General features: G+C 70.6%; 109 protein-coding genes, 3 tRNA genes and 1 other RNA gene (2 of these 113 running past the window's edge). 31 read left to right on the top strand and 82 right to left on the bottom strand.

From position 1 onward, the window contains the following. The 4 genes from NJE57_RS06715 to NJE57_RS06730 form a co-directional block, all read right to left on the bottom strand. A protein-coding gene (locus NJE57_RS06715; protein ID WP_319027621.1) for a CAP domain-containing protein crosses the window boundary here: on the bottom strand, positions 1-237 show its 5' end (the start). It extends 363 nt beyond the left edge of the window; the window shows 237 of its 600 coding nt (coding positions 1-237); the start codon lies at positions 235-237; its stop codon lies off the left edge, out of view. Between the two features lie 33 nt (positions 238-270). Further along, positions 271-355 (bottom strand) — tRNA-Leu (locus NJE57_RS06720). A 170-nt stretch (positions 356-525) separates the two neighbouring features. Continuing rightward, complete coding sequence (locus NJE57_RS06725; RefSeq protein ID WP_319027622.1) at positions 526-1,920, bottom strand: hypothetical protein; 1,395 nt, start codon at positions 1,918-1,920, stop codon at positions 526-528. After that, positions 1,917-2,624 carry an ABC transporter ATP-binding protein gene (locus tag NJE57_RS06730; protein ID WP_319027623.1) on the bottom strand — a complete coding sequence of 236 codons (708 nt, stop codon included), beginning with the start codon at positions 2,622-2,624 and terminating at the stop codon, positions 1,917-1,919. Before NJE57_RS06730 ends, NJE57_RS06725 begins: the two co-directional genes overlap by 4 nt. Before the next feature lie 97 nt (positions 2,625-2,721). Here NJE57_RS06730 and NJE57_RS06735 point away from each other — a divergent pair, with 97 nt between their 5' ends. The 4 genes from NJE57_RS06735 to NJE57_RS06750 all read left to right on the top strand — a co-directional run bounded on the left by NJE57_RS06735 (position 2,722) and on the right by NJE57_RS06750 (position 5,241). Further along, positions 2,722-3,543: a sensor histidine kinase gene (locus NJE57_RS06735; protein WP_319027624.1), complete on the top strand. Its 822-nt coding sequence runs from the start codon at positions 2,722-2,724 to the stop codon at positions 3,541-3,543. Further along, positions 3,543-4,232 carry a response regulator transcription factor gene (locus NJE57_RS06740; protein ID WP_319027625.1) on the top strand — a complete coding sequence of 230 codons (690 nt, stop codon included), beginning with the start codon at positions 3,543-3,545 and terminating at the stop codon, positions 4,230-4,232. Before NJE57_RS06735 ends, NJE57_RS06740 begins: the two co-directional genes overlap by 1 nt. 65 nt (positions 4,233-4,297) lie before the next feature. Further along, positions 4,298-4,870 (top strand): hypothetical protein, encoded by a 573-nt coding sequence (locus tag NJE57_RS06745; RefSeq protein ID WP_319027626.1) that lies wholly within the window; start codon positions 4,298-4,300, stop codon positions 4,868-4,870. Beyond that, complete coding sequence (locus tag NJE57_RS06750) at positions 4,867-5,241, top strand: DUF3817 domain-containing protein (RefSeq protein ID WP_319027627.1); 375 nt, start codon at positions 4,867-4,869, stop codon at positions 5,239-5,241. Before NJE57_RS06745 ends, NJE57_RS06750 begins: the two co-directional genes overlap by 4 nt. Positions 5,242-5,317: 76 nt before the next feature. Here the strand turns inward: NJE57_RS06750 and NJE57_RS06755 are convergent, their stop codons facing one another. Then, the gene (locus NJE57_RS06755) at positions 5,318-6,118 is read right to left on the bottom strand and encodes an SDR family oxidoreductase (protein ID WP_319027628.1); all 801 of its coding nucleotides are present in this window, start codon (positions 6,116-6,118) and stop codon (positions 5,318-5,320) included. 159 nt (positions 6,119-6,277) lie between these two features. Between NJE57_RS06755 and NJE57_RS06760 the strand changes: the two genes are divergently transcribed. Beyond that, positions 6,278-6,814, top strand: a complete 537-nt coding sequence (locus NJE57_RS06760; protein ID WP_319027629.1) for a TetR family transcriptional regulator — start codon at positions 6,278-6,280, stop codon at positions 6,812-6,814. Positions 6,815-6,875: 61 nt separating this feature from the next. Here the strand turns inward: NJE57_RS06760 and NJE57_RS06765 are convergent, their stop codons facing one another. The 7 genes from NJE57_RS06765 to clpS form a co-directional block, all read right to left on the bottom strand. Then, positions 6,876-7,484, bottom strand: coding sequence for a non-canonical purine NTP pyrophosphatase (locus NJE57_RS06765; RefSeq protein ID WP_319027630.1), 609 nt, complete (start codon positions 7,482-7,484; stop codon positions 6,876-6,878). 2 nt (positions 7,485-7,486) lie between these two features. Next, the gene (gene rph / locus NJE57_RS06770) at positions 7,487-8,272 is read right to left on the bottom strand and encodes a ribonuclease PH (protein WP_319027631.1); all 786 of its coding nucleotides are present in this window, start codon (positions 8,270-8,272) and stop codon (positions 7,487-7,489) included. A 42-nt stretch (positions 8,273-8,314) separates the two neighbouring features. Beyond that, positions 8,315-9,094: an MBL fold metallo-hydrolase gene (locus NJE57_RS06775; protein ID WP_319027632.1), complete on the bottom strand. Its 780-nt coding sequence runs from the start codon at positions 9,092-9,094 to the stop codon at positions 8,315-8,317. A gap of 82 nt (positions 9,095-9,176) precedes the next feature. Continuing rightward, on the bottom strand, positions 9,177-9,992 hold the full coding sequence (murI, locus tag NJE57_RS06780) for a glutamate racemase (RefSeq protein WP_319027633.1): 816 nt from the start codon (positions 9,990-9,992) through the stop codon (positions 9,177-9,179). Next, on the bottom strand, positions 9,989-10,675 hold the full coding sequence (locus NJE57_RS06785; RefSeq protein ID WP_319027634.1) for a rhomboid family intramembrane serine protease: 687 nt from the start codon (positions 10,673-10,675) through the stop codon (positions 9,989-9,991). Before NJE57_RS06785 ends, murI begins: the two co-directional genes overlap by 4 nt. Before the next feature lie 10 nt (positions 10,676-10,685). Then, positions 10,686-11,297: a DUF2017 domain-containing protein gene (locus NJE57_RS06790; protein ID WP_319027635.1), complete on the bottom strand. Its 612-nt coding sequence runs from the start codon at positions 11,295-11,297 to the stop codon at positions 10,686-10,688. Between the two features lie 4 nt (positions 11,298-11,301). Further along, complete coding sequence (gene clpS / locus NJE57_RS06795; RefSeq protein WP_319027878.1) at positions 11,302-11,595, bottom strand: ATP-dependent Clp protease adapter ClpS; 294 nt, start codon at positions 11,593-11,595, stop codon at positions 11,302-11,304. Positions 11,596-11,699: 104 nt separating this feature from the next. Here clpS and NJE57_RS06800 point away from each other — a divergent pair, with 104 nt between their 5' ends. Beyond that, on the top strand, positions 11,700-13,052 hold the full coding sequence (locus NJE57_RS06800) for a nicotinate phosphoribosyltransferase (RefSeq protein ID WP_319027636.1): 1,353 nt from the start codon (positions 11,700-11,702) through the stop codon (positions 13,050-13,052). 21 nt (positions 13,053-13,073) lie between these two features. Then, positions 13,074-15,182, top strand: a complete 2,109-nt coding sequence (locus NJE57_RS06805; RefSeq protein WP_319027637.1) for an ATP-dependent DNA helicase — start codon at positions 13,074-13,076, stop codon at positions 15,180-15,182. A 25-nt stretch (positions 15,183-15,207) separates the two neighbouring features. On the opposite strand, the gene NJE57_RS06810 is transcribed toward NJE57_RS06805, so the two are convergent. Genes NJE57_RS06810 through NJE57_RS06830 form a run of 5 tightly spaced genes read right to left on the bottom strand, consistent with a single transcriptional unit; the run spans position 15,208 to position 20,618 of the window. Next, positions 15,208-15,984, bottom strand: a complete 777-nt coding sequence (locus NJE57_RS06810) for an ABC transporter ATP-binding protein (protein ID WP_319027638.1) — start codon at positions 15,982-15,984, stop codon at positions 15,208-15,210. A 2-nt stretch (positions 15,985-15,986) separates the two neighbouring features. Then, positions 15,987-17,006 (bottom strand): FecCD family ABC transporter permease, encoded by a 1,020-nt coding sequence (locus NJE57_RS06815; protein ID WP_319027639.1) that lies wholly within the window; start codon positions 17,004-17,006, stop codon positions 15,987-15,989. Positions 17,007-17,029: 23 nt separating this feature from the next. After that, the gene (locus tag NJE57_RS06820; RefSeq protein WP_319027640.1) at positions 17,030-18,055 is read right to left on the bottom strand and encodes a FecCD family ABC transporter permease; all 1,026 of its coding nucleotides are present in this window, start codon (positions 18,053-18,055) and stop codon (positions 17,030-17,032) included. Continuing rightward, entirely contained in the window at positions 18,052-19,749 is a 1,698-nt protein-coding gene (locus tag NJE57_RS06825; RefSeq protein WP_319027641.1) for a siderophore-interacting protein, read from the bottom strand. Before NJE57_RS06825 ends, NJE57_RS06820 begins: the two co-directional genes overlap by 4 nt. Then, the gene (locus NJE57_RS06830) at positions 19,746-20,618 is read right to left on the bottom strand and encodes an ABC transporter substrate-binding protein (protein WP_319027642.1); all 873 of its coding nucleotides are present in this window, start codon (positions 20,616-20,618) and stop codon (positions 19,746-19,748) included. The genes NJE57_RS06825 and NJE57_RS06830 overlap by 4 nt, the downstream gene beginning before the upstream one ends. Before the next feature lie 306 nt (positions 20,619-20,924). On the opposite strand from NJE57_RS06830, the gene NJE57_RS06835 reads away from it, so the two are divergent. Next, positions 20,925-21,731 (top strand): helix-turn-helix domain-containing protein, encoded by an 807-nt coding sequence (locus NJE57_RS06835; protein WP_319027643.1) that lies wholly within the window; start codon positions 20,925-20,927, stop codon positions 21,729-21,731. Here NJE57_RS06835 and NJE57_RS06840 read toward each other — a convergent pair. The 3 genes from NJE57_RS06840 to ctaD all read right to left on the bottom strand — a co-directional run bounded on the left by NJE57_RS06840 (position 21,677) and on the right by ctaD (position 25,564). Beyond that, a complete protein-coding gene (locus NJE57_RS06840; RefSeq protein WP_319027644.1) occupies positions 21,677-22,444 on the bottom strand; it encodes an aminoacyl-tRNA hydrolase in 768 nt (255 codons plus the stop codon). The two genes, NJE57_RS06835 and NJE57_RS06840, sit on opposite strands and share 55 nt — an antisense overlap. Next, the gene (serB, locus tag NJE57_RS06845; protein ID WP_319027645.1) at positions 22,441-23,670 is read right to left on the bottom strand and encodes a phosphoserine phosphatase SerB; all 1,230 of its coding nucleotides are present in this window, start codon (positions 23,668-23,670) and stop codon (positions 22,441-22,443) included. The genes NJE57_RS06840 and serB overlap by 4 nt, the downstream gene beginning before the upstream one ends. A gap of 133 nt (positions 23,671-23,803) precedes the next feature. Next, entirely contained in the window at positions 23,804-25,564 is a 1,761-nt protein-coding gene (ctaD, locus tag NJE57_RS06850; RefSeq protein ID WP_319027646.1) for a cytochrome c oxidase subunit I, read from the bottom strand. Positions 25,565-25,815: 251 nt separating this feature from the next. On the opposite strand from ctaD, the gene NJE57_RS06855 reads away from it, so the two are divergent. After that, complete coding sequence (locus NJE57_RS06855) at positions 25,816-26,952, top strand: ABC transporter substrate-binding protein (protein WP_319027647.1); 1,137 nt, start codon at positions 25,816-25,818, stop codon at positions 26,950-26,952. A gap of 89 nt (positions 26,953-27,041) precedes the next feature. On the opposite strand, the gene nrdF is transcribed toward NJE57_RS06855, so the two are convergent. The 5 genes from nrdF to ykgO all read right to left on the bottom strand — a co-directional run bounded on the left by nrdF (position 27,042) and on the right by ykgO (position 31,677). Continuing rightward, the gene (gene nrdF, locus NJE57_RS06860) at positions 27,042-28,058 is read right to left on the bottom strand and encodes a class 1b ribonucleoside-diphosphate reductase subunit beta (protein WP_319027648.1); all 1,017 of its coding nucleotides are present in this window, start codon (positions 28,056-28,058) and stop codon (positions 27,042-27,044) included. Positions 28,059-28,113: 55 nt separating this feature from the next. Continuing rightward, positions 28,114-30,219, bottom strand: coding sequence for a class 1b ribonucleoside-diphosphate reductase subunit alpha (gene nrdE, locus NJE57_RS06865; RefSeq protein WP_319027649.1), 2,106 nt, complete (start codon positions 30,217-30,219; stop codon positions 28,114-28,116). A 20-nt stretch (positions 30,220-30,239) separates the two neighbouring features. Beyond that, complete coding sequence (gene nrdI, locus NJE57_RS06870; protein WP_319027650.1) at positions 30,240-30,719, bottom strand: class Ib ribonucleoside-diphosphate reductase assembly flavoprotein NrdI; 480 nt, start codon at positions 30,717-30,719, stop codon at positions 30,240-30,242. A gap of 44 nt (positions 30,720-30,763) precedes the next feature. Next, positions 30,764-30,994, bottom strand: coding sequence for a glutaredoxin-like protein NrdH (nrdH, locus tag NJE57_RS06875; RefSeq protein ID WP_319027651.1), 231 nt, complete (start codon positions 30,992-30,994; stop codon positions 30,764-30,766). 560 nt (positions 30,995-31,554) lie between these two features. Next, entirely contained in the window at positions 31,555-31,677 is a 123-nt protein-coding gene (gene ykgO, locus NJE57_RS06880) for a type B 50S ribosomal protein L36 (protein WP_003852698.1), read from the bottom strand. A gap of 215 nt (positions 31,678-31,892) precedes the next feature. On the opposite strand from ykgO, the gene nadE reads away from it, so the two are divergent. After that, positions 31,893-32,765 (top strand): ammonia-dependent NAD(+) synthetase, encoded by an 873-nt coding sequence (nadE, locus tag NJE57_RS06885; RefSeq protein WP_319027652.1) that lies wholly within the window; start codon positions 31,893-31,895, stop codon positions 32,763-32,765. Between the two features lie 49 nt (positions 32,766-32,814). Here the strand turns inward: nadE and NJE57_RS06890 are convergent, their stop codons facing one another. Both NJE57_RS06890 and NJE57_RS06895 read right to left on the bottom strand, forming a co-directional pair. Further along, entirely contained in the window at positions 32,815-33,909 is a 1,095-nt protein-coding gene (locus NJE57_RS06890) for a serine hydrolase domain-containing protein (protein ID WP_319027653.1), read from the bottom strand. Between the two features lie 47 nt (positions 33,910-33,956). Continuing rightward, positions 33,957-35,306 (bottom strand): glycoside hydrolase family 1 protein, encoded by a 1,350-nt coding sequence (locus tag NJE57_RS06895; RefSeq protein WP_319027654.1) that lies wholly within the window; start codon positions 35,304-35,306, stop codon positions 33,957-33,959. Positions 35,307-35,463: 157 nt separating this feature from the next. Between NJE57_RS06895 and NJE57_RS06900 the strand changes: the two genes are divergently transcribed. Then, on the top strand, positions 35,464-35,904 hold the full coding sequence (locus NJE57_RS06900; protein ID WP_319027655.1) for a DUF3995 domain-containing protein: 441 nt from the start codon (positions 35,464-35,466) through the stop codon (positions 35,902-35,904). A 25-nt stretch (positions 35,905-35,929) separates the two neighbouring features. Further along, positions 35,930-36,349 (top strand): YccF domain-containing protein, encoded by a 420-nt coding sequence (locus NJE57_RS06905; protein ID WP_319027656.1) that lies wholly within the window; start codon positions 35,930-35,932, stop codon positions 36,347-36,349. Here the strand turns inward: NJE57_RS06905 and NJE57_RS06910 are convergent. Then, a complete protein-coding gene (locus tag NJE57_RS06910; RefSeq protein ID WP_319027657.1) occupies positions 36,301-37,236 on the bottom strand; it encodes a helix-turn-helix domain-containing protein in 936 nt (311 codons plus the stop codon). The two genes, NJE57_RS06905 and NJE57_RS06910, sit on opposite strands and share 49 nt — an antisense overlap. On the opposite strand from NJE57_RS06910, the gene NJE57_RS06915 reads away from it, so the two are divergent. Continuing rightward, complete coding sequence (locus NJE57_RS06915) at positions 37,235-37,741, top strand: VOC family protein (RefSeq protein ID WP_319027658.1); 507 nt, start codon at positions 37,235-37,237, stop codon at positions 37,739-37,741. The genes NJE57_RS06910 and NJE57_RS06915 overlap by 2 nt on opposite strands. Before the next feature lie 40 nt (positions 37,742-37,781). Here the strand turns inward: NJE57_RS06915 and NJE57_RS06920 are convergent, their stop codons facing one another. The 12 genes from NJE57_RS06920 to prfB all read right to left on the bottom strand — a co-directional run bounded on the left by NJE57_RS06920 (position 37,782) and on the right by prfB (position 45,716). After that, positions 37,782-38,114, bottom strand: a complete 333-nt coding sequence (locus NJE57_RS06920; protein ID WP_319027659.1) for an MmcQ/YjbR family DNA-binding protein — start codon at positions 38,112-38,114, stop codon at positions 37,782-37,784. Continuing rightward, positions 38,111-38,233, bottom strand: a complete 123-nt coding sequence (locus NJE57_RS06925) for a hypothetical protein (RefSeq protein ID WP_319027660.1) — start codon at positions 38,231-38,233, stop codon at positions 38,111-38,113. Before NJE57_RS06925 ends, NJE57_RS06920 begins: the two co-directional genes overlap by 4 nt. A gap of 174 nt (positions 38,234-38,407) precedes the next feature. Beyond that, a tRNA-Ala gene (locus NJE57_RS06930) sits at positions 38,408-38,480 on the bottom strand. Between the two features lie 133 nt (positions 38,481-38,613). Further along, positions 38,614-39,357, bottom strand: a complete 744-nt coding sequence (locus tag NJE57_RS06935; protein WP_319027661.1) for a DsbA family protein — start codon at positions 39,355-39,357, stop codon at positions 38,614-38,616. A 168-nt stretch (positions 39,358-39,525) separates the two neighbouring features. Then, positions 39,526-39,898: a transfer-messenger RNA gene (gene ssrA / locus NJE57_RS06940) on the bottom strand. A 98-nt stretch (positions 39,899-39,996) separates the two neighbouring features. Further along, a complete protein-coding gene (locus NJE57_RS06945) occupies positions 39,997-40,845 on the bottom strand; it encodes an EamA family transporter (RefSeq protein WP_319027662.1) in 849 nt (282 codons plus the stop codon). After that, positions 40,842-41,351 carry an SsrA-binding protein SmpB gene (gene smpB, locus NJE57_RS06950; protein WP_319027663.1) on the bottom strand — a complete coding sequence of 170 codons (510 nt, stop codon included), beginning with the start codon at positions 41,349-41,351 and terminating at the stop codon, positions 40,842-40,844. The genes NJE57_RS06945 and smpB overlap by 4 nt, the downstream gene beginning before the upstream one ends. A 59-nt stretch (positions 41,352-41,410) precedes the next feature. Next, the gene (gene ftsX, locus NJE57_RS06955) at positions 41,411-42,313 is read right to left on the bottom strand and encodes a permease-like cell division protein FtsX (RefSeq protein WP_319027664.1); all 903 of its coding nucleotides are present in this window, start codon (positions 42,311-42,313) and stop codon (positions 41,411-41,413) included. Continuing rightward, positions 42,313-43,002 carry a cell division ATP-binding protein FtsE gene (gene ftsE / locus NJE57_RS06960; protein WP_319027665.1) on the bottom strand — a complete coding sequence of 230 codons (690 nt, stop codon included), beginning with the start codon at positions 43,000-43,002 and terminating at the stop codon, positions 42,313-42,315. The genes ftsX and ftsE overlap by 1 nt, the downstream gene beginning before the upstream one ends. An 85-nt stretch (positions 43,003-43,087) precedes the next feature. Continuing rightward, the gene (locus NJE57_RS06965) at positions 43,088-43,714 is read right to left on the bottom strand and encodes a hypothetical protein (RefSeq protein WP_319027666.1); all 627 of its coding nucleotides are present in this window, start codon (positions 43,712-43,714) and stop codon (positions 43,088-43,090) included. Beyond that, positions 43,714-44,610 carry a mechanosensitive ion channel family protein gene (locus NJE57_RS06970; RefSeq protein ID WP_319027667.1) on the bottom strand — a complete coding sequence of 299 codons (897 nt, stop codon included), beginning with the start codon at positions 44,608-44,610 and terminating at the stop codon, positions 43,714-43,716. Before NJE57_RS06970 ends, NJE57_RS06965 begins: the two co-directional genes overlap by 1 nt. Then, positions 44,607-45,716, bottom strand: coding sequence for a peptide chain release factor 2 (prfB, locus tag NJE57_RS06975; protein ID WP_319027668.1), 1,110 nt, complete (start codon positions 45,714-45,716; stop codon positions 44,607-44,609). Before prfB ends, NJE57_RS06970 begins: the two co-directional genes overlap by 4 nt. 168 nt (positions 45,717-45,884) lie before the next feature. On the opposite strand from prfB, the gene NJE57_RS06980 reads away from it, so the two are divergent. The 4 genes from NJE57_RS06980 to NJE57_RS06995 all read left to right on the top strand — a co-directional run bounded on the left by NJE57_RS06980 (position 45,885) and on the right by NJE57_RS06995 (position 50,100). Further along, positions 45,885-46,694, top strand: coding sequence for an inositol monophosphatase (locus NJE57_RS06980; protein WP_319027669.1), 810 nt, complete (start codon positions 45,885-45,887; stop codon positions 46,692-46,694). A gap of 121 nt (positions 46,695-46,815) precedes the next feature. Further along, complete coding sequence (locus tag NJE57_RS06985; RefSeq protein ID WP_319027879.1) at positions 46,816-48,222, top strand: acyl-CoA dehydrogenase family protein; 1,407 nt, start codon at positions 46,816-46,818, stop codon at positions 48,220-48,222. 49 nt (positions 48,223-48,271) lie between these two features. Continuing rightward, positions 48,272-49,477, top strand: a complete 1,206-nt coding sequence (locus NJE57_RS06990; RefSeq protein ID WP_319027670.1) for an acyl-CoA dehydrogenase family protein — start codon at positions 48,272-48,274, stop codon at positions 49,475-49,477. Positions 49,478-49,614: 137 nt separating this feature from the next. Continuing rightward, a complete protein-coding gene (locus tag NJE57_RS06995) occupies positions 49,615-50,100 on the top strand; it encodes a GAF domain-containing protein (protein ID WP_319027671.1) in 486 nt (161 codons plus the stop codon). A 37-nt stretch (positions 50,101-50,137) separates the two neighbouring features. On the opposite strand, the gene NJE57_RS07000 is transcribed toward NJE57_RS06995, so the two are convergent. From NJE57_RS07000 to NJE57_RS07010, 3 genes are all read right to left on the bottom strand, one after another. Next, the gene (locus NJE57_RS07000; RefSeq protein WP_319027672.1) at positions 50,138-50,677 is read right to left on the bottom strand and encodes a hypothetical protein; all 540 of its coding nucleotides are present in this window, start codon (positions 50,675-50,677) and stop codon (positions 50,138-50,140) included. 113 nt (positions 50,678-50,790) lie between these two features. Further along, entirely contained in the window at positions 50,791-51,501 is a 711-nt protein-coding gene (locus tag NJE57_RS07005) for a peptidase S1 (RefSeq protein WP_319027673.1), read from the bottom strand. Between the two features lie 126 nt (positions 51,502-51,627). Then, positions 51,628-52,236 carry a TetR/AcrR family transcriptional regulator gene (locus NJE57_RS07010; RefSeq protein WP_319027674.1) on the bottom strand — a complete coding sequence of 203 codons (609 nt, stop codon included), beginning with the start codon at positions 52,234-52,236 and terminating at the stop codon, positions 51,628-51,630. A 166-nt stretch (positions 52,237-52,402) separates the two neighbouring features. Between NJE57_RS07010 and NJE57_RS07015 the strand changes: the two genes are divergently transcribed. After that, complete coding sequence (locus NJE57_RS07015; protein WP_413464373.1) at positions 52,403-53,569, top strand: acyl-CoA dehydrogenase family protein; 1,167 nt, start codon at positions 52,403-52,405, stop codon at positions 53,567-53,569. Between the two features lie 7 nt (positions 53,570-53,576). On the opposite strand, the gene NJE57_RS07020 is transcribed toward NJE57_RS07015, so the two are convergent. The 7 genes from NJE57_RS07020 to NJE57_RS07050 form a co-directional block, all read right to left on the bottom strand. Next, positions 53,577-54,797 carry an NAD(P)-binding domain-containing protein gene (locus NJE57_RS07020; RefSeq protein ID WP_319027675.1) on the bottom strand — a complete coding sequence of 407 codons (1,221 nt, stop codon included), beginning with the start codon at positions 54,795-54,797 and terminating at the stop codon, positions 53,577-53,579. Positions 54,798-54,852: 55 nt separating this feature from the next. Continuing rightward, a complete protein-coding gene (locus NJE57_RS07025; protein ID WP_319027676.1) occupies positions 54,853-55,656 on the bottom strand; it encodes an enoyl-CoA hydratase/isomerase family protein in 804 nt (267 codons plus the stop codon). Between the two features lie 7 nt (positions 55,657-55,663). Beyond that, positions 55,664-57,136 (bottom strand): aldehyde dehydrogenase, encoded by a 1,473-nt coding sequence (locus tag NJE57_RS07030; RefSeq protein ID WP_319027677.1) that lies wholly within the window; start codon positions 57,134-57,136, stop codon positions 55,664-55,666. A gap of 138 nt (positions 57,137-57,274) precedes the next feature. Further along, on the bottom strand, positions 57,275-58,372 hold the full coding sequence (locus NJE57_RS07035) for an NAD(P)-dependent alcohol dehydrogenase (protein WP_319027678.1): 1,098 nt from the start codon (positions 58,370-58,372) through the stop codon (positions 57,275-57,277). A 170-nt stretch (positions 58,373-58,542) separates the two neighbouring features. After that, a tRNA-Met gene (locus tag NJE57_RS07040) sits at positions 58,543-58,619 on the bottom strand. A gap of 113 nt (positions 58,620-58,732) precedes the next feature. Then, positions 58,733-61,777, bottom strand: a complete 3,045-nt coding sequence (locus NJE57_RS07045) for a UPF0182 family protein (protein WP_319027679.1) — start codon at positions 61,775-61,777, stop codon at positions 58,733-58,735. 66 nt (positions 61,778-61,843) lie between these two features. Continuing rightward, positions 61,844-62,902 (bottom strand): PDZ domain-containing protein, encoded by a 1,059-nt coding sequence (locus NJE57_RS07050; protein ID WP_319027680.1) that lies wholly within the window; start codon positions 62,900-62,902, stop codon positions 61,844-61,846. An 80-nt stretch (positions 62,903-62,982) separates the two neighbouring features. On the opposite strand from NJE57_RS07050, the gene NJE57_RS07055 reads away from it, so the two are divergent. Beyond that, positions 62,983-64,368 carry a zinc-dependent metalloprotease gene (locus NJE57_RS07055; RefSeq protein ID WP_319027681.1) on the top strand — a complete coding sequence of 462 codons (1,386 nt, stop codon included), beginning with the start codon at positions 62,983-62,985 and terminating at the stop codon, positions 64,366-64,368. A 29-nt stretch (positions 64,369-64,397) separates the two neighbouring features. Here the strand turns inward: NJE57_RS07055 and NJE57_RS07060 are convergent, their stop codons facing one another. Further along, entirely contained in the window at positions 64,398-65,054 is a 657-nt protein-coding gene (locus NJE57_RS07060; protein WP_319027682.1) for a YgjP-like metallopeptidase domain-containing protein, read from the bottom strand. Positions 65,055-65,177: 123 nt separating this feature from the next. Here NJE57_RS07060 and NJE57_RS07065 point away from each other — a divergent pair, with 123 nt between their 5' ends. Next, a complete protein-coding gene (locus tag NJE57_RS07065; RefSeq protein ID WP_319027683.1) occupies positions 65,178-66,149 on the top strand; it encodes a hypothetical protein in 972 nt (323 codons plus the stop codon). A gap of 8 nt (positions 66,150-66,157) precedes the next feature. Continuing rightward, positions 66,158-67,474 carry an AarF/ABC1/UbiB kinase family protein gene (locus NJE57_RS07070; protein ID WP_319027684.1) on the top strand — a complete coding sequence of 439 codons (1,317 nt, stop codon included), beginning with the start codon at positions 66,158-66,160 and terminating at the stop codon, positions 67,472-67,474. Positions 67,475-67,525: 51 nt separating this feature from the next. Here NJE57_RS07070 and NJE57_RS07075 read toward each other — a convergent pair whose 3' ends face one another. After that, the gene (locus NJE57_RS07075; RefSeq protein WP_319027685.1) at positions 67,526-69,655 is read right to left on the bottom strand and encodes an ATP-dependent DNA helicase UvrD2; all 2,130 of its coding nucleotides are present in this window, start codon (positions 69,653-69,655) and stop codon (positions 67,526-67,528) included. 77 nt (positions 69,656-69,732) lie between these two features. Here NJE57_RS07075 and NJE57_RS07080 point away from each other — a divergent pair, with 77 nt between their 5' ends. Further along, a complete protein-coding gene (locus tag NJE57_RS07080; RefSeq protein ID WP_319027686.1) occupies positions 69,733-70,008 on the top strand; it encodes a mycoredoxin in 276 nt (91 codons plus the stop codon). A 17-nt stretch (positions 70,009-70,025) separates the two neighbouring features. Here NJE57_RS07080 and nudC read toward each other — a convergent pair whose 3' ends face one another. The 8 genes from nudC to NJE57_RS07120 form a co-directional block, all read right to left on the bottom strand. Next, the gene (gene nudC, locus NJE57_RS07085) at positions 70,026-70,952 is read right to left on the bottom strand and encodes an NAD(+) diphosphatase (RefSeq protein WP_319027687.1); all 927 of its coding nucleotides are present in this window, start codon (positions 70,950-70,952) and stop codon (positions 70,026-70,028) included. A 95-nt stretch (positions 70,953-71,047) separates the two neighbouring features. Beyond that, a complete protein-coding gene (locus NJE57_RS07090) occupies positions 71,048-72,127 on the bottom strand; it encodes a potassium channel family protein (protein ID WP_319027688.1) in 1,080 nt (359 codons plus the stop codon). A gap of 62 nt (positions 72,128-72,189) precedes the next feature. Next, complete coding sequence (locus NJE57_RS07095) at positions 72,190-75,516, bottom strand: ATP-dependent DNA helicase (RefSeq protein WP_319027689.1); 3,327 nt, start codon at positions 75,514-75,516, stop codon at positions 72,190-72,192. After that, on the bottom strand, positions 75,513-78,875 hold the full coding sequence (locus NJE57_RS07100) for a PD-(D/E)XK nuclease family protein (protein ID WP_319027690.1): 3,363 nt from the start codon (positions 78,873-78,875) through the stop codon (positions 75,513-75,515). The genes NJE57_RS07095 and NJE57_RS07100 overlap by 4 nt, the downstream gene beginning before the upstream one ends. A 70-nt stretch (positions 78,876-78,945) precedes the next feature. After that, positions 78,946-80,196 carry a CynX/NimT family MFS transporter gene (locus NJE57_RS07105; protein ID WP_319027691.1) on the bottom strand — a complete coding sequence of 417 codons (1,251 nt, stop codon included), beginning with the start codon at positions 80,194-80,196 and terminating at the stop codon, positions 78,946-78,948. Then, complete coding sequence (locus tag NJE57_RS07110; RefSeq protein ID WP_319027692.1) at positions 80,193-81,086, bottom strand: TIGR02569 family protein; 894 nt, start codon at positions 81,084-81,086, stop codon at positions 80,193-80,195. The genes NJE57_RS07105 and NJE57_RS07110 overlap by 4 nt, the downstream gene beginning before the upstream one ends. A 26-nt stretch (positions 81,087-81,112) precedes the next feature. Next, positions 81,113-82,333 carry a ThiF family adenylyltransferase gene (locus NJE57_RS07115; RefSeq protein ID WP_319027693.1) on the bottom strand — a complete coding sequence of 407 codons (1,221 nt, stop codon included), beginning with the start codon at positions 82,331-82,333 and terminating at the stop codon, positions 81,113-81,115. Further along, positions 82,330-83,382 (bottom strand): DUF3152 domain-containing protein, encoded by a 1,053-nt coding sequence (locus NJE57_RS07120; RefSeq protein ID WP_319027694.1) that lies wholly within the window; start codon positions 83,380-83,382, stop codon positions 82,330-82,332. Before NJE57_RS07120 ends, NJE57_RS07115 begins: the two co-directional genes overlap by 4 nt. A 148-nt stretch (positions 83,383-83,530) precedes the next feature. Here NJE57_RS07120 and NJE57_RS07125 point away from each other — a divergent pair, with 148 nt between their 5' ends. Further along, positions 83,531-84,184, top strand: coding sequence for a TetR/AcrR family transcriptional regulator (locus NJE57_RS07125; RefSeq protein ID WP_319027695.1), 654 nt, complete (start codon positions 83,531-83,533; stop codon positions 84,182-84,184). 20 nt (positions 84,185-84,204) lie between these two features. On the opposite strand, the gene NJE57_RS07130 is transcribed toward NJE57_RS07125, so the two are convergent. Continuing rightward, positions 84,205-84,432 (bottom strand): DUF3107 domain-containing protein, encoded by a 228-nt coding sequence (locus NJE57_RS07130; protein ID WP_319027696.1) that lies wholly within the window; start codon positions 84,430-84,432, stop codon positions 84,205-84,207. Positions 84,433-84,606: 174 nt separating this feature from the next. On the opposite strand from NJE57_RS07130, the gene NJE57_RS07135 reads away from it, so the two are divergent. Both NJE57_RS07135 and NJE57_RS07140 read left to right on the top strand, forming a co-directional pair. Beyond that, entirely contained in the window at positions 84,607-86,241 is a 1,635-nt protein-coding gene (locus tag NJE57_RS07135; protein WP_413464374.1) for a DEAD/DEAH box helicase, read from the top strand. A gap of 96 nt (positions 86,242-86,337) precedes the next feature. Then, positions 86,338-87,567, top strand: coding sequence for a PQQ-binding-like beta-propeller repeat protein (locus NJE57_RS07140; protein WP_319027698.1), 1,230 nt, complete (start codon positions 86,338-86,340; stop codon positions 87,565-87,567). A gap of 49 nt (positions 87,568-87,616) precedes the next feature. Here NJE57_RS07140 and NJE57_RS07145 read toward each other — a convergent pair whose 3' ends face one another. After that, positions 87,617-88,054, bottom strand: coding sequence for a hypothetical protein (locus tag NJE57_RS07145; protein ID WP_413464375.1), 438 nt, complete (start codon positions 88,052-88,054; stop codon positions 87,617-87,619). Positions 88,055-88,437: 383 nt separating this feature from the next. On the opposite strand from NJE57_RS07145, the gene NJE57_RS07150 reads away from it, so the two are divergent. After that, positions 88,438-88,686 (top strand): WhiB family transcriptional regulator, encoded by a 249-nt coding sequence (locus NJE57_RS07150; RefSeq protein ID WP_317812938.1) that lies wholly within the window; start codon positions 88,438-88,440, stop codon positions 88,684-88,686. Positions 88,687-88,803: 117 nt separating this feature from the next. On the opposite strand, the gene NJE57_RS07155 is transcribed toward NJE57_RS07150, so the two are convergent. Then, a complete protein-coding gene (locus NJE57_RS07155) occupies positions 88,804-89,019 on the bottom strand; it encodes a biotin/lipoyl-binding carrier protein (RefSeq protein ID WP_319027699.1) in 216 nt (71 codons plus the stop codon). A gap of 103 nt (positions 89,020-89,122) precedes the next feature. On the opposite strand from NJE57_RS07155, the gene NJE57_RS20000 reads away from it, so the two are divergent. Continuing rightward, complete coding sequence (locus tag NJE57_RS20000; RefSeq protein ID WP_370650909.1) at positions 89,123-89,197, top strand: 50S ribosomal protein bL37; 75 nt, start codon at positions 89,123-89,125, stop codon at positions 89,195-89,197. A gap of 76 nt (positions 89,198-89,273) precedes the next feature. Here the strand turns inward: NJE57_RS20000 and NJE57_RS07160 are convergent, their stop codons facing one another. After that, a complete protein-coding gene (locus tag NJE57_RS07160; RefSeq protein WP_319027700.1) occupies positions 89,274-89,600 on the bottom strand; it encodes an anti-sigma factor in 327 nt (108 codons plus the stop codon). After that, complete coding sequence (locus tag NJE57_RS07165; protein ID WP_319027701.1) at positions 89,600-90,277, bottom strand: sigma-70 family RNA polymerase sigma factor; 678 nt, start codon at positions 90,275-90,277, stop codon at positions 89,600-89,602. Before NJE57_RS07165 ends, NJE57_RS07160 begins: the two co-directional genes overlap by 1 nt. Before the next feature lie 106 nt (positions 90,278-90,383). On the opposite strand from NJE57_RS07165, the gene NJE57_RS07170 reads away from it, so the two are divergent. Next, the gene (locus NJE57_RS07170; RefSeq protein WP_319027702.1) at positions 90,384-90,920 is read left to right on the top strand and encodes an aminoacyl-tRNA deacylase; all 537 of its coding nucleotides are present in this window, start codon (positions 90,384-90,386) and stop codon (positions 90,918-90,920) included. Between the two features lie 7 nt (positions 90,921-90,927). On the opposite strand, the gene NJE57_RS07175 is transcribed toward NJE57_RS07170, so the two are convergent. Further along, complete coding sequence (locus NJE57_RS07175; RefSeq protein WP_319027703.1) at positions 90,928-91,758, bottom strand: SOS response-associated peptidase; 831 nt, start codon at positions 91,756-91,758, stop codon at positions 90,928-90,930. Between the two features lie 41 nt (positions 91,759-91,799). Here NJE57_RS07175 and aroA point away from each other — a divergent pair, with 41 nt between their 5' ends. Both aroA and rsgA read left to right on the top strand, forming a co-directional pair. Then, positions 91,800-93,119, top strand: coding sequence for a 3-phosphoshikimate 1-carboxyvinyltransferase (gene aroA / locus NJE57_RS07180; RefSeq protein ID WP_319027704.1), 1,320 nt, complete (start codon positions 91,800-91,802; stop codon positions 93,117-93,119). 8 nt (positions 93,120-93,127) lie between these two features. Further along, complete coding sequence (gene rsgA, locus NJE57_RS07185; RefSeq protein WP_319027705.1) at positions 93,128-94,177, top strand: ribosome small subunit-dependent GTPase A; 1,050 nt, start codon at positions 93,128-93,130, stop codon at positions 94,175-94,177. A 14-nt stretch (positions 94,178-94,191) separates the two neighbouring features. Here the strand turns inward: rsgA and NJE57_RS07190 are convergent, their stop codons facing one another. From NJE57_RS07190 to NJE57_RS07205, 4 genes are all read right to left on the bottom strand, one after another. Beyond that, positions 94,192-95,310: a ferredoxin reductase gene (locus NJE57_RS07190; protein WP_319027706.1), complete on the bottom strand. Its 1,119-nt coding sequence runs from the start codon at positions 95,308-95,310 to the stop codon at positions 94,192-94,194. A 154-nt stretch (positions 95,311-95,464) separates the two neighbouring features. Continuing rightward, positions 95,465-95,986, bottom strand: coding sequence for a DUF6912 family protein (locus tag NJE57_RS07195; RefSeq protein WP_319027707.1), 522 nt, complete (start codon positions 95,984-95,986; stop codon positions 95,465-95,467). A gap of 48 nt (positions 95,987-96,034) precedes the next feature. Continuing rightward, complete coding sequence (locus tag NJE57_RS07200; protein ID WP_319027708.1) at positions 96,035-97,447, bottom strand: wax ester/triacylglycerol synthase family O-acyltransferase; 1,413 nt, start codon at positions 97,445-97,447, stop codon at positions 96,035-96,037. Positions 97,448-97,450: 3 nt separating this feature from the next. Then, positions 97,451-97,861, bottom strand: coding sequence for an HAD-IA family hydrolase (locus tag NJE57_RS07205; protein ID WP_319027709.1), 411 nt, complete (start codon positions 97,859-97,861; stop codon positions 97,451-97,453). A 130-nt stretch (positions 97,862-97,991) separates the two neighbouring features. On the opposite strand from NJE57_RS07205, the gene NJE57_RS07210 reads away from it, so the two are divergent. Next, positions 97,992-98,570, top strand: coding sequence for an Rv3235 family protein (locus NJE57_RS07210; RefSeq protein ID WP_319027710.1), 579 nt, complete (start codon positions 97,992-97,994; stop codon positions 98,568-98,570). Positions 98,571-98,595: 25 nt separating this feature from the next. Here NJE57_RS07210 and secA read toward each other — a convergent pair whose 3' ends face one another. From secA to NJE57_RS07270, 12 genes are all read right to left on the bottom strand, one after another. Continuing rightward, on the bottom strand, positions 98,596-101,373 hold the full coding sequence (gene secA, locus NJE57_RS07215; RefSeq protein WP_319027711.1) for a preprotein translocase subunit SecA: 2,778 nt from the start codon (positions 101,371-101,373) through the stop codon (positions 98,596-98,598). Positions 101,374-101,538: 165 nt separating this feature from the next. Next, on the bottom strand, positions 101,539-102,222 hold the full coding sequence (gene hpf, locus NJE57_RS07220) for a ribosome hibernation-promoting factor, HPF/YfiA family (protein ID WP_319027712.1): 684 nt from the start codon (positions 102,220-102,222) through the stop codon (positions 101,539-101,541). 233 nt (positions 102,223-102,455) lie between these two features. Beyond that, complete coding sequence (locus tag NJE57_RS07225) at positions 102,456-103,061, bottom strand: ComF family protein (protein WP_319027713.1); 606 nt, start codon at positions 103,059-103,061, stop codon at positions 102,456-102,458. A gap of 166 nt (positions 103,062-103,227) precedes the next feature. Then, the gene (locus tag NJE57_RS07230; protein ID WP_319027714.1) at positions 103,228-104,967 is read right to left on the bottom strand and encodes an LpqB family beta-propeller domain-containing protein; all 1,740 of its coding nucleotides are present in this window, start codon (positions 104,965-104,967) and stop codon (positions 103,228-103,230) included. After that, positions 104,964-106,688 (bottom strand): MtrAB system histidine kinase MtrB, encoded by a 1,725-nt coding sequence (gene mtrB, locus NJE57_RS07235; protein WP_319027715.1) that lies wholly within the window; start codon positions 106,686-106,688, stop codon positions 104,964-104,966. Before mtrB ends, NJE57_RS07230 begins: the two co-directional genes overlap by 4 nt. Then, positions 106,685-107,365 (bottom strand): MtrAB system response regulator MtrA, encoded by a 681-nt coding sequence (gene mtrA / locus NJE57_RS07240; protein WP_413464376.1) that lies wholly within the window; start codon positions 107,363-107,365, stop codon positions 106,685-106,687. The genes mtrB and mtrA overlap by 4 nt, the downstream gene beginning before the upstream one ends. An 82-nt stretch (positions 107,366-107,447) precedes the next feature. Continuing rightward, positions 107,448-108,125 carry a dTMP kinase gene (locus tag NJE57_RS07245; RefSeq protein ID WP_319027717.1) on the bottom strand — a complete coding sequence of 226 codons (678 nt, stop codon included), beginning with the start codon at positions 108,123-108,125 and terminating at the stop codon, positions 107,448-107,450. Positions 108,126-108,136: 11 nt separating this feature from the next. Further along, positions 108,137-109,603, bottom strand: a complete 1,467-nt coding sequence (ahcY, locus tag NJE57_RS07250) for an adenosylhomocysteinase (RefSeq protein WP_319027718.1) — start codon at positions 109,601-109,603, stop codon at positions 108,137-108,139. A 59-nt stretch (positions 109,604-109,662) separates the two neighbouring features. After that, positions 109,663-110,904, bottom strand: a complete 1,242-nt coding sequence (gene manA, locus NJE57_RS07255) for a mannose-6-phosphate isomerase, class I (RefSeq protein WP_319027719.1) — start codon at positions 110,902-110,904, stop codon at positions 109,663-109,665. 4 nt (positions 110,905-110,908) lie between these two features. Then, positions 110,909-112,003 carry a hypothetical protein gene (locus NJE57_RS07260; RefSeq protein WP_319027720.1) on the bottom strand — a complete coding sequence of 365 codons (1,095 nt, stop codon included), beginning with the start codon at positions 112,001-112,003 and terminating at the stop codon, positions 110,909-110,911. Then, the gene (locus tag NJE57_RS07265) at positions 111,996-113,372 is read right to left on the bottom strand and encodes a phosphomannomutase/phosphoglucomutase (protein ID WP_319027882.1); all 1,377 of its coding nucleotides are present in this window, start codon (positions 113,370-113,372) and stop codon (positions 111,996-111,998) included. Before NJE57_RS07265 ends, NJE57_RS07260 begins: the two co-directional genes overlap by 8 nt. 131 nt (positions 113,373-113,503) lie before the next feature. Beyond that, positions 113,504-113,905, bottom strand: partial view of a DUF3499 domain-containing protein gene (locus tag NJE57_RS07270; protein WP_319027721.1) — the 3' portion only. 69 nt of this gene lie beyond the right edge of the window; the window shows 402 of its 471 coding nt (coding positions 70-471); the start codon falls outside the window, past its right edge — the gene reads right to left on this strand; its stop codon occupies positions 113,504-113,506.

Below are 113,905 nucleotides of genomic sequence, written 5' to 3' on the forward strand. Positions count from 1 at the left end.
AGCCCGCTGCTGGTTCGTCCGCTCTTCGACCGGCAACGGATCTGCCGCAGGTTCGACCTCGGCTTGGCGCTCCGAGTCGACCGACGGGACCGCGACCTCCCCCACTGCACAGCCGCTCACCGCCATCGACGTCACCAGTAGAAGTGACGTCGCTGCCGTTCTCGCGACGTTCCGGTTCTTCATTCTGATCACCCGATCCGAGGGGACCGTCTCGCCTGCTCCGCTGCTCAGGTCCACTATGACGTCGACAGTAGCGTTGCCGTGAGGATCTGGTGCGCCCGGGGAGACTTGAACTCCCACGTCCGTAGACACTGGAACCTAAATCCAGCGCGTCTGCCAATTCCGCCACGGGCGCCCGCCCGGGGGTGCCGGGCGAGGTGAGCTTACCGCGCGGGCGGCGGTGTCGTGGAGGGGTGTCCGGGGCGTTCGGATCCCCGCCCGGACGGAGGCGGTTCCGCGTCCGGGCATCCGGCCCCACCAGGGGCCGTCCCCGCAGTTCCTCCCTGCTCCCCGGCTCCGGCCGACTCAGTCGTTGTGGCGGGCAGCATTGTCGAGTATGCGCCGCTGGAGGGGTCGACAGGCCTCGGTGACGACTGACATCAGTGCGAGTCCCAGGGCTGCGGTGACACCGATCAGCGCCACCCCCGGGGCGTTGATCCCGAACTCGCTCATAAAGGGGGTCGCGAGGACGAGACCGACCCCGATGGAGATCGTCAGGGTCATCAGCAGCGGGGTGAGTACGTGGTGGCGACTGGTGGCCGCGAACACCGACCGCGGGACTCCCATCCGGTCCATGGTGATGCTCTCCCCGGCCCGGTCCACCACCAGAGCGGCCTGGTTGACCAGGGTGGATGTAGCGGCGAGAAGCAGTCCGACCGACAGCGTGATGACGGCACCCGTGCGGAGGTCGGTGATGATGAGCACCGAGGCCGGGGACGCCCCCAGGGCCTCGGATTCCGTGGGCAGCACCGAGAGGTAGGCGGCCACCAGTCCGAGCAGCGCGATGGCGGAGACGTTGCGCCAGGCGGCACGCGGGTCGTCGATGATCCGCCTCATCGCGATCAACCGGGGTACCGAGGCCGTCCGCGTCCCGAACCGGGCGAGCAACTGGATCACCCAGGGACCCACGAGGTTCACCGACCCCACCACGATCAGCACCATGACGGACAGGAGCAGATACGGCAGCAGGTCCAGCGTCCCGGGGTTGAAGAACCGACTGAGCACCACGAATGCCACCAAGGCGAGGACGAAGGCCAGGAGGCGCCACGCCCGCACACCTCGCGGAGTCTGTTGCATGGCCACGCCCAGTGGCGAGATCCGCACCTGCCGCAACCCCATGGCGGTGGACATCGCCGCCAGACCCAGCAGAACAGCTGTCAGCACGAGCGCCAACCACCACGGGAGGATCAGCTCGGCGGGTGCGATCTCCTGCCCTTGGAGGGACACCGCCTGCCAGGCGGGCAGGCTCAGCAGCCACAGCCCGGCACCGAACAGCACTCCGGCGGCCGCCTGGACCAGAGTCTCGAGCACAGACATGACCAGGACCTCGCGGCCGGTCATCCCGACCAGGCGCAACGACGCCAGTCGGCTCGCCCGTCCGCGCGCTCCGAGCCGAGCGGCCGCCGCGCCCAGGTTCAACACCGGAATCGCCAACAGTGCGCAGGCGCCCACCACGAGGATGACGTAGTTCTCCAGGGTCCCCTCGACGGCGGCGGGGCCCATGCCCAACCCACCCAGGATCCCACCGTCCGGGTGGCGCCAGCGCTGGTACAACATCCACGCTCCCCCGGTCACCGTGAGGGCGAGGAAGGACGACACCGTGAACGCGAGGACGGCCATCACCTCGAGGACACCGCCTCCGCGGGCGCCACGGATCCGTCCCAGAGCCAGGCGGGGAGCCAAGGTCAGGACGCCGCTCATCGCGCCTCCTCTCCCTCGTGGACACGGTCGGAGTGGATCATCGCGTCGCGCAGCTCGACGAGACGAGAACACCACCCCGCGACCTTCCGATCATGGGTGACCAGCACCAGGGTGGTACCCGTCATCGCGGCGGTCGTGGTGAGGATCTGCATCACCTCGTGCCCGGTGGCCTGGTCCAGGGCACCGGTGGGTTCGTCGGCGAACACCACGGCCGGCGAATGGACCATCGCACGGGCGATCGCCACGCGTTGCGCCTGCCCACCGGACATCTCACCGGGTCGGCGATCTCCGAGACCAGACAGCCCCAGACGCTCGAGCCACCGCTCCGCCGATTCCAGGGCTCTCACGCGTGAGGTTCCGGCGAGGAGCAGTGGCAGCGCCACGTTCTCGTTCGCGGGCAGCTCGGGCAGCAGCTGCCCGTCCTGGAACACGAAGCCCAGCCGATCGCGGCGCAGCCGGGAGCGGCGGGCGTCGGAGAGCGCGGAGATCACGGTGTCGCCGAGTGCGACCTCACCACTGTCCGGCGGAAGGATGCCCGCCAGACAATGCAGGAGGGTCGACTTTCCGGATCCGGAGGGGCCCATGATCGCCACGGCTTGCCCGGGGGGAATGTCGAGGGACACCCCCGCGAGCGCTCGGACCGAACCGTAGCGCTTCGACAGTTCCCGGCCTGAGAGTGCGAGTGGAGCAGTCGTCGTGTCCATGGCTCCACTTCACCCGAATTCCGGCGACGCCACCATGACGCCACCTCCCGTCCGATGGTGGGGCCAGCTCCACCCCCTTCCCCGATATGCTCGATCCATGACCGGCACACTCCTGGCTCTGCTCGGATTGTCGGGGGTGTTCTCACTCGGCCTCATCGTGCTGCTGAGGCGGGAGAGGCGTTCCGGGGAGTCCGATGCCCCCGAGGCGTGGGCGCGACGCGTGCGGGAACTACGTTCCTCTCGGCTGGAGATCGTCAACGCCTACGAGATCGAGCGTCGACGCGTGGAGAGAGACCTCCACGACGGCGCGCAACAGCATCTCGTCGTGTCGTCATTCCGGATCGGAGAAGCGCTTCTGCTGCTCTCCGCGGACGACACGTCCGAGACCTCGCGTCGGGTCGTCGACCTCCTCACCGGCGCCCAGGACGCTACCGATTCGGCCCTGGCGGCCGTGCGCGAGACGGTGTCCGGTATCCATCCCACGGTCCTGTCGGACCTGGGATTGGAATCCGCCGTCCGCGAAATGGCTGCCCGATCGCGTCTCGACGCGGTCGTGCGCGTCCCGCATCCCCTGCCGACGATCCCAGAAGGGGTCGCCGCCACCGCGTACTTCCTGGTCTCGGAGGCCATCGTGAACGTCAGCAAACACGCTCCCGAGGCCAGGGCATCGATCCTGCTCAGCGTGGACGACGACCTCCATGTCTCGGTGGTCGACGACGGGCCCGGAGGTGCCCACATCCGCACCGGCCACGGGCTGGCCGGTATGACGGAGCGTCTCGCAGCGTTCGGTGGCACGCTCCAGCTCTCCAGTCCGGCGGGCGGGCCGACGACCCTGAACGCCCGTGTGCCCCTCTTGCTCCCCACCGGTACTCCAGAGGTGTCGCCGGAACCACCCGCACGGTGCGGAACACCCACCTGATGAGACTCATAGTCGCGGACGACACGGTGCTGCTGCGCGAAGGTCTGGTCGGGATACTCGAACGACAGGGTCATCAGGTCGTCGCACAGGCGGCTACGGCTCCCGAGCTCGAAGCGGCGGTCCACCGGGCGTTCGACGAGGGGGCTCCGCCGGACGTGGTCATCACGGATGTCAGGATGCCCCCCACCATGTCCACCGACGGACTGGACGCCGCACTGCGCCTGCGTGACAGAGATCCCCGACTCAATCTCATGCTGCTCTCCCAGTACAACGCGCCTTCCTACGCTTCCGAGCTGTTCCACCGCAGTCCCGCCACGCAGGGATCGGGTGCGTCCGGGACCGGTGGTCTCGGATATCTCCTCAAGGAGAGGGTCGGCCGGGTCACCGACTTCCTCGACTCCCTGCAGACCGTCGCAGGCGGCGGAATGGTCATCGACCCCGAGATCGCCGCCCGGTTGATCTCGAGCCGGCGATCCACGCTCGACGGCCTCTCCCCTCGCGAGCTGGAGGTTCTCCAACTCATGGCGGAAGGCCACAGCAACCTCCAGATCGCCGCTCTCCTCCATCTTTCCGCGGGGGCGATCTCGAAGCACGTCTCCAGCATCTTCCTCAAACTGCAACTGCCACCCGGCGAGGACAACCGACGGGTGCGGGCCGTCCTCACCTATCTCACCGCTCGCGGCGAGTGACCCGGGGCGCCCCGGGGGTGCCGGGCGAGGTGAGCCGACCGCGCGGTCGGCGGTATCGTGGAGCGGTGTCCGACAGCCCGAGTCACCGCACGGACGGAAGCGATCCCGCCTCCGGCCATCCGGCCTCCACGAAGGTCAGGCACCGTCCGTCGTGGATCGCGTTCGTCGTGCTCGGTGCGATCGTCTGCCTGGGGATGGGGCTCTGGCAGCTCGCCCGCTACCAGGAGGCGACGGGCACCGTGCAGAACCTCGGCTACACCTTCATGTGGCCGTTCCTGGCGGGCTTCCTCGTCTACGCCTACCTGAAGTACATCCGCCTGGAGGCCGAGGAGGCCGACACCGAGCACCCCGCGGTGGTCGGTAACGGTGTAAAGGGCAGCCGGGTGGGAGACGAGGGGACGGACATCGACGACGACGAGGACGACGATCCCGTCGGAGGGGCGCACCCTCGCGGTCGTCCGCGCAGGCGCTCCCCCGCCGTCACCGAGATCCCCGCCGATCTCCTGCCCTCCCGGCGTCCCGCCGCCGACGCCCGGACCCGCGACGAGGGATTGGACGCTTACAACTCGTACCTCGCCGAGCTGGCCCGCAAGGACGCGGCAGCCGACAACCGTCACCAGGAGAGACACGCCACATGACCACCGCAACCACCCCGGCGACAGACAACCGCAAGCCGGATCCCGACGGCAAGATCCGCGGTGCCCTCACCCGCTACCGTGTCCTGGCCTGGATCACCGGTGTGTGGCTGTTGGTCCTCACGGCGGAGATGATCTACAAGTACCTGATCCTGCCGAACTCCTCGGACGCACCCGAGTGGTTCACCTATATCGGGCAGGCGCACGGTGTCTTCTACATCATCTACCTCTTCATGACCCTCGACCTGGCCATCAAGGCCCGCTGGGCGGCCTCCCGTACCCTGCTCACCGCCCTGGCCGGGACCATCCCGTTCCTGTCGTTCTGGTTCGAGCACATGCGGACCAGGGAGGTCCGGGCCGCGTACGCGGTCTGACCCCGGTCGAGGCGGACAACCGCGTGGCGCCGACCTCGCGCCTCGTCTGTCCCGCCCAGCGCTCTGTATGCGCTGGTTATGCGTTGCGTTGACCTCGCATAGTGAGCGCACCGGTCAGGAGGACCGCCCTCCGGCGGGTGAGGAATCGAGGTAGGACAGCGATCAGATGGTTCCGGTGTCCGGAGATCTGGCTCGGCGGTGGGTCGCGGCGCTCCAACACTCGGAGGGCCCCTGTGACGACCTCTGCGGGGCTTTGCGACGGGCCGGCGCTATCCCCGCCGCTGACGTCGAAGAACTCTGTGCGCGTGATCCCGGGGGCGAAGGCGAGAACTCGGACGCCGGTATCCCGGGTCTCCGCCCACAGGCTCTCAGTGAAACTGAGCACGAACGCTTTCGCAGCCGAGTACGCGCCCTGCATGGGGATCGACGAATAGGCGGCGAGGCTGGTGATGTTGAGCAGGTACCCGTCTCCGTTCCGTCGTAGCTGTGGGATGAAGGCTCGACTGATGTCCATGACGGCGGTGATGTCGACGGCGACCATGTCGCGCAGCGATCCAGGGTGGGACTCATGGAATTCTCCCCAGATCCCGAACCCGGCGTTGTTGATCACGCTGGTGACGTGGATGCCCCGCCGTTCCACCTCCGCGAGAAGATCCTCTCCCGGAGCGTGCTGGGCGAGATCAGCGGCGATCGTCTCCACCTCGATGTGGTGCTGGGCTGTGAGTTCGGCAGCGAGCGAATCGAGTCGATCGAGCCGCCGTGCGACGAGGACGAGGGAGGAGCCTTCGCCGGCGAGCCGCCGGGCGAACTCGGCGCCGATTCCGGAGCTCGCCCCGGTGATGAGAACGGTCTGGCGGTCATGGTGGAGCGGCTTCATGGTGTTCCTCCGCGGTCTGAAGACAGCAGTTACTGCCTTCCTGGCAGTCTATGCCACAAAGGCAGGGCGTGTAAGGTGGCGTCTATGGATGGGTCAGGGAATCCGGCCGTGCCACTTCGAGAACGAACACGTCTCGCCATGCGTGACGAGGTCGCGGCGGTGGCCATCAAGTTGTTCGCCGAGCATGGCTTCGACTCGGTGACAACGGCGCAGATCGCTGCGGAAGCGGGCATCTCACCGCGATCGTTCTTCCGCTACTTTCCGACCAAGGAGGACGTTGTCCTCGGCAGTCTCACTGATTCTGGGACGCGCGTCAGAGATGCTCTCGCGGCTCGGCCAGTCGACGAGAGCGCCTGGGTGGCGCTGGGCCAGGCGATGCACGTCCTCATCGATCGCCCCGTCTATCCATCGGAAGATCTCGAGGTGATCGCACGCATCATTCTCGAGACTCCTTCGATCAGAGCGCGGGATCAGGAGAAGTACCAGCAGTGGGAAGACCTCCTCGCGCCGGGTGTCGCACAGCGGCTGGGTTCCACGCGGGACAGCTCTGTCGTCGGAGTCGACGATCGGGCCCGAGCCATGGTCGGTGCGGCATGTGCCTGCCTACGCATCTCCACAGAGCGGTGGTTGCGGAGCACAGGTGCTGAGGACCCCGCCTTGATCTTCGACGAGCTCCTCCTCTCACTGCGTACCTAGAGGTGGACCGCCTCCCGCGCCCTGCTGACCGCCCTGGCCGGAACCGTCCCCTTCGAGGCGTTCAGCCGCGTTGCGCGAGTTCGCGCAACACCGGCGCCAGCGCCCGTAGGGCGCGGCCGCGGTGGGAGGCGGCGTCCTTCTCCCCCGGAGGTAGTTCGGCAGCGGAGCGATCGGATCCCTCGGGCAGGAACAGCGGGTCGTAGCCGAATCCTCCTTCACCGCGTGGCTCCCGCAGCACCCGGCCGGGCCAGCGCCCCTCCTCGACCGACTCCCCGGGGCCGACCAGCGCGCACACGGAGACGAAGGCGGCGCCCCGCCGCTCGTCCGGGACGTCGGCGAGCTGGCCGAGGAGCAGGGCGTTGTTGGCCGCGTCGTCGCCGTGTCGCCCGGCCCAGCGCGCGGAGAGTACGCCGGGCATCCCGTTCAGGGCGTCCACGGCGAGTCCGGAGTCGTCGGCCAGACACGGCAGGCCGGTGGCCCGCCACCCGGACCGCGCCTTGATCAGGGCGTTGTCGGCGAAGGTGGCACCGTCCTCCGGTTCCTCCGGGAACGCCGGCACCTCGTCCAGTCCGATCGGCTCGATGCCGGCGATGCCCTCGGCCTCCAGCACCCGGCGCAGCTCCGCAAGCTTCTTGGCGTTGCGACTGGCGACGAGAACGCGCACGGTCACGGCTACCGCCCCCGGGTCCGGGCCGTCACGGGCTCGGGCAGCTCGCCCGGGTAGGGCGCGGCGAGGGCCTCGCGCTGCAGCTCGAACAACCGCTCGCAACCGGCCTGGGCGGAGTCGAGCATCGCGTCCAGGGTGTCGCGACCGAACGCGGCCCCCTCGGCGGTGCCCTGTACCTCGACGAGTTCCCCACCGTCCGTGCAGACGACGTTCATGTCCACCCCGGCGCGCGAGTCCTCCTCGTAGGGCAGGTCGCACAGCACGCGGCCGTCGACCACACCCACGCTCACCGCGGACACCGCGCAGGTGAGCGGGTTCCCGGTCACGGCCCCCTTGGCCCGGAGCCAGGTCACCGCATCCGCCAGCGCCACATAAGCCCCGGTGATGGCAGCGGTGCGGGTGCCTCCGTCCGCCTGCAGCACGTCGCAGTCCAGGGCGATGGTGTTCTCCCCCAGTGCGGACAGGTCGATGCACGCGCGCAGCGACCGCCCCACCAGTCGGCTGATCTCGTGGGTGCGGCCGCCCACCTTGCCGCGCACGGACTCGCGACCAGAACGCTCGTGGGTCGCGGCCGGGAGCATCGCGTACTCGGCGGTCAGCCACCCCAGCCCCGAGCCCTTACGCCAGCGGGGCACACCCTCGGTCACGCTCGCCGTGCACATGACGCGGGTCTGCCCGGAGGTGACGAGAACCGACCCCGCCGGGTGCGAGGTGAAACCCCGCGTGATGGTCACGTCGCGGAGGTCGCCGTCCGCACGTCCGTCTGCTCTGCCGTCCGTAGATGAGGTCACGTCCGCCGATCCTAACCGGTCGATACACCCGGCGACCGGTCGCTAGACGTCGATCCTCAGATCCGGCTCGGCCAGCAGGACCTCGCCGTCGAACTCCGCCGCGGCCTCCGCACGGACGGCCTCGCGATCCGTCCACGGCGGGATGTGGGTCAGCACCAGCCGCCCGACACCGGCGAGGCGGGCGGCGCGGCCGGCCTCGGCCCCCGACATGTGGATCCCCGGCGGACGACCGTCCTCGTGGGTCCACGACGCCTCGCAGAGGAACACGTCGGCACCCGCCGCGAGCTCGACCAGCGAGTCGCAGTAGGCGGTGTCCCCGCTGTAGGCCAGGACGCGGCCGGTCTCCGAGGTCAGGCGCATCCCGTAGGACTCCGGCGGGTGGTCCACCCGGTCGGCCCGCACGCGCAGGCCCACCTCGCCGTCGTCGCCCGTCATCTCCACCTCGGGGGAGACGTCCCACGAACTCACCTCGAAGGTGTCCGAGAGGTCGTCCACGGCCCCCGGCTCCTCCGCCGACGCCACACCGATCCGGTACGCGGTCCCGGACGGTCCGATGAGCCGGACCCGGCCCGCGCGCGCGGCCTCGGGACCGTAGCGGCGCAGCACCAACAGACCCGGGACGTCGAGGCAGTGATCGGCGTGGAGGTGGGACAACAGGATCGTGGCATCCTCCGGCGCGACGTACCGCTGCAGCGCGCCGAGCACCCCGGGCCCCATGTCGATCACGACCGGGGCGATCCCCTCGACCTCCACGAGGTACCCGGACGCCGGCGAGGTCGGTCCGCCGATACTTCCCGAGCACCCCAGGACAGTCAGAAACATGGGCACCATCGTGCCACGGCCGGCCCGCGGTCGTCGGAGGTGCGCCCCGTCCGGGAGCGCGGGAGGTGTCGGCCCGCGGCCGTCACGCCCCACCGGTGTGGCCGACGGCGACGAGTCCCGGCCCGAGGAACCGGGAGGCCACCCGGCGGAAGCTGTCGGGGTCACCGGTGACGAGGAACTCCCGGGTCGCCGGGGCCGCCTCGTCACGGGGGCGCAGGAGATCGCCCGCGGTGAGCACCCGCAGCACGTCCTTGGCCGTCTCCTCGGCACTGGAGACCAACGTGACGTGATCGCCCACCGCCAGCTGGACCACCCCGGACAGCAGCGGGTAGTGGGTGCATCCCAGGACCAGGGTGTCCACGTCGGCGTCCCGGATCGGGGCCAGGTAGGCCTCCGCCAGACCCAACACCTGGCGTCCACTGGTGATCCCGCGCTCGACGAACTCGACGAACTTCGGGCACGCCACCGAGGTCAACTCGACCCCGACGGCCGCGGCGACCGCGTCGTCGTAGGCCCGCGACGCGACGGTGGCCCGCGTGGCGATCACCCCGACGCGCCCCGAGCGGGTGGTGGCCACCGCCCGCCGGGCGGCCGGCTGGATCACCTCGACCACGGGCACCGGGTAGCGCTCGCGGGCGTCCCTCAGCATCGCCGCGGACGCGGTGTTGCACGCGATCACCAGAGCCTTGACCCCGCGGTCGACCAGGGAGTCCGCGACCGCCAGGGCGTGCTCACGGACCCGGGCGATGGGCAGCGGACCGTACGGCCCGTTCGCGGTGTCCCCGACGTAGACCAGCGACTCGTCGGGGAGCTGGTCCATGATCGCGCGGGCCACGGTGAGACCACCCGCCCCCGAGTCGAACACCCCGATCGGAGCCTGTGGACCGGGCGACGTCACCTCGACGGGCCGGCGTTCCGGCGCGGCTGCCCGGCGCCGACGGTCTGCTGCTTCCGATCACGCTTGAGGCCGTACGCCGAGACCACGCCGCCGATGGCCCCGCCGAGGTGACCCTGCCAGGACACGCCCTCCAGTAGCGGGGACAACCCCGCGAGCGCCTCGAGACCGTAGTAGAAGCCGATGACCAGACCGATCAGCAGGTGCAGGAACCGGCGGGTGAACAGGCCCCGCACGATCACGTAGACGACATACCCGAACACGATGCCGGAGGCGCCGATGTGGACCGTCCCGGAGCCGCCCAGGATCCAGGACACCACCCCGGAGAACACCCAGGAGATGAGGGTGACCCGGATCAGCGGGCCCATCCCGGACATCGCGATGATCGACCCCAGCACGAGCAGCGCGATCGAGTTGCCGAGCAGGTGCGCCCAGTCCCCGTGGAGGAACGGCTGGAACAGGATGCCGGGCAACCCGTCGGTCGAGAGCGGACGGACCCCGTAGTCGTCGAGACTCTGCGCCGGACCGACCACGGACTGGATCACCTGGTCACCCGCCTCGACCACCCACATCAGGGCGACAAAGGCGAAGAGCAGCACCAGGGCCGGCCAGCGGCGGGGACCCTGGGGCGCCGGCCGGGTGGTCCCGGCACCGTGCGCCCGGAACGTGCGGGGGTCTGGATTCACCGTGTTCTCCTCAGTTGCCGGTCAGAGCGGTGCACAGGGAGTCCTGCATGAAGGTCAACCAGTGGTAGACGTCCAGGTGCGCGGACCTCGGGTCGTCCTCCGCGACGAACTCCGGGATGTCGGTGGCCGGGTCACCGTCCACCGCCCCGGCGTCGAGCAGCAACGCCCCCAGGCCGAGCCGGACGTCGTTGAGACACCCCATCCAGGCCTGGGCCTGCTCGGGGCTGAGCGAGACGGTCCCGCCGCGCGCCGGGAGGGACCGCAGGACCGTCGACGCCGCCGCGAGCTTGGCGTCGATGATCGCCGGCTCGTGGATCATGCGCATGCCCGAGTTGTGGGCGCGGGTCACCGCCGCCGCGTCCTCCGCCCCGTCCTCGCCGGGCTCCGGGCGGTGGAAGTCGGGGAGCAGACGGGCCAGTGGTGCGTCGTCGGGGAGCTCGGAGTGGCCGCTGCGCATCCCGGTGATCTCGGCCAGCTCGTCCCTGGGGGCCGAGTCGCGACGCTGCTCCAACATGTCGACGATGTTGGAGACCAGGGCGTGGAGGATCTGCACCTCGTGTCCCTCCATCACCGCCTTGACCCGGGGTCCGGTGAGCGATGACTTGCGCTGCCACGCCTTCACGCCCTCACGCCTCCCGCTGCATCGTGGCCCACAGTCCGGCCTCCTGGAGTTTGCGGACGTCGTTCTCCACCTTGTCGCGGCTACCCGACGAGACCACCGCGCGGCCGTCGTTGTGGACCTTGAGCATGAGCTCGTGCGCCTTCTCCCGGCTGTAGCCGAAGACCCGCTGGAAGACGAACGTCACGTAGCTCATCAGGTTGACCGGGTCGTCCCACACCACCGTGAGCCACGGGCTGTCCAACCCGCCTCTCAGCTCCGTATCCGTGGCCTCCACGGGCGCGGCCGACGGCGTCGCCATCACGGGGACGACGCTCCGGCCGTCCGCGAGCGGTGTGGTCACGGTGTGCATAAGGCCAAGGATACGGATTACCGACGCCTCGGCCACGCCGTAGAGTCGGGCGGGTGCCATCGCCCACGCCCACACGCTCGTCCCACCCTCCGGGCAGTCCGTCCACCGCGCTGCTCACGGACAAGTACGAGCTCACGATGATCCGGGCGGCTCTTGCCGACGGGACGGCCGATCGCCCCTGTGTGTTCGAGGTGTTCGCCCGTCGACTGCCCGCTGGTCGCCGGTACGGGGTCGTCGGCGGTACCGGCCGGCTCCTGGAACGCCTCGAGGACTTCCGCTTCGGCGAGCAGGAGCTGGCGGTGGTGGCCGACTCGCTCGACGAGCGGACCACCGACTGGCTCCGCCACTTCCGCTTCACGGGCGACATCGACGGCTACCCCGAGGGTGAGCTGTTCTTCCCCGGGTCGCCGGTCCTGAGCATCCGGGGAGGGTTCGCCGAGTGCGTGCTCCTCGAGACCCTGGCCCTGTCCGTGCTCAACCACGACAGCGCGATCGCCTCCGCCGCCGCCCGCATGACCTCCGCGGCCCACGGCCGCCCGATCATCGAGATGGGATCGCGCCGCACCCACGAGGAGGCCGCGGTGGCCGCGGCCCGCGCGGCGTATCTCACCGGGTTCGCCTCCACCTCCAACGTCGAGGCCACCAGACGGCACGGCGTCCCCTCGGCGGGCACGTCGGCACACGCGTTCACGCTGCTGCACACCGGACCGGAGGGCCCCGACGAGGCGTCCGCGTTCCGGTCACAGGTCGCCACCCTCGGCGTCGACACCACCCTCCTGGTGGACACCTACGACATCTCCCGCGGCGTGGCCACGGCCATCGAGGTGGCCGGACCCGAGCTGGGCGGCGTCCGGATCGACTCGGGCGACCTGGGGGTGCTGGCCCGGCAGGTGCGCAGCCAACTCGACTCACTGGGGGCACACCGGACCCGGATCGTGGTCTCCGGTGACCTCGACGAGTACGCGATCGCCGCGCTGCGGGCCGAGCCCGTCGACATGTACGGGGTGGGCACCCGACTGGTGACCGGATCCGGGGCCCCCACCGCCGGGATGGTCTACAAGCTGGTCGAGGTGGACGGAATCCCGGTGGCCAAGCGCTCCGCGCAGAAGGAGTCCCTCCCCGGCGCCAAGAGGGCCGTCCGCCTCCACCGGTCCTCGGGCACGGCGGTCGAGGAGGTGCTCCTGCCCTGGTCCGGCACCCTGCCCCCCGAGCCCGGCCTGAATCAGCGAGAGCTGATGGTCCCCCTGGTGCGCGCGGGATCCCCCGTTCCCGGACCCTCGCTGTCCCGGTCGCGGGAGCTGCACGAGTCCGCCATGGTGACACTGCCGTGGGAGGGCCTGGCGCTGAGCGAGGGGGAGCCGGCGGTCCCCGTGCGGGTCGTCCCTCCGGGGTCGTCCACCGGCTGACGCGGCCGCTAGGGTTACCGCGTGACCGACTCGCTCCCCCCACTCTCCGACCTGCTCGCCACCGCGGTCGAAAGCCTGGGCGGCAGCGAACGCCGGGGCCAGGTCCGGATGGCCGAGGCGGTGGGAAACGCCCTGTCCACGGGGGAACACCTGGCCGTCCAGGCCGGGACCGGCACCGGCAAGTCGCTGGCGTACCTGGTCCCGTCGCTGCGCCACGCGGTGGCCACCGGGGGCACGGTGGTGGTGTCCACCGCCACGATCGCACTGCAGAACCAGTTGGTGGACCGCGACCTCCCCCGGCTGGCCGCCGCACTGCGCCCACAGCTGGGGGTGAGCCCGTCCCACGCGATCCTCAAGGGGCGCGGGAACTACCTGTGCCTGAACCGCGTCGCGTCGGGTCCGGTCGACGAGGTCGATCCCGAGGACGTCGTGTCCGAGGAGCTCTTCGATCTACCGATCGCCGGCGAATCCACGGCTGCCCGCACGCCCCGCGAGCCCTCCCCGCGTGACAGCGGCCCGAGCTCCCGTCTCGGCCAGGAGATCTCCCGTCTACACGACTGGGCGCAGGACACCGACACTGGCGACCGCGACGACCTGCCCCGCGGGGTGTCGGACGCGGCGTGGCGCCAGGTGTCGGTGACCAGCCGCGAATGCCTGGGGCAGCTGTGTCCCGAGTTCTCCGAGTGCTTTGCCGAACTGGCCCGCCAGGAGGCCGGTCGGGCTGATGTGGTGGTGACCAACCACGCGCTCCTGGCGATCGACGCCATGACCGACGTCTCGATCCTCCCCGAACACGACGCCGTGGTGATCGACGAGGCCCACGAGCTCTCCGACCGGGTGACGGGCGTCACGACGGCGGAGTTGACCGGTGCCGCCGTCATCCAGGTGGCCCGCCGGGCGGCCAAGATGGTCGATCAGCAGACCGCCGACCGCATGGTCGCGGCGGGCGAGGGTCTGGCGAGCCTGCTCGAACTGTGTCCCGAAGGACGATGGGACCTCCTGCCCGAGGGCGCCGATCTCGCGCTGGCAGCGGTCCGGCACACCACCGAGAACTGCCGGAGTGCCATCCCCGGCCCCAAGCCCGGCGAGGCGGCGGGAGATCCCCAGGGTGCGTCCGAGCGTCAGAAGACCCTGGCGGCGCTGGACGAAGTCGCGGACGCCGCCGATCGCATGCTCTCCTCGTTCGAGCGACCGGTCACCGAGAGACTCGAGATCGTGTGGATGACCGTCGAGGACCGCCGCGGCCGGATCCTGCGGGTCGCACCGCTGTCCGTGGCGGGGTTACTCCGGGCGCGACTGTTCGCCGAATCCACCGTGGTCCTCACCTCCGCCACCCTCACCACCGGCGGGAAGTTCGACGGCCTGGCGGCCACCTGGGGGTTGCCGCCGGCCTCGTCCGCCCGCCCCGACCCCGCCACCGCGGTCGCCCTGGAACCACCCTCCGACGACGATGCGAGCAGCCTCCGGTGGACCGGGCTGGACGCCGGGTCGCCCTTCGACTACCGCCGCAACGGCATCCTCTACGTGGCCTCGCACCTGCCCGCGCCGGGCCGCGAGGGCGCCTCCCCCGAGGCCGGTGACGAGTTGGTCGACCTCGTCACGGCCGCAGGCGGACGCACCCTCGGACTGTTCTCCTCGATGCGTGGGGCCAGGGCGGCAGCCGAACTGCTCAGGGAGCGCCTCGACACCCCGGTGTTGTGCCAGGGCGAGGACTCGACCGCCAACCTGGTGACGCAGTTCGCCGCGGACGAGGAGACCACACTCGTGGGCACCCTCTCGCTGTGGCAGGGCGTCGACGTGCCCGGTCGGTCACTCTCGCTGGTGGTGATCGACCGCATCCCGTTCCCGCGGCCGGACGACCCGCTGTTGTCCGCTCGTCAGCGCGCGGTCGGGGCCCGAGGAGGCAACGGATTCCTCGCCGTCGCCGGGAACCACGCCGCCCTCCTCCTGGCCCAGGGCGTCGGACGGCTCCTCCGTCGCACCGACGACCGGGGCGTCGTGGCCGTCCTCGACTCCCGCCTGGTCACCGCCCGCTACGGCGGCTACCTGCGTGCCTCGCTCCCGCCGTTCTGGCCGACCACCGACAGGGACGTGGTGATCGGTGCCCTCGAGCGGCTCCGGGATGGCTGACCCGCCACCGGCCGGGCGGACGTGATCACCGCGGCAGAACGACCGGGGTGCCCGTGTCCGGATCGCGGATGACCTTGCACCGGAGGCCGAAGACGTGCTCGACCAGCTCTGCCGTCAGCAGCTCGGTGGGCGCGCCGGACGCCACCACCCGGCCCTCCTTCATCGCGATGAGATGCGTGGCGAACCTCGCCGCGTGGCCCAACTCGTGGAGCACCGCGACGATCGTCCGACCTTCGGTACGCAGCCTGTCCAGTAACCGCAGTGCCTCCACCTGGTGCGCGATGTCCAGGAACGTGGTCGGCTCGTCGAGGAGCAACAGGGGTGCGTCCTGGGCCAGTGCGATAGCGATCCACACCCGCTGCCGCTGCCCTCCCGACAGGGTGTCGACCAGCCGGTCACCGAGGTCGGCGACCCGGGTCAGCCGCATCGCCTCCGCCACCATCTCTTCGTCACGGCGGCTCCACTGGGCGAACAGGGTCTGGTGGGGGTAACGCCCCCGGCGCACGAGCTCCCCGACGCGGATCCCGTCGGGCACCGGCGAGTGTTGTGGCAGCAGGCTGAGCCGACGGGCTATCTCCCCCGTCCGCAGTCCGGCGATCGCCTCGCCGTCGACCAGCACCTGGCCGGCGGACGGGGTGAGCAGCCTCGTGAACGCCCGCAGGAGCGTGGACTTCCCGCAGCCGTTGGGACCGATTATCGCGGTGAACTCACCACGGGGGACCACGGCCGAGACCTCGTCGAGAACGTTCTCCCCCCGGCGGTAGGCGGCGGTCACCGCCCGGGCCTCGAGTGCGGCGTCCATCCTCAGCTCCTCTCGTTCTCTCTCGACAGCAGATAGATCAGATAGGCCCCGCCCAGGCAGACGGTGACCGCGCCCACCGGCACGCTCGCCATGGGTAGGGCGTGTTGGGCCACCAGGTCCGCCGCGGACAACAGGACAGCACCCACCAGCGCCGAGCCCAGCGGGTCGATACCTCCGGAGCGCGTGCGCAGCCTCCGGGCGATCTGGGGGGCCGCCAGGGCGATGAAGGAGATGGGTCCCGTCACCGCGGTGACGAGCGAGGTCAGCGCGACGCCCACCAGCACCACGACCGCTTTCCCCGCTTCCGTTTGGACGCCCCTGACCCGCGCCGAGTCGTCGCCGAGCTCGAGTTGCGCGACCACCCGGGTCAACCACGGCAGCACGAGCGCCAGAACGAGGGCGGACGCGCCGGCACCGAGGAGTTGCGGCCAGCGCACCCCGTTCAGCGAACCGGCGCCCCACACGGCGGCGCGCAGGGCCACATCCAGGTCGGACTTGACGATGATCCAGGTGTTGACCGAACCGAGGAATGCGCTGATCGCGATCCCCACGATGATGAGCCTGAATCCCTGCAGGCCCGCCGAGTACGCGAGGAGATAGACCACGACCGCGGTGAGCACGCCCCCGGCCAGCGCGCCCGTGGCGAAGGCCGAATAACCGCTCCACCCGAGGCTGATCGCCACCAGGACCCCCGTGAACGCCCCGGTGTTGAGGCCGATGATGTCCGGGCTCCCCAGCGCGTTGCGGGTGAGTGACTGGAACAACGCCCCGCTCACGCCCAGGCACGCTCCGAACACCGCCGCGGCGAGAGCCCGCGGCGCCCGCCATTCCACGACCACCATCGCGTCCAGGCGACCGGCTCCCGGGGCGAACGCGCCGATCACCCGGTCCAGCGGGATGGCGCGTTCCCCTGCGGACAGTGCCACCAGCACGAGCGCGAACACCACGAGTGCAGCGAGGAGGGCGATCACGGTGTCCCGGACGGGCAACGACCTGCTCAGCGGTCCGAGTCGGAGGGTCACCTCGTGGCCCCTCGGCTGCCGCGTCACAGCCCGCCCCGCTCGGCCCGGCGCACCAGGAGGATGAGCACCGGTGCTCCCAGGAAGGCGGTGACAACCCCCGCCTGCAGCTCGGCGGGCCAGACCAGTAGTCGTCCGGCGATGTCCGCCGCGAGTAGGAGCACGGGTGCCACCACCACCGAGTAGGCCAGGATCCATCGTTGATCCGGGCCGGTGAGCAGACGCACCGCGTGGGGGACCATCAGTCCCACGAACGCGATCGGGCCCGCCGCTGCGGTCGCCGCGCCACAAAGGACGGTGATCGCCACCGCGGACACCGCCCGGACGAGCCCCACCGACACGCCCAGCGACCGGGCGCGCTCGTCTCCCAACGCGATCGCGTTCGCCACCCGGCCGGTCAGAAGCGCCACGACGAGCCCCACCACGATGAAGGGCAGGACGAACTCGACCGTCCCCTGTGGCCGGTTGGCGAGCGACCCCACCCCCCAGAAGCGCATCTGGTCGAACACCCGCGGCATCACCAGGGCCAGGGACTGACCGCACCCGGTGAATACCGCGGTCAACGCGACACCCACGAGTGTGAGCCGGACGGGCGTCGCCCCGTGCGGACCGCGGAGCGCGATGGCGTAGACCAGGACGAACGCCGAGAACGCCCCGGCGAAGGCGAACCACACGTAGCCGTGGATGGTCGTGACGCCGAAGAAAGCGATCGCGACCGCCACCGCGAGTCCGGCTCCCGCGTTGACCCCGAGGATGCCCGGATCGGCGAGCGGATTGCGGGTCAGGGCCTGGGCGAGCGCGCCGGACGCCCCGAGCGCGGCACCCACGACGATGGCCAGCAGGGTCCGGGGCAGCCTCATCTCGAGGACCGTCGCAGACGTGATCGGATCGGTCGGAGCGGTCAGCACCGTCAGCACCTCCGCCGGGGAGAGCGCGGCGGAGCCGACGAACAGGCTCACCGTCGACGCCACCGCGAGCGCGACCAGTGCCGCGACCAGACCTGATACGAGTACTCCGGTCCGCCCGGCGGTGCGGGGAGCACCGCGCGTCACCGGCCCGGTGGGCCGTCGGTGGCGAGCTCGAACTCGTACGCGACCACACCCCACCCCAGGCCGTGGTGCGAGACCGCGGTCCACCCGCTGTCCCGGCCCAGTTCGGCCACCCGCCGCGGCGACCGGGGCGGAGACGCCGTGGTGGCGAAGCGCAGCAGTGTGAGCTCGGCGGAGGCCCGCGAGAGACCGTCCGGAGTGCTGCCGTCCACGACCAGCATGCGGGGGGCCACCGAGGCGAGCCCACGAAGGTGCGACCGCGCAGCCTCGTCGTCGAGATGCCCGAGCACCATGGCCGAGACCACCACCGACGCTGGCGACCCACCCACTCCGGTACGGACACCCGTCAGACCGCCCCCGGTGGCGATCCCGACCACCAGTTCCGCCCCCGGCCCCACCACCACCGTCTCGGGACTGTCCAGGGCACCCAGCACCCGCCGGAGTCCGTGCTGGAGATAGACCAGCGACCCCGATTCGTGCGCCAGATGGCCGGCGACCGCGACGTCTGTGGCGGCGGACTCCGCGAACCCCATCCCGGTCTCCAGCTCCCAGGCCGGGCGGCCGGTACGCACCGACCGGGCCAGGTGGCGGAGCGCGATGACCTGGTCGGCCTCCGGTCCACTGAACTCCCCGACCTCGTGGGGGTCGTCGAGGAGGTCGACGGCGAGGTCGGTCAACCGCCACCGACCCCCCGCTGTCGCGAGCACCAGCCCGCACGTCGCCAGCACCTCGACCAGTGGCCGGAGACCCGTGCGCGTGGCGAGCTCCGCTTCCAACTCCGGAGTGGTCAACGGCCGGTCGACCAGAGCCCGGAGCAACCCCGATTGGAGGGCGGCGCGCACCGCGAACCACGCGACCGGGGCCTCCGGTAGCCGCGGCTCGTCGCCGGCCGTGTCCTGCCGGTCCACCAGATGCCAGTACCCGGTGATACTGCGGTGGTCCCTGCCGACCCGTCCCGAGATCCTGCGGCGTAGCGGCACCAACGCCCCGGCCTCACCCGCCGCCCAGACGAACGGCCGCTCGCCCAGGTCGTGATCGTCGCAGACGGAGTCGAACAGCGAGCAGATCGCCTCGCCGTCCGGCTCGGGCATGTACTCCCGGCGCAGGGAATCCGCACCACCGGTCGGGAGCCCCTCGGTCGCCTCCCTGTCCGTGGCCAACACCACGACTCGGGCCGGCACGGGCACCGGCCGCTCGGTGAGGAACCGACGGATGGCCGGCAGTGCCGTCTCGTCGCCGATCATCACGACCGACGTCGCGTCCGCGGGGAGGACCTGCGAGGACTTGGGACCCACGAAGGTCAGCTCGGCCCCCGGCCCGGCATCGGAGGCCCAGCGGGCGGCCGGTCCGTCCCCGTGGAGCACGAAGTCCAGCGCGAACGCGCGGGTGTCGGGATCGACCGAATGCGGGGTGTAGTCACGGGTCAGTCGGGTCTCGGACGGGGTCCACTCGATCCCGTCGGCATGCTGTAGGGGAAGCGCGGATCCGACATCGCCGTCGGAGGCGAAGATCAGCTTGACGTGGTCGTCGAAACCCGGGGTCTCGAACGCCGGGTGGGCCAGTCCGTTCCGCGTGAACGCCTGCAGCTGTTCCCCCTCCAACCGGACCCGCCGGACCCTCCCCGCCAGATCCTCCACCGCGACGACCCTGACGGTGCGCACGACCAGCGGATGGATCAGCAGCTCGGGACGGCTCACCGGGCGAACTCCTCCTCGACCAGATCCAGCAGGGCGAGGGCCTCGTCGTAGTCATGACGCACCGCCCAGTAGGGCAGGTCGAAGGCGTTGCCCTCCACGAAGGCCGGCAGGTTACGCCACGCCGGTTCCTGCTCGAGTTGGCTGACGGACGTGGTCTCGCCGTTGAACCCCATGACGAAGACGGAGTCACTGTCGACGATGCGGCCCAGCTGCTCCGTGGACAGCTCGGCCATGTCGCCGCCGGGCTGGTACGGCTGCAGGTCGTTCCGCGCGACCAGGTCGTCGGTCTCGAATCCCAGTTCGGCGAACGTCAGCGGCAGGCCGGTGTCCTCGAAGAGCAGGTACGGAGTGCCGTCGGCGGTGACGCTGATGTAGGAGGTCGGCTGCTCGGGCACCTCGATCGACCCGGCGACCTCTCCCACCCGTGCCTCGTAGGTTCCGACCATGTCGTCGTACGCCTCGGGCTGGCCGAAGACATCGACGGCGAGGAACTCCGCCTGGTCCCGCCAGTCGGAGAACGCCTTGTCGACCAGAACGGTGGGGGCGATCGCGGAGAGGTCCTCGTAGGCCTCGTCGGCCTGGAAGTTGGGGAAGCCCCATCCGCCGGCCACGATGAGGTCCGGATCGGTCTCGAGGATCGCCTCGAGGTCGAATCCGTCGGCGGACCACGGCAGGAACCGCGTCCCGTCCTCCGCGGGCGCCTCGCCCCACATCTCGGAGAACTCACCACTGGCCTGCCCCGCGTCCTCCGGGATCGTCGCGGCGACCGGGACGTCGAGTTGGTACAGGTAACCGGCCAGGGCGTAGTTGAGCACCACGACACGCTGCGGGTCGGCCGGGACGACGACCTCCCCCTTCGGGGTGGACACGGTGCGGGTGGCCTCCGCTCCCGCGCTCCCGCCTCCGTCCCCTGCAGACCCAGCCCCTGATGAGCAGGCGGCCAGTGCGGTCAATGCGACCACCACCGTCGCCGAGGCAATCAGGCGTGCGGGGCGTGTCCTACGAATCATCGATCCTCCGGAGCGTTCGATTAGGTGAGGCTTACCAACTCCAGAAGAATAGGGTGGAATCACCGCCCTGACCGCCGGGATGCGACACGGCTGCAGTCCCAACGCGACGCGTTGCCGCTACGGGGCGGCCACCGTGCCCGACCGGAACCCCCGAGGAGGAACGACATGGGTTTCACGCGCGAGCTGGCCACAGCGGTACCGGAGAACACGGTCCGCTTCCTGGGCCACTCCGAGCACGTCCACGACGTCCCGCACCTGATCCACATGGTGATGGGACGAGGAACCCTGACCGTCGATCGCGAGACCATCGTGCTCGAGCCACGAGCGTCGGTCTGGCTGGCCGCGGGGGTTCCCCACTCGCTCTCGCTGGACGAGCACTCGATCGCGCTGGGTCCCTTCCTGGCCCCGCACTGCGCGCCAGGCGACAGGGTCCGCCGACTCGGTGTGGTCCCGGCGATCGCCGACCTCATGCTCGCCCGGCTGGCGGCTCAGCCACACACACCACGGCAGGTGGAGGTGTTCACCCGGAGCCTGGAGGAGATCATCAGGGTGATCAACACGGACGAGTTCGTCACCCCCCTACCGGTGCACCCGACAGCGCTCCGGATAGCCGAGGCCTCGGTCCGCTCCGCGGCCCCCCTGTCGACGCTGTGCGAGAGATCAGGGCTCAGCATGAGGCAGACACAGCGGATCTTCGTCGCCGAGACCGGGCTGGGGCTTCACCGGTGGCGCACGCGGCGGCGGCTCAACCTGGCGGTCCGGAGTCTACGGGCCGGATCCAGCGGGGAGAGCGCGGCGCGGGCGGCCGGCTATTCGAGCAGGGCGAGTCTGCTGCGGGCGTTGAGCCGCGAATCGGGGGTGGCGCTCGATGTCCTGCGCGCGGACCCTCTGGCATGCCTGCCGGCCACGGCGCGCGGTCACTCGCCGGCGGCCGCGATCACAGTCAGCGACCCCGGAGCCACCTCCGTGTAGCCGGCGTCCACCACTGCGGCCAGCCCCGGGGACTCGGCCGTCACGGCCGCGGAGAGCTCACGCCACCGATCGGGGCCGGCTTCGCGGACGGCGACCGGGAGCCCGTCGGCGATCCACCCCTCGAGTCGGGGACGGTCCATGACCGCGGCCAGCAGCATCACCCCGTGACCGACCTGCGCGGCCGCCTTGCCCACGGTCATCTCCAGCGCGGCGTCCACCCACACCACCGGTACGCCCGGGGGCGGCGGACCGGGATCGTCGCGCTCGAGTTCGGTGCCCCCGATCTGCAGGCGGCCGAGGCGTGCGTCCACCTCGTCGACCGGCCCGGGCACGAACGCCCTGGCCATGCATCCGTCCACCTCACATGTGACCCCCGGGACGTCGAGGGCGGTACGCCACTGGGCGCCGCGCGCACGCCGGGCGATCTTCCGCATGCGGGCGTCCAACCAGGCCCCGTAGGCCTCGTGCCAGGGTCCTCCCGGAGCCACGCGCTCATCCAGGCAGAGAGCCGCCACGGCGCCCGCCACCGCCTCGAGCAGCGGTGTCCGTGCCGGCAGGTCCGCCTTGGGCAGGTGCAGGACGATCGGCATGGACCGGACGGTGCCGCGATCCTCCGGGTCCTCGGCGCCCGCCGACCCGGCGCGGAGCCGCGCGTGGCACCAGTCGAGTGAGGCGCCCGTCGCGGGCCCCCCGGGCGGCGGAGGGGCCGTCACGCCAACGGCACGCGGCGGTAGGTGCCGGCGGCGGTGTCTGCCGCCTCGATCTCGTCGCGCGTGATCCCGAGGACGAACAGGACGGTGTCGAGGAACGGCTTCGACAGCGACGCGTCCGCCACCTCACGCAGGGCGGGTTTGGCGCAGAAAGCGATCCCCAGGCCCGCCGCGGTGAGCATGTCGATGTCGTTGGCACCGTCACCCACCGCGACCGTCTGACTCATCGAGATACCCAGCTCCTCGGCGAACTCACGCAGGTACTCGGCCTTGGCCTCACGGTCGACGACCTCACCGATGACCCGTCCGGTGAGCACGCCGTCCCGGACCTCCAGGGTGTTGGCGCGCGCGAAGTCGAGACCCAGCTCCTCGGCGAGACCGGCGATCACCTGGATGAATCCCCCGGAGACCACTCCGCAACGGATACCGAGTCGTTTCAGTGTCCGGATGGTCGTCCGGGCGCCCGGGGTGAGCACGATGTTGGCGGCGACCTCGTCCAGAACGGTGACCGGCAGCCCCGCCAGTGTCGCGACGCGTTCGTGGAGCGACTGGGCGAAGTCCAGCTCCCCACGCATCGCACGTTCGGTGACGGCGCGGACCTCCTCCTCCTTGCCCGCGTGCGCGGCGAGCATCTCGATGACCTCACCCTGGACCAGGGTGGAGTCGACGTCGAACACCACGAGGCGCTTGGAGCGTCGGCCCAGCCCGGCCCGGTCCACCGAGATGTCGACACTGTGCGCGTCCGACAGGGGCGCCAAAGTCTCCCGGAGCCTGGCGTCGTCGGCGGCGTCGCGACCGGCGGTCGAGACGTGCAGCTCCAGTCCCGTCACCGGGTAGTCGGCGATCCCCCGGATGATGTCGATGTTCGCGCCGATCGAGGCCAGAGCTCCCGCCACCGCGGAGAACGCCGAGGCGGTCACAGGACTGCCGAGGATCACCACGGCGTGGGTCGACGGAGGGGCCGCCGGAGCAATGTCGTCGAACTGGACGTCCAGCTGCATCCCCAGCTGGTGGACCTGCTCGGTGAGCTCCCGCACCACGGCCACTGCATCGGCCACCTCGTCGACCCGGACCATGAGCCCCAGGGAGAGGTGACCGTTGACCACGACCTGCTCCACGTCCACGAGGTCCGCATGGTGGCTGGCGAGGACGGTCATGATCCTCGCGGTCACGCCGGGCCGGTCGGGACCGGTGACGGTGAGTAGTGCCGGGGTGCCGGGGGTGCTCACGTGTGCTCCTGACGAGTGCAGATGGTGGGCGATTGATGAGAACTGATGACATGCGGAGACCCCGCCGGTGGACGAGCCTACCGACGGGGTCCCTGGTCGAGCCGATGCCCGTGGGTGAGTACGGGCGGGTGGGTCAACCCCTCTGCGGGGAGGTTCCGCGCTGGGCCACGTCCTTGACAGCGGCCGGGTCCTGGGCGGCAGCCCGCCCCCCGACGTGGGCCTCGTTGCGCATCCGCTCACTCATGTGCGGGTAGTGCAGCTCGAACGCGGGACGCTCGGAGCGGATCCGCGGCAGCGTCACGAAGTTGTGGCGCGGCGGCGGGCAGGAGGTCGCCCACTCCAGCGAGTTACCCGCACCCCACGGATCGTCGACGGTGACGATCTCGCCGTAACGCCAGCTCTTGATGACGTTCCAGATGAACGGCAGCATCGCGATCCCGAGGATGAACGAGCCGACGGTGGAGATCTGGTTGAGGACCGTGAAGTTGTCCGTGGCCAGGTAGTCGGCGTAGCGGCGGGCCATGCCCTGGTTACCCAACCAGTGCTGCACCAGGAACGTGGTGTGGAAGCCGATGAACATCAGCCAGAAGTGCAGCTTGCCCAGCTTCTCGTCGAGCATCCGGCCCGTCATCTTGGGGAACCAGAAGTACACGCCGGCGAAGGTGGCGAACACGATGGTGCCGAAGAGCGTGTAGTGGAAGTGCGCGACGATGAAGTAGGTGTCCGAGATGTGGAAGTCGATCGGCGCCGCGGCCATCATGATGCCCGTCAGACCACCGAAGAGGAAGGTGACGATGAAGCCGAGCGCGAACACCATCGGCGTCTCGAAGGTCATCTTGCCGCGCCACATGGTGCCGATCCAGTTGAAGAACTTCACACCCGTCGGGACGGCGATGAGGAACGTCATGAAGGAGAAGAACGGCAGCAGCACGGCGCCGGTGACGAACATGTGGTGCGCCCAGACCGCCATGGACAGCGCGGCGATGGCCAGGGTCGCGAAGACCAGGCCGGCGTAGCCGAACAGCGGCTTGCGGGAGAAGACCGGGAAGACCTCGGAGACGATGCCGAAGAACGGAAGGGCCAGGACGTACACCTCGGGGTGGCCGAAGAACCAGAACAGGTGCTGCCACAGGATGGCCCCGCCGTTGCCCGGGTCGTAGATACGGCCGCCGAACTGGCGGTCGTAGAAGACGCCGAGGGCGGCGGCGGTGAGCAGCGGGAAGATCAGCAGGATCAGGACCGACGCCACGAGGATGTTCCACGTGAAGATCGGCATCCGGAACATGGTCATACCCGGTGCGCGCAGGCAGATGATGGTGGTGACGAAGTTGACCGCACCGAGGATGGTGCCGATACCGCCGATGCCCACGCCGAGGATCCACAGGTCGGCGCCGACGCCCGGCGAATGGATCTTGTCGGCCAGCGGCATGTACATCGTCCAGCCGAAGGCCGCCGCGCCACCGGGGGTGACGAAGCCCGAGAGCATGATCGTGCCGCCCGCGGCGAACAGCCAGAACCCGAACGCGTTCAGACGCGGGAACGCCACGTCCGGCGCGCCGATCTGCAGCGGCATGATGTAGTTCGCGAACCCGACAACGATCGGGGTGCCGTACAGCAGCAGCATCACCGTGCCGTGCATGGTGAACAGCTGGTTGAACTGCTCGTTGGACAGGAACTGCATCCCGGGGACGAACAGCTCCGCGCGGATGAGCAGGGCCATGAGCCCGCCGATGAAGAAGAAGACGAAACACGTGACGATGTACATGAGGCCGAGCAACTTGTGGTCGGTCGTCGTCATCATCTTCCACACGAACGAGCCCTTGCGGGCGGTACCCGTGGGTTCGCCCGGTGGGTGGTCGAGATCGTGGACCGGCTTGGGGGCCACTGCGGTCATAAGGGTCCTCCTGAACGCCTCACCCGACGCCGCGGGTCGAACCACCGACCCCACGTCGAACGCATAGGAATAGTGCGCGAGAGCAATCCTAGCCCTCCACTGAGAACGCCTATCACCCACCCCGCCGAAGACGTCACCGGTGGTCATCCGCCGGAATCGGCGCCCCTCGCGACACGCGTGAGATGGCGCGCGGACCCGCCGCCACCTCCACCGGGACTGCCTGAACGGGCGCATCTCCTAAGCTCTCCCCCATGACCGATTCCGCGCCGACCCGACGCCGTCACCCCGAGCGGGGGTACCCGAGGAGGCGGGCGCGGATCGCGGCCCCGCTCGTCGCCGCGATGGCGCTCGCGGGCTGCGGCCCCTCCCCTGTCGACATGGTCGAGCACCCCGTCACCACGACGCCCTCACGCATAGCGGGCGAGGAGCTCCAGCGATCCGCTGAACCCGAGGAGTCGTGCGCCCCTGTACCGGCACCCGCCGAGTCCCCCGGCTCAGGGGTGCGCACGGTGTCCTCCGGCGGCGCCGGGTCCGGCCGGGAGGAGGTCCCGCGGTCGCCGGAACGGATCCTGGCGCTCGGGGCCGGGGCCGTGGACGTCGCCTGCGCGCTGGGTCTGCAGGACCTCGTCGTCGGGACCTCCGGCCTACCCCGTGGAGCGGACGTCCTCTTCCCCGCTTCCCTCGTGGACCTGCCGGACATCCCGCTCCCCGGGGACTCCGGCGGGGACGAGGCCGCGGCCGCTGCTCGCGAGCTTCGACCAGACCTCATCGTGCTGGCCGGCACTGCAGACTCGGACCCCGCGGTGGCGCGGGCCCTGGCCGAGGTCGCCCCGACCGTCGTATACGACGCGGACGCGCTGAACTGGACCGATGCCACCGAGACGGTCGCCGACGCCTACGGCCGTCCCCGGGCCGGCGGAGACCTCCTGCTGGACGTGATCGACCGGGCACGGGCCACCGCCGCGGCCACCACCCCGAGCGACACCTGGGTCTCCCTGGTCAGCGTTATCGGGGACAGCGGGGACGGCGTGGTGGTGCAGGACCCGGACACGCTCGGGTCACTCATGCTCGAGGCCGTGGGCGCGGGACGGCCCCCCGCGCAGCGCACGCAGGAGGGCGAGCGCATCCCACCGCTGCCGGAGTCCCCGGCACAGGGTGACGAACTCGACGGCGACGTGATCTTCGCGGTGGTGGGCGGTTCGCCGGAATCGGAGGAGATCGCGCGGCGGGTCTTCGCCTCCGACCGGTGGACGGATCTCGACGCGGTCGACGCCCGCCGCATGTTCGTGGTGGACCGGGCCGTGTGGGAGGGCTCCGGCCCCGTGGCCGCACGGGCGGTACTCGACGACATCAGGGGCTCCATCAACGGGATCGCCCCGGACGGCTAGAGGGGGCCCGCGCCCACGACGGCGGCGACGTCATCCGCCCCCGGTACCTGGTCAGGCGCCGGGAGCGGATGTCGTGGTCGGGTGAGGCGTCAGAAATCCCAGTCCTCGTCCTCCGTCGCCACGGCCTTGCCCATGACGTAGGAGCTACCGGAACCGGAGAAGAAGTCGTGGTTCTCGTCGGCGTTCGGGCTGAGCGCCGAGAGGATCGCGGGGTCGACGTTGGTCTCGTCCTTGGGGAACATCCCCTCGTAACCGAGGTTCATCAGCGCCTTGTTGGCGTTGTAGCGAAGGAACTTCTTGACGTCCTCCGTCCAGCCCACGGTGTCGTAGAGGTCCTCGGTGTAATCCGCCTCGTTGTCGTACAACTCGAAGAGCAGCTCGAAGGTGTAGTCCTTCAGCTCGTCCCGCTCGGCCTGGCCCACGCGCTCGAGGGCCCGCTGGTACTTGTAGCCGATGTAGTAGCCGTGCACCGCCTCGTCACGGATGATGAGCCGGATGATGTCGGCCGTGTTGGTGAGCTTGGCCCGCGAGGACCACCGCATGGGCAGGTAGAAGCCCGAGTAGAAGAGGAACGACTCGAGCAGGGTGGAGGCGATCTTCCGCTTGAGGGCGTCTTCCCCCGCGTAGTACCCGAGGATGATGTTCGCCTTGCGCTGCAGATAGGTGTTCTCCTCCGCCCAGCGGAAGGCGTCGTCGACCTGCGGTGTCGAGCAGAGCGTCGAGAAGATCGTGGAGTAGCTCTTGGCGTGGACAGACTCCATGAACGCGATGTTGGTGAGGACCGCCTCCTCGTGGGGGGTCGACGCGTCGGGGATCATGCTCACCGCGCCGACCGTCCCCTGGAGCGTGTCCAGCAGGGTGAGGCCGGTGAAGACCCGCGTCGTGAGCTGCTGCTCCGAGTCCGTCAGCGTCTGCCACGACGGGATGTCGTTGGACACCGGGACCTTCTCCGGCAGCCAGAAATTGCTGGTGAGCCTCCCCCAGACCTGGTCGTCCACCTCGTCGGTGACCCGGTTCCAATTGATGGCCGACACCCTGTCGACGAGCCGGGGGGCGATGCCGGCGGCGGGGCTGTGGGATCCCGGAGCATGTAGCTCGGCGGTCATCGGATCTCCTCCTGGAGGCGGGTGGGGTTCGGGGTGCGGGCCTGCGGCCGGGCGGTCAGAGCATGCACGAGACACAGCCCTCGACCTCGGTGCCCTCGAGCGCGAGCTGACGCACGCGGATGTAGTACAGGGTCTTGATCCCCTTGCGCCATGCGTAGATCTGCGCGCGGTTGACGTCGCGGGTGCTGGCGGTGTCCTTGAAGAACAGGGTCAGCGAGAGCCCCTGGTCCACGTGCTGGGTGGCCGCCGCGTACGTGTCGATGATCTTCTCGTAGCCGATCTCGTACGCGTCCTGGTAGTAGTCCAGGTTGTCGTTCGTCAGGTAGGGCGCCGGGTAGTAGACGCGCCCGATCTTGCCCTCCTTGCGGATCTCCACCTTCGAGGCCACCGGGTGGATCGACGAGGTCGAGTTGTTGATGTAGCTGATCGACCCCGTGGGCGGCACGGCCTGCAGGTTCTGGTTGTAGATGCCGTACTGCTGCACGTCGGCCTTGAGGGCGCGCCAGTCGTCCTGTGTGGGCACGGTGACGTCCGCGTCGGCGAACAACTGACGCACCTGCTCGGTCGCCGGCTCCCACGACTGGTCGGTGTACTTGTCGAAGAACTCGCCCGAGGCGTAGGTGGAGTCCGGGAAACCGGCGAACCAGGACCCGCGCTCCCGCGCGATGAGGTTGGACGACCGCAGCGCGTGGTAAAGCACCGTGTAGAAGTAGATGTTCGTGAAGTCGACGCCCTCGACGGACCCGTAGTGCACCCGCTCGCGGGCGAGGTAGCCGTGGAGGTTCATCTGCCCCAGGCCGATCGCGTGCGACTCCGCGTTGCCCCGCTCGATCGACGGGACCGAGTCGATGTGGGTCTGGTCGGACACCGCGGTCAGACCCCGGATGGCCGTCTCGATGGTCTGGCCGAAGTCCGGCGAGTCCATGGCCTTGGCGATGTTGAGCGAGCCGAGGTTGCAGGAGATGTCCTTGCCGATGTGGCTGTAGGAGAGGTCATCGTTGTACGTCGACGGGGTGGAGACCTGGAGGATCTCCGAGCACAGGTTGGAATGCGTGATCTTGCCGGCGATCGGGTTGGCCCGGTTCACGGTGTCCTCGTACATGATGTACGGGTAACCGGACTCGAACTGCAGCTCCGCGAGGGTCTGGAAGAAGTGCCGGGCGTTGATCTTGGTCTTCTTGATCCGGCTGTCCTCGACCATCTCGGTGTAGTGCTCCGAGATGTTGACGTCCGCGAACGGCCTGCCGTAGATCCGCTCGACGTCGTACGGGGAGAACAGGTACATGTCGTCGTTGCGCTTGGCCAACTCGAACGTGATGTCCGGGATCACGACACCCAGCGACAGGGTCTTGATGCGGATCTTCTCGTCCGCGTTCTCCCGTTTGGTGTCGAGGAACTTGAAGATGTCCGGGTGATGGGCGTGCAGGTACACCGCACCGGCACCCTGGCGGGCACCGAGCTGGTTGGCGTAGGAGAAGGAGTCCTCCAGCAGCTTCATCACGGGGATGACGCCCGAGGACTGGTTCTCGATGTGCTTGATCGGGGCGCCGTGCTCGCGGAGGTTGGACAGCAGCAGCGCCACTCCACCACCGCGCTTGGACAGCTGCAACGCGGAGTTGATGTTGCGCCCGATCGACTCCATGTTGTCCTCGATACGCAGCAGGAAGCACGAGACGGGCTCGCCGCGCTGCTTCTTGCCAGAGTTGAGGAACGTGGGCGTGGCCGGCTGGAACCGCCCCTCGATGATCTCGTCGACCAGACGATGGGCCAGGGCCTCGTCGCCGTCCGCGAGGGTGAGGGCGACCATGCAGACGCGATCCTCGTAGCGCTCGAGGTAGCGCTTGCCGTCGAACGTCTTGAGCGTGTACGAGGTGTAGTACTTGAACGCACCGAGGAAGGTCTGGAAGCGGAACTTCTTGGAGTAGGCGTAATCGAACAGCTCGCGCACGTAGTTGCGCGTGTACCGGTCGAGCACCTCGCGCTCGTAGTAGTCCTTCTCGACCAGGTAGTCCAGCTTCTCGTCCAGGTTGTGGAAGAAGACCGTGTTCTGGTTGACGTGCTGGAGGAAGTACTCCCTCGCGGCCTCACGGTCGCGTTCGAACTGGATCTTCCCGTCCGCGTCGTAGAGGTTGAGCATGGCGTTGAGCGCGTGGTAATCCATGCGCTGCCCCTCGCCCGTCTCTACCGCGGTGGTGCCTTCTGGGGTGACGGTTGGTGCTGCCAAAACTCTTCCAATCCCTCGCGGACGCGGATGACGTCCTCTTGTGTGCCCATCAGTTCGAACCGGTAGAGGTACGGGACCCCGAGTTTGCGGGCGATCACGTCGCCGGAGACCGCGTAGTCCGAACCGAAGTTGGTGTTGCCGGCGGCGATGACACCTCGGCAGAGACTTCTGTTGTGCGCGTTGTTCAGGAACGCGACCACCTGTCGGGGGACCGAGGCCCCGGTCCTGCCGGTGACCTCGAGGCAACCCCCGTACGTCGGGACGATCAGAACATACGGGTCCGACACGACCGGCCCCGCCGCGGTCCTGTGCGTGGGTATGCGCATCGCCGGGAGCCCCAGCCGGTCGACGAACCTCTTGGTGTTCTCGGAGACGTTGGAGAAGTAGACGATTCGCACCGGCTCAGCAACCGGGGAGACCGGCACCGGAGCCGCCATGACTGCCCCCTTCGGATCACACTGTTGCGGTGGTGGAGCCTGACTCAGGCGGCGACCGTGGCGAGTGCCTTGATGCGGTCCGGACGGAAGCCGGCCCAGTGATCGGTCCCGGACACCACGACGGGCGCCTGGAGGTACCCCAGAGCCATCACGTACTCGCGGGCCTCGTCGTCCACCGAGATGTCGACGACCTGGTACTCGACACCCTGCTTGTCGAGGGCCTTGTAGGTGGCGTTGCACTGGACGCAGGCGGGCTTGGTGTAGACGGTGACCATGAGTCTGGATGACCTCTTTCGGCACGGGCGCCGGGCGGCGCGGAGGGGCTCTTCTCGGACGGATGTCGGTTCCGGCGCTTCCGCCCGGCCTGTGGACAACCGTGGTGTCTGTAAGGGGTCGTGGCCCGAATGTCATGTATGGCATTCATCGGGGCCGCAACACCTCTAGACACTACCCCTAGTGGCCGACGAGTCAATCGACCACAACATTTTGGTCTTACAACGGTGGTATTCCCAGGTCGCGATCCCGCCTTGTGGACACCAGTCGCCCCCCGGTGGAACGGTCGGCCCGGATGCCGGCGAGTCGCCCGCCGACCGCCACTCTGCCACGCGGGAGGTGCTCCCGGAGAGCCCGTCCGGTACCCCACAGGTCGTCCCCAACCACCCCACAACCTGTCCCCACCCCGTCCACAGGGGTGGCGGGGTCACCGGCGGGAGCGAGGTGACGGAGTCGCCGTGGGAGCGGGGCGACGGTGGACCCCGGGAACGACGACGAGGGCCCGCCGCCGGCGAACCGGAGACGGGCCCTCGAGGGTGCGTGGGATCCCACGCGGTGGGTCTCAGCCCTGGCGGGCCTTGAAACGGGGATCCTTCTTGTTGATCACGTAGACCTTGCCGCGGCGGCGGACAACCTGGGCGCCCGGCTTGTTCTTCAGCGACCGAAGGGACTTGCGGACCTTCATCTGGCGCTCCTTAGGCTCTCGGGGCGGCCGCGATGGCCGCCGACACGACTGGGATGACTGTGCGAGACACCCGACCATTCAGGTCGGATGCAGGACACACAACTGGTCTATCGTAACGGACTGCCCCGTCAGAACTCCAACCGGCGGAACCGGACGCCTCCCGCCCTCCGCCCGCATGTCACGCGGACGTCACACGGGCTTCCTATGCTGATGTCATGAACCACATCGCTCCTGACACCGGTGCGCTCCGCGCGACCATCATCGCCGAGCTCGGCGTCCGTCCGGACATCGACCCGGCGGAGGAGGTCGAACGCCGCGTGGCGTTCCTCGCCGATTACCTCCGTAGCACTCCGGCCACGGGCTTCGTGCTCGGGATCAGTGGCGGTCAGGACTCGACCCTGACGGGTCGGCTCTGCCAACTCGCCGCCGAGAAGCTCCGCGACGAGGGACTCGCCGACGTCCGCTTCGTCGCCATGCGTCTGCCCTACGGCACCCAGGCGGACGAGGCCGACGCCGTCGTCGCCCTGGATTTCATCCGTCCTGACCACCGCGTCACCGTCGACGTCCGGGCGGCCTCCGAGTCCGCCTCGGCGTCTGCCGCGTCCGCGCTGGAGGATCTGCCCACGCACGCGGGCCCGCTACGCGACTTCGTCCGCGGCAACGTCAAAGCGCGTCAACGGATGGTCGCGCAGTACGCGGTGGCCGGGCAGCTGGGCCACCTCGTCGTCGGGACCGACCACGCCGCCGAGGCGGTCACCGGGTTCTTCACCAAGTATGGCGACGGCGGGGTCGACCTGACTCCCCTGACCGGCCTCACCAAGCGGCAGGGCGCCGCGCTGCTGCAGCACCTCGGCGCGCCGGAGTCGACGTGGAGCAAGGTGCCCACGGCGGATCTGGAGGACGACCGTCCGGGGTTGCCCGACGAGGAGGCGCTGGGCGTGACCTACGCGCAGATCGACGACTATCTCGAGGGCCACGACGACGTGGCTCCGGAGGCGGCGGCGCGGATCGAGCACTTGTTCCTGGCAACCCGACACAAGCGGGCGGTCCCGGCCACCCCGCTGGACACATGGTGGCGCGAGGTCTGAGAGAACGGCAGGCCTGAGAACGGCAGGCGGGTTACCCCGGCGGGCCCGGTCACCGCAGCAACTCCCACACCGAGTCCAGCGCGTCCTCCGTTCCGGGGACGTCGTAGGACTGGGTGGTGAACACCGCCGCGCACCGGCCGGTGTGACGGTCGACGTAGCCGATGGTCCCCAGCCCCCCGGCCCAACCGACCACCCCGTCGGGGCGGACCTCCACCTGCACGCCGTAGCCGCAGCCGGGCCCGATGATCCCCTCGGCCGCGGCGCGCTGGTGCGGGGTCAGCTGGTCTGTCGTCATGGTGTCCACGTGCTCCGCCCCCAGTACGGTCCCGCCATCGATCAGGACGTCGAGGATCGCCAGGTAGTCGGAGACGGTCGAGGCCAGCCCGCACGCCAGGGATTCGAACCGCGGTGGGTGGTCGAACCGGTCCCGGGTATCCAGCGCCCTGAGCTCCCCGTCGGGCCCCATCCCGTAGCTGGTGGGCATCCGGCCCGGGTCGGCAGAGAAACCGCAGTCCGCCAGCCCCAGCGGTTCCGTGAGGTGCTCGGCCACCAGCTGCGACACGGAGGCGCCCGTAGCCCGGGCCAGGAGAACCCCCAGGACGTCACTGCTCGTGTGGTAGAGCCACCCGTGCCCCGGCTGGTCGGCCAGAGGCAGTACACCCAGTTGTCGGAGGTACTCGTCCGGCGCCATCGGTGGGGCGTAGGGGCCGGGTCCGACCTGCCGCTCGCTCATGGCCCCGGCCAGCGGGCTGCCCTCCCCCGCCCAGCCGAACCCGGCGGTCATGGTGAGCAGATGCCTCAGGGTGATCGGGCGCTCCGCCGGCACGGTGCGGTCGATCGGCCCGCCCGGGTCCGCGAGGACCCGGGGGTCCGCCAGCTCGGGCAGATGGGTGGCGACCGGATCGTCGATCCCCAGGACACCGAGTTCCACCAGCCTCATCGCGAGCACCCCGCCCACGGGTTTGGTGTTCGACGACAGCGGGAACACGGTGTCGGGCTCGAGAGCGGGGCCGTCGACGGACCGGGCCCCGCCGGCGGCGAGCCTGGTCCGGCCACCCTGACGCACCCCGCAGACGTACCCGGTCAGACGCCCGGCGTCGACCAGGGCGTCGAGTGACTCGCTGACGGATTCCATCCGTGGCATGAGCAGACCCTACGTCCGGAGCTCCGGTGGGAGAAGACCCCCGATCGTCAGCCCGCCAGCGTCGCGAGCGGTCCGTGGACGTCGACGGGGTTCAGGCACGTGTCGGGGATCGTGCCGAGCGAGCACACCCCGACCGGCAGGACCGGGCGGTACCCCTCCGGGACGCCACCGCGGGCGATGACGTCCCGGTACGCCTCGACCCCCGACGTCGGCCTGCGCTCGAGTGCCGGATCGGACAGTACGTCGACCCGGTAGAGACCGAATCGGGAGTCGTAGGTCCCCCACTCGTAGTTGTCGACCAGGGACCAGTGGTTGTACCCGATCACCGGGTACCCGTCGGCGACCGCGCGCTGGATCCAGAAGACGGTGTCGCGGAGGTAGTCACCGCGGTCGATGCCGTCGCCGCGGTGGCCGTTGTCCGTGGGCAGTCCGTTCTCGACGATGTACAGCGGCATCCCCGGGAAGTGCGTCGCGTAGTGGACGATCGCCTCGTAGATCCCCTCCGGCTGCGGCCTGACGCCGGCGAAGTCGTCCCACGCCGCACGGATGGTGGTGAGGTTGTCCAGCGCGATGCCGTAGTAGTAGTCGATGCCGACGAAGTCCAGCTCGTCGCGGATGTGGCCTAGCAGGAGATCGTCCGTGGTCGACGCGAACGCGGGCAGGTACGCCTCGTTGGCGGTGACCATCGCATTCGGGTCCGCGCGGTGCGCGGCGTAGTATCCCAGTTTGTGGGCCGCCACCACGTTGCCCCGGAAATCGTTGAACTGGTGCAGCCCCACGAGCCCGATGCGGAGCTCGTGGCTGAAGAACACGAGTGGCTCGTTGAACGTGACCCACATCGTGCCGTCCCCCGCCCACCGCTCGGTGATCAGCTCGGCGTATCGCCCGAACGCCTCCACCGCATCAGGCGAGAGGAAACCTCCTCGGTCGACCAGCCATCCCGGGTACACGTAGTGGACCATGGTGATCATCGGCGTCATGCCGTGCGCCCTGATCGAGGCGAGAATGCGGTCGTACCGACGCAGCGCCTCCTCGTCGTACCGGCCCGGCTCCGGCTCGATGCGAGACCACTCCACGCTGAGCCGGAACGTGGTGACGCCCATGTCCGCAGCCCGGGCGACATCTTCTTCGTACCTGTTCCAGAAGTCGACCGCGTCGTTCACCGGATCGGCCTCGCCACGCGAGGCAGCGGCGTCGACGTGCCGCTTCCAGTTCGAGTCCCTATTTGAACCCTCGACCTGGAAGCCGGACGTGGCCACCCCCCAGTGGAACCCCTCGACCGCCTGCGCCTGCGCCCGCGCGTCTGCAGAACCCGCGATCAGAGCGGTCACGGCCAGGCACAGCACGAGCACCTGCGCGAGCAGCTTTCGGATAACTGGAGATTCATGAACACCCATCACTAAAACATGGCACAGTTCCGCCGCGCCGTACGCGCATTGAGGTGACCTGGGACATACGCCGCCCGGCACCGGCCCCTCGACGAGCCGCACGTCGAATAGCATGCCGATCGTGGATGTGAACGGCACTTCGGGTCGACCGGCACCCTTGGCCCCGGTGGCTCTGTGGGTCGCGGCGGTCCTGGGCACGATCCATGCTGCGTGGAGTGCTTACTGGGCGTTCGGCGGCCGGGTCCTGCTGGACACCGTCGGAGGATGGGCCGTCGCTGCAGTGGAGGAACGTCCCCTCCTAGCGCTCGGCGGACTTCTCGCGGTCGCTGTCGCGAAATTGCTCGCCGCATGGATTCCGCTACTCGCTGAGACGGGCCGGATACCCGGCCGACGCGTCTGGCGCGGGTGTGCGTGGGTCGGTGGACCCTTCCTGATCATCTACGGTGCGGTCAACGCCTCGGCAGCCGTCGCCATCCTTGCCGGCTGGGTCGAGACCGAGAACTATGACCGGCCGGGGTTGATCGGCCATGCCTTCGTGTGGGACCCGCTCTTCGCGGTGTGGGGCGTGGCACTGACGATCGCATTGGTCGCTACCCGCAGAACCTGAGGGCCGCAGTGTCTACCGTGGTGGGGTGCGCACTCTGGGAAACGTCCTCTGGTTCCTTCTCGCCGGCTGGTGGCTGGCGTTGTTGTACGTCTTCGCGGGGATCGTCGCCTTCGTCCTGATCATCACGATCCCGTTCGGCATCGCCTCGTTCCGACTCGCGGGTTTCGTCCTGTGGCCGTTCGGGCGGCGGACCGAGTTCCGCCGGGATGCCGGCCTGCTCTCGGTGATCGGCAACATCCTGTGGATCCTGCTGCTCGGGTGGGAGCTGGCGATCGCCCACCTCGTCGCCGGACTACTGCTGTGCGTGACGATCGTGGGCATCCCGTTCGGCATCGCCTGCTGGAAGATGGTCCCGCTGGCGCTGCTCCCGCTGGGCCAACGAATAGTGCCGATCCGTCACCCGTCGGAGGATCCATTCGCCGCCACACCGGGTCCACGGCGGTAGGAGTTCGGGCTCAGCCCGAGGACGGTGCGGAAGTCGGCGCTGAGGTGGGCGTGGTCGGAGTATCCGAGGTCCGCGGCGATCTGTGCGATGGTCACCGCCGGATCCTCACGCAGACGCTGGGCGGCCTCCTGGAGTCGGTACCGACGGATCATCGCCAGCGGCGGGACACCCACGTAGCGGTGCGCGAGGCGCTGGACCCCGCGCGTCGACATCCCGAGCCTCCGGGCGACCTGGTCCACCCGGATGATCGACCGATCCGACGCGATGAGGTCCTCCATGGCGTTCGCCAGGACGCCGCCGTCGTCCGGGGCCGCCAGGTGCTCGGAAACCCATGCGGTCAGGGCATCGAGCGCCCGGTCGCGCGCCCGGGACTCGCGCTCGTCGATCTCGCTCGCGCTGCCCACGACCTCGTCCGCCTCCCCCATGGAGCCCGCGACGGCGCGGTGCAGCTCTGCGGCTGGAATGGGGGTCTCGGTGTCGCGGATCCGCTGCGGTTCGGGGGTCAGCGAGGCGAGGCCGGCGGGGCGGAGCAGGGCGCCGACCGCCCATCCGGTGCCGCTCAGGTCGCGATGGGAGGCGCCGGTGGTGGGTCCGGTGAGGCTGACGCCGCCGGGCTCGACGACGAGGTTGGACGCGGGGAACGCCAGCAGCTCCTGCCGGGAGGTCTCCCCCGGCGCGAGACGCCAGCGCGGGATCCAGAACCACCGGACGCGGTCGCGCAATTCCGGCGGAGCGATCCGGCGATGGAAGGTCGGCAGCCGATCCGGGTAGAGGATCCCGCGTCGATCAGCGGATTCGGCCATCGCTTCCCCCCTGTCCGCGTCGGTCGCGACCCCGTCGCGAATCTTCAAGCCGCAGTGGCAGGTGTCCTCGTAGGTTTGCCGCATGACCGAGAGCACCACACCCCGGACCGGGGTCACCGGAGAGCACACCACTGACGGCGTCCCCCACGGGTCGACCAGCCTCACGCCGTTCCTCGCTGTTGAACGGGCGGGGGACGCCGTCGAATTCTATTCCTCGGTGTTCGGCGCGCGGGTGGTCGACGTGACCGAGATGGGAGGGATCGTCGTGCACGCCGAACTCGACTTCGGCAACGGTCGCCTCCAGCTCGGCGAGCCCAGTCCCCGATTCGGACTCGTGCCCTCGCCATCCGGCGAGGTCGCCTGCTATTCGATCGGGTTGTACTGCGCAGACGTCGACGACGTGGTCCACCGGGCGGAGCTGGCCGGCGCCACGATCCGCGAGCCGGTGAGCGAGTTCGTCTCCGGCGATCGGTTCGCCTCGATCCGCGATCCGTACGGCGTCCGCTGGTCGATCATGTCCCGCGTCCAGGACCTGTCCGAGTCCGAGAGCGCACGTCGGGTCACCGAGTGGGCGGCGGAGCAGGGATAGCGAACGCTAGCGGCACCGAACGCGTAGTCGAGGACGCCGTTCACTGCGCGGGGGGCATTGGACGCGGCTGGCCGCTCCTGTGCTCCCACGCGTCGGCGAGTAGTTCTCGGATGAGTTCGGTGTCGGCGCGGGGGAGGTCGATCTCGACGCAGGCCAGACGTTTTCCCCAGTAGAACTCGGCGCAGACATCGGGGTGCTCGGCTGCGGCGGTGCGGATGCCGGGCGCATCGAGCATCGCCCGCAGCCTGTCCGTGGCCGGCAGCGTGGCGAAGATGCGTCCGCGGACCCGGAAGGACGGGAAGCCGTGATGATCCTGCTCGGTGGCGCCGGGTAGTTCGAGTGCCAACCGACGTGCGGTATGGGGGCTCGTCATGTCAGTCCAGGGATGGAATGAAGCCGGATGTCGTGGTCACGGGTGAGATCGTCGTGGACCCACAGGGTCATCGTGCCGCGGATCGCGGTGTCCACCATGCTCATGTGCTCGATAGTCATGATCACAGTGTCAGCTCGCGTCCCGCGAGATCAGTCGAGTTCGCCGAGAATCGACCGCACGTGAGGACCCGGTCGGATCGTGGAAGCAGACCATCCGCCGGCAGAAGAGGCTGACCCGCGAAACGACGCTGCCCCGCCATCAGGCGGGGCAGCTATCGAACGTCGCGAACTACGTGGAGCTAAGGGGACTCGAACCCCTGACCCCCACACTGCCAGTGTGGTGCGCTACCAGCTGCGCCATAGCCCCGTATTCGTCTTTCCTCCGTTCACCTCTCGGTGACCGGCCCGACCAAAGTTACCCCATCACGTTCGGCTCCTCCAAATCGACTCCGGCCCCGCCCTGGACGGGCGGGGCCGGTGCCGGTCACCGACGTCCGGGGTCAGGAGATGATGCCGTCGAGCCAGGCCGGGTCGCTGATCTCCACGACCTCGCCCTCGTAGGCGACGGTGGGGGTGGAGACACGGTCGGTGACCTCGCGGATGCTGTCCTGCGCGTTGTCGGCGGTGTCGGAAGCCTTCTCCATACCGCCGTTGGTCTCCACGTTGCCGATGCACTCGACGGAGTCCGCATTCGCCCCTGCGGCCTCCGCGATGTCCGCCAGCTCGCCCGGGGTGCGGTCCCCGCCGCCCTCGGCGGGCTGCTGGGCGAAGAAGACGTTCTTGACGTCGAAGAACACGGGCAGCGAGTCCTTGGCCGCCACGCACTGGATGGCCGCGAGTGCGCGGGTGGAGTACTCACCCGACGCCGACTGGCCGTTGAGGAAGTTGAGGGTGTGGAACTCCACGCGCAGGTCACCGGCCTCGACGGCGGAGGCGATCCGCTCGCCGTTCTGGCCCTCGAAGGAGGCGCAGGCGGGACACATGAAGTCCTCCCACATCTGGATGGTCGGGGCCGACTCCTCCCCCACCTTGATCACACCGGTGTCGGAGATCTCGATCTGATCGTCCGCCGTCTCACCGAATGCGATGGGGTTCGCCTCGCCGCCCCTCTGCGCGAGCCAGACAACACCGCCGAGCACCAGGACGGCGACGGCGATCAGTGCCGCGACCGTGATGAGCATCCCGTTGTTCGACTTGGTCTGGAGCACCTTGGTGTTCTTGTTCCGTGCGGGCTTGGCGTTCACGTGTGAGTGGGCCTTTCTCTACTGGGAAACCGTCGGCCCTCTGACGAGCGATCGGCGACTACCGAGAGGGTACCGAAGCCGCCTGAGGCCTCTTTCAGGTGCGGGCAGGTGACGATGCGAGAAATGCACCGAGCCCCCGGTCGATGATCGACCGGGGGCTCGGCCCGATGGTGGAGCTGCCGGGAATTGAACCCGGGTCCTCCGCAGCATCGGCAGGGCTTCTCCGTGCGCAGTCCGCTCTGTCTCTACTCGGATCTCACCCTCACGCGGACATGTAGGTGATGACGATCCCAGTCACTGTTTGATGTCCCGACCCACCCCGTGACCGGGTGAGCCGGTGATCCCTCTAGATGATGCCGGGGACCGGGGCGAGGGCGACCCCGGGCCGACAGACTACGAGCTCGCTGTCAGGCAGCGAGGGCGTAGTCGCGCTGATTGGTATCGGCGCGTAATTGGTTGCCACGACGCTTACGGTGGTCTCTGGCCTGCACCGGCACGCTTCCCCTGCGTCAACTCACGTAGTCGAAACCACATCAGCCCCGTCAGGTCCGTCAACTCTCGCCGACGGACCACTCACCATACCCCGCGCGCGGCCCCCACACCATGGTGAGTTGTGTCACCGAGCGAAAGGGTGCCGATTCAGCCCAGCGCGAGAAGGGTGATCGCCACCCCGGCCAGCACGATCCCGACCAGTTGGACCGCACGCAGGCGCTCGCCACCATGGGTGATCGCGAGCGCGACCGTGAACGCGGGGTAGAGCGCGGCGATCACACTGACCAGCGAGAGCATCCCCGCCTGCGAGGCGAAGTAGAAGGCACTGTTGGCGATCGCGTCGAACAGTGCGATCACCAGGCCGACGGCGATGAGCTGTCGCGAGAACCTGAACGACTCGCGAGCGGCGACGGCCGCGGCGAGCACGACCACGGTCGCGCCGATCCGGGAGGCGGCGACCGGCCACAACCCCTCGCCCGGCGGGACCTGCGCCAGCAGGACGAAGAAACCCGCGAATGCCAGCCCCGAAACCACCGTGAGCGCACCCAGTCGCGGAGTCAGACGACCGTGTCCGATCGAGGACCCCTGTTCGCTCTCCAGCGAGACGAGGACCGTCGCCACGAGCGCCACCGCCATACCGACGAGCGCCCCTGTGCCGGGCCGCTCCCCCGCCGCCAGTCCGACGGCGAGCGGCACCGCCGCGGCGAGGACCGCCGTGATCGGTGAGATCACGCTCATCGGCCCCTGTGAGAGCGCGACGTAGAACGTCCACACCGCGATCCCGGACACCAGGCCCGACCCCAGTCCCCAGGCCACGCCGATCAGCGTCGGCGCACCACCGGCCACCACGGCCGCCGCACCCACGAGCACGATCGACAGCGGGTACGACACACTGACGACCCGGAGAGCGCGGGCGCGGCGGGAGGCGACGCCGCCGAGGTAGTCGCTGATGCCGTACGCCACCGCCGAGGTCGACGCCAGCGCGACCGGGATCACGCGTGCATGCCCTTGATCTTCCTGCCGAGTTCGCGAACAGCTTCACGCTCGGCGGTCCGTTTGGCGAGATCATGGCGTTTGTCGTGGGCCTGCTTACCCCGCGCGACGGCCAGTTCGACCTTCACCCGTCCGTTCACGAAGTAGAGGGACAGCGGGACCAGCGTGGCGTTGCCGTCGCGCACCTTGCCGACGAGCGAGTCGATCTCGCGCCGGTGCATCAGCAGCTTGCGAGCCCGTTTCGGCGCGTGGTTCGTCCAGCTCCCGTGCGAGTACTCGGGGATGTGGAGTCCGCGGAGCCACAACTCGCCGTCGTCGATCGTGGCGAACGCGTCGACCAGTGAGGCCTGGCCTTCGCGCATACTCTTGATCTCGGTCCCCACCAGTGCGATACCCGCCTCGTGGGTTCCGAGGATCGTGTACTCGTGCCGGGCCTTGCGGTTGCTCGCGACCACGCTGCCGTCACGGCCGAGGGTCGACGCACCCTTCTTCTTGTTCTTCTTGGCCACGTCGGCTCACCTCCTCGTCCGGTTGTCGGGCAGATCCCCCAGTCTAGATCAGTCCGGGATCACTGCCGAACCGTGATCCGCAGCGTGACCCACGCCGTGAGCGCGGACGCCAGTGCGCCCGCCACCACGAGGACCGGCGCCAGCATCAGGATGTCCGTCGTGGTGATGCGTTCCACGAGGTTCGCCCGGTACGCCTCCGCCAGGACCCTGTCGAGGAAGACGCCCTTGGCCGCGAGTAGTCCGCCCACCGCGAGCAGCGACCCGACCACGGATGCGAGCACCGCCTCCAACACGAACGGCAACTCGGTGTACCAGCGGCTCGCACCCACCAGTCGCATGATCCCCAGCGCTGTCCGGCGGGTGAACGCCGCGATCTGGGTCATGTTGGCGATGAGCAGGACCGTGGCCACGAGTTGGACCACCGCGACGGCGAACGCGGCGTTGCGGATCCCGTCCAGTACCGAGAACACACGCTCGACCAACTCCCCCTGGCCTTGCACGATCTCGATCCCCGCGACGCCGCCCAGTTCCTCGGCCACGGACTCCGCGCGGGTCGGGTCGTCCAGCGTGAGCGTGAACCGCGAACCGAGTGCGTCCGGGGAGGTCGACTCCACGAGGACCGGATCCGTGGAGGCGAACAGCTCGACAAACTCCTCGTACGTCTCCTGTGGGTCCTTGTACTCCACCGAGGCCACTCCGGCTGTGGCCTCGAGCTCGTCCCGGATCTGACCGCACGCCGAGGTGCAGTCGGGGTCCTCGAGGGAGATGGACCGGTCCACGTAGACACGGAACTCGTTGAGGTAGTCGTATTTGACCTGGCTGGCCGAGGCCGTCATCACCACGAGGACGCCCGCCCCCAGCATCGCCAGTGCCACGGCGGTGGTGATGATCATCGCCAGCGTCATGGACAGGTTGCGGCGCAGTCCCTGGGCGACCTCGGACGCGATGAACTTCACGGCCATCAGCGACCCACCCCGTACGTGCCCCGGGAATCGTCCCGGACGACCTTGCCGTCGACGAGTTCGACCACTCGGCGCCGCGAGCGGTCGACGATGTGCCGGTCGTGGGTGGCCATGAGGACGGTGGTCCCGGTCCTGTTGATCCGGTCCAGCAGCAGCATGATGTCCTCGCTGGTCTCGGGGTCGAGGTTCCCGGTCGGCTCGTCGGCCAGCAACAGCTGCGGCCGGTTGACGAACGCCCGCGCGATCGCCACGCGTTGTTGCTCTCCACCGGAGAGTTCGTGCGGTCGCCGGCCGGCCTCACGACCCAGGCCCACCATCTCGAGGGTCTCCGGGACGACCTTGTCGATCGTCCGGCGCGACTTGCCGATCACCTGCAGGGCGAACGCCACGTTTTCGGCCACGGTCTTCCCCTGGAGCAGCCGGAAGTCCTGGAAGACGCACCCGAGCGTGCGCCGCAGTGCCGGCACCGAGGAGGTCTTCATGCGGGTGAGGTCGTGGCCGGCTACGACGAGCTTCCCGGAATCGATCCGGTCCTCGCGGAGGACGAGCCGCAGGAACGTCGACTTTCCCGATCCCGAGGCGCCGATGAGGAACGCGAACTCGCCTGTGGCGATCTCCACACTCACATCGGACAGAGCCGGGCGCGTCGAGGACGCGTACGACTTGGTCACATGAGAAGCACTGATCACACAAGTAGCCTAGCGCTACTCCAGTCACATGACTGCGTGACAGGCAGGATCCCGACGTACCACTGGCACGACCATCCCCGTAGCGCTACTGCTCGGCCTGGTCGCCGCCGGTCGGGACAGCGGCCGCACCCTCCGGAACCTGCTGGGGCTGCTGTTGCGGCTGCGGCTGCACGTCCTGCGGGGACTGTTGGGTCTGTTGGGTCTGTTGGGTCTGGTCCCCCGGACCGCCGGGGGCCGATGTGGTGGCCTGCCGCCCCTCCGACGAGGGATCACTCGTGGTGCCACCCGTCGGCGCCGACGGAGTCGTCACCGTCGGCACCGAGGTCTCGGTGGCCTGCTCGGACGGGGACGGACTGGTGGACGGGTCGGTCGACGTGCCCGGCTCGCTCTCGGATGTGGTCGCCTGAGGCGCCGGGGAGCGGACCGAGAGGACCGGCTCGCTCTTGACCATCGAATACAGGATGGCGACCAGCACGAACGTCACCAGGAGGATCGCGGTGGTCCGGGACATCTTGAAGAACTCCCCGAGGAGGGACACGATCCTCGGTCGGGGACGACGGGACGGGGCGTCGGGATCGGGAGTCCCCCCGAGGCCCAGTGGATCGCCGGTGACCTGCAGATCCCGCGTGTGCGCGGGATCCGTCCGCGGATCGACCTCGTCCTGAGGTCCCCGCCGATCGGGTGTCGGGTCGTCGTCTCGGCGCTCGGACATCACACGCTCCCCTCTCCGGTCTGCGGGCGGAGCATGCCCGCGCGGATCGCCGCCAGGGCCTCGGGCTCCAGGACGATCCCCTCGGCACGGAAGCGCCGCAGGATGACCGCGCGCATCCGGCGGCCCACCTCCCACTGCATGCCGGGTTTGGTCCGGGCCAACAGCCGGATCACCGTCTGCTCGAGCTTGATCGACTGCACGCCCATCACGGTGGGCTCGTCCAGGATGTACTGACCCACCCGCTCATCGTCGACGATGCCCCGGCAGATCTCCGCGAGCACCTCGTTCGCCTTGTCCATGTCCGCGTTGTTGGGCACCGGGACGTCGATGATCGCGCGCGCCCAGTCCTGCGACTGGTTGATGGCGGTGACGATCTGCCCGTTGGGGACGATCACCGCCTCACCGTCGAGGGTGCGCAGCCGCGTGATCCGCAGCGTGACGTCCTCGATGGTGCCCGCGGTGACGCCGGTCGCCGTGGTCAGTTCCACGATGTCCCCGTAGCCGTACTGGCGCTCGGCGAGGACGAAGAACCCGGCCAGGAAATCCTGCACGATCTTCTGGGCACCGAAGCCCAGCGCCGCGCCGAGCACAGTGGCCGGCGCGACGAGCGCGACCAGGTTGACGCCGAACCGCAGCAGGATCTGGATTCCGAACAGGATGTACAGGATGCCCACCGCGACGTACGAGATCACCTGGATGAGCGAGTGGAGGTGTTTGGACTCCTCCGACCAGAAGTCCTCTGCGGCGTGCCGGGCGTCGATCCGCCCGGTCCACATCCGCGCGATCTTGACGATCACCCGTGTCAGCAGAGCCGCGCCCAGGATCAGTAGGACGACCTCGAGGCCGTTGTTGCTGAGCCAGGTCAGGATCGGGCTGAAATCACTCTGGAAATTCACTCCGCGTCGGCCCCCTCCCGCATCCGCCACCGGATGCCGGCCTCGATGAACCCGTCCAGGTCACCGTCCAGGACCGCCGACGGGTTGTTGACCTCGTGCTCGGTCCTCAGGTCCTTGACCATCTGGTACGGGTGCAGGACATAGGAGCGCATCTGGTTACCCCAGGACGCGTTGCCCCCGGACCCGAGCGCGTCCAGTGCCGCCCGCTCCTCCTGCTGCTTGCGTGCCAGCAGCTTGGCCTGCAGCACCTTCATGGCCGCGACCTTGTTCTGCAGCTGCGACTTCTCGTTCTGACACGTCACCACTATCCCCGTGGGGACGTGGGTGAGTCGAACCGCCGAGTCGGTCGTGTTGACGGACTGCCCGCCGGGACCGGACGAGCGGTAGACGTCCACGCGGACCTCGTTCTCGTCCACCTCGATCGAGTCGGTCTGCTCGACGACCGGCAACACCTCGACCTCGGCGAACGAGGTCTGGCGGCGGCCCTGGTTGTCGAACGGGCTGATCCGCACCAGCCGGTGGGTGCCCTGTTCGACGGAGAGCGTGCCGTACATGTACGGGTCGTGCACGACGAAGGTGGCGGACTTGATGCCCGCCTCCTCGGCGTACGAGGTGTCGTACACCTCGACCTTGTGTCCGGCCTTCTCGGCCCAGCGCACGTACATACGCATGAGCATCTCGGCGAAGTCCGCGGCGTCGACCCCGCCGGCACCGGCACGGATGTTGACCACCGCCTCGCGCTGGTCGTACTCGCCGCTGAGCATCGTCTTGACCTCCATGGCCTCGACGTCCTCACGCAGCTGGACACGCTCGGACTCGGCGTCCTCGACGGCCCCGTCGCCCTCCTCCTCCGCCAGCTCGTACATGAGCGGGAGGTCGTCGATGCGTTGACGCAGGTCGCGACATCTCCGGAGGTCGGCCTGGATGTAGGAGAGCTCACTGGTGACCTTCTGGGCCCGCTCCTGGTCGTTCCACAGGTCGGGGTCCGCGGCCATCTGCTCCAACTCGTCGACGCGTCGGGCGAGCTCCTCGATGTCGAGGACCTTCTCGACCGTGGTCATGGTGGCGTCGAGGGCTGCGATGTCGGCGGAAACGTCAGGGTGCACGGAATCCAACTCTACGCGGCCCGCCGGTCCTACCCGTGTTTCCCCACCCGTCGCCCGCCCGTGGTCCGGTGCACGCCCTCCCGTCGACCGTCGGGGGTAGCGTCGCCGGGGGCGGACCCGCTACCGCACGAGGTCAGCGAGCCGCCGCGGCCCCAGCGGAGGAAGCAGATGTCCACTGACACCCGCCACCAGCGGCCACCGGCCGACGATCCCGTCACCCCGATGTCCGACGCCGATCTGGCAGCCCGGCTCGTCGTCGACGCGGGGGCCCTCGCCCGACGTCTACGCGAGGACGGCCTGGACGTCCGTCACAAGACCTCCGTGTCCGATGTGGTGACCGAGGCCGACAACGACGCCGAGCACCAGATCACCACTCTGCTGGCCGCCCATCGCCCCGAGGACGGCGTGCTCGGCGAGGAGGGGACGCTGGTGCCCGGTCGTCACGAGCGCCGGTGGGTGGTCGATCCGGTCGACGGGACATACAACTTCGTCAACGGTTCCGACTACTGGTGCTCGGCCGTCGCCGTCACGGGTCCGGACGACTACCTGCTGGGAGCGGTCCACCGGCCCGTCACCGGGGAGACCTTCGTGGGCGGTTCGGACGCACCCACCTGCCGCAACGGTGTACCCGTCTCCCGGCTCACCCCCGGCGAGCTCGCCGCCGGCAGCCTGGCGACCTACCTCCACCCGCCCTTCTTCGCCGACCCCGACCTCGCCGACCCCTTCCACCGGGTCAGTCGCGGTGCCGCGACGATCCGCATGCTCGGATCCGGCTCCGTCGACCTGGCCTCGGTGGCGTGCGGCGTCCACACGGTGTGGTGCCAGCACTCGTGCCCGGAGTGGGACTGGCTCCCCGGCCGGGCCCTGGTCGAGGGCGCGGGAGGGGTCTGCGCGACCGTCGAGGTGAACGGATACGACTGGTTCGTGGCGGGCCGCCCTGGCGCGGTCGACCAGGCCGTGGCACTCCTCCGCGGCTGAGAAGCACGCTCCCACCAGCACGGGAAGAGACTTACGGGCAAAGTCTGGCGCTCGGAACTTACTCCGAAGTAAGATGGCCGACGACAGCACTGTCCACCGTCCGTCACGAGAACAGCTGGTGATGATGAGCAAGAACCCCACGTCCCCGTCCACGACCGGACGCGCGGAGGCCTCCACCCCGGGTAAGAACCCCACGAGGATCGACGCGATCGGCGCCGCCATGCGCGCTCTCACGACGATCACCGGGTCGGAGTTCGCCGAGCGTTTCAACCTTCGTCAGAAGGTCGACCGGGTGACCTACGAGGCCACCAAGACCGGATTCAAGACCCTCGGTGCCGCGACCAAGTCCTTCAAGAAGGTCTCCGGGACCGGCGCGCCCAAGCGCCTGCCCGACGCCGACACCGAGGCGCGGCCGGACCTGTTCGACCTCACCCTGGACGACGACCAGCAGATGATCGTCGAGACCGTGCGAGATTTCGCCGCCGAGGTCATCCGTCCGGCCGCCCACGACGCCGATCACGCCGCCGAGGCCCCCGAGTCGCTGCTGACACGATCCTCCGAGATCGGCGCCACCATGCTCAACGTGCCCGAGGAGTTCGAGGGCATCGCCTCCGAGCGCGGGGTGGTGACCAACGCGCTCGTCGCCGAGGCACTGGCGTACGGCGACATGGGTCTGGCCCTGCCGATCCTGGCACCCTCCGGGGTGGCCACCACCCTGACCCAGTTCGGGTCGGACGCGCAGCAGAAGTCCTACCTGCCGGCCTTCGCCTCCGAGCAGGTCCCGGCCGCCGCCGTCGTGGTCGCGGAGCCGCGTCCGCTCTTCGACCCCTTCGAGCTCAAGACCACGGCCACCCGCACGCCCGGCGGGTTCACGCTGAGCGGCGTCAAGTCGATGGTGCCGACCGCGGGGAGCGCGGAGCTCTTCGTCGTCGCCGCCTCCCTCGACGGGGCCCCGACCTTCTTCGTGGTCGAGTCCGACACCGACGGACTGGTGGTGGAGGCCGACCCGTCCATGGGCCTGCGCGCCGCCGGCCTGGGGCGGATCATCCTCACCGACGTCTCCCTCCCCGCCGACGCGGTCCTGGGCGGACCGGACGCGTCCCCCGAGGATCGGGCCGCGACCTACGCCGATGTGATCCGCCTGTCCCGTCTGGGCTGGGCGTCCCTCGCCGTGGGCACCTCGCACGCGGTCCTCGACTACGTGACCCCGTACGTCAAGGAACGTCAGGCGTTCGGTGAACCCATCGCCCACCGTCAGGCGGTCGCCTTCGCCGTGGCCGACATGGCCACGGAACTCGACGGCATGCGTCTGGTGACCTGGCGTGGCGCCTCCCGGGCCGAGCAGGGCCTGCCCTTCGCACGCGAGGCCGCGCTCGCCCGCAAGATCGCCGCCGACAAGGGCATGCGGATCGGCCTCGACGGGGTCCAGCTGCTCGGCGGGCACGGCTTCACCAAGGAGCACCCCGTCGAGCGCTGGTACCGCGACCTGCGCGCCGTGGGTGTGGCCGAGGGCGTGGTGGTCCTGTGAGCACCGCCCACCCCACCACCCGCCCCACCAGCACTAAGGACCACTGACGATGATCAACCTCGAACTCCCCAAGCGGCTCGAGGCGGGCGCCAACCAGGCCCGCCAGGTCGCCACCCAGATCTTCCGTCCCGTCTCCCGCAAGTACGACCTCGCGGAGCACGAGTACCCCGTCGAGCTCGACACGCTCAAGGCCATGATGGAGGCCATGGAGGACGCCGGGCAGGCCGCCTCCGGTGCCACCATGGGCTCGGGTGGCGCACCCCGCCGCGAGGGCGTGTCCAACGGCGGCAACATGAAGTCCCTGCTCAACATCATCGAGACGTGCTGGGGCGACGTGGGCCTGACCCTCTCCATCCCCCGCCAGGGTCTGGGCAACTCCGCGATCGCCGCTGTGGCGAACGACGAGCAGATGGAGAAGTTCGGGCGGGTGTGGGCCTCCATGGCCATCACCGAACCCGACTTCGGGTCCGACTCGGCGGCCGTCTCCACCACCGCCCGCCTCGACGGCGACGAGTACGTGATCAACGGCACCAAGATCTACATCACCTCCGGCGCCCGTGCCGACCACATCGTGGTGTGGGCGACCCTCGACAAGAGCAAGGGCCGCGCGGCCATCAAGTCCTTCGTGGTCCCGCGCGAGCACCCCGGCGTCAACGTCGACCGGCTCGAGCACAAGCTCGGGATCCGCGCATCCGACACCGCGCAGATCACCTTCGACAACTGCCGGGTCCCCAAGGAGAACCTCCTGGGAGACCCGGAGGTCCGCGTGGACAAGGGCTTCGCCGGAGCCATGCAGACCTTCGACAACACCCGGCCGCTGGTGGCCGGTATGGCCGTCGGCGTCGCCCGCGCCGCGCTGGAGGAGATCCGCACCCTCCTCGAGGAGGCCGGCCTGGAGATCGACTACGACCGGCCCGCCACCAGCCAACCGGCCGCGGTGGCCAAGTATCTCGAACTCGAGGCCGACTGGGAGTCGGCGTACCTGCTCACGCTGCGTGCGGCGTGGATGGCCGACAACAAGATGCCCAACACCAAGGAGGCGTCGATGTGCAAGGCCAAGGCCGGGCGCACCGGCTCCGCCGTGACCCTGGGCGCGGTCGAACTGGCCGGCAGCTTCGGCTACTCCGAGCGCAGCTTCCTGGAGAAGTGGTCGCGCGACTCCAAGATCCTCGACATCTTCGAGGGCACCCAGCAGATCCAGCAGCTGGTGATCGCGCGCCGGATCCTCGACCTGTCGAGCTCCGAACTGAAGTGACCAGGTCGCGGGCTCTGGCCTGAACGGAAGGCGCCCCCGCGGATCATCGATCCGCGGGGGCGTCTCTCGTTCCCAGCGTGCGCCCGTCTCGCACCCACTCCACCCGAACCGGCCCCGCCGGGAGAGGAGCAGCTCCGATGGCCTCCGACGACGTTCCCCTGTTCCGGGCCCCTATGCGTTCGAGGGACGACGACGTCGCCGACGGTGCAGGCGTCGAGCGGAGCCTGCGCCACGGACTCTGTGGCATCGGAGGCAGGCTGGCAAGTGCACCGTCGTCGCTCGCCGAGGCGATCGACGCCGCCGTGGCGCAGCACGACGACCGACTGGCCCGCCGGCTCGAACGGTTCGCCGAGGTGCCCGACGGCGCGTACGTGTGGACTCGGGACGTCGACGGTCACTTCTGGCTCGGGCGTCTCGGGGGGCCGTGGCGCTACGACGACTCGGAGGAGGCGCGCTCCGTGGATCTGGTCCACGTCCGCGACTGCCGGTGGCGACCGGAGCCGACGGACCGGTCGCTCGTCCCCGCCGCCGTCCGGGCCACGTTCGCGCGGGGCGGTCGCAACTGGCAGCGCATCCGGTCGGAGGTCGGCGCCGACGAGACCGCGGAGCTGTGGTCTCGATAAGAGCTGTGGTGGCGATGAGGCCGCCCCGACCGGCGGTCTACTCGGTCAGGGCGGGGCCCACGAACTGCTCGTCAGCCATCCCCCACACGTCCTCACGCGCGACCCCGTCGGGGTCGATCCGCTCGACCGTCTCGGGTAGATACACCACCCTGAGCATCTCCTGCTCCCCCTGCTCGTCCTGCTCACCCACCGGTTCTATCGAGACGGTGCGGGCCGTCATCTCCACGGTCCCCTCCCAGTCGGAGCCCTTCACGGCCCGGAGCACGCCGATGGTGTCGTCCTGCGCGCTGAGCACCATCGCCGACGGTGAGGCACCCTGACGCACCAGGAACTCGACCGCGACCAACCCGGGTTCGAACTCGACCGAGGAACCGGACACCTGGGCATCGATGGCATCGGCGAGTTCGGTCTGGGGGTCGTCGGCGGCGGGCTGTTCGGACTCCTCGGCGTTTCCGGTGAACAGGTACACGAGGATCGCGACGACGATCAGTACGACGATCAGGGCGACGACCACGAGCAGTCCCCTGCCCTTGCGGTCGCGCCCCTCCGCCGTCTCGGCAGTGCCACGATGACTCATGGATTCACCTCTCATCCGGGGTGAATCAAGTCGTACCAGGTGAGACCGGATCACACACCGGGTTCAGCGTCTCCACCGGCTCGGGGACGACCCCGCCGGGACGCGGCCACCTGTCAGGCCATCCGGAAGCCGGCCCCGGGCCAGTTGCGCTCGGTGGCGTCGGCGACAATCGCGTCGAACGAGTACGCCAGGGCCGGGAGGAACACGGGTGACTGGACCGGGTGCAGGCAGGACGGCAGGACGGAGCCGAGGCTGCCGGCCGAACCGGCCGCCGGCGGCATGTGCCCGCCGGACAGCAGACCCACGAGGCGGCCGTCCCGGGTCACGGGCCCACCGGAGTCCCCGTAGCCGGCGCACGCGTGGCTCCAGAACTTGACGCCCTCGCGCTGCCATGTGATGCCGCAGGTGTGGCCGGTGGTCAGGCCGTCCTTGCACACCACGTCACCGAACTCGGGGGCGGGCCCGCGCCCGCTGACGCCCGCCTGACGGACCGGGACCACGACGGCCGGGTCGAGGCGGATGACCGAATAGTCGAGGATCTCGTTGCGGGTGGCGACGGTGCCGATCACGCCGGCGGCCGGGTCGCTGCGCAGCAGGACCGGGGCGTCGATCCGCTCACTGCAGTGGGCGGCGGTGAACGCGACCGGCGTACCGGCGGCGTCGTACCCCGCGGCGGTGAGAGTGCATCCCGCCACGCCGTTGACCATGACGGGCGTGCCGCCACCGACCGGCGTCGCCGCCTGGGCCGCGGCGGGGGCCGCGAGAGCGGTCGCACCGGCCATCACGGCAGTCACGGCGAGCCTGGCCAGACCGGTGAACGTCATGAGCGTGTCCTTCCCACCCCGGCAGATTGCACGGGTATACGCGCCCACAGCCTAACGGGCACCGGCTCCGTCTGCACGACGGGCGCGGGCCGCCCGCCCCGCCCCGCCCCGCCGGGCCGGTAGGACTCAGCCCGCCTCCACCGTGATCCGGATCGAGGGCCGCCGGTCCGGGTCCCCCCCGATGTGCGCCCAGATCGCCTCGACCACGGGCTGTAGGAACAACTCCCCCACCTGATCCACGAGAGTCCGGACCACCTGCACCTTGTCCGAGGTCCGCGTGGACGCGAGGCCGCCGCGCCGGAGTCCCTCGACCTCCCTGGTGGTGAGTTCGACGATCGCCTCCAGCAGCGGCGCCCCGCGGCCGTCGGTCTCGAGCAGTGCCCGGTTGAGATACCTCACCACCTGCGGGTTCTTGCGGAGCATCTCGCGGACCGCCACGTTGCGCGCCTCCACGACCTCCGCGGCCGTTCCCGTGTGCTCCACCGTCGCCAGCGCTCCGACCACGCGCTCCACCACCAGGTCGTCCACGGCCCGGCGCAGGCCCTCCTTCGTGCCGAAGTGGTGCTGGATGAGGCCGATCGTCACCCCCACCTCGGCGGCCACCCGTCGCATCGACACCCTGTCCTCGCCGAACTCGGCGTACAGGGCCAGCGCGGCGTGCCGGATCCGCGCACGCGCGGTGAGGTCTCCGCCCCCGGGCCCGGCCACGTCCCTGTCGGCAGTGGATCCGGTCATGTGCCCCACCTCGTTCCCCGCGCCGTGTGCAGCGCACGGCGTCTGTGATCAGTCGATGCCCGAGACCATACCGCGACAATACGATTGCACGGCAAAGCATACAACCGTATTGTGGGCGATGAGCCGGGCCGGCCGGGCCCGCGCGACCCGACCCATTTTTTTGGAGATGCCCGTGTTCGAGACCGCCCCCTACCGCTCCCCGTGGATGACCGACGACCTCGACGCCCTGCGCGACCACTCCCGCGCCTTCCTGGCCAAGGAGACCGCCCCCAACCTCGAGCGGTGGGCCGCCGAGGGCGCCGTCGACCGCGAGTTCTGGAACAAGGCCGGCGACGCGGGCCTGCTGTGCATCTCCATCCCCGAGGAGTACGGCGGGGGCGGCGGCACGTTCGCGCACGAGACCGTGATCGCCGAGGAGCAGACCCGCGCCCTCGACGACGGCTGGGGCAACTCGGTCCACAGCACGATCGTGGCGCACTACCTCGTCCAGTACGGCACCGAGGAGCAGAAGACCCGCTGGCTGCCCAAGCTCGCCACCGGCGAGATGGTGGGCGCCATCGCCATGACGGAACCGGGCGCCGGTTCCGATCTGCAGGCGCTGCGCACCACGGCGGTCCGGGACGGCGACGACCTGGTGGTCAACGGCGCCAAGACGTTCATCTCGAACGGCATGCACTGCGACCTGCTGATCATCGTGGCCCGCACCGGCGGAGAGGGCGCCCAGGGGTTGTCCCTGCTGGTGGCCGAGACCACGGATCTGCCCGGGTTCGACCGCGGTCGCAAGCTCGACAAGATCGGCCTGAAGTACCAGGACACGATGGAGCTGTTCTTCGACGACATGCGGATCCCCGCTGCGAACATCCTCGGCGGCGAGGCGGGTGAGGGCCAGGGCTTCGTCCAGCTCATGCAGCAGCTGCCCCAGGAGCGGCTCATCATCGCCGTCACCGCCGTGGCCGCGGCCGAGACCGCGGTCCGGCTCGCGATCGACTACGCCAAGGAGCGCGAGGCGTTCGGCAAGCCCATCCTGAAGTTCCAGAACCTGCGCTTCGAGCTGGCCGAGTGCAAGACCGAGGCCCTGGCCGCCCGCACGCTCCTGGATCACTGCATCACCCTGCACCTGAAGGGCGAGCTGGACCCGGCCACGGCGTCCATGGCCAAGTACTTCTGCACCGACAAGCAGTGCGAGATCATCGACCGCTGCCTGCAGGTCTTCGGCGGCTACGGCTTCATGACCGAGTACCCGATCGCGCGGATGTACGCCTCCGCCCGCGTCCAGAAGATCTACGGCGGGACCAACGAGATCATGAAGGAGCTGATCTCCCGGACCCTCTGATCTCGGCTCATCTGATTTCGGTCGTGATCGCACGGACGGCGTCGCGGCCCGCCCGGTTGGCCCCCACGGTCGACTGGGACGGGCCGTAGCCGATCAGGAACAGCCTCGGTTCGTCGAGCGCCCGCCCGTCGAGGACCCGGATCCCGCCGGCCGGCGTCCGCAGTCCGAGGGGTGCCAGGTGGGCCACCGCGGGCCGGAAGCCCGTGGCCCACAGGATCGCGTCCGCGGGTTCGAGCGTCCCGTCGGGCATCCGCACCCCGTCGGTCTCGATCCGGGTGAACATCGGGTGCCGCACCAGTGCGCCACGGGCCTCGGCGCGCTCGATCCACGGCGTGCGGTACATGCCGGTCACCCCGATCACGCTCTCGGGCGGCAACCCCTGGGCCGTCCGCTCGGCGACCCGGTCGATGGCGGCGGAGAAGTTCTCCGGGGGCGGTCCGGTGGCCCATTCGATCTCCCGCCGGGTCACCCACAGGGTGTCGGCCACGCGCGAGATCTCCTCGAGCAGCTGGGTGGCCGAGATGCCCGAGCCCACGATCACCACGCGTTGACCGGTGAACTCCTCCGCGCGGACGTAGTCGTGGACGTGCAGCTGGCGCCCGCGGAAGCTCTCCCGCCCGGGATAGTGCGGCCAGAAGGGCCGCGTCCACGTGCCCGTGGCGTTGATGACGTATCGCGCGAGCCACACCTCGTCGTCGCCCTGTATCCCGTTGCCCCGTGTCCCGCCGCCCTGTGTCCCGGTGCCCTGTATCCCGTTGCCCCGTGTCCCGGTGCCCTGTATCCCGTTGCCCCGTGTCCCGTCGCCGGTAGCCCCCTCAACCGGAACACCGGTGGTGACGACGACGAGACGGTCCTCGCCCGCGCCGTCCCGCAGGGGCGGGGCTCGGCGCACCGAGCGGACGCGCACCGGCCGCCGGACGTCCAGGTCGACGTGCTGTTCGTACTCGGCGAAGTAGCGCGGCAGGGTCTCCCGACTGGGCAGTGCGCGGTCGACCGCCGGGACCGGGTGGCCGGGGAGTTCGAAGATCCCGTTGACGGTACTCATGGTGAGCGACTCCCAACGGTGCCGCCACGCTCCGCCGGGTCCGTCCTCGGCGTCGAGCACGACGAAGGTCCGGTCGCCCTCACCGGCCCTGCCGATCGGCAGGAATCCCCGGCGCCGCAGGTGGTAGCCGGCCGACAATCCCGCCTGCCCGGCCCCGATCACCACCACGTCGACGTCGCTCATCACGACATCATCCTCGCGTACCAGCTCCGCGACGGGCGGTACGGACCCCCCGCCGTCAGGCCCCGTCGGGAAGCGCCGTGAAGTCCGCGGACCGGCCCTCGGCGAACGCGGCCAACGCCTCGGAGTTCGCGGGCCCACCCATGAGCTCGGCGAAGCAGCGGTTCTCGCGCTCGCGTGCCTCGGCGATCTGGTCGACGAGGGGCTCGATCATGGTCCGCTTGACCGCCCGCAGGCTCGAGATCGGCAACCTCGCCAACCGGGCCGCGTGTTCGGTGGCGACGGCCAGCAGGTCGCCGGGCGGGCACAGCCGCCACACCAGGCCCATCTCGTGGGCCTCGCGGGCACTGATCCACTCGGAGGACAGCAGCACCCAGGCCGCGTTCTGGCGCCCCACCAGGCGCGGGAGCAGATAGCTCGAGGCCGCCTCGGGCGCCACCCCGAGGCTGGTGAAGGGGCACTTGAGGCGGGCGTCCTCGGACATGAAGGCCAGGTCGGCGAACCCGATGACGGTCGTGCCGATGCCCAGGCCTAGCCCGTTGATCGCCAGGATCAGGGGTTTGTCGAACCCGGCCAGGGCGTCGATGAGGCCGAGGAAACCGTGCTCACCGGGGACGAAGTCCGGGTTGGTGACGCGCTCGGCCATCTCGCCGAGATCGGTCCCGGCGCTGAACGCCCGGCCCTGCCCGGTGAGCAGCACCACCGCCACGTCCGGATCCTCCGCGGCCTCGTGCAACGCGATGGTCAGCGCGTCGTAGAGGGCCTCGTCGAACGCGTTGAGCGCGTCCGACCGCGCGAGGGTGAGCGTCCGGACCCGGTCGGCGTCGCGCACCGTCAGCACCGGGTCCGCCTTGTTCGCCACGACGGGATCAGGCGTCGCCCGCGGCCGCGGGCTCGCCGAGGTAGACGGTCTTGACCTCGGTGTACTGGGCCAGTCCCTCGGGGCCGAACTCACGGCCGACCCCGGAGGCCTTGAAGCCACCGAACGGGGCCGCGAAGTCCATCGTGTACGTGTTGACGCCGTAGGTGCCGGTGCGGACCCTGCGGGCCACGCCGAGCCCGGCCTCGCGGTCCGCTGTCCACACCGTCCCCGCCAGCCCGTACTCGGAGTCGTTGGCGATGCGGACGGCGTCATCGACGTCGTCGTAGGCGATCACCGACAGGACCGGTCCGAAGATCTCCTCCTGCGCGATCCTCATGGAGTTGTCGACCCCGGCGAACACGGTCGGCTGGACGTACCACCCGTTGTCCAGCCCCGCCGGGCGGCCGGTACCACCGGTGAGGAGCGTGGCGCCCTCCTGCTGGCCGAGCTCGATGTACGAGGAGACGCGCTCCTGCTGTCGCCGAGCGACCATCGGCCCGATCTCGGTCGCGGGATCCATCGGGTCGCCGACGACCATCGAGCCGATCCCTGAGGCCAGCGCCTCGGCCACCTCGTCGTGTCGCTCCCTGCTCACCAGGATCCGGGTCTGGGCCACGCACGCCTGGCCCGAGTTCATCACACCCAGGAACTTCATCCCCTCGACCACGCTCGTCAGGTCGGCGTCGTCCAACACGATCGCCGCGGACTTGCCGCCGAGCTCCAGCGAACACCGCTTGAGCTGCTCGCCGCAGATCGCCCCGATCTTGCGACCCGCGGCGGTGGACCCGGTGAAGGCGACCTTGTCGATCGCGGGGTGGCGCACCAGGTGCTCCCCCACCTCACGGCCCCCGGCGACGATGCTCACCACGCCCGCCGGGACGCCCGCCTCGATCAGCAGCTCCCCCAGCAGGTAGGCGTCGAGCGGGGTCTCGGGAGCCGGCTTGATCACGATCGTGCAGCCGGTCAGCAGGGCCGGGATCAGCTTGGACAGAACGGTGAACTGTGGGACGTTCCACGGCGGGATCGCCGCGACGACGCCCACCGGCTCGTGCCGGACCAGTACCTCACCACCGAGGACACCCGGTCGGGTCTCCTCCCACGGGAACTCCCGGGCGATGGCCACGAACGCCTCGATCTGCATCCAGGGTGCGGGTGCCTGGGCCAGCTTGCTGAAGGAGATCGGCGACCCCATCTCGGTGGAGATCAGGGTGGCCATGTCGTCCAGTCGCGCGGCGTACAGCGCGGACAGGCGGGCCACCACCTCGATCCGCTCCTGGGGACTCATTCGCGGCCAGGGTCCGGAGTCGAAGGCCTCTCGCGCGGCGGCCACGGCGGCGTCGATGTCGGCGACCGACCCCTCCGGGACCCGGGCGACGATCTCCTCGGTGTGCGGACTGATCACCTCGATGACGCTGTCCGTCGCGGGAGAGCGCCACTCGGTGCCGATCAGAAGGGCGTCGCGGTCGAGAGAGGTTGTCATGGGCGGTCTCCTGCCGTCACGGGGTGAGATCCTGCCGCATCGGACATGCGAACAGACACCTGTCTACTGTAGGAGGCCCGCCGCGGTTCGGTCGGCTTTTCGAGAACGAGTTCCACTCCGGGTGACGGCGGCCCGGAGTCAGAAGACCAGGACCGGTTTGACCACGGCACCGGCGGCCACGTCCCGGACCGCTTCGTTGATCTGGTCGAACGGGTACGTGGTGATGAGCCTGTCGAGCGGGAGCGTCCCCGCGGCGAGCATGTCCAGCAGCTCCGGGATCATGGTCAGCGGATCGGAGTCGCCCTCGATGCAGCCCCGGACGATCTTGCCGTTCTGCATGAGGTCCACGGCGTCGAGTTCGATCCCGGGCGCCCCCAGACCCACCACGACGAGCGTGCCGCGCGGGGCGAGGGCCTGGACCGCCTGCTTGATGACCTGCGGCACCGCGGTGGTGTCGACCCCGGCCGTGGTGCCGCCGGCGGTGAGCTCCCTGATGCGGTCGACGAACGCGCCGTCGGGCAGGTCGGTCGGATTGACCCCGACCGCGCCGAACACCGCCGCGTGCTCGAGGCGGGAGTCCTGGGTGTCGACCGCGACGATCGTCTCGACACCCCGGGCCCGGGCCGCGGCGACCGCGGCCAGGCCCACCGCCCCGGCGCCGTAGATCACGAGGCTCGACGCCGGCTCGGGGTCGATGGTGTTGAGGACCGCGCCGGCACCGGTCTGGAAACCGCAGCCGAACGGTGCCGCGACCGCCGGGTCGACCTCCCGGTCGATCACCACGACGTTGTCGGCGGAGCCGATCGCCAGCTCCGAGAAGCTGGACTGACCGAAGAACGACCCGGCGACGTCGGACCCGTCGCGGTGGAACGTCGTCGAGCCGTCCATCCGGTACCCCACGTAGTTGAGCGCCATGGACTGCTCGCAGTAGCCGACGTCACCGCCCGCGCACCGGGCGCACTCCCGGCAGGACCGGAAGCTCATGACCACGTGGTCACCGACCGCGACGCCCACGACGTCGGAGCCGATCGCCTCGACGACCCCGGCCCCCTCGTGCCCGAAGACCCGGGGGAACATCTCGGCCGGGAGCATGTCCCTGACGGTCAGGTCGGTGTGACACAGCCCGACGGCCTTGACGCGGACGAGGATCTCGTCAGCGCGGGGCTCGTCGATGTCCAGGTCGACCAGCTGGAACGGCTGTCCCGGTCCTTCGACGACTGCGGCGCGGGTCTTCATGGTGGGGCCTTCCGGGTCCGGACGCCCCTGGAGGCGCCGCGATGTGGTCGCGCGCTGACCGCACGCGAATCGGACACTAGACCAGAAGGCGGCCCGACGGGGGCTGCCGAATCGACCGGCGAAATGACCTCAGGCCCGGCTCCCTCGTGGGGAACCGGGCCTGAGTGCAGTGGTAGCGGGGACAGGATTTGAACCTGCGACCTCTGGGTTATGAGCCCAGCGAGCTACCGAGCTGCTCCACCCCGCGTCGTTTGCGTCTATGACACTACGTGCCACTCACCGGAGATTGCAAATCGGTGGACGCAGAACGACCGGAACATGACACACCTCACATCGCCAGGCGCATCAGTGCAGGTCAGCTCAGTTGCCGAGGCCCTGGTAGGCGTCGACAGCCGCCTGGAGATCCTCGAGAGCCTGACCCAGATCCGACAGGTCCCCGCCTTCACTCTGCGCGGCCCGGACGGCCGACAGGGCCTCATTGAGCTCCCGCACGGCGGTCGCGCGCTCGGCGTCATCGCCCCCGCCGCCCGTGGTGGGCGACGCCGAGCCCGGGGCGCTCGGCCGGGACGTTCCCTCGACCTCGCCCTCCGCCTCGGCCTCGGCCTCCCCGCTCTCGTCGATCCGCACCACGTCCGGGTCGGCCTCGATGCCCACCTGGCGCAACGCCTCGTACAGCGTCGGCGCGTAACCCACGGCGCGGTCGTACGAGACCATCACCCGCAGCAGCCTCGGGTAGGCCGAGTCCTGGTCCTTTCGCTGGGTGTAGATGGGCTCGACGTAGAGGACCGAGTCGTCGGCCAACGGCAGCGCCAGGAGGTTGCCCTCGGTGATCTCGGCGGTCTCGCCCCACAGCCGGCGGTCCTCGGCGATCGCCGGGGAGGCGATCATGATGTCCTGGGCCTGGTTGGGGCCCTGGGAGAGCGGTTCCGTGGGCCGCTGGACCCGGACCGTGATGTCGCCGTAGGTCTCCGGGTCCGAACTCGCCGACATGTGTGCGGACAGGAACTCGCGCTCGTATCCGCGGAACGCCGAGATGAGCTGGAACGACGGCTCGTCCGAGTCCGGGTCGGTCGGGTCCGAGACCACCACGTAGTACGGCGGCTGACTCGGTCCGTCCACCGGTCCGCGATCGACGGCCTGCGCCCCCGTGGCTCCGCCGACGGGCGGGGTCTGCGGACCCTGCGGGTTCTGGATCGACGAGGTCACCGTGGGATCGGACGGCACCGACCAGAAGGCGTCGTTGGTGAAGAACTGCCCCGGGTCGTCCACCTGGTACTTGGTCAGCAACTCACGCTGCACCTTGAACAGGTCCTCCGGATAGCGCAGGTGCTCCTCGAGCTCCTCCGAGATCGCCTCGCGCGGCTGCACGATGTCCGGCAGGGCCTTCATCCACGTCTGCAGCACCGGGTCCGACTCGTCGAACGCGTACAGGTCCACGGTGCCGTCGTAGGCGTCGACGGTGGCCTTGACCGAGTTGCGGATGTAGGAGACCTCCTCGTCCGGGAGCACGCGGCCGCCGGCCTCGTTGGTCGAGTCCGCCGTCATGGCCTCCAGGGAGCTCAGCTCGGCGTACGGGTACGTCTGGAGTGTGGTGTAGCCGTCGACGATCCACTTGATCCGTCCGTCGATCACGGCCGGATACGTGTTGGTGTCGGTGGTCAGCCACGGGGCGACCTTCTGCACGCGGTCCCGGGGGTCGCGGTCGTAGATGATCTTGGAGTCCTCGCCGATCAGGCTGGACAGCAGGATGTTGCGCTCGGCGAACCGCAGCGCGTACGCCGTGCGGTTGAGCCAACCGCCGACCGGCACGCCGCCCTCACCGGTGTAGGTGTACTGCTCGGTGTCCGTGTCGTACTCGCGGGGGCCGTCGCCGTTGTCCCCGACGATCGCGTAGTCGGGGTCCGACTGCGAGATGAGCGGACCGAAGTAGGTCCGCGGCTGGGTCACCGGGATCGCCATCTCCTGACCACTGTTGATGGCCTCGAGGTCCGAGACCTGGAAGATCGGCAGGCCACCGCGGTCCGAACCGGCGTCGTCCGCGATCTCGTTGACACGGTTGGCCGGCGCGGACACGAAGCCGTTGCCGTGGGTGTAGACGGTGTGCCGGTTGATCCAGTCCCGCTGGTTGGCCTGGAGCGCCTCGGGGTTCAGCTCGCGGGCGGCCACGAGGAAGTCCCGCATCTCACCGTCGATCGTGTACCGGTCGATGCCCAACGTCTCGGGGAAGCCGTAGAAGTTGCGTAACTGGTGAAGCTGCGTGAACGTGGGCGCGAGGACGTTCGGGTCCAGCACGCGGACGTTGGACAGCGTCGTGACATCCGAGCCGGCCTCCCGCGGGTTCGGGTCGCTCGCTCCCCAGTTGTCGATATAGGTGACCCGCTCGTCCCCGATGTCGTAGGCGGCTCGGGTGGCCTCGATGTTGCGGGCGATGTACTCCCGTTCCTTCTCCGCACGGTTGGGGTTGACGGAGAACTGCTCGACCGCGAGCGGCCACGCCGACCCCACCACGAGGGCGGAGAACAGCAGGAGCACGGTGGCGAGCGCGGGGATGCGCAGGTCCCTGATGACGATCGCGGAGAAGAACGCGATCGCGCACACCACCGCGACGGAGAACATGAAGATCTTGGCGGGCATGACCGCGTTGACGTCGGTGTACCCGGCGCCGGTGAACGTGGAGTTCTCGCGGAACAGCAACTCGTAGCGATCGAGCCAGTACGCGGCGGCCTTGAGGAGCACGAACAGGCCCGCGAGGCTGACCAACTGGATCCGGGCCGCGCGCGTCAGCGCACCCTCACGCGCGCCGGGGCGGAGCCCGCCGAACAGGTAGTGCGTGACGAGGTTGGCGAGGAACGCCAGGACAACGGCCACCATGAGCCAGGTGACGACCGACCGCCACAACGGCAGCTCGAACGCGTAGAACGAGATGTCGAGCCCGAACTGCGCGTCGGTCCGGCCGAACGGCGTGGAGTTGAAGAACGCCAGGACCGACTGCCAGCCCGTCTGCGCTATCGAACCCGCCAGGAGCCCCAGCGCGACGGGTACCCACAGCACTGTCTTGGCAGGCGAGGAACCGAGGGCCGCTCGGTACCTCGCCAGCGCGTCCGGCATCCCCGGCTGCGCGAGGAACACCGGGCGGTAGCGATAGGCCAGCAGGATGCCCGCGGCGACCGCGAGCCCCACCAGGACGGCGACCACGGCGAACAGCCCGATCCGCGTGAGTAGTTCGGTCCTCATGACGCTGGTGGCGTCGACCGAACGGAACCACAGCCAGTTCGTGTACGTGGAATTGATCCTCGGGAGTACCTGGATCAGGACGATGAGGATGACGATGGAGATGGCGACGGCTCGGCCGCGACGTGAGATCGCGATCGGCCGACCGGGATTGCCGGGTGGGCGGACGGACACCGGGGAAGCTCCTGGACTGCTGGGGCGGACATGCTCGTGGACCCCACCTTACGGAAAACCGCCGCCTCACCCGCAGGTCGGTGGCTCTCCCCCGGAAGCGGCCTCCTCCAGCGCCTCCAGCGCACCCTCCAGGGTGTCCACGTCGATCAGGCGGATGCCGTCCGGCGGGTCCTGCACGGCTTCCGCACAGTTTCCGGCGGGGACGAGGAACTCGGTCGCCCCCGCCTCGTGGGCGGCCCGGATCTTGTGGGTGATCCCACCGATCGGTCCGACCGTGCCGTCCGGGCGGATGGTGCCCGACCCCGCGATCTCGGCGCCGCCGGTCACCTCACCGGGGGACAGCTTGTCCACGATCGCGATCGCCAGGACCAGTCCCGCCGAAGGGCCCCCCACATTCGGATCGATGTTGATCTCGACATCCGTCCCGTCCGCCGGGGTGTCGCCGACGAGGATGCCCAGTCGGCCCTGTTCGGGGTCGCCGTCCGGACCGGCCGGCTGCAACGTCGTCGTCGTCGTCTCCGGGCGTCCGTCCCTGGTGAACCCGATCCGGACCTCGTCGCCCGGCCGGTGGGCGCTGACCTGCTCGACCACGGTGGTGGAGTCGGAGACGCTCTCACCGTCGATCGAGGTCAGGATGTCGCCCTCGCGGAGCAGCCCCGCCGCCGAGCCCTCCGGGTCCACGCCCTCGACCCGGGGTTGCATGGGGATCCCGAGGTGACCGTAGGCGGCGGCCTCCGCGGAGTTCTCCGATCCGACCATCTCCGCGGTGTTCGACTCCCGGACCTCGTCCCTCGACCGTTCCGGGGGGAAGACCTGATCCCGCGGGACCACCACCTGGACCGGATCCAGCCAGAACCGCATGGCGTCGACGAGGGTGAGGTTGTCCCGGACCGCGACCGTCGTCATCCGCAACTCCCCGGCCGTGGCGTCCGGCTCCCGACCACTGACCTCGATGACCGGCACCGACTGTGTCCCGTCCTCCCCCTCGACCCGGACCTCCCCGAGGGTGTCGTAGGTCGGGCCCGGTCCCATGGCCACCAGTGGGACGGTCGCCGACGTGGCCAGGACGAGCAGCAGCACCGCCGGGACCAGAGCGGCGAGGAGGGTCAGCAGTCGACGACTCACGGGGGCAAGGGTAGACCGCGCGGGCGAAACCGTGACATCGCGCCCGGACCTGCGCACCCCTCGGGCTGTACCGTTGTGGCATGAACCAGCCCTTCGGTTTCTCCGCTTCCGACGACGACGGTCGCGACGACGACCGGGACCGCGACCCGGGCGGCTCCGGCGGATTCGACCCCTCCCAGTTCGGCCAGTTCGGCCAGATGCTCTCCCAGTTCGGGCAGATGCTCGGCTCCATGGGTTCGGCGATGAGCGGCCCGGGCGCCTCGGGTCCGGTGAACTATCAACTCGCCCGGACGGTGGCGCTGCAGGCCCTCGGGCGCACCCCTGTCGTCAGCGAGGCCTCACGGACCGCCGCCCAGGAGTCCGTCCGTCTGGCGGAGCTGTGGCTGGACGAGACCACCCAGTTCCCCTCCGGCGTGCACCGGACCGAGGTGTGGACCCCGCAGCAGTGGGTCGAGCAGTCCCTGCCCACGTGGGAGAAGATCTGCACCCCGGTGGCCGAGCAGATGAACTCGGCGACCAAGGGGGCGATGCCGGAGGAGGCGCGCCAGCTCGCCGGGCCGCTGCTGGGCATGCTCGACCAGATGGGCGGCATGGGCTTCGGGATGCAGCTCGGCCAGGGCCTGGGCAAGCTCGCCCCCGCCGTGCTGTTCTCCTCCGAGGTGGGGCTGCCGTTCGGCGACGACGGCGTGGCAGCCCTGTGCCCGACCGCCATCGACGCGTTCGCGGACGAACTGGAACTGCCCCGGCAGGAGGTCGTGGTGTTCCTCGCCGCCCGCGAGGCCGCACACCTCCGGCTGTTCGCCGGCGCCCCGTGGCTGCGCGCGCGGGTTCTGGCCACCGTCGACGAGTACGCCCGCGGTATCCGGGTGGACACCTCCGGCCTGGACGACCTGGCCGCCGGGTTGGACCCGTCCATGCTGCAGGACCCGGCCAAGCTCCAGGAGTTGCTGTCCGGTGGTGCCGGAGCGATCGGGCCGAAGGTGACGAACGTGAACGAGGCCGCCCTCGGCCGTCTCGAGACGTTGCTCGCCCTGGTGGAGGGCTGGGTCGATGCGGTCGTCACCGCCGCTGTCGGCGACCGCCTCCCCAGCGCGGACAAGCTCCGCGAGATGTGGCTGCGTCGCCGGGCCGCCGGTGGCGCCGCCGAACAGGCCTTCTCCACCCTCGTCGGGCTCGAGTTGCGGCCGCGGCTGGCGCGCGAGGCCTCCGAGCTGTGGCGGCGGGTCGACGAGGCCGTCGGTACCGAGCGACGCGACGGCCTGTGGAGCCACCCGGACCTGCTCCCCGTGGGCGAGGACCTCGAGAACCCCGCCGCCGTGATCGACCGACTCCTCGACGAGTCCACCGGCGACCAGTCCGGGGTGGACGAGATCGAGAAGTTCCTCCGCGAGTCCGGCGGCGGGGCCCCCGACACCGATACCGACGGTCCGGATCCCGATACCGACGGCCCGGCCCGGGACGCCTGACAGGGCGACCTCCCGGCCAGGCGGGTCGGTCAGGAGGGGTCGACCTCGCCGTCGCCCTCCACCAGGTCCCCCACACCCTCGCCGCCAGCCGCGGCGTCGTCGGCTCCCGGCCCGAGCACCCTCGCGTACGCCTCGAGGTAGCCCATCGCCCGCTCGGTCCTCGGGAACCGACGCACCTCCTCCCAGAACCGCGGCGGATGCCCGCCCGGGACCACCAGGTGCACGAGTTCGTGGACCACCACGTAGTCCAGAACGTAGGACGGGACCCCGCGCAGCGCGTCGCTGACCCGGATCTCCCCCGAGCCGGGCGAGCACGACGCCCACCGCGTGGTCATAGCCGGAACCCACCGGACCGACGCCGGACGCGGGCGACCGTCCAGCCACCTGGCGGACAACGCCGTCGCCCGTCGCATCAGGTCCTCGTCCGATCTGCCCGTCCCTGCCCGGCGACGCGACCGGCGCAGGCGCGCCAGCATGTCCGAGATGAGCCGGTGCTCCTCGGACCGGGGCAACCCCGCCGGCATGAGCACCACCACGGTCCGGCCCTCCACCCGCGCCGAGACCGTCCGCTTGCGTCGACGCGACCGGCGCACCTCGATCCGAGGGTCATCCGGGCTGGTGGGGAGCTCGTCCTCGAGCTCGGGTGCCGGGCCGGCATCGGCGTCGGAGCGGGGCGTGGGCGACACGCCGACCACCGTAGACCACTCCCGGGCGCATGGTTCTCCACAGGCGCCACCACTATTTCCGGGACCTGTGGAGAGCCGCCTGACGGCACCCCGCGGCGGACGCGCGCGTGCCACGATGTGGCCGTGACCCCAGCGACCGGCTCCGTGAGCACCCGGCCCCCCGCCGCCCCCGCCGGCGCACCCATCACTCGGGAACCGGTCCGGGCCGCACTCCGGGCGGGAACGGTGGTGGTGGTCCGCGATCACGACTCGGTGCAGGTGGGCCTGGCCCCGGATCGCGCGGTCGTGGTGGGTGCCCCGGCCTCGTGCGGTCCCAGGGGTCTGGCGGCCCTGCTCGTCGGGCTCGAAGGGGGCGCCGACCTCGACGAGGCCGCCACGCGGGCGGGGGTCGACGCCGCCGACCTGCCCGCCGTCGCGCGGATCCTGGTGCGTCTGGCCGAACTCGGTCACGTTCACCTCTCCACCCCGGGATCCGTCCCCGAGGCGGATCCGACCCCGCGTCCGCCCGCCATCCGACAGGTCCACATCCTCGGCACGGGTCAGGTGTCGGAGGTGCTGCGCGGACCGCTCTCGGTCAACGGCTGCCGGGTGACCACCGGCCCGGACCCGGGCCTGGCCCTCGATCCGGACCGGCCACCCTGGCAACGGCGCGGCCCGGCTCCGGACCTGGTGATCCTCACCGGATCGATCGCCGTGGATCCCGTGGTGACCGCGGCGCTCACCCGGACCGGCCAGGTGCACCTCCACGTGTACTGCCGGGACGGGCGGGTGGTGGTGGGACCCACCGTCCTCCCCGGCGCGAGTCCGTGCCTGAGGTGCATCGACCTGTTCCGCGCCGGGCGTGACCCCCGGTGGCCTTTCGTCGCGGCCCAACTCGTCGGCCGGACCCCGGACGCCGGGGTCCCCGCCCTCACCGCTGCCGCGGCGCTGGTGCTCGCCGAGGTCTCCGCCAGCCGTCGACCCGCGCATCCACTCCAGACCGTCGGGGCGACCGTCGAGATCAACCCGGCCGAGGGACTGTGGAGACGGCTCGAATGGCCGGCGGCCGAGGGCTGTACCTGCGGGGCGACGACGAGGCCGCGTCCTCTGTCATGATTGGAGACGTGTCCGATCTCCCCCGTACCTCATCTCGCCGAGCAGCGCGGCTCGCAGGCCTGCCCCTGGGAATAGCCGGACGTGCCGCCGGGTCGCTGGGCCGGCGTGCGATGGGCAGGGGCGATGGCGTGCTGTCGGAGGAGCTCGCCGACCAGGCCGCTGAACAGGTGTTCGCCGTGCTCGGAGAACTCAAGGGCGGCGCGATGAAGGTGGGACAGGCCCTGAGCGTGTTCGAGGCCGGCATGCCCGACAGATACGCCGGCCCGTTCCGCGAGGCACTCACCAAGTTGCAGGCCGAAGCGCCGCCCCTTCCGCCCTCGGAGGTGGAGAAGGTCCTCGACACGCAACTCGGTCTGCGCTGGCGGGAGCGGTTCGCCGAGTTCAACGGTTCCGCGGCCGCCGCCGCCTCGATCGGGCAGGTGCACCGCGCGGTCTGGTCGGACGGCCGGGAGGTGGCGGTCAAGATCCAGTACCCCGGAGCCGACGAGGCGTTGCGGTCGGACCTGCGGCAGCTCCGTCGCCTCGCCCCGCTCCTCCGACCCCTCAACCCGGGAACCGACGTCAAAGGGGTCATCGACGAGCTGTACGACAGTGCGGTGGCCGAACTCGACTACCGGGGCGAGGCCGACACGCAGCGGGTGTTCGCCGCCGCGTTCCGCGACGACCCGCAGATCCACGTCCCCGCCGTGCTCGCCTCCGCCCCCAAGGTGCTGGTCACCGAGTGGGCGGACGGGCGCACACTGGGCAGGATCGCCTCGAGCGGGACCAAGGAGGAACGCGACCGGGCCGGCGAACTGCTGGCCGAGTTCCAGTTCTGCTCCCCCACCCGTGTCGGGATGATGCACGGCGACCCGCATCCGGGGAACTTCCTCCTCACGGACGACGGCCGGATGGTCGTGCTGGATTTCGGGGCATCACTGCCCCTCCCCGAGGGCATGCCCTCGGCTCTCACCTCGATGATGCGGCTCGCTCTGGCGGGCGACGCCGACGGACTGCTGGCCCTCATGACACGTTCCGGCTATGTGGGTCGGGGCGGGCTGGACGCGGCGGACGCCATGGCGTTCCTCAGCCCGTTCATCGAGCCGATGCGCAAGCCGGAGTTCCACTTCGACCGAGCATGGCTGCAGGGCATCATGGCCGTGTACGGGGACATCTCCGGTCGGGAGTTCCGGACCGCGCGGTCGTTCACGTTGCCCCGCGAGTACGCCCTGATACACCGGGTGCTCTCGGCCTCGGTCGGCATGCTGTGCCAACTCGAGGCGACCGCGCCGTACCGTCAGATCGTCCAGCGCTGGATGCCGGAGATCTTCCCCGACGAGGGGTGAGTCGGCAGAGCGTGAGTCGGCAGAGCGTGAGCCGACGGGGACCGGATCCGTTCAGCTCTCCCTGACCAGACGGAGGACGTCGTCCCCGTACTCGCCGAGCTTGTGCGCTCCGATCCCGCCGATGCGCCCCAGGGAGCTGGTGTCCGCGGGTCGCTCGCGGGCGATCTGCACGAGAGTGTCGTTGGTGAACACCGTGTACGCGGGCTTGCCGATACGCTCCGACGTCTCCTTTCGCCAGTCCCGTAGGCGCTCGAACAGTCCGGTGTCGATCTCCACCGAGCACTCGGCGCACGACCCCAGTGCGCGGTGCATCGGTCCGGTGAGCCGCTGCCCGCATCCGCGGCAGCGCCCCTTGTCCGGGGCCTCCCCCGCGGTGCGGGTGCCTGCGGGCGCCGGCGACGGACGCACCGGGTCGAGGAAGCGGCTGGGGCGGCGTGTCGCGCGCCCCCCGGCCCGGCGACTGCGGCTCCACGACACCGACAGGTGCTCCCTGGCCCGGGTGACCCCCACATAGAGCAGTCGCCGCTCCTCCTCGATCGCGTCCGGCCCGGATTTGATCGCGTGACTGATGGGCAGACTGCCCTCGTGGACCCCGAGGAGGAACACGGCGTCCCACTCGAGCCCCTTGGCGGCGTGGAACGAGGCGAGGGTGACCCCGCGCTCGTCAGGTGCGTGCCGCGCGGAGGCGCGGGCCCTGAGCCCGGCCACCACCGGCAGCAGCCCCGGCCGGGGCTCGGTGGCGGCGATCTCCTCCACCAGACCCACCAGAGCGGTCAGCGAACCCCACTTCTCCCTGGCCTGGGCACCGGAGGGTTCGGCGGCCGTGAGTCCCAGCGGCTCCAGCGACCCGCGGATCACCCGGACGATCTCGCCGGGGTCGGTGAGCGCCGAGTGTTCCTCGGCCACGGCCTCGTCCGTGCCGTCCACCAGTCGGTCGATCGTCGACATCGCTCGCCTGATCACCGGCCTGTCGAAGAACCCCTCCCCGCCTCTGAGCCGATACCCGATCCCCACCTCGTCCAGTGCGGCCTCGATACGTTCGGACTGCGCGTTGACGCGATACAGCACCGCGATCTCCGAGGGGTCGAGACCACCGTGGACCAGATCGGCGATCGCTCCCGCCACGGCCTCGGCCTCCGCGTCCTCGTCCGGGTAGTCGGTGAGGATCGGATCGGGCCCCGCCGGGCGCATGCCCCGGAGGGTGAGACCGGCCGAGCGGAATCTCCCGCCGCCGGCCCCGATCACCGCGTTGGCCAGGTCCACCACCTGTGGGGTGGACCGGTAGTCCGACTCCAGGCGCACGACCGTGGCCTCCGGGTATCGCTCCCCGAAACCCAACAGGTAGTCCGGGTCCGCCCCGGCGAACGAGTAGATGGTCTGATTGACGTCCCCCACCACCGTGAGGTCGTCGCGCCGTCCGAGCCAGGCGGTGAGCAGTCGCTGCTGGGCGGGGGTGACGTCCTGGAACTCGTCCACCACGAAGCACCGGTAGCGGTCCCGGAACTCCTCCGCGATCGCCGGAACCTCCTCGACCAGTTCCGCCATGTGCCCCAGTAGGTCGTCGAAGTCGAGCATCCGGACCGGCCCGGACACCTTGAGGTCCTCGTACGCCCGGAAGGCCCGGGCCACCTCCGGGGCGGGGGCCGGGAGGTCGCGGCCGAGCACGACCGCCTGCTCGGCGTAGGTGTCCGGGGTGAGCAGACTCGACTTGGCCCATCCGATCTCGGTGAGGACATCCCGGATGGTCTCCGTCGAGGGGTCCAACCCCACCCGCCGGACGGCCTGCGCGACCGCGCGGAACTGACCGTCGAGCAGTTGCCAGGGTTCGTCGCCGTAGACCCGCGGCCAGAAGTAGGACAGGTTGCGCAGGGCCGCCGAATGGAACGTCCGGGCCTGGACCGGCCCCGTCCCGGCCTCCGCGACGCCGAGGCCGGCGAGCCGCATGCGGAGTTCTCCCGCTGCTCGGGCGGTGAACGTGACGGCGAGGACCTGGTCACCCCGCACGTGCCCGGTGGTCACCAGGTGCGCGATGCGCCGGGTGATGGTGCGTGTCTTCCCGGTCCCCGCCCCGGCGAGAATGCAGACGGGGCCGCGGGGCGCGAGAACGGCTCGTCGCTGCTGCGGGTCCAGTCCGTCGAGCGCCGACTCGCGGCTCCGTCCCAAGTCACTCACGGCTCCCATGGTGGCATCCGGGCCCGACACATCGCTGCGGGCCTCCCCCGGGATGATTAATCCGCCCCCGTGCGTTGGACCCCGTCATGAGCGATCATACGAGTGACCACGCCGACGCCCTGACCCTCTACACCACCACGTGGTGCCCCTTCTGCACCCGGCTCAAGAAGCTGTTGGACGAGAAGGAGATCGGTTACACGGAGATCGACGTGGAGGCGGACGCCGAGGCCGCCTCGTTCGTCGAGAGCGTCAACGGCGGCAACCGCGTCGTCCCGACCGCTCTCTACTCGGACGGCACCACGGCCACCAACCCCCCCGCCTCACAGGTGCGGGCGAAGCTGGCCGAACTCGCGGACGCCTGAGCCTGCCGGACGCCGGGTCAACCGGTCACGGAGCCGTCCACCGCCGCCACCCACGACCGGAGCATCACGTGGGCGATCGAGACCTGCGGCGCCACGGTGAGTGGCCCCCGACCGGCCAGTGCGGCGCGGACCTCATCGACGTCGAACCAGGCGGCCTCGCTGATCTCCTCGTCCTCGAGGACGATCGGTGCCGCCGGGTCGCCGATCGCGTGGAATCCCACCATCAGGGAGCGGGGGAATGGCCACGGTTGGCTGCCGAGGTAGCGGACACGGTCGACCACCACGCCGACCTCCTCCTCGACCTCGCGTCGTACGCACCCTTCCAGGGACTCCCCCGCCTCGACGAACCCGGCGACGTGCGAGTACATCCCCGCGGGCCAGACGGGTTGCCTCGCCAGCAGTACCCGTCGGCCACCGTCGTGGACCAGGCAGATCACGGCCGGATCCGTTCGGGGGTATTCGGGTCCGCCGTGGAACGGGTCCTCGATCCCCCAGCCCGCATCCACCCGGCGCGGATGGTGCTGCCGATCCCGGCCCCGCACGGTGTCCCGGTGCCACCCGATCAGCGCGATCGCCTGGGAGGCCAGCGAACCGTCGCCCTCGACCAGGTCGGCCCCGCACGACCGGAGGTTGCCCACCGCCGGATCGTCGGGCAGCTCGTCCACGGGCAGGGCCCAGATGTGCAATCCTCCATCCGTCCGACCGAGGAACACGGCGGCCTCCGGTAGTTCCTCGGCGTGGTCCGCCGCCCGCTCCAGCCTGATGTGGCGCCGGCCCCCGGCCACGGGATCGGAGGCGAACCGGTTGCGGCGGTCGACCCGCATCACCCGCGCGGTGTCCCATCCCCGCGCGAGAGCCTCGGCGTCCTGTCGGAGCGACGCGGCCCGGTCGGGCGCGGCGACGGACAGTACGGGATCGGAGACCAGGCTGAAGTCCAGCGGCATCGTCGGGGTTCCTTAGTCAGATCGTGACGGGTGGCGGCCAGAGTATCCAGCGATCCCCGGGGTCACGTGGGCCGCCCTCGTTCCGGGCGGAGGTCTCAGCCCGCCACCATCCGGATGTAGAGCAGGCGGTCACCGGTCTCGAGCGCGTCCGCCTCCGGTTCGTTGACCTTGATCAGCTGTCCCTTGCGGACCACGCCCAGGACCAGTTCCGCCAGATGTCGTGGGGAGCCGCCGACCTCGGACTCCTCGACGCGCCGTTCGGCGATCGAGAACCCCTCGTCGGGCGTCAGCAGGTCCTCCATCATCCCCACGACGGTCGGGGTGATGGTGGCCAGCCCGAGGAGGCGGCCCGCCGTCTCGGCGGAGACCACCACGGAGTCCGCACCGGACTGTTTGAGCAGATGCTTGTTGTCGGACTCGCGGACCGTCGCGACGATCTTGGCGTTGGGGGCGAGTTCCCGCGCGGTCAGTGTGACCAGCACCGCGGTGTCGTCGGAGTTGGTGGCCACCACCACGGAGGACGCCCTGGTGACACCCGCGAGTTTGAGGACGTCCGACCGCGTGGCCGACCCCTGGACCGTGACCAGTCCGCGGGCGGCAGCGGACTTGAGCACCTGGGGGTCGGTGTCGACCACCACGATGTCGTCGGGGGCGATCTCGTCGGCGAGCATCGCCGCGACGGCGGACCTGCCCTTGGTGCCGTAGCCGACTACGACGGTGTGGTTACGCACGAGGTTCCTCCAGCGCTGGATCTTCAGGGCCTGACGGGACTGCTCGGTGAGCACCGACAGGGTGGTGCCGACGAGCAGGATGAGGAAGAGCACGCGCAGCGGCGTGATCAAGATGGCGTTCAGCAGCCGCGCCTGCTGGGTGACCGGGGAAATGTCTCCGTAACCGGTGGTCGAGAGGGAGACCGTGGCGTAGTAGAACGCGTCTACGACCGTGATTCTCCCGCCGGGCCCGCCACCGCCTTCGTACCCCTCCTGGTCGATGTACACCACGAGGGCTGCCACAGCCAGCGTGAGCACGGCCATCAACACTCGCTTGCCGATCAACCGCCACGGGCTCTCGGCGTTCTCGGGGATGCTCACCACGCCCACGAGGATGTGGTCGGGACTCTCGTCGAGCGGGTCGCTGCCGCGGCTCCGGGACGCGAGTGCGCGCTTCCTCACCATCGGCAGCTCCGTTTCGCTACTGGACCACCGTCGATCCTCGTCATCACCGGCACCATCGTCGCCTATCGGTCCTCGTGGGACAACAACCGGCCTCGTCCCGGGCCGGCGGAGAGGAGCCCGAGCAGTTCGTCCGCGTCGGGGAGGTCGGCAGGTTCGACAGTCCGCCCGGAGCGGACGTAGTGGAACGCGGCCCGGACCCGGTCGAGCTCGACGGGTCGTCCGAGCCTGGCCGAGACGACCTTGGCCCAGGCGTAGCGGTAGACCGCCAACTGGAGCGACACGGACGGCAGCTCGGCCGCGCCCGGCACGCGCCCGGTCTTCCAGTCCACGACTATCCAGTCGTCGCCGTCGGCGAACACGGCGTCCATCCGACCCCGGAGGAGGTGCTCCCCCAGGCCCACCTCGAACGGCACCTCCACCGCTTCCGGGGTCCGCCGTGCCCATCGCGACGACTCGAAGGCCAGTTGCAGTGCCTCGAGATCCGCCTCCGACAAGCCGTCATCCGCGCCCTGGTCCCCGGCACCGGGCAGGTCGTCGATGTCGAGCAGGTGGGTGGCGCCGAAGCGGTGTTCCAGCCACAGGTGGAAACGCGTGCCACGCCGGGCGAACCGGTCGGGTCGGAACGGTACCGGTCTGCGCAGGCGGTCGGCGAAGGCGTCGGGGTCCGCCGCCATGGCCACGACTTCCCCGGCGGTCAACCGCCGCGGCAGGACCACCGCGTCGCGCCGTTCGGCGGCCCGGCGAGCGTCCGCGAGCAGGGGGGCCGCGACGAGGTGCCAGCGCCTGGCCGGCCCGTGGTCGGGGGCCCGGTCGGTCTCCGGGTCCACCGGTGCGGCGCGCGCCACCGCGCGGGCCGCGGCCGTGCGGTCCGGTGCCGCCGCGCGCGGCCACACCGCCTCCACCGCGGACCGGGTGGCCGGATTGGCGGAGGAGGGTGTGACGACGAGGTGGTCGATCTCCCCCAGGGGTTCGGGACCCCGGCACGACTCGAGGACCTCGTCGAGGAACTCCGACGGCCCCCGGGGGGTCGAGCCACTCCCGTGCCAGTGCGATGCCGAGAGCAGCAACGAGCGTTCCGCACGGGTGACGGCCACGTAGAACAGCCGTCGGTCCTCGTCGAGGGAGCGCCGCCCGACCCGGGCGATGTGACTCCTGAGCGCGGCTTCCAGGAGCTTGCGGTCCGCCACCCCGTCGAGCCGGGGTACCGGCACCCCACCGGGGTTGTGCTCGGTCGCCCGGTCTCCGCGTAGTCCCTCGGGCAGATGGGTGGCGGCCCGGACCGAGGTCTGCGGCGCCCGGTCGGAGGGGAACACCCCGGCCGACAGGTGGGGTACGGCGACGATCTCCCACTCCAGCCCCTTGGCCGAGTGGACGGTCAGTATCTGTACCCGACCCGGGGTGGCGGCGACCTCGCCGCGGGCGAGTCCGCCGTCGACGGTGCGCGCCAGCTCGAGGTGGGCCAGGAAGGCGTCGAGGCCGGAGCCCCGGTCCGCGCGGAAACCGGCGGCCACCTCCTGGAGCTCGTCGAGCTGTTCACGGGCCTCCCCGCGGCCGGAACGCTCCCGCAGGCGCACCTCGGCGTCCAGCCCGAGCGCAGACTCCGCCGCGGCCACGAGTCTGGCCGGGGGTGCGGATGATCGGGCCCTCACTCCGGCGATGATGCGGGCGAGTTCGACGATCCTGGCGTAGCCGGCCGGGCTGTAACCGTCCTCCGGGCCCGGATCGGCGAGCGCGTCCGCGAGTCCGGCGGAGTCGGTCTCCTCTCCGCGGGCGATGGCGTCCAGGAGCTGCTCCAGCTCCTCGACGCCGGTCACCGCGCCACCGGCCGCGGCCGGGCGACGGAGCGAGAGCCTGGCGGCCCGACCGGCCAACGCGGCCAGATCGGCGGCGCCGAGCGCGAACCGGGAGCCGCTGAGCAGGCGTACCAAGGGCGCACCGGCGCCGGGCCGGGCGACGACCGTCAGCAGCGAGACCACGTCCACCACCTCGGGGACATCCAACAGCCCGCCCACCCCGACCACCTCGACGGGCAGACCTCGAGACTCCAGCGCCTCGGCGATCGGCCCGGAGTCGCTGTTGCGTCTGACGAGCACGGCCGCGGTCGGGACCCGGCCGGCCGCCACCGCCGCGCGATAGCGGCTCGCCACGGAATCGGCCACCCACTCCCGTTCGGCCTCGGCCGTGTCCAGCACAGCCACCCTCAGGTCCGCCGGGTCGGCCCCGTCCCTCGCGCGGAGCTGCGGGACCGGCACCGAGCCCGGGCGGTCCCGCAGCGGGAGCGTGATCCGGTTGGCCAGCGCCAGCACCTCGGGGGGATTGCGCCACGACGTGGTGAGTTCACGTAGGTGGGCCTGCTGCCCGCCCGGGAGGGGGAAGTCGTCCCGGAAGCGGTCGAGGTTGGAAGCCGAGGCCCCCCGCCACCCGTAGATGGACTGCATGGGGTCACCGACGGCCGTGACCGCGGGGACAGGGGCCGCCCTCCCGCCGAACAGCGAGGTGAGCAGGACCCGCTGGGAGTGACCGGTGTCCTGGTACTCGTCGAGCAGGACCACCCGGAACGCACGGCGTTCGGCTTCGCCGACCTGGGGGTGGTCGCGGGCCACCGTCGCGGCCAGCGCCATCTGGGACGCGTGATCCAGTGCCGACTCCGCGCGCATGCGCGCGGCGACCGCGTCGACGAGGTCCGCCAACTCGTCGCGGTGGCCCTGGACCGTGGTGGCCTCGTCGAGCCACTTGGTGGGGGTCGATCGTTGGCCGGGCCCTCCCGGCAGGGTGGCCACGAGGGTGGTGAGGAGGTCGGGGTGGGCCCGCAGTTCATCCGTGGTCACGAGGTGTTCCGACAACTGACCGGCGAGGGCCAGGACGTCGCGGGTCACCTGTGCGGCGGACGATCCCGTCGCGAGCGGGGACTCCCACCGCGACACCACGTCGTGTGCGAGCTGGAACGCAGCCGTGGGGGTGAGCAGTCGCGAATCTGGTTCGACCGGGACGAGCAGTCCATAGGACCCGAGCAGGTTCCCCGCGAAGGCGTGGTACGTCGAGATCTGCGGATCCTCGGTCCGGATCGACTCGGCGATACTGGGGTCCGCCCCGGGTCCGGTGCACAGCGGGCTCCGGGCGAGTGCGTCGAGGCGGCGCCGGATCCGCCTGGACAGCTGTTGGGCGGCTTTGCGCGTGAAGGTGAGGCCCAGGATCTCCGACGGGCGGGCGTGACCGCCTGCCACGAGCCACACCACCCTCGCGGCCATGGTCTCGGTCTTGCCCGCGCCCGCACCGGCCAGAACGAGGGTCGGCTCGGTGGGGCCGGCGATCACCGCCGCCTGCTCCGGGGTCGGACGGTGGACGCCGAGCGCGTCGGCGACCTCGTCGGGGCCCGCCGGGGAGATCACCCGATCACCTGCTGTCCCTCGGGCTGGGCAGGGCAACTGGATCTCACGTCGCAGTGCTCACACCACGGACCCACGCGGGCCGTGTACGAGGGACCTTCCGTAGCGCGACCCGCCTCGACCACCCGATCGGTCAGCTCCTCCGCGGTGTCCCGGCCCAGCGGGTCCTGGACGCGCTCGGTGGGCATGCGGTCCTCCCGGCCGCCGAGATACAGCAGGAGCCCTCCTCCGGGTGCACGCCCAGCGGCGGACTCGACAGCACCCTCCGCCACGGCGAGCTGGTACAGCGCCAACTGGGGATGGGTCGCCGCCACCGCCCTGGTGACCGCGCTCGTCGAGGTCTTGACATCCACCGGGACCACCTCGCCGGACCGGGTGGCCTCGAGCCGGTCGATCCGCCCGCGGACCCGCACCCCTTCGCGGACGTCGAAAGAGAACGGCTCCTCCACCCCGGCCGTGGTGTAGACATCGCGGGTGCCGGTGCGCCACCGCCGGAACGCCTCGGCCATGCCGACCATCGACTCGGCACCGCGTGCGGCGAACCACCCACGGGCGCGGGTGAGCGGTTCGGCCCGGCGCAGCACCGCCGACCGGAGTGCGTCCTCGGTGATCCCGCCCTCGACAGCCTGCGTGAGGGCGTGGACCGCCGAACCCCGGATCAGGGACGCCGCCGACCCCGACTCGGACGAGTCGCCCCGGGCCTTCTGCAGGAACCATCGGAGCGGACACTCTTCGAGCGCGCCGAATCCCGACGGTGAGAGCACGACCACCGGCTGCCCGGGTTCCGTGGGGAAGGGCGGCGCGGTGGTGGACGGCTCGCCGGCGCCGTACCAGGTCCCGGGGTCCGCCTCCCCGACCCCCGCGTCGCGCAGGCCCGCCAGCAGGCCCGCCGCGTGGGCGGCGTCCGCGGGGTCGGTGGAGTGATCGAGCAGCGCGGCCCGGAGGTCGACCGCCAGGTGCTGCAACGTGAACACCGTCGGCGCGTACCGGGTGGCCACCGCGTCGCCCGGGTGATCCCCGCCCGCGGCGGCCGGGTCCGCGACCGCGGTGGCGAGGTCCCCGGTCGCGAGGTCGGCGATCTCGTCGACGAACCGCGACGGGGCGACGTCGCCCTCTTCCGGGGACTCGACCGCCGTCACGAGCAGATGACTGCGGGCTCGGGAGCAGGCCACGTAGAACAACCGTCGTTCCTCGGCCGCCCGGGCCGACGCCGAGGACACGGCACGTTCGGCCTCCGACGGGAGCGGCCCGTCGCCGGCCACCTCCGTCAGGTCCACGAGCTCGTCGACACCGAGCAGTCCTGACCGCCGACGGGGTGCGGGCCACCGCCCGTCCTGGACCCCGCACACGGCCACCGAGCGCCACTGCCTGCCCACTGCGGCGTGGGCCGACAGCACACTCACGGCCCCACCTCGAGCCCGCGTGTCCGCGCGCCGGGGGGCGGGCAGGTCCTCTCCCGACACCACCTCACAGAAGAGCGCGAGGGAGCCACCGGGGACGCGGTCCACGTAGTCCGCCGCGTGGTCGAACAGGGACACCACGGCGTCCAGGGACCGGTCGGCCGAGCGGGACCACGGGTCCGCCGCCACGGCCTGGCGGACGAGCCGTCGCTCCAGCCTCGACGCCGACCATGCCGCCCAGAGCACCTCCTCGACGGTCCCGCCCACCCGCAGGGAGTCCAGTACCGCGGTCCGGGCGTGCCGGATGCGGGTGACCGGCGCGAGTTCGACCGCGGTGAGGCCGGACGGAGCGCGGGCTTGCTCGTCGAGTACCAGGGAGCGGAGCGTCTCGGCGCTCGGCTCGGATCCCCCGATCCCGGTTCGCCGGATGCCCCGCCGGAGCCTGCGCATCGCGACGGCGTCGGCGCGCCCGATGGGACCGGACAGCAGCGCCAGGGTCCGCTCGGCGTCCGTACCGGGGGCTCCCTCCAGGGCTGAACGCAGCAGGAGCAGCAGCGCCGCCACCACGGGGTCGTGTGCCGGCGGGAGCTCGGCGCCCGCGTCGACCACCGGGACCCCGGCGGCGTCCAGTGCGGGCAGGAGGGCGTCGACGACTCCGGGCAGGGATCTGCTGACGACCGCCATCTCCCCGTAGTCGACACCGTCCAGCACGTGACGTCGACGGAGGAAGTCCGCGACCAGCGCGGCCTCCGCAGCCGCCGACCGGGCGACGGTGACCGACACCGACCCCTCGTCGACGACGGCCCCCTCGTCGGCGGCACGACCCCGCTCCGCGGCTCCGGCTGTCCCGGCCCCGGGTGCTAGCTCCCGGGGACGGTGTCGGGCCGCTCCGGGGAGTCTGGAACCGATCCGTGCGGCCACCGCCGCGACCGCGGGGGCCATCCGGCGGCCCACGTGCAGGTCCACAGAACGGCCGCCCTGGTCGACGACGGCGCGGGCGAGACCGCCGTCCGCCCCGCGGAAACGGAACACCGACTGGTCTCCGTCCTCCACGACCAGCAGGACGTCCGCCCCACCCCCGACCGCGGCCACGAACTCGGCCGCGAGCGGGTCGAGGTGGTGCGCGTCGTCGACCGCGACCAGGCGCCGCGACCGGAAGACCTCCCGCAGCCCGGGGTCCGCGGTCAGGGCGTCCAGGGCCGCACCCACGAGTTCGGCGGCGTTGAGGGCCTCGGGGACGTCGGACTCCCCGCCCCGCAGTCCCGAGCGCAGGGCCATCTGCTCCTCGTGCCTGCGGAAGAACCCGGCCGCGGCGACCCACGCGGGCCTGCCCGCCGACCGGCCCAGCCGGGCGAGTTCACGGGGGCCGATCCCCCGCTCGAGCGAGCGCAGGAGGAGATCGCGCAGTTCACGGGCGAAACCGACGGTGGACAACGCCGGCCGCAGCTGCTCGGGCCAGAGCGGGGCACCGTCGGCCGCCTCGCCGAGCAGGGTCTCGCGCACCAGCGCGTCGTGCTCGGCACCCGTCCGGAGTCTCGGCGGCGGGGCGTCGACCCGGGCGGCCGCCAGCCGGACGACGGCATGGGCCAGGGAGTGGACCGTACGGACGGGGGCGTCGGTGCCCACGACCGAGTCCGGCGGGAGCCCGCGGGTGACCTCCTCGAGGAGCGCGGCCCCGGCGGTGGCGGATCCGGTGAGGACCAGGACGCCGTCGAGTCCCGCGCCGCCGGACACCGCCGCACGCACCACGTCCACGATGAGTGAGGTCTTCCCGCTCCCGGGCCCTCCCCGAACGACCCAACGCTCCCGGGGGCCGGCGTGCCGCGGATCCCGGTACCGGCGGAACAGGCCCTCGAGCTGGGGCGGCCACTCGCGGGGCGAGGCGGGTCCCCCGGTGTGGGAGACGACCGGCGCTCCGTTCGTCGGGGCCCCGGCTGTCGGTGCTGCGGCGGACTCTGTCACGGCTCGATGAGACCACACCGCTACGACAGACCGGCGGGCGCCGGACCTCGGGCTCAGCGGTCCCCCCGCGTCACCGCAGGGTGTCCTCGAGCATCCGGGGGCGACACGCGGTCCGGGCGACCACGACCATCACCGCGAGTACCACCGTGAGGAACGCCAGGCCCGCGCCGAGCCCCGGACCGGACAGGAGCAGGCCGAAGACGATGGGGCCGAGGCACGCCGCCGTGTAGCCCACGCCCTGCGAGAACCCGGAGAGCGCGGCGGATCCGGCCTCGGTCCGGGTACGGAGGTTGATGAGCGTCAGACAGAGGGGGAACGTGCTGGGGCCCACCCCGAGCAGGCAGATCCACACCCACGGCGCCACCCCGGGTGCCCAGAGGAGGCCGGCGAAACCTGCCAAGTAACAGAGCACCGAGACGACGACGACGGCGTACGGGTCCTCGAACCTCCCCGCCACCCAGGGGACGACCAGAGCGGCGACCAGTCCGATGCCCGAGTACACGGCCAGCGCGAGCCCGCCCTCGGCGCGGGTCATACCGATGGACACCGCCACCGCCGGGAGCCACGTGAAGAAGGCGTACGTACACAGGGAGTTGGTCCCGAAGAACAACGCCAGGGCGATCCCGACCGGCGAGCGCCAGGGCCGCGGGCGCTGCGCGGGTGCGGCCCCGGCCGGAGGCGAACCCGCCGGGGAGGCTCCGGCCGCCGCGGGCACGGCGGTGGCCGAACCGCCCCGGACGATCTCCATGACCCACGGCACCGCGGCGACGACGGCGAGGACGGCCCACCACCCGATCGAGACCCGCCACCCGGCGGCCTCCTCCACAGGGACGGCCACGAGCGCCGGCACGACCGTACCCAGCTGGAGGCCGGTGATGTACGCCATGCTCACGGCCGCGACGTGCCGCGGGAAGTACTTCTTGACCAGCGGCGGTGCCACCACGTTTCCGATACCCATCCCGGCCAGGGCGATCAGGGATCCGGCTCCCATGACCCACGGGTCACCCGCGAGGGCCCGCAGGATCTGGCCGGCCGCGGCCGCGGCCATCGCCAGGACGGTGAGCATCTCCAGACCGGTCCGGCGCAGGACGATCGGGGTGAGGACACCCCAGAGGGCGAACATCGCTGTCGGCACCATCCCGAGCAGGCTCATGCCGCCGGTCCCGAGCCCGATCTCGGCGTCGATCACCCCCAGCAGTGGACTCAGGGAGGTGACGGCGGTGCGGAGATTCAGGGAGACGAGGACGACGCCGACCAGGGCGATCACGGGGAACGCCAGAGCGCTCGATCGGGTGCCTGCTCGCGAGGAGCGGGGGTTCATGCGTCCGGGTCGCCCACGAATTCCTCCACGGACCGGGCCATGGCCTGCAGTCCGTCCACGGCCGCCGGCCGCGACCCGGGGTGCAGCGCGTGCACCGCCAGCCGGAACACCGCCGCACGCAGCACCATCTGCGGCCAGTCCTCGAGGTGACGCCACCGCACCAGGACCCCGGTGTCGACGGTCCCCCACGAGAGGTGGTCGACAGCGATGACCGCCGCCGACCACGACGCCGGGCGGGCGAAGGGGATGACGTCGGTCAGGGCGGGCTCGCCGGACGAGTCGAAGAGCAGGCCCCGTGCGAGATCACCGTGGACCACTCCGGCTCCGGCCTGGGACGGGACCGGCCGACGGAGTCGGATGAGCCCCGTCGCGCCGAGCAACGCGGCCGCGCGGTGGGTGGCGAAGGGGGTCCCGCGGTCCTCCATGCCGGGCGCCAGATCGCGTTCCGGTTCGCCGTCCCAGGACGCCGCCTCGGCGATGGAGAACAGATCCGTCTCCGTCCACGGCCTCGCGGCCGGGCGCCGGGTCAGGCGGGGTCGTTCGACGTCGGCGAGGGCCGCGTTGATCCTCGCCGACCAGGCGATCGTCTCGTCGGCGCGGGCCTCCGGACGCCCGGAGACCGCCCGATCGGCCCGCCATCCGCTCACCACGTGGCGGCCGTCCGTCGAACGCACCGGCAGGGACACGCGCAGGCCGGTGACGTCGAGTTCCTCCCGCACCCGGGCGGACCAGTTGGCCAGGGAGGTGTCCGCGACCGGACGCATGACCACGGGGCTGCCCGGCGAGGCGACCAGCCAGCCCGTCCCGGAACCGGCGACCACGGGTACGGCCGCGCCGGCCACGACGCCGAAGGCGCCGCGGACGTGGTCGGGGACGCTGACGTCGTTCACGTCGACCACCGTACCCACCCCGTCCGTCAGTACCCGGGCAGGGACGGGTCGACGTCGCGGGTCCAGGCGTCGATGCCGCCCTCCAGGGAGCGCACCCCGGCGAACCCCGCCGCGGACAGGATCTCCGCCGCGCGAGCCGAACGCACACCCGACTTGCAGTACACGACGAGTGGCCCCCGGGCCGCGGAGCGTCCGAGGACCCCGGTCGGATCGGCGGCGTCCTCGCCGACCGTGTCCAGTGGGACCCACACCGAGGGGTCGATCACCGCGATGGACCGCTCCCCGGCACCCCGGACGTCGACGAGGACGGGCGCGCCCGAGCCGGCCGGCCCCGCCAGTTCGGCGGCGAGCGTCGTGGCCGACACGGTGGGCACGTCGACCGGGTCGTGGGGACGCACCCCGCAGGAGTCGTCCGCACCGTCCGGCAGGCGGGTCACCGGCGACCGGGAGGGATCCGGCCGGATGGTCACGGTCCGGTGGGTGGTCTCGAGGAGGTCCATCAACACGAGTCGGCCCAGCAGTGACCTGCCGGATCCCGTGATCAGCTTGACCGCCTCCATCGCCATCATCGAGCCGACAGTGCCGCACAGTGCGCCCACGACACCCGCCTCGGCACAGCTCGGGACGGATCCGGGCGGCGGCGGGGCCGGGTAGAGGTCACGGAGGGTGACGGCGGCGGCGGGCGCGGGCGGGCGGGACCAGAAGACCGCGAGCTGGGCCCGGAAGCGGTCGATCGTCCCCCAGATCACCGGGATACCAGCGATCTCGCAGGCGTCGGAGACGAGGTATCGCGTGGCGAAGTTGTCGCTGCCGTCCACCACGAGATCGTGGCCCTCGAGCAGCGAGGAGATGTTGAGTGCGTCGAGCCGGGAATGGACCGCGTCGACCCTGACCCCCGGTGCCAACTCGGCGAGCCGGTCACGGGCCGACTCGACCTTGGGGCGGCCGATGGCGGGCACGGAGTGGATCACCTGGCGCTGCAGGTTGCCGAGGTCCACCTCGTCGTCGTCGATCACGGTGATCCGCCCGACACCCGCCGCGGCGAGGTACATGAGCACGGGTGCGCCCAGGCCCCCCGCGCCCACGACGAACACCGAGGTGGCGCGCAGGCGACGCTGCCCCACGTCACCGATGTCACCCAGCAGGAGGTGGCGCGAATAGCGTGCGCGCTCCTCCGCGGTGAGATCGGGCACCGGATCCACCAACGGGGGCAGCCCCCCGGCCGGGCCGCCGGTCACGGGGTTCACCGCGCCACCGGCGGACCGTCGGGGAACGGCCACGCGTTGTAGCGACACGTGTCGTCGTTGTCCGGGACCACGCCCTCGGGATCGAGCCGGAAGATCTCGTTGTTGGAGACCCCGAAGGTCTGCTGCATCATGATCGGCGCGAGCGCTCCGTCCGCCGGGCACGGTTCGTGGGCCGGGTAGCCGATGGCGTGACCGACCTCGTGGTTGACGAGGTACTGGCGGTACGACCCGATGTCGCCCTGGAAGGACCTCGCCCCACGGATCCATCTCGCCAGGTTGAGGTAGACCCGCCCGGTGGACGGGTTGTAGCAGCTGGTCTCGAGCTCGATGTCGTAGCCGCAGTTCTCGCGGACCGTCATGGGGCTGGCGAGTGTCACCCGGAACGCGGGCTCGTCCCGGGCGGTGCGCCGGAACGCCACCGCCCCGTCGGCGGTCCAGCTCTTGGGGTTGGCCAGGGTCGCGTCGACCATCCGGGCCACCGAGTCGTCGCCTCCGAAGTCCACCGTGTCGACGCCCTCCTCGACCTCGACGGTGTAGACGAACTGCTCGGCGGCGTCGGCCCCGACCCGGTCGGTACCCCCGGGCACGATCCGGAACCCTCCCTCGCCCGCCTCGGTGAAGGAACCCCCCTCCGGCAACTGCCCGCTCGGGGGGACCACTCCCCGGGGCGGCAGCCCGACGATCGCCGGCGTCTCCTCCGCCTCGGTGACGGACCCGCCGTCGTCCGACCCCGGCGCCGCCACGGAATCGGCGATCACGAACGCCGTGAGCACCACGAGCACGGGGATCGCGTACGCCCGCCAGCCCCACGTGGTGAAGAACCTGCCGACCGGGCTCTGCTTGCGCAGGTGGTCCCTGGCACCGGGAACGGAGCGACGGCGACCCGGGGTCGATTCCCCGGCCGGATCCCAGGGGGCGCGGAGTGGCTCCCCGTGCGGCGGGTAGTACGGCGAACGGGAGCCCTGGTCCCCGCGGTCGGCCGGGGCGGGGCTCCGCGAGGTGGACCCGACGTCGACACCGTCCGACGTCCGGCGACGGCCGTCGCTCATCCGCACACCTCCAAGTCCGCACCGGTCACGGTGTCCACGATCCCACAACCGGAGGTGGTCGCCTTCTCCGGCACTCCGCCGTTGCGGGTATTGTCCGTCTGGCCCGGCCGGCTTCGACGGATCGTCCGGGAGGACAGGAGCCACAACCATGACGAGCCCGGGCGGACCGTTCCCGACAGCCCCGGGGCGTGCCAGAGCGATCCGGCTGCCCCGCGGAGCCCGGCGTCGGCAACTCCTCGACGCCGCCGGGACCGTGTTCGTGGACCAGGGTTTCCACGCCTCGGGAATGGACGACATCGCCGTCCTCGCCGGCGTGTCCAAACCTGTGCTGTACCAGCACTTCGACTCCAAGAGGGACCTGTACATCGAGGTCCTGCGCCACCACGTGGACGAGCTGCTCGGCCGTATCCGGGCGGCGCTCGACTCGTCGTCCGACAACCGGCGCCGGGTCGAGGCCGCGGTCGACACGTTCTTCGCGTTCGCCGATTCCGACACCCGCGGTTTCAGACTGGTGTTCACCTCGGAGTCCGGCGACGAGGACGTCCGGCGCGAGCTGGACCGGGCGACCGACGGCTGCATCGACGCCGTCCACGACCTGGTCCGCGGCGACTCCGGACTGGACGCGCACCGTTCGCGACTCCTGGCGGTGGGCCTCGTGGGTGCCAGCCGGGTGAGCGCCGGCCACTGGCTGGACGCGGGCCGGCCGATCTCCCGCGCCGACGCGGTCTCCACGACTGTCACCCTCTGTTGGGGAGGACTGTCGAAGATCCCCCGTCAGAGCGGGGACCGGCCGGGTCCGTAGGTCCCGGGGGTGGGAGGGACCTACGAGAGGAACCCCACCGCGCGTCGGGCCGACTCGCCGATCTCCACGTAGGCGACCCGGTCGGTCGAGACGAGGTACCGACGGCCCTTCTCGTCGTCCAGCTCCAACACCGCCTTGCTCTCCGCGGTGAGCGCGGCCTCGACACGGGCGTACACGTCCTCCGGGCTCATCCCGGTCTTGAACACGAGTTCGCGATTGCTGTCGGCGATGCCGATCTTGACCTCCACGGTGCCTGCCCTTCTCGTCGTCGGCGCATGTCACGCCGATATCGGTGATACGTGGGACCCAGGCTAGCCCGGAGCCGGTGAACCGGCGCGTGACGGGATAGGGTGGGACCCACGTGGACCACACCCGCGACCGGCTCGCAGGTCGAGCCCCGCACCCCGAGGATCCGCGTGGAAATGTGCGCGCGCCCCGCTCGCCGAGGCCGACCAACTGTAGGCCCGACCACACGCGCGCGAGACGAGAAAGGCACCGCCCTGTCCACTACAGACGTGACCACCAGTGAAATCGACGGCCTGGCCACGACGACAGCCGTCGTCGACGCCCCGTCCTCCGACTCCTCCCCCAGCTTCGCCGAACTCGGTGTCCGCCCCGAGATCGTCACCGCGCTCGGCGAGCGGGGCATCACCCACACCTTCGCCATCCAGGAACTCACCCTCCCGCTGGCACTGGCGGGTTCCGACCTCATCGGTCAGGCCCGCACCGGCATGGGCAAGACCTACGGCTTCGGTGTCCCCCTCCTGCACCGCATCTCCACCGGCGAGGTCACCAGGGAGCTCGACGGCACCCCGCGGGCCCTCGTGATCGTCCCCACCCGCGAGCTGTGCATCCAGGTCACCCAGGACCTCAAGATCGCCGCGACCGGACTCACCGCTCCCTCCGGATCGGGAACCCGCCCGCTCAAGGTGCTCTCGATCTACGGCGGGACTCCGTACGAGCAGCAGACCGAGGCCCTGGAGAGGGGCGTCGACCTGGTCGTGGGCACCCCCGGGCGCCTGCTCGACCTCGCCAACCAGTCGAAACTGGTACTCGGCAAGGTCGAGGTCCTGGTCCTGGACGAGGCCGACGAGATGCTGGACCTGGGCTTCCTGCCGGACATCGAGAAGATGCTGCGGATGGTCCCGGAGAAGCGTCAGACGATGTTGTTCTCGGCCACCATGCCGGGGCCGATCATCACGCTGGCGCGCACGTTCCTCACCAAGCCCACCCACATCCGGGCGGAGGCAGCGGATTCCGGCGCCACCCACGAGAACACCACGCAGTACGTCTACCGGGCCCATTCCATGGACAAGCCGGAGTTGGTGGCCCGGATCCTGCAGGCCGACGGACGCGGCGCCACCATGATCTTCTGCCGCACCAAACGCACCGCGCAGAAGCTCGCCGACGACCTTGCCGAGCGCGGCTTCCGCGTGGGGGCCATCCACGGCGACCTGGGCCAGGGAGCGCGCGAGAAGTCGCTCAAGGCCTTCCGTTCCGGCGACGTCGACGTGCTCGTCGCCACCGACGTCGCGGCGCGCGGAATCGACGTCGACGACGTCACCCACGTCATCAACTACCAGTGCCCCGAGGACGAGAAGACCTACGTCCACCGCATCGGCCGAACCGGTCGGGCCGGAAAGAAGGGCGTCGCGGTCACCCTCGTCGACTGGGACGACCTCCCCCGGTGGGGACTGATCGACAAGGCGCTCGGTCTGGAGCAGGGCGAGCCCGCCGAGACCTACTCGACGTCCCCACACCTGCGCGCCGAACTGGGCATCCCCGAGAGCGCAGGCGGCAGGATCGGCGCCCCGACCGGGACCGGCTCCGGCCGGCGTCCGGTCGACGGGGACACCCGCGGTTCCGGGCGCGAGTCCGGGGGTCGGTCCGGCACTCCCCGCCGCCGCACCCGGACCGGGGGGTCCTCCCCGGACGCACGGCCCACGTCGACCGCCCCAGGCGGGGAACCCGGAGCCGAGTCCGCGTCCTCCGGTGGCGGCGCTCCCCGGCGACGGCGCCGCCGTCGCCCGTCCTCCGACTCCGCCGGCCGGGACTGACCCCGGACCACCTCGCCCCCGGGAAGGCACGTGCGCACACTCAGGAGCCGTTCCGGCCGCCGCCATCGCCGGTCCGTCGGTGTCCGCTCCGAGCGGATGACCCGGCGGGACGTCGTCACCGCCGGGATCATCGCCGTCGTCATGGTGCTGGCGGCGGTCGCCGTGCTCTTCTCCGGCAGCGCGGCCCGGTCCGGACTCAGCCCGGCGGAGGCGGAGCAGCCCGAGTACGGCCCGGCGACCGGACGACCCACGTCGATCCAACCCCTCTGGACGCACGAATCCGACGGCAGCGGCCCCCCACTCACCACCAAGGGCAACCTCGTCACGGTCTCCGCCGACGGCGTGCTCGTCGGCCGGGACGCGGGGTCCGGCGAGGAACGCTGGTCCTACACGCACGCGGGCCGGTTCTGCGCCGCGGTGTTCTACTCCGATTCGCTCGCCGCGGCGTTCGACGGCACCTCAGGCTGCAGTGACGTCACCTCTCTCGACCCCACCACCCAGGAGTACGAGAGCACCAGACTGAGCGCCTTCCCGGAGACGATGGACCTCACCGGTACGTGGAAGCACGCCCTCGCGTTCAGCCCCGACCGACTCGAGATCTGGCGCGACGACCTGGTCCGGACCGTCGAGTACGGCGCGGTCGAGGCGCCTCAGGAGGCGGGGATGCAACCCCGCGCCGGATGCACTCTCCTGAGCGCCGACCTCACCGACGAGCGCTTCGCCGTGTCGGAGCGCTGCCCCGGGGACGACTCGGTGCGACTGACGCTCTCGAAGACGGTCCCCGAGGACAACCGCAAGCCGGAGGAGATCGCCTCGGACCCGACAGGAGCCGACGGCCTGTGGGTCATCGACGTGGCCGAGGACGGGGTGTTGGCGCTCCGGAACGAGGGTCCCGCCTGGACAGTCGAGTGGTTCACCTCCCCCACCGAGCACCGGACCGTACACACCCTGGAGGGTGGACCGGCCGTGCCGTTCTCCCGCGGGACCGTCTCCGGTGACGGTGATCAGGTCCGGTGGTTCGACGGGGGCGCCACACACGCCTTCGACCGGTCCACCGGGGAGCACTCGTGGACGGTCGGCGGCGTGACCGGCCCGGGGCTCACCGGGGGCTGGACCCCCGATCCCGAGGCGTCCGCGGGCGGGGACTGGGTCCTCGTGCCGGTGCCCGGCGGGCTCGCTCTGCTGGACCACGAGACCGGGGTCGAGACCCGGCGACTACCGACGACCGCGACGCAGGACCGGGGGGTCACCGGCCTGGCCCAGATCGGCGACATCCTGTACGAACGCCGCGCGGGCGCGATCCACGCCTACAAGCTCGTCGTCTGAACCGACGGGACCACCTGCCACCCGGGAGCCCGACGCGACGCCCGCACGGTCAGGCGGCGTACCACTCGATCGCGTCCCTACGGAACAGGGAGACCAACGCCACGACGCACACGACCGCGAGGGCGACCCCGGCGAGATACTGGTGCGACCCCACGGCGACATACCAGGCGACGAACAGCAGCAACAGCTCCGCGATCACCACGAGCCCCCGGCCCCAGCGGCGACCCCGCAGCAAACCGACACCGGCGGCGAGGAGGCCGCCGCCGAGGATCGCGAACCACACCGCGGTTCCGTATCCACTGATGACGACGGTCTCCTCGCGGTGGCCCACGGCCGCACGGATGGCGAGGGCGACCGCCACTCCCACCCCGGTCAGTCCCTGAGCGGACGAGATCCACCCGGCCAACCGCACGGGAGTGGGGATCGCCGTTCGGGGATCCGCACGATCCGGAGGGCTACGGTGGTCGTCTGGTCGGCTCTCGTTCACATGTGCAGCCTATGTCGCGTCCCCGCCCGGACCGGAATCACCCTTGTGGACTGGACTCCGATTAACCCATAACGGCCTCTGGCGTGCGCTTTCAGGACGATTTGACAACTCGGGTGACCTTTGCCACATCCCGGTACGAGAGGGTTGACTTGTCATGGAATCGTGGCACGATCACTTGTAACAGCGCAGACGCACTCTGTTTGCCTTGCCTTAACCGGGAGCTGCTCCACCAGGAGCGAGCCCGCGGAGCGGGTACACCCCACACATCGCCGGATGTGATTGACCGCGTACGTCCGCACGCAGACCCTGCAGGTCTGCGGGTCGACGGCGTCCACTCGCGTCCGGCGCACCCGACCACGGTCTCGTAACCGTAAGGAGTTCCCATGGACTGGCGCCATAAGGCCATCTGCCGCGACGAGGATCCCGAGCTGTTCTTCCCCGTCGGCAATTCCGGACCCGCTCTCGCCCAGATCGCCGAGGCGAAGATCGTCTGCAACCGCTGCCCCGTCACCGCCGAGTGCCTCGCGTGGGCCCTCGAGTCCGGCCAGGACGCCGGCGTCTGGGGCGGGATGAGCGAGGACGAGCGACGTGCCCTCAAGCGCCGCCGCGCGCGCACCCGCACCGCGGTCTGACGCTTCACCGATCGATCGAGGCCGGTTCCCCTCCTCCTCCCGAGGAGGGGAACCGGCCTTCGTCGTGGAACCGGTCGATCGACCGGTCGTCCGGTTGCTCGGCCCTCCGCGAGCCCGTCAGCTGATGACGGCGATGAGGTCTCCGGCCTGGATGACGTCCCCGCTGGCGACGGCCACCTCGGTGACGGTCCCGGCGGTCTCGCACAGCACCGGGATCTCCATCTTCATCGACTCGAGGAGCACGATCGTGTCGCCCTCGGCGACCTCTGTGCCGACCGCCGAGACGACCTCCATCACATTGGCGACCATCTCGGCACGGACCTGTTCAGTCATTCGGATGTTCCTCTACTTTCGTCACGCGCGGCCCCCGGACTCCTCAATGCAACCACACGAGGGTTCTCATGGGAGACTTGTACACCGACGAAAGGAGGCGACCATGGGCAAGCGTGGCCGCAAGAGGCGGGATCGCCGCAAGAAGAACGCAAACCACGGCAAGCGTCCGAACAGCTGAGTCCGGACCACCCGTAGCCGAGTGAGGGGCGGGCACCCACCAGGTGCCCGCCCCTCATCCGCGTTCTGCGGAGGCGTCAGGTCGGGTCTCGTCGCTGAACGGTCGTCGTCCGGTGCACGACCGTCGTCCCGTCAGCGTCGGTCGTGGTCACCGTGGTCCGCCGGATCTCCACCATGAGCCGCTCCCGCAGGCCCGACGGCGCCGTCTCGCAGCAGGACCGGGACAACTTGGCCTTGAGCCGGCGCTCGGACAGGAACATCTCCCGACAGGTCGCGCAACCGGCCAGGTGATGCTCCAGCCTGGACCGGCACGCGTCATCGCACTCCAGGTCGACGAGGAGCGAGAGGTCGCGCCGTGCGTCCTCGCAGTCGATCCGGTCAAGTCGCGGGTCGTGTTCTCTCATCACGTCGCGCCCTCCGTCCTGTCACGACCGAAGCCTCGCTCGGTCGCCACGTCCCGGAGCAGCTCGCGTAGCTGCTTTCGTCCCCTGTGCAGGCGTGACATCACGGTCCCCAGCGGGGTGTCCATGATCTCGGCGATCTCCTTGTACGGCAGGTCCTGGACGTCGGCGTAGTACACCGCCATCCGGAACTCGTCCGGGAGCTGGGCCAGAGCGGACCGGATCTCGTCGTCCGGCAGCAGTTCCATCGCCTCCACCTCCGCCGAGCGCAGACCCGTCGAGGTGTGCTCGGCCGCCGCCGCCAACTGCCAGTCCGTGATCTCCTCGGTCGGGTACTGCGCGGGCTGACGCTGGCGCTTGCGGTAGTGGTTGATGTACGCGTTGGTGAGGATGCGGTGCATCCAGGCCCGGAAGTTCGTACCCGGCTTGAACGAGTTGAACCCCGCGAACGCCTTGGCGTACGCCTCCTGCACCAGGTCTTCCGCGTCTGCCGGGTTGCGGGTCATCCGCAGAGCGGCGCCGTAGAGCTGATCGAGGAGAGGCATCGCCAACTCCTCGAACTGCTCGGCGCGCTGGTCGGCCTCCTCGGGCTGCAACTCGGTCGGCAACCGGTACTCCTCACCTGTCGATGGCCCGGAGTCTATCTGCACGCCGGGGACGTCGAGGACCGCGGTCCGCATCGCACCCTCCTCTCCCGAACCCGGGGGCCGTCCCGGGCAACTGCTCTCCTCAACACCGGGCACGGTCGCGGTATTCCGGATGGCCCCGTCACTAGGCTGGCGCGGGATGAGCGGAAAACGTGCGGGAAGCGGAAAGGCCGCCTCGGCGGCGACCCCTGCGATCGCCGTGCTCCGGTCCGCCGGGGTCGACCATGCGGTCCACACCTACGACGCGGCCGGCGCCGCGTTCGGGGACGAGGCCGCCCGTGTGATGGGCGAGCGGCTCGGGGTGGACGCCGCGAGGGTCTTCAAGACCCTGGTGCTCGCCACCGCCCGGCCACCGGCCGGTTCCCGGATCCCGCTGGCGGTCGCGGTCCTCCCGGTCACGAAGATGCTCGACCTCAAGGCCGCGGCCGCGGCCCTCGGCTGCGGGAAGGTGTCCCTCGCCCCGGTCGACGCCGCCGAGAAGTCCACCGGGTACGTGGTGGGCGGGGTGTCACCGCTCGGCCAGAAGAGGTCCCTGGTCACGGTGGTCGACAGTTCGGCGTCCGATCACCAGACGATCCTGTGCAGCGCCGGCCGACGCGGGTGGGAGATCGAACTCGCGCCCGCGGATCTCGTCGCTCTCACGGGGGCGACGACGGCGCCGATCGCCGCCGGGTGACCCGGCGTCAGAAGAGCATGCCCGAGGTGGGGTCCACCGGCCGGATCAGCTCCGGGCCCTCGTTGCGGACGTTGGAGACCGCGCGGGAGACGGGGGTGATCTCCACCGAGCCCGCCCACTGCTCCAGGTCCCCGCCGGCACCGGCGACCAGGGCCCGGGGGTCGCCGATCACGGACGGGTCGAGCCAGTCCGACAGCACGGAGGGGTCCACCACGAGGGGCATGCGGTCATGGACCGCGCGGAGCGGACCGAGCGCCTCGGTGGTGAGGATCGTGCAGGACCACTGGGTGACGGCAGGGTCCTGTGGATCACGCCGGGCCTCCCACAGACCTGCCATGAGCATCCCCAGGTCTCCGGGAAGACTCATGTAGAAGGGCTGTTTGGGCGCGGCCCTCCCGCCGGGCGCTGCCTTTCCCCCGGACACTGCCTTTCCCCCGGACCCCGCGGGCTCGCCGGGCACCCACTCGTACCATCCGTCCATCGGGATCGCGCAGTGGCGCCTGGCCACGGCGGAGCGGAACGACGGCTTCTCGTACGCCGTCTCGACCCTCGCGTTGAACAGGGTGGGGAGTCGGGCCGGATCCCTGGCCCAGGACGGCACCAGGCCCCACCGCATCGCGCGCAGCACCCGCCCGGGCCCCGCCGGAGGGTCCAACCTCTCGCGCGGGCTGTCCGACACCAGGACCGGGATGGTGGCGGTGGGCGCGATGTTGAACCGCGGTGTACCCGGGGGCCGGTCAGGCCACGACCCCGGCGGCGGGGACGACGCCTCGTCGACCGCGTCGAGCTCCACGGCGAGCCGCGCCGGATCGGAGGAGAGCGAGAACCGTCCACACATGCGGAACATCCTCCCACCCGCAGCGGGCGGGTTCGGGGCCGATGGGCGACAATGACCAGGTGAGTCATTGGAACGCCCCTGTCGCCGGCACACCCGTGCACGCCGTGGTCCCGGTACCCGGGTCCAAGTCGCTGACCAACCGCGCCCTGATCCTGGCCGCCCTGTCCGACGCCCCCTCGCGGTTGAGCGGGACGTTGCGCAGTCGGGACACCGACCTCATGATCGGCGCTCTCACGGCGCTGGGCACCCGGATCGAGGGCCCGTCGGGACCGCTCGCCCCGGACGACACCGAGCTGCTCGTCACCCCGGGACCGCTCCACGGTGCGCAGGTGGAGTGCGGACTGGCGGGGACCGTCATGCGGTTCGTCCCCCCTCTGGCCGCGCTCGCCACGGGCACCTCGACCTTCGACGGCGACCCGGCCGCGCGGGTCCGGCCGCAGGCCACGGTCCTGAACGCGCTGCGTGACCTCGGCGCCGACGTGGACGGGGACAGCCTCCCGTTCTCGGTCGACGGGACGGGCTCGGTGCGTGGCGGCCGGGTGGAGATGGACGCCTCCGCGTCATCGCAGTTCGTCTCGGGCCTCCTGCTCTCGGCCGCCCGGTTCGACGAGGGGCTGGAACTGGTCCACGTGGGCGGGTCCGCCGTCCCCTCCGGACCGCACATCGAGATGACACTGGCGATGCTCCGGGAGTCCGGTGTGACCGTCGAGCAGCCCACCGCCTCATCGTGGCTAGTGGCCCCCGGTCCGATCTCGGCCGTCGACCGGGTGGTGGAACCCGACCTGTCCAACGCCACCCCGTTCCTGGCGGCGGCGGCCGTCACCGGCGGGACCGTGCACGTCCCCCACTGGCCGGTCTCCACCACCCAGCCCGGGGACGACATCCGCGGGATCCTCCGCGCGATGGGCGCCACGGTCACGCTCGAGACCGCCGACGGGGCGGGCCACGGCACCCTCGTCGTCGTCGGACCCCCGCGCCTGTCCCCCGTCGACCTGGACCTGTCGGCCATCGGTGAACTCACCCCCACCGTCGCCGCCCTGTGCGCACTGGCCGACGGGCCCTCACGCCTGACGGGGATCGCGCACCTGCGGGGCCACGAGACCGATCGGCTCTCCGCCCTCGCCGCCGAACTCGGGGCGGTGGGGTGCGGGGTGACCGAACTCGACGACGGCCTGGAGATCGCCCCCGCCCCCCTGCGGGGTGCCCCCTGGCGCGCCTACGCCGACCATCGCATGGCCACCGCCGGAGCGATCGTCGGACTGGTCGTGCCGGGCGTCGAGGTGGACGACATCGACTCCACCGCCAAGACCATGCCCGGTTTCACCTCGATGTGGTCCGACATGCTCGCCGGGCGGAGCTGAGACCGGCCGTGGCCACCAGACGGGGCGGCAGCGGCGCGCGCGGCTGGGACGAGTCCGACATCCGGATCCGGCCGGGCAAGGGGTCCAGGCCGCGCACCAAGCGCCGGCCGAGCCACTCCGACGCCGCGTCCGCGATGGTCGTGAGCGTCGACCGCGGTCGCTGGGGATGTGTCCTGCTGGACGACGGCCCGGACCACGTGGCCGGGACCCGGCTGGTCACCATGCGGGCCAGGGAACTGGGGCGCACCCCTATCGTCGTCGGGGACCACGTCGGCGTGGTGGGCGATCTCACCGGCACGCGGGACACCCTGTCGAGGATCGTCCGCGTCGAGGAGCGGAGCACGGTGCTCCGTCGGACCGCCGACGACTCGGACCCCTACGAACGCGTGGTGGTGGCGAACGCGGCGCTGTTGCTGATCGTGGTCGCGGTCGCCGATCCCCCGCCGCGGGCCGGGTTCGTCGCCCGCGCTCTCGTGGCCGCCTACACCGGCGGCCTGGAACCGGTGCTCTGCCTGACCAAGGGGGATCTCGACGACCCGGCGGTCTTCGCCGCCGAGTTCGAGGCGCTCGACGTCCCCGTGCTGCAGGTGGGGATCGACGACGACCTGGACGCGCTGCACGAGCTGATCGACGGCCGGATCTCCGCCATGATCGGCCACTCCGGGGTCGGCAAGTCGACGCTCGTCAACCGACTGATCCCCGACGCCCACCGGGCGACCGGCGTGGTCTCCGGAGTCGGCAAGGGACGGCACACCTCGACGCAGTCGGTCGCGCTCGAACTGGGCGCCGGCGGCTGGGTGGTGGACACCCCGGGGATCCGCAGCTTCGGCCTCGCCCACGTCTCCCCCGACGACGTGGTGGCGTCCTTCTCGGACCTGCACGAGATCGCGCAGGACTGCCCCAGGGGGTGCACCCACCAGGGCCCGCCCGCGGACCCTGAGTGCAGGTTCGACGCCGTCACCGACCCCGCCGCACACCGCCGGGCCCTGGCCGTCCGCGAACTACTCGGCGTCCTGCAGTCCAACGACGCGTGGGCGTTGGGGACGGACCAGGACTGACGGTCGGGCCGCGGTCAGATCTTGAGCTCGACATCCCCCAGCGCCACCGAGACACACGTCTGGATCCGCTCGCCCGGCCCGTGATCGGTACCGTTACGCAGGTCCCGGACGTGCCCCTCCTCGAGGCCGACCACACAGGTCTGGCAGATTCCCATCCGGCAGCCGAACGGCATCTGCACGCCGACCTCCTCACCACCCTCGAGGATGGTGGTGGCGCCGTCCAGCTCGACGGTCTTGCCGGTCGACCCGAACGAGACGGTCCCACCCGACGCCCCGGCGTCCCGGTTGACCGTGAAGCGCTCCATGTGGAGGTCCTCCCGGCCGTGCGCCTCGAAGTGCTCGTCCAGCTCGTCGAGCATCGCGTTGGGTCCGCACGCCCAGGTGGGCCGCTCCGACCAGTCCGGGACGAGTTCCGACATCTGGGCGGAGTCGATGCGACCCTCCTCGCTCGTCACCCGCAGGTGCAGGACGTACCCGGGCTGGGTCTTCTCGAGGGCGCGCAGCTCGTCGTAGAAGAGCGCGTCGTCCCTCTCGCGGACCGAGTGGACGTGGACCACGTCCGGGAAGGGCTCGTTGACCGAACGGCGGTCGAGGGACCGGAGCATGCCCATCACCGGCGTGATGCCCGAACCGGCGGTGACGAACATCAATTTGGACGGGGTCGGCGTGGGTAGATGGAAGTCCCCGGCCGGCGCCGCCAGCCGGACGATGGTGCCGGGCTCCACGGTGCCGACGATGTGGTTGCTGAGCAGTCCCTCGGGGAGCGCCTTGACCGTCACCGAGTACTCGCCGCGTCCGGTCGTCGGGGCGGAGGTGAGCGAGTACGACCGCCACGTCCACCGACCGTCGAGCAGGACGCCGATGCCGAGGTACTGGCCGGGCTGGTAGTGCGGGGTGGCACCCCAGCCGGGCTTGATGACGAGCGTGACGGTGTCCTCGGCCTCACGGCGGACCGTGACGACCTCGCCGCGGAGTTCGCGCGAGGACCACAGCGGGTAGATCAGGGACGAGTAGTCGTCCATCCGGAGCGGGTGCGTCAGGCGGTTGAGTAGGCGGTGCGCGGCCCGCGGTTCCGGGACCCTCGCCGCCGCCGCTCGCAGTACGCGGCTGAGTCCGCTGTTCGACTCGGACACTGGTGCCTCCTTGGAACCGGTTGCCGCGCGGCCCGAGGATCGGGCCGGCGCCTTCCGGAGATCGACCTACGGTACCGTAGGTTATCGCGTCCCGGATCGCTCCCGGGCGGGTTCGGGGCAACTGGAGTCAACCACGTCCCACCGGCCGGGTCTCTCAGAGCAGAGTCACCAGGAACGGCAGTTCCACCGCGTCATACCAGGCCAGATCGAGGTCCAGCGCGTCCCCCACCGTGAGCTCCGCGTCCTCGTCCCCCAGGTCTGCGCGATCGACTGCCTCGACCGCGGCCTCGACCTGCCCGGCCGCACCCGCGAGATCCACGTGGACGGCCGCGACCTCGGCCATCGACACCGTCCCCCTGGTCAGGCGCACGACCGCGGTGTCCAGGTCGGGTCGGGGCTCCGCGTCGGCGTCGGGGACGTCCACGCTCACCACGACCCTGCGATACGGGTGAGTCTCGTGGGCGGCCCCCGCGTCGATCTCGCCGCCCAGGAGCCGGAGGGAGGCACGTGCGGCCTCGAGGAAGGCCACGTGCTCGAGCTCCTCCGTGTCCCCTTCCGCATACGACTCCACGAGCGCGGGAGTCGCGGCGAACGCGGTCCCGCTGCGCACGGGCATCTCCCCGCCCTCGAGCAGGGTCTCGAGCATCGCGAGCGTGGCAGGGATGAACAGACGCATTGTGGTGCCTTTCTCGGGTGGGCCGTGTCGGTCAGCGGAGGGTGTCGGTCAGCGGGCGGAGCCCGCGAGCTCGTCCAGTGCCGACGAGATGAGCTCGCCGATCTCCTCCACGTCCGGGACCGCCTGGCGGTCCGAGGTGAAGCCGCAGTACACGGTCCCCGAGTAGCTGCTCATCGACACGGCCAGGGCCTGACCGTCGAGCAACGCCGGCACCGGGTAGACCTCCGCCAGCTCACCGTCACCCCAGAACATCTTGTGTTGGGGTCCCGGCGCGTTGGTCACCACCAGGTCGTAGCTGTCCGACGGCAACATGATCGCAGCCCGTGAACCCAACGCGTGGAGGGTGGGCGGGGCGAAGCCGGAGAGTTTGGCCAACGACTTGGCACCCACGGCCTCTCTCGGATAGCGCTGGGTGGCCGACTCCCGCGAGATCTGCGCGAGGCGCATCCGGGGGTTGGGCTCCCCCACCGGCATCCCGATGAGCGCTGAGGCGATCTCCGCCGAGGTGGCCTCCGCGGAGGCCTCCGCACCCTCGACGTCCGACGAACCGGACTCGGAGGTGACGGCCATGGGAACGATCGCGCGCAGGGTGTCGGAGGTCGACAGGGGATGGCCGCAGGAGAGGATCCACGACCGGAGCGCCCCGCACAGGACCGCCAGGACCACGTCGTTGACCTTGCAGTCGTGCTCCCTGGCGATAGTCCGCGCCTGGTCCAGCGGGAACGAGGCCAGTCCCACGCGGCTGCCCCGGGGGCGGGAGGTACGGAACATCTCCGAGAGCCCACCGGGTGGGCGCAGGAGGGTGAGGCTCGCGGCGCCCACGAGACCACGGGTCGCGCGCTCGACCGCGTTGACCAGCCGGGTGGAACGACGGACCAGCTCCAGCGGATCCGTCGCGATGGTGATGAGCGCGTCCAGGACGAGTACGCCGTCACCGGGCGACGGCACGGGGGTCCAGGTGGCCACCTCGTCCACGTCAGCCGACGCCCGCTCGTCGGTCATCAACACCTGCGCGAGGTCCACGGCGTTGGGGCCGCCGAGGAGCACGTGGTGGGTCTTGGTGAGGATCGCCAACCGCCCGTCGGCGAGGCCCTCGATGAGGTAGAGCTCCCACAGCGGTCGGCCGGCCTCGAGCGGCCTGTCCACCAGCCTGGCCACCAGGTCGGCGAGCTGGCGCATCCCGCCCGGGGCCGGCAGCGCGGACCTGCGGACATGGAAACTCAGGTCGAAATCCGGGTCGTCGACCCAGACGGCCCGCGCGAGCCCGAACGGGACGTGCCGGATGCGCTGGCGGAACCTGGGCGCGTCCGCCAGGCGGGCGTCGACGAACTCCATCACGCGGTCGATGTCCCACGGCTCGTCACGGGAGACGAGGGCGAGCGAACAGGAGTGTCGACTACGCGAACGGGCGGCGTCCCCGAGGAGCAGGTCCGCGTCCGCGGTGGCCAACCTTGTCGCCACGGCTCAGACCGCCTCGTCGAGTCCGAGCAGTCCCCGGATCTCCACGGCCGCACGGTCGAACACCTGGTAGAACACGCCGATCATGCCGGTCTGGACGGCACCGAGGACGTTCTCGATGGCGTCGTCGACCATCACGCATTCCCGGGGCTCGAGCTCGAGTCGCCGGGCCGCCTCGAGGAACGCCCCGGGCTCCGGCTTCTCCACGCCGGTCACACCGCTGAGCACCACGTGGTCTATCCCGTACCCGCGCGCGTCCTCACGCACCCGGTCGGCCCCCGGCCCCTCGGGCTCGTTGCTGAGCACCGCCAGTCGCACGTCGTTGGCCCGCGCACCGCTGAGGATCTCCCGCCAGCTCTCGCGGTCCTCATCCGTGCCGTCCAGCACCCCGAAGTAGTCGACTATCAGTCCTCGCATGGGGACAGCCTAGGCAACGCCCGTCGAGCGTGCAGTAGCGGAGCCGGAACCGGCTACCCGTCGCGGCGCGTCATACCGGGTGGAAGGACGCGAGACCGACCCGGTCATCGCGGGAGGGAGTGGAGAGAACATGACCCCGACACCCGTGTCGCACCCGTCGGCCGGCGGTATCGCGTCGATCCGGGAGACCTCGCCCGACGAGTACAGGGTCCGACCCCTGCCCTCGACCGAACCCGGGCCGGGCCCCGCCGGGCACGAGGTGGGGTGCCCCCCGGTGCGGGCGCCCGCGCCGACACCCGAGGACGCGGTTCCGGTCCCGGCGAGGAGGGCGGCCCACGCCCTGGTGATCATGGCCCTGGAAGTCGTCGACAGGAAGCGGGCCCCGCACCACACCCGGGGCGCGTTCGCGCCCCACCTCGTCGAGATGCTGCGGGCACTCGCCCGGGGAGGCGTCCCCGGACAACACCTCGGTCCGGCCCGGGTACACCGTCTCCACATCCACGCCGCCGGCGCCGGGCCGGGCGCGCCCGCGTGCGGCAGCCCGGACGCGGACACCGGAACCGGGGGCTCCGGCCGGACGCGATCCGAGGCGACCGCCGACTACGAGGTGTGCGCCACCTACGCCCGCGGGCCGCGGCTGTTCGCGGTCGCGGCCCGCATCCGGGTCTCCGAGACCGGGGCGACCTGCACCGCGCTCAGGTTGGTCTGACGCCCCGCCCGCCGGTGGCGGCGGGTCAGCCCTTACGCCCACGGGAGGCGGCCCTGGCGGCCCGCTCCCGTCGCTCGAGCCGGTCCTGCCGCTCCTGGGACCGTCGCTCGGCCCGGTTCGCCGGCACGCCCTCGTCGACGAGCTGTGCGTCGCCGGACTCCGACGGACCGGAGAACTGCATCTGGTCGTCGGAGACGTCGCGGCCCGTGCCCGCGGCCTGCAGGATGGTGTTGGCGCCGGCAAGGGATGCGGCCTGCGCCGCGGACGGGGCCGCCATCGACTTCTGCTGGGGCGAGGCCTCGACCTTGACGTTGAACAGGAACGCGACGGTCTCCTCGCGCACCCCGTCCATCATCGCCGAGAACATGTCGTACCCCTCGCGCTGGTACTCCACCAGGGGATCGCGCTGGGCCATCGCCCGCAGCCCGATGCCCTCCTTGAGGTAGTCCATCTCGTAGAGGTGCTCGCGCCACTTGCGGTCCAGGACCTGCAGCATGATCGAGCGCTCCAACTGCCGCATCGCGCCCTCGCCACCGATGCCCTCGATCTCCGACTCCCGGTCGTCGTACCGGGCGAAGACGTCGTCGAGGATCGCGTCCTTGAGGTTCTTGGCGGACAGGTCGCCCGGCGACCCGTACTCGTCACCCTCGATGATGGCCGCGGAGGTGATCGAGACCGGGTACAACTGCCCCAGTGCGTCCCACAACTTGTCGAGGTCCCAGTCCTCGACATATCCCTCGGCTGCCGCACCGTCGACGTAGGCGCTGACGACCTGGTAGATCATCGACTCGACCTGGTCGGTGATGTCCTCGCCCTCGAGGATCCGCTTGCGCTCGCCATAGATGACCGTGCGCTGCTGGTTCATCACCTCGTCGTACTTCAGGACGTCCTTGCGGATCTCGAAGTTCTGCGACTCGACCTGGGTCTGGGCGTTCTTGACGGCCCGCGAGACCATCCCGGCCTCGATCGGCACGTCATCGGGCAGGTTCAGCCGGTTCATGATCGCCTCGACGGCCGCACCGTTGAAACGCCGCATGAGTTCGTCACCGAGAGAAAGGTAGAACCGGGACTCACCCGGGTCACCCTGACGGCCCGAGCGACCGCGTAGCTGGTTGTCGATGCGCCGGGAGTCGTGCCGCTCGGTACCCAGGACGTAGAGACCGCCGGCCTCACGGACCCGCTCCGCCTCCTGCTTGCTGAGCTTGCGCATGCGCTCGATCTCGGCGTCCCACGCCTCCTCGTACTCCTCCGGGGTGTCCACCGGGTTCAGTCCCCGCTCACGGAGATTGAGGTCGGCGATGATGTCCGGGTTGCCGCCCAGCACGATGTCGGTACCACGACCGGCCATGTTGGTCGCCACGGTGACCGCGCCCGGCCGACCGGCCTGGGCGATGATCTGCGCCTCGGACGCGTGGAACTTGGCGTTGAGCACGTGGTGCTTGATGCCCTTGCGGGTGAGCTGCTTGGACAGGTGCTCACTGCGCTCGACGGAGGCGGTACCCACGAGCACCGGCTGCTTCTTCTCGACGCGCTCGGAGATGTCCTCCACCACGGCGGCGAACTTCGACTCCTCGGTCTTGTAGATCAGGTCCGCCTGGTCCTCACGCACCATCGGGCGGTTGGTCGGGATGGGCATGACCTCGAGCTTGTAGATCGAGTACAGCTCGGCGGCCTCGGTCTCGGCCGTGCCCGTCATGCCGGCCAGCTTCTCGTAGAGCCGGAAGTAGTTCTGGAGGGTGATCGTGGCGAGCGTCTGGTTCTCCGCCTTGATCTCCACCCGCTCCTTGGCCTCGATGGCCTGGTGCATGCCCTCGTTGTAGCGGCGACCGTCGAGGACACGACCGGTGAACTCGTCGACGATGATCACGTCGCCGTCCCGGACGATGTAGTCCTTGTCCCTGGTGAACAACTCCTTGGCCTTGATGGAGTTGTTCAGGTAGCTGACGAGGGGCGAGTTGGCCGCCTCGTACAGGTTGTCGATCCCGAGTTGGTCCTCGACGAACTCGACACCCTGCTCGGACACGCCGATCGTGCGCTTCTTGCGGTCGACCTCGTAATGGGTCCCCTCCTCGAGCAGCGGAGCGATGCGGGCGAACTCCCCGTACCACTTGCTCGATCCGTCGGCGGGGCCCGAGATGATGAGCGGGGTCCGGGCCTCGTCGATGAGGATCGAGTCGACCTCGTCGACGACCGCGTAGTTGTGGCCACGCTGGACCAGTTCCGCGGTGTCGTGCGCCATGTTGTCGCGCAGGTAGTCGAAGCCGAACTCGTTGTTGGTGCCGTAGGTGATGTCGGCGGCGTACGCTTCACGGCGCTGCGCCGGGGTCATCCCCCCGAGGATCGCGCCCACGGACAGTCCGAGGAAGCGGTGGACACGGCCCATCCACTCCGCGTCGCGCTTGGCCAGGTAGTCGTTGACCGTGACCACGTGGACACCCTGGCCCGACAGGGCGTTGAGGTACGCGGGCAGCACACAGGTCAGCGTCTTGCCCTCACCGGTCTTCATCTCCGCCACCGCACCGGTGTGCAGCACGATGGCGCCGACGATCTGCACCTTGTACGGCTTCTGCCCCAGGACCCGGTAGGCGGCCTCGCGCGCTACGGCGAACGCCTCCGGGAGCAGGTCGTCCAGCGTCTCACCCTCGGCCAACCGACCCTTGAACTCGTCGGACTTGGCGCGGAGCTCGTCGTCGGTCAGCTTCTCCGTCTGGTCGGACAGCGTGTCCACGTAGTCGGCGAGAGTGCTGTACCGCTTGAGCTTTCGACCTTCGCCGGCTCGGAGCAGCTTGGAAAGGATGGACACAGTCTCGAACGTCCTCGTGGTCGGGGTGGTCTGGGTCTCTGGCGACCTGCGCGGCTGACACGCGGGTCCGGACCTCATCCTAGGTGTTCCGGACGGGGGATACACGCCGAGGGCGACCCGGTCCGTGTGGACCGGGCCGCCCCCGGGGTGTGTGGAGTGCGACCGTCAGGCCTCGTCACTCAAGGTGAGGAGCCCGTAGTCGAAGGCGTGCCGCCGGTAGACGACGGTCGGGTTGCCGGTCTCGGAATCGCGGAAGAGGTAGAAGTCGTGACCCACCAACTCCATCTTCTCCAGTGCCTCGTCGACCGACATCGGGGTCCCGTCGTGCTCCTTGCGGCGCACGATCTGGCCGGGCAGTTGGTCGTCGACCCCGTCCGAGTACTCGTCCAGCACGTCCGCAGGAGCCGCCTCGGAGGCGAGTTCCGCGGTCGCCTCGGCGACCGACTGCGGACGACGATGGCCGGAATGGCTGATCTTGCGCCGGGTGCGCGCCTTGCGCATCTGCCGCTCGAGCTTGGCCACCGCCGACTCCAGGGCGGCGTAGAAGGTGTCCTCCGCGGCCTCCGCACGGGCGACGCCCGGCTTGCCCTTGAGGGTGATCTCGATCCGCTGGCTGGCCTTTGCCAGGCGTGGGTTCTTCTCGTGCAACAGGACCACGTCGAACCGCGTGATCGCCGGCGAGATCTTCTCGATCTTCGCGAGCTTCGTCTGGATCCGGGACGCGAAGTGGTCGGGGACCTCGACGTTGCGGCCCTTGATCGTGACCTGTGCGTCAGGGGCGCCGGGATCGTCGGTCATCGGGCCGTCGAAGGTGGCGGGGTCGAGCAGGACTGCGGGGGTCTTCGCCATCGAAGCTCCTCCTCATCGGGCCTGCGGCGGACCTCTACGACCGGCCCGGTTACCGCCCGGGACCCCGGTCGAGGGGTCAACCCACATGGCTGAGTGGACACTCTGCGGACGGTGGACACCACCGGGCAACATTTGGTGAACGCGCTGGTGAACCCCGTCCGTCGCCCACATTACCCCGTCGCCTGTGCACCGGACCGGAGTCGCCTCAAGTAGTCCGGAAGTCACCCCGGACCTCACGCGGCGGTGACCCCGAGGACCCCGTCGACGCGCAACCCGCCTACTTTCAGCACCCCCACGCACGCGGCGGCCGTGGCACCCGTGGTCACCACGTCGTCCACCAACAGAACCGTGGCCGGGGACGCCAGCAGCGCGGCGACCGTCGACGGGGCGCCGGGCGAGGCGCGGACCGGGGTGCCCTCGGGACGTCGCCGGATCCGGCCGGAGAGATTGTCGGACCTCGCCCGCGCGTCCAGCCCCGCCGCGTCCCTCACCCGGCCGCGGACCTCCAGCACGGGGGCCACGGCCACGGGACCGCCCGGGGTCGACCCGGCCAGTTCGGCGGCGAGCGCGTCGACCACCTCGCGCACGTGGTCGAACCCCCGTCGACGGCGTGCCCGCGCGGACGCCGGCGCGGGCACGAGCACCGTCGGCCGTTCGGACGCCTCAGGTATCTCTCCCGCCGCCCTGAGGGCGTCGATGCCGGCGGCCAGCGCGGCGCCGATGGGTCGCGCGAGATCGGGACGGCCGCGGTCCTTGTAGGCCGATACCGCCCGGGCCGCGGGTCCGGTGTGTCGGGCGAGCGCCCACACGGGTACCCCGAGGTCCGCGCGGGTCCGCACGCGGACAGGACCCCCGGCCAGCGTCAGCGCGCACTCCGCGCACCACCGCTCGCGCGCGCGACCGCACCCCGCACACTCGAGCGGGACCACGAGGTCGGCCAGCGCCGCCGCCCAGCCCGGACCCCGTGCACTCGGCTGTCCGCCGCGGGCCCCCGGCCGCACCGGATCAGCCCGCGACGACCGGGTCCGCCCGGATGGCGGCCAGTCCGAGGATCTCCCGCCAGTAGCGGTCGCCGGTCTCCGCCGCCGTGTCCAGTCGCAGCAGCGAACGCTGGTCGACCACGTACACCTCGCGGCCCGCGGCGGCGACCCCCGTGACCGGCCCGGCGATGTTGCGCTGGGACAGCAGTTCGGTCATCGCACCGTCCACGGTGATCGTCGACACGGGCACCTCGGTCGTGTCTTGACCGACGACGATCGTCGAGCGGTCCCGCCACGCGACGACGGTCGCCGACTCCCCCAACGCCAGGCCGATCTGGCGGAACGAACCGGCCACGGGCTGACCGGTCTCGGCGGACAGCGCGCCGATGTACACCTCGCCGTCGACGACCACGGCCAACTGGGCGCCGGACTGGTCGATCCGCAGCGCCGTGACCCGCGACCCCAGCGCACGGATCGGGGCTCCGTCCATCTCCTGGACCGTCGGGACGTCCCCGTCCGTGTCGACCCGCAGCAGCCTGGTGTCGTCGGCCATCACCCACGCCCGCCCGTCCACCGGGTGGAACGTGGGGCCGGTCAGGGTCCGGGCCGTGAGCACCTCCTCGGGTTCGCCGTCCATCGCCCCGATGAGCAGTCTCCGGGGACCCGCGCGGTCGTCGCCGGCGATGACCGCGAGCGACCTGCCGTCATAGGACATGGTCGCGCTGCGACCCCCGCGGACCTGCGACCAGGGCCCACCGGCCGGGCGCGCGCCACCCTCCTCGAGCCGGACCAGGCCGTCGGCGGCGGTGAGTGCGTAGCGCATCGGCTCCGCCGGGGGATACGGGTCGAGCATCCGGACGTCCTCCGTGGTCCACCCGTCCACGTAGCGCTCGTCGAGGGGCGCGCCGTCGCGCTCGAGCCGGTACGGGCCGGGCACGTCCGAGCCGGCCAGGGTCCACACCACCTGCGCGGCGAACTGCATGGTGGCCTGGCTGCTCAGCACCGGCAACCCCGTGAAGTCGATGGTGGTGCCGAACCCCGTCGTCCCGTCCTCTCCCTCGTCGGGCCGGACCGAGACCGAGCTCGGGACCCGGGACAGCACGGCGGCCTCGAGCCCCGGCCGGGGACCGGTGGCGAGCAGGTTGACCAGGGAGAAGCCCAGGTCGGTGCGGTTCGCGGCCGTCCACCGCGGATCGGGGACCAGGGAGTCCCCGGAACCGGACAGGAAGAACAGATCGCGCTGGGCGTAGGTGGAGAAGAACTCGGACTTCTCGATGACCACGCCCGGGGGCAGCTCGTCGATCCGCCACTGCCCGTCCTGCCGGGCGAGCCCTATCGTCACCTCGAGCTGGCCGACGTCCTCCCTGAAGATCCCACCGGGGTCGAGCGAACCGACCTTCTCGGCGCGCAGTGTGTACTCCGCCCGGTCGGCCTCCCGGCCACCCTCGGCGCTGAGATCGGCTCGCAGGACGATGGTCGTCTCCGCCGAGTCGTCCCAGCTCTCCGCCGCCTCCGGGGTGAGGAACTGCCGTGCCGCCGCGTGCCTCTGGTCGGCGATCGCCGCGGCCTTGAGGAAGTCACGGACCAGGAGATCCGGTTCCTGGTCGGGTACGGGGGTGGGGACCGTCAGCCCGGGACCGGGCGGCGAGAAGGTGTCGATGACCTGGGGCGACGACGACGAGGGCAGCGTCGCGCAGCCGGAGGCGGCCAGCGCGGTGGCGCAGATCATCGCCACCGCGGCGAGGAGTGCCCGGGCGCGGTTCATGAGCGCGCGTCCTCGGTCCCGGGGACCCGCTCCAGCGGTGTCGGGGACCCGGTCCGCACGAGCCGCGCCTCGTCCTCGGGTGTCAACGGCAGCGGGCTGGAGGTGAGCGTGCCCCCGTGGCGACGCGGAATGGTCAGGCGGAAACACGAACCCTCACCGGGACTGCCCCAGCAGTCCAGTCGACCACCGTGCAACTTGGCGTCCTCGAGGGCGATCGCCAGTCCCAGCCCGGTGCCGCCCGACCGACGGACCCGCGAGGGATCCGCTCGCCAGAAGCGGTTGAACACCAGGGACTCCTCGCCGGGGTTCAGTCCCACACCGTGGTCGCGCACCGAGACGGCCAGGGCGGCGTCGGACCCACGCAGAGTGACCCGGACGGGCTTGGACTCGGAGTGGTCGAGAGCGTTGGCCACCAGGTTGCGCAGGATGCGCTCCACCCGGCGGGAGTCCACCTCGGCCACCACCGGCTCGTCCGGCATGTCCACCTCGACCTGCACGCCGGCGGACTCGGCGATGTGCGACACGGTGGACACCGCGTCCGCGACGGCTCCCCGGACGTCCATCGCGGAGACCGACAGCTCGGCCATGCCCGCGTCGTGACGGGAGACCTCCAGCAGGTCGGTGAGCAGGCTCTCGAACCGGTCGAGTTCGGACTCCAGCAGTTCCACGGCCCGTTTGGTCGGGGCGTCGAGGTGGTCGGCCGAGTCGGAGATGATGTCCGCCGCCATGCGGACCGTGGTGAGCGGGGTGCGCAGCTCGTGCGAGACGTCGGAGGTGAACCGCTTCTGGAGGTCGCCGAACTCCTCCAACTGGGTGATCTGGTCCGACAGGCTCTGGGCCATGTCGTTGAACGCCATCGCCAACCGGGCGACGTCGTCCTCCCCCCGGATCACCATCCGCTCCTTGAGGTGCCCGTTGGCGAACCGCTGCGCGATGGACGCCGCCTGCCGGACCGGCAGCACCACCTGCCGGGCCACCATCCACGCGATCGCCGCGCTGAGCACGATGATCGCCAGGCCGGCGGTCGCCACGATCCCGCGCATGATCCCGAGGGTCTGCTCCTCGGCGATGAGCGGGTACACCAGATAGAGCTCGAGCCCGGGGATCGAGGAGTCCGTCGGGGTGCCGATGATCAGCGCCTTGGCGGGCTCGCCCCGGAAGTCCATGGTCACGTACTGGTAGGCGATGCGCCCCCGCTGGACCAGCGACTGCAGCTCGGGCGGGACCTGCGAGCCGCCCGGGCTGACGACCTGCCCGCGTCCGGTCTGGTCGGGCACCACCAGGATCGGGTCGAAGGTGCCCGCGTGGACCGACTCCCCGGCGGAGGCGATCCCCCGCTCGCCCAACGCGCTGCGCGCCTGGTCGAGCCGGGACTGCTCACTGGTGCCCTCGTCGGTCGCCGCGATCTGCGCCTCGACGGTCACCCGGAGCCTGCCCGCCTGCTCGACGGCGGCGTCCAGCTTGGTGGACAACAACTGCGCGGCCATCTGGCTCTGCAACATGAACGCGATCGTGAGGATCACACCCATGGACAGCGCCAGGGTCGAGGTGACCACCCGGAGCTGCAGGGACCGCCGCCACAGGCGCGCGAAACGCAACCCCAGAGCTGTGAGGTCGAGGTCGCGGATCCGTTCCCGCAGGGTCGACGAGTCGGCCACGTCCCGTGTGTCGCGCTCGTCGCCGGAGGACGCCGCCGCGTCGTCCGTGCGACGTGCGGTCACGAGACCGGGCCCGCCTTGTACCCGACGCCGCGCACCGTCAGGACCACCTCGGGGTTCTCCGGGTCCTTCTCGATCTTCGCGCGCAGGCGCTGGACGTGCACGTTGACCAGGCGCGTGTCCGCCGAATGCCGGTAGCCCCACACGTGCTCGAGGAGCACCTCACGGGTGAAGACCTGGCGGGGCTTGCGGGCCAGTTCGACCAGCAGGTCGAACTCCAGCGGGGTGAGTGGGATCGGCGTGCCGTCGCGCGTCACCGTGTGCGCGGGGACGTCGATGGTCACGTCGCCGATGTGCAGCAGTTCGCTCGGCTCGTCCTCTCCCCGGCGCAGGCGTGCCCGGATCCGGGCCACCAGCTCCTTGGGTTTGAACGGCTTCATGATGTAGTCGTCCGCGCCGGACTCCAACCCCAGGACCACGTCGACGGTGTCCGTCTTGGCCGTGAGCATGACGATCGGCACCCTGGACTCGACCCGGATGTCGCGACACACGTCGATCCCGCTCCGGCCCGGCAGCATGAGGTCGAGCAGGACCAGATCGGGTTGGACCGACCGGAAGGTCTCGATGGCCTGGACACCGTCGCCCACGACCTCGGTGTCGAACCCCTCGCCCCGCAGGACGATGGTGAGCATCTCTGCCAGTGCTGCGTCGTCGTCTACGACCAGGATCTTCGGGGTCATTGTCACCACTTGTGTCGGCGTGTGTGTCGGGGGAACGCGGCCCCGCGGGGGTGACCGCGGGCCGGGTTCTTCCCTGGAGACCTTACCCGGACCCACCGCCGGACCGGGCCCACGGCTCGCCCCGGGCGCCGACGACGAGGTCCGCCAACCCCCGCACGTCGGGGTCCGCTCCCAGTACCCGCCAGGGCGACCGCCATCCGGAGGCGGCGAGCCGGCGGTAGACATCGCCGGTCGCCGCCTGGAGCGCCGCGTCCCTCTCGTAGCGGTCCCGGGTCCGGCCCGGGTCGGAGGCCTCCCGGGAGCCCGCCCTCTCGGCGGCCAGCCCGGTGGGGGTGTCGAGCAGGATCTGCAGGTCCGGCACCGGGAGTCCGAGGCGGTCGAACTCGAGTGCACCGATCCAGTCGAGCACCTCCGCCTCCCGGCCGGGACCGAGACGGGCCGCCGAGTACGCGGCGTTGGAGGCCACGTACCGGTCGAGCAGGACCACGTCGTGCGAGCTCCCGAGCTCGCGGAGTTCGTCGCGGGCGGCATGCCTGTCCAGTGCGAACAGCAACGCCATCGCGTGGGGTGAGTCCGCGGCGCCGGCCTGGCCGCCGTGCAGGGCGTCGGCGGCCAGGTCGGCGTGCAGCGTGCCGTACCGGGGGAACGCGAGTCGGCCCACCGAAACCCCGCGACCGGAGAGCTCGCCGACCAGCGCGGTCGTCAGGGTGTTCTTGCCCGCGCCGTCGAGTCCCTCGACGACGACCAGCCGCGTCACCACCGGTGGCCGGATCAGTACCGGTAGTGGTCGGGCTTGTACGGGCCCTCGACGTCCACGCCGATGTACTCGGCCTGGTCCTTGGCGAGCGTGGTGAGCGAGCCGCCGAGCGCCTCCACGTGCAGGCGCGCGACCTTCTCGTCGAGGATCTTGGGCAGCAGGTGCACGCCCACCGGGTACTGGTCGGCCTTGGTGAACAGCTCGATCTGGGCGATCACCTGATCGGAGAAGCTGTTCGACATGACGAAGGACGGGTGGCCGGTGGCGTTTCCGAGGTTGAGCAGACGGCCCTCGGACAGCACGATGATCGACCGGCCGTCATCGTCGAAGACGAACTCGTCGACCTGTGGCTTGATGTTGATCCGGGTGACGCCCGCGGCGGATTCGAGACCGGCCATGTCGATCTCGTTGTCGAAGTGACCGATGTTGCCGAGGATGGCCTTGTTCTTCATCCGCGTCATGTGCTCGAAGGTGATGATGTCCTTGTTGCCCGTGGCCGTGATGATGATGTCGGCGGCCTCGATGGCCTCGTCCACCGTCACCACGTCGAACCCGTCCATGAGCGCCTGCAGCGCGTTGATCGGGTCGACCTCGGTGACCTGCACACGCGCACCCTGACCGGCCAGGGCCTCGGCGCAGCCCTTGCCCACGTCTCCGTAACCGCACACCAGGGCCTTCTTGCCACCGATGAGGGCGTCGGTACCGCGGTTGATCCCGTCGAGCAGCGAGTGACGGGTCCCGTACTTGTTGTCGAACTTGCTCTTGGTGACCGCGTCATTGACGTTGATGGCCGGGAACGGCAGCACTCCCTCGGCGTGGAAGTGGTACAGCCGGTGCACGCCGGTGGTGGTCTCCTCGGTCACGCCCTGGACGGCCTCGGCGATGGCCGTGTACTTGCCCGGGTTCGCCGGGACGGACTCACGCAGCAGCGCGTGGAAGACCTTCTCCTCCGCCGACCAGGCGTCGTCGTCGGACGGGACGGCGCCGGCCTTCTCGAACTCCTTGCCCTTGATCACGAGCATGGTGGCGTCACCACCGTCGTCGAGGATCATGTTGGGCTCGGCGTTCGGCCACGTCATGATCTGCTCGGTGCACCACCAGTACTCGGCGAGCGTCTCGCCCTTCCAGGCGAACACCGGCACGCCCGACGGCGCCTCGGGGCTGCCCTCGGGGCCCACCACGACCGCGGCGGCCGCCTCGTCCTGGGTCGAGAAGATGTTGCACGACGCCCAGCGGACCTCCGCGCCCAGCGCGGTCAGGGTCTCGATCAGGACGGCGGTCTGCACCGTCATGTGGATCGAGCCCGCGACCCGCGCACCCGCGAGCGGCTGCTCCGCCGCGTACTCCTCACGCAGCGCCATCAGACCGGGCATCTCGTGCTCGGCCAGACGGATCTGCTTGCGGCCCGCCTCCGCCAGCGACAGATCCGCCACCTTGAACTCGACACCGTTGACGGACTGCACGTGCAGATCAGCGGACATGTGTGCGACCAGCTCCTCGTAGTTCGAAACAGACTTCCGCACCACACTAGCGGGGCGCTCTACCTGTGCGACGTCCCCGTCGCCGGACCGCCGACGCGGGTGCGGAAAACGGTGGCCCCGTCGGCCGCGTCCAGCACCACCTCGGGGGTCGAGGCGGGCACCCACACCGCGTGACCCGGGCCGAGGGTCCCGGTGGCGCCGTTCTCCGTCACCAGCAGACGTCCGGACGTGCACAGCAGGACCTCGGGGCCGTCGGGCCGGTAGGTGACGGGCGCCGAACCCGGGGGCGCGGCGATCCGCGAGAGCGCGAAGTCGGGCTCGGGTGTGGGGTAGTCCATCTCCCCCGGGATCCCGCGGCCGGCGGGTACCGGGCGCACCGTGGGATCCGCGAGCGGGTCGAACTCGAGTACGCGCATCAGCTCGGGGACGTCGACGTGTTTCGGCGTCAGTCCGCCCCGCAGGACGTTGTCGGAGTTGGCCATGACCTCCACGCCCACCCCGCGCAGGTACGCGTGGAGCTGGCCGGGACCCAGGTAGACGGCCTCACCGGGCCGGAGCACGACCCTGTTGAGCAACAACGCGCCCAACACACCGGGGTCCGTGGGATAGCGTTCGGCCAGTTCCACGACGGTCGTGGCCTCGTTCGACCACTCGCCCCCGACGCCCTCGGCGGTGAGGTAGCCGACGGCCGAGGTGACCAGGTCCGCCACCGCCGTCGACAGCGCCGTGTGCGGCATGGTGACGAAGGTGGTGAAGACCGCGCGGACGCCCTCCGCGTCCGGTTGACCGGCCAACATCTCGCGGTAGGGACGCAGCACCGGGGCGTCGAGCGCATCGAGCAGCGCCACGGTCCGGGCCACGGGACGGAATCCCACCAGCGCGTCGAAGTCGGTCAACGCCACCAGGATCTCCGGCTTGTGGTTGACGTCGCGGTAGTTGCGGTCGGGGGCGTTGACGGCGATCCCACGCGCGTCCTCCGCCGCGAACCCCTCGCGCGCCCGCTCCGGGGACGGATGCGCCTGGAGCGAGAGCGCCTGCTCGGCCGACAGCAGTTTGACCAGGAACGGCAGCCCGCCCCCGTGTTCCTGCACCACCCGCGCGCCGAGTTCACCCACGGGGTCGGCCGCGATCCGGGCGTCCAGCCCCCGGCCGTCAGCGCAGAGGGAGGAACCGGAGTCGTGGGCGCCGAACCAGTGCTCGGCCACCGGGTGCGGGGCGGGAGAGACGGTCCCGCACAGTTCGGGGAGGGCGGTCCGGGAGCCCCAGGCGTACGCCTGGACGACCGGGCTGAGTGCCACCACGGATCTAGAGCCCCCCGACCAGTAGGTACGCGGCGGACAGTTCGGTCCGTGCCATGAGCGCGGCCACCTTTCCGCTCAACGGGGCCGGGGCGAGACCGGCCGTGTCCCGACCACGATCGGTGACCCACTCGACGTCCGCGAGCGGGCCCGCGGCCAACCGGACGAGTTCCTCGTCCGCGCTCAACACCATACCGAGGTGTCGGATGGTCCTGTGCTCCCGCTCACCGTCCAGTTGGTCGTCGTGGAACAGGCTCGCGAGGGGATCCGCGGCGGGGCGGCCCCGGGCGCGTTCGGCCTGTGACCGGACGGCGTCCGTGACGGAGGAGGACGCCGTGACCCGCCCGGCGTCGCAGAACGCGGCCACGGCCCGGTCGCAGTAGGCGGCGGACAACGGGTCCGAGTGGATCCAGACGAGGGGGTCCGACCCGGCGACCGAGGCCGCGAGGAGCTTGGCCGGGTTGACCGGCGTCGCGAGGTCGGGGCCCAGGCCCTCGAGCTCGACGTCGACCGCGTCCGCGGCCGCACCGACGTCCAGACCGCGGGCGCCCAGTGCGGTGAGGACCGCCATCCCCGCGGCCATGTGGTGCAGGACCCCGCGGTGCGGAGGGACATAGGGAAGTGGTTCGAGCCAGGTGGCCCGGCCGCCGCCCGACTCGCCCACCGGGCCCTCCCGCGGCACGTCCACCACGACGGCGGCGCCACGGCCCGCCGCCCCGTCGACGGCGTACACCAGGTCCCGGTCCCCGGCGTCGTCGCCCGAGACCAGGACGACGTCCAACGCCCCGACCCAGGCGGGGAGTGTGTGGGCGTGGACCAGCGGCGGAACGGCGGGCCCGCCGACGAGCTCGGCGAGGGCGGTGACCACCCCGACGGCGTGCCGTGCCCGGTCCGAGCGCCCCGAGATCCACACGAGTGACCGGGGACGGAACCCCGTGAGCCCGTCGAGGGCCCCGGCGTCGACCGCCGTCGCGACCGCCCGGAGCTGGGCACCGGACATCGAGGCGTGGAGCAGGGCCCCGGAGGCGTCGGAGGATCTCAGGGCGTCGGCGTCGTCCAGGTCCACCCTGCCGGACCCGGTGTCGCTGGTCAGGTCAGGCACGGACGATCGCGAGGACCTCGTCGACCACTGCCGCGACGTCCTCCCCGGTGCGCGCCTCGGCGTTGAGGCGCAGGAGTGGTTCGGTGTTGGACGCGCGGAGGTTGAACCAGGCGCCGTCGCCGAGGTCGACGGTCACGCCGTCGAGCCGGTCCACCGACCGGGCGCGGCCGGAGAACGCCTCGATCACCTCGTCCATCCGCGCCACCTGGGCCTCCGCCGAGTCCAGGGTGGAGTTGATCTCCCCGGAGGCGGCGTACCGGGTGTACTCGGCCATCACCTCGGACAGCGGCGACTCCTGTTCCCCCAGGGCGGCGAGGGTGTGCATCGCGGCGAGCATGCCGGAGTCGGCACCCCAGAAGTCACGGAAGTAGTAGTGCGCCGAGTGCTCGCCCCCGAAGATCGCCCCGGTGTCCGCCATCTGCGCCTTGATGAAGCTGTGGCCCACCCGGGTGCGGACGGCGACGCCGCCCTTCTCCTCGACCAGTTCGGGGACGGCCCGGGAGGTGATGAGGTTGTAGATGATCGAGGCGCCGGGCTCCTTGTCCAGCTCCCGCCCGGCCACCAGCGCCGTGATGGCCGACGGGGCGACGGGTTCACCCCGCTCGTCCACGACGAAGCAGCGGTCGGCGTCCCCGTCGAAGGCGAGCCCGATGTCCGCGCCGCTCTCGCGCACGAGTGCCTGGAGGTCGACCAGGTTGGCCGGTTCGAGGGGGTTGGCCTCGTGATTGGGGAACTCGCCGTCGAGCTCGAAGTACAGCGGGACGATCTCCAGGGGGAGCCCGCTGAGGACGGCGGGCACCGTGTGTCCGCCCATCCCGTTGCCGGCGTCGACGGCCACCTTGAGCCGGCGGATCCCCGAGAGGTCGACCAGCTCGCGCAGGTACGACCCGTAGCCCTCGAGCACGTCACGCTCGGAGACCGCTCCGGCCTCGCCGTCGAACCCCGGGACGCCCTCGACCAGCTCGTCCGAGATCACGCCGAGCCCCGACTCCTGGCCGACCGGCTTCGCGCCCGCCCGGCACAGCTTGATGCCGTTGTACTTGGCCGGGTTGTGGCTGGCGGTGAACATCGCGCCCGGGCAGTCGAGCAGACCCGAGGCGTAGTAGAGCTGGTCGGTCGACGCGAGGCCGATCGTCACCACGTCCAGGCCCTGGGCGGTGACGCCCTCCGCGAACGCCCGGGACAGCGCCGGCGAGGAGTCCCGCATGTCGTGGCCGACCACCACGGTGTCCGCGCCCTCCGACCGCATCAGGCGGGCGAACGACGCACCGACCTCGCGGACGAAGTCGGAGTCGATCTGCTCGCCCACGACGCCTCGGACGTCGTAGGCCTTGATGACTGCTGTGACGGACTCGGCGCTACGTGCCACGTGCTGCTCCAGGGATGAGAGGCGTTCGGACGGTGTCATCAGTCGACCCTACCCGCCGGATTCCACCCGGACCCCGCTTGCCGGCGTACCGGCGGCGGGGGCCCTGTGCGCAGCGGAGGCGCACGGGCCCCTCAGTCGGGGCCCGGCCCCCGGGAGCCGTCGGTCACCCCGGCCCCCGTGGGCTCGGCGCGATCCGTGGAATCGGGGACCACCCGCAGGTGGGGGCGGCCACCGGACGGCTCCGCCGGGGCCTCGGCGAGCACGCGCCCGGGGTCGGACACCCCCAGGCGGCGCAGCCTGTCCGCGTCCACCAGCGCCGCCCCCGCCCTGCGGCCGCCGACCGGCCCGCCGGCCACGGCGTCCAACAGCGCGGTGAGGTCGGAGTCCTCCGCCGAGGCGTCGATATCGGGGTGGCGCACCAGATCCCAGCCCCGAGGGGCGGTGATGCGCAGGGCGTGCGCCGCGCAGAGGTCCCACGAGTGCGGCTCCCGGATGGCCGGGAGCGGTCCGACGACCGCCGTGGAGTCCGCGTA

It is taken from the genome of Dietzia sp. PP-33 (assembly GCF_033790845.1).
In the GTDB taxonomy this organism is placed as follows: domain Bacteria; phylum Actinomycetota; class Actinomycetes; order Mycobacteriales; family Mycobacteriaceae; genus Dietzia.

Coding starts and splice junctions, on each gene's coding strand:
- NJE57_RS07105 (WP_319027691.1), bottom strand. CDS start 80,196: ATGAACCCCCGCTCCTCGCGAGCAGGCACCCGATCGAGCGCTCTGGCG.
- nrdI (WP_319027650.1), bottom strand. CDS start 30,719: ATGGCGGCTCCGGTGCCGGTCTCCCCGGTTGCTGAGCCGGTGCGAATC.
- ctaD (WP_319027646.1), bottom strand. CDS start 25,564: ATGACCGCAGTGGCCCCCAAGCCGGTCCACGATCTCGACCACCCACCG.
- NJE57_RS06750 (WP_319027627.1), top strand. CDS start 4,867: ATGACCACCGCAACCACCCCGGCGACAGACAACCGCAAGCCGGATCCC.
- NJE57_RS07080 (WP_319027686.1), top strand. CDS start 69,733: ATGAGCGATCATACGAGTGACCACGCCGACGCCCTGACCCTCTACACC.
- NJE57_RS07000 (WP_319027672.1), bottom strand. CDS start 50,677: ATGAGTCATCGTGGCACTGCCGAGACGGCGGAGGGGCGCGACCGCAAG.
- NJE57_RS06740 (WP_319027625.1), top strand. CDS start 3,543: ATGAGACTCATAGTCGCGGACGACACGGTGCTGCTGCGCGAAGGTCTG.
- ykgO (WP_003852698.1), bottom strand. CDS start 31,677: ATGAAGGTCCGCAAGTCCCTTCGGTCGCTGAAGAACAAGCCGGGCGCC.
- NJE57_RS07015 (WP_413464373.1), top strand. CDS start 52,403: ATGCCCGTGTTCGAGACCGCCCCCTACCGCTCCCCGTGGATGACCGAC.
- NJE57_RS06755 (WP_319027628.1), bottom strand. CDS start 6,118: ATGAAGCCGCTCCACCATGACCGCCAGACCGTTCTCATCACCGGGGCG.
- nudC (WP_319027687.1), bottom strand. CDS start 70,952: ATGCCGCTGGACTTCAGCCTGGTCTCCGATCCCGTACTGTCCGTCGCC.
- NJE57_RS06855 (WP_319027647.1), top strand. CDS start 25,816: ATGACCGATTCCGCGCCGACCCGACGCCGTCACCCCGAGCGGGGGTAC.
- NJE57_RS06775 (WP_319027632.1), bottom strand. CDS start 9,094: ATGTTTCTGACTGTCCTGGGGTGCTCGGGAAGTATCGGCGGACCGACC.
- NJE57_RS06725 (WP_319027622.1), bottom strand. CDS start 1,920: ATGAGCGGCGTCCTGACCTTGGCTCCCCGCCTGGCTCTGGGACGGATC.
- NJE57_RS07075 (WP_319027685.1), bottom strand. CDS start 69,655: ATGGGAGCCGTGAGTGACTTGGGACGGAGCCGCGAGTCGGCGCTCGAC.
- nrdH (WP_319027651.1), bottom strand. CDS start 30,994: ATGGTCACCGTCTACACCAAGCCCGCCTGCGTCCAGTGCAACGCCACC.
- NJE57_RS06985 (WP_319027879.1), top strand. CDS start 46,816: ATGATGAGCAAGAACCCCACGTCCCCGTCCACGACCGGACGCGCGGAG.
- NJE57_RS07125 (WP_319027695.1), top strand. CDS start 83,531: ATGACGAGCCCGGGCGGACCGTTCCCGACAGCCCCGGGGCGTGCCAGA.
- NJE57_RS07020 (WP_319027675.1), bottom strand. CDS start 54,797: ATGAGCGACGTCGACGTGGTGGTGATCGGGGCCGGGCAGGCGGGATTG.
- NJE57_RS07155 (WP_319027699.1), bottom strand. CDS start 89,019: ATGACTGAACAGGTCCGTGCCGAGATGGTCGCCAATGTGATGGAGGTC.
- NJE57_RS07210 (WP_319027710.1), top strand. CDS start 97,992: ATGACCCCGACACCCGTGTCGCACCCGTCGGCCGGCGGTATCGCGTCG.
- NJE57_RS07195 (WP_319027707.1), bottom strand. CDS start 95,986: ATGCGTCTGTTCATCCCTGCCACGCTCGCGATGCTCGAGACCCTGCTC.
- NJE57_RS07010 (WP_319027674.1), bottom strand. CDS start 52,236: ATGACCGGATCCACTGCCGACAGGGACGTGGCCGGGCCCGGGGGCGGA.
- NJE57_RS07150 (WP_317812938.1), top strand. CDS start 88,438: ATGGACTGGCGCCATAAGGCCATCTGCCGCGACGAGGATCCCGAGCTG.
- NJE57_RS06810 (WP_319027638.1), bottom strand. CDS start 15,984: ATGGACGCCGCACTCGAGGCCCGGGCGGTGACCGCCGCCTACCGCCGG.
- aroA (WP_319027704.1), top strand. CDS start 91,800: ATGGGCGACAATGACCAGGTGAGTCATTGGAACGCCCCTGTCGCCGGC.
- NJE57_RS06735 (WP_319027624.1), top strand. CDS start 2,722: ATGACCGGCACACTCCTGGCTCTGCTCGGATTGTCGGGGGTGTTCTCA.
- NJE57_RS07135 (WP_413464374.1), top strand. CDS start 84,607: ATGTGCGCGCGCCCCGCTCGCCGAGGCCGACCAACTGTAGGCCCGACC.
- NJE57_RS07030 (WP_319027677.1), bottom strand. CDS start 57,136: ATGACAACCTCTCTCGACCGCGACGCCCTTCTGATCGGCACCGAGTGG.
- NJE57_RS06890 (WP_319027653.1), bottom strand. CDS start 33,909: ATGCCACGGATGGAATCCGTCAGCGAGTCACTCGACGCCCTGGTCGAC.
- ahcY (WP_319027718.1), bottom strand. CDS start 109,603: ATGTCCGCTGATCTGCACGTGCAGTCCGTCAACGGTGTCGAGTTCAAG.
- hpf (WP_319027712.1), bottom strand. CDS start 102,222: ATGGCGAAGACCCCCGCAGTCCTGCTCGACCCCGCCACCTTCGACGGC.
- nadE (WP_319027652.1), top strand. CDS start 31,893: ATGAACCACATCGCTCCTGACACCGGTGCGCTCCGCGCGACCATCATC.
- NJE57_RS07230 (WP_319027714.1), bottom strand. CDS start 104,967: ATGAACCGCGCCCGGGCACTCCTCGCCGCGGTGGCGATGATCTGCGCC.
- NJE57_RS06980 (WP_319027669.1), top strand. CDS start 45,885: ATGTCCACTGACACCCGCCACCAGCGGCCACCGGCCGACGATCCCGTC.
- NJE57_RS06995 (WP_319027671.1), top strand. CDS start 49,615: ATGGCCTCCGACGACGTTCCCCTGTTCCGGGCCCCTATGCGTTCGAGG.
- NJE57_RS06965 (WP_319027666.1), bottom strand. CDS start 43,714: ATGTCCGAGCGCCGAGACGACGACCCGACACCCGATCGGCGGGGACCT.
- NJE57_RS07055 (WP_319027681.1), top strand. CDS start 62,983: ATGAACCAGCCCTTCGGTTTCTCCGCTTCCGACGACGACGGTCGCGAC.
- NJE57_RS07005 (WP_319027673.1), bottom strand. CDS start 51,501: ATGACGTTCACCGGTCTGGCCAGGCTCGCCGTGACTGCCGTGATGGCC.
- NJE57_RS06835 (WP_319027643.1), top strand. CDS start 20,925: ATGGGTTTCACGCGCGAGCTGGCCACAGCGGTACCGGAGAACACGGTC.
- NJE57_RS06895 (WP_319027654.1), bottom strand. CDS start 35,306: ATGGGTGTTCATGAATCTCCAGTTATCCGAAAGCTGCTCGCGCAGGTG.
- clpS (WP_319027878.1), bottom strand. CDS start 11,595: ATGGCGACGCCGTCGGCCGCGCCCGTGGAGGCCACGGATACGGAGCTG.
- mtrA (WP_413464376.1), bottom strand. CDS start 107,365: ATGACCCCGAAGATCCTGGTCGTAGACGACGACGCAGCACTGGCAGAG.
- NJE57_RS07160 (WP_319027700.1), bottom strand. CDS start 89,600: ATGAGAGAACACGACCCGCGACTTGACCGGATCGACTGCGAGGACGCA.
- nrdF (WP_319027648.1), bottom strand. CDS start 28,058: ATGACCGCCGAGCTACATGCTCCGGGATCCCACAGCCCCGCCGCCGGC.
- NJE57_RS07175 (WP_319027703.1), bottom strand. CDS start 91,758: ATGTGTGGACGGTTCTCGCTCTCCTCCGATCCGGCGCGGCTCGCCGTG.
- NJE57_RS07120 (WP_319027694.1), bottom strand. CDS start 83,382: ATGAGCGACGGCCGTCGCCGGACGTCGGACGGTGTCGACGTCGGGTCC.
- NJE57_RS06910 (WP_319027657.1), bottom strand. CDS start 37,236: ATGCGGCAAACCTACGAGGACACCTGCCACTGCGGCTTGAAGATTCGC.
- NJE57_RS07090 (WP_319027688.1), bottom strand. CDS start 72,127: ATGGTGAGGAAGCGCGCACTCGCGTCCCGGAGCCGCGGCAGCGACCCG.
- NJE57_RS07205 (WP_319027709.1), bottom strand. CDS start 97,861: ATGCGAGGACTGATAGTCGACTACTTCGGGGTGCTGGACGGCACGGAT.
- NJE57_RS07140 (WP_319027698.1), top strand. CDS start 86,338: ATGACCCGGCGGGACGTCGTCACCGCCGGGATCATCGCCGTCGTCATG.
- nrdE (WP_319027649.1), bottom strand. CDS start 30,219: ATGGATTACCACGCGCTCAACGCCATGCTCAACCTCTACGACGCGGAC.
- NJE57_RS06920 (WP_319027659.1), bottom strand. CDS start 38,114: ATGACGAGCCCCCATACCGCACGTCGGTTGGCACTCGAACTACCCGGC.
- NJE57_RS07170 (WP_319027702.1), top strand. CDS start 90,384: ATGAGCGGAAAACGTGCGGGAAGCGGAAAGGCCGCCTCGGCGGCGACC.
- NJE57_RS06925 (WP_319027660.1), bottom strand. CDS start 38,233: ATGACTATCGAGCACATGAGCATGGTGGACACCGCGATCCGCGGCACG.
- NJE57_RS07165 (WP_319027701.1), bottom strand. CDS start 90,277: ATGCGGACCGCGGTCCTCGACGTCCCCGGCGTGCAGATAGACTCCGGG.
- NJE57_RS07035 (WP_319027678.1), bottom strand. CDS start 58,372: ATGAAGACCCGCGCCGCAGTCGTCGAAGGACCGGGACAGCCGTTCCAG.
- ftsX (WP_319027664.1), bottom strand. CDS start 42,313: ATGGCCGTGAAGTTCATCGCGTCCGAGGTCGCCCAGGGACTGCGCCGC.
- NJE57_RS06990 (WP_319027670.1), top strand. CDS start 48,272: ATGATCAACCTCGAACTCCCCAAGCGGCTCGAGGCGGGCGCCAACCAG.
- NJE57_RS06915 (WP_319027658.1), top strand. CDS start 37,235: ATGACCGAGAGCACCACACCCCGGACCGGGGTCACCGGAGAGCACACC.
- NJE57_RS06730 (WP_319027623.1), bottom strand. CDS start 2,624: ATGGACACGACGACTGCTCCACTCGCACTCTCAGGCCGGGAACTGTCG.